Consider the following 115,343-nt stretch of genomic DNA (forward strand, 5'->3'; position numbering starts at 1 on the left):
AAAACATCGGAAAGACCATCTGCGATGGCTTCTAAGCGTTCCGCATCGGTCCGCTTTTCGGCATTGCGTGGGAAAATTTTATTTCCAGATACGCGGTTGAGATACTGCATAATCGCGCGGCTATCGAAAACACTCTTGCCGTCATCTGTGAGCAAAGTTGGAATTTTTCCAAGCGGATTGGCGCTGACGAGGTTTTCAGGCTCGGCAGATGTGGTCACGACCACACTCTCAAAAGGAATGCCAGCATATTGGGCTGCCATGCGCACTTTCGCACTATAGGGCGAAGCGGGAGAATAGAGAATTTGGGTCATGATTATTCCTGATATTTAAAATCTATCGATTTGCAGGCATGTTAACGGAATGGCTGCGGCATGCCTTGGAATCTATCTGTTCACAGTCGCGAAACTTGAGATCCTTGGTCATGCAGATGCGGACTTCCTGAAGATAATTGTTTTTGCAGGAAACGGATATGCCATCGGGCCTCATCCCTGGATTGGCCGTAACAAAGGCTTTTTCGACCAGAATGGGATCAATACGCCGTGACGTTGCAAGATTGCGAAGGCTTGGCGGAACATTCACTTGCTCAAAGGCCTGACGCACCGTTGAGAAATATTCGCTTTGCGCAAGCCCCGAACAGCTTCCATGTTTTCGCCACTGATGCGCGATGAGACCCGTCGAGGGCATGATGTCGAGAACGCTTGAAACAATTTGGCGTGGCACAAAACTGCCGCGACTGCTCGCATTGTCAAACTGGCAATTAGCCGGATAGCCAAACTCGTTCTGCGGCCAGAGGCCATGAACGACAAAGCCGAAAGGGCGCGTTGTCCCGCATTGCTGCTTGTTGGCTCTTGGGCCTTCAAGGAAGCAATAGCTTGGTGACCATGAAAGGGAGAGTACGTAAAAGTCGAAATCACCGGGGCGGTAATTGCCCCGGTCCTGCGCTATTGCTGGCAGCGCGAAAAATGAAGTGGCAAGAACGGCAACTGAAATCGCCGCAAGTTTGCGCAACATCGGCCGCACGATCAGCGTAAAACGCGGCAGCTTGCGTCAAAGACATACCAGCGATCAAAGCCGTCAACGCAGAACTCGACATTGCTGCCAACGCCCGCAAAGCCCTGGCCTTCTTCAACCATGTACCAGACCGGACGATATTGACCGTCGCTCAACACGGCAGTCGCCTGACAATAGGTCCGCTCAATCTGAGCTGGATTGTTTTTGGGTTCATAACGGGTGAGACGTACATCGCTCATAGCGGAAATTCCGACCTGCGGTAGGTTAGGAACATGGCGAACCTGATAGCCGAAATCCGAAACAACACGGCGCAGCACGCTCTGCTGGTTACAGAGACCGGCATCACCTACCGCAACTGGTGATTGAGCAAGATAATCAGCCGCGCTTGCAGGCAGCGAGACGAATGCCAACGGAAGAACTGACGCAGCCAGAAGTGCTGACCGAGAAAACTGTCCAATGCGATCCAATTTGCGATCCATATCCCTATCCTGTCCAACAATTCGAGCGTGACGCTCGTTTAAAAACTGATGAGGTGCAGTTTCATTCAGCAATGGGCGGCGGTCAAGTGCGATCCGTCTCGGTTCTTATCCATTGCATGCTGAAATTGCTGCCCTTTTCTTCGGTAAGCAATTTGGTAAGGCAGGGAAGGAGGATTTGCATCTCACTTTCCAGTGTAAACGGCGGGTTGACGACAATCATGCCGGTTCCATCAAGACGCGGTTCCAAAGATGGTGCGCGAATCGCAAGCTCGATCTTCATGATTTTCGGAATTTCGGTTTCCCGCAGACGCTTTGTAAAGCGCTCAGTTTCCTTACGGTCTTTGACCGGATACCAGAGCGCAAAAGTGCCACCGGGAAAGCGCTTGTAAGCTTTCACCAGACCGTCAACGAGGCGATCAAATTCGCCTGCGATCTCAAACGGCGGGTCGACCAGCACCAGACCGCGCTTTTCCTTTGGCGGCATATGCGCACCCAGCGACAGCCAGCCATCAAGTTCAATGACGCGGGCCTGATAATCACCGTCAAAAAGCTTGGCGAGTTTTTTGGCATCTTGCGGATGCAACTCAATAGCCGAAAGACGATCCTGCTTTCGCAGCATATGGCGTGTGAGCAAAGGTGAGCCGGGATAATGCTTGAGCTCATTGCCCTTATTCACGGACCGAACGGCATCGAGATAAGGCTGCAACAGCTCGATTGTCTGGGGCGAAATTTCGCCTTTTTCAATCGCGTCGACCACACGACGAATGCCGCCGACCCATTCGCCTGTTTTACCAGCCTCTGTGCCGCGCAGATCGTAAAGTCCGATACCCGCATGGGTATCGATCACGCGAAAGGCTTGATCCTTGCGTTTGAGATATTCAACAATGCGGGAAAGGATGACGTGTTTTACGACATCGGCAAAGTTTCCAGCGTGATAGGCGTGACGGTAATTCATATTCGCGCTTGTTTCATGCCTCGTCGCTTTCGGCAATATCCCAGTGCTCCGAAATATGACATACAGCCCGTACCATCTGCTCTTAATTTGAGTCGGCTCATCCATGTCCGGTACTGTTTTGCTGATTGTCCTTTGCGGCGCGTTTTTCCACGCAAGCTGGAACGCCATCGTCAAAGGTGGTGGTGACAAGTTTTTTGCAGCCGCTTGCGTGGTTGGCGCTGCCGGACTGATTGCTGTTTTCTTTCTGCCCTTTCTGCCGCTGCCGCATCCCTCAAGCTGGATTTATATCGGCCTGTCGACGATCATGCAGATTTTCTACATGTCGCTGGTCGCCGCCGCCTATAAATCGGGCGATATGAGCGAGGCCTATCCGATCATGCGCGGAACCCCGCCTTTGCTGGTGGCGCTTGTCAGTGCGCCTTTGATTGGCGAGACAATTGGTGTGGGCGGCTGGATCGGTGTTATTCTGATTTGCTCTGGTGTTCTGGCAATGGCATTGGAAGCGCGGCGTCGCAGTGGTGGCACGTCGAGCAAAACCGCCCTACTTGCGCTCACCAATGCGGGCTTTATTGCGGCCTATACAATTATTGACGGCATTGGTGTGCGCTCATCAGGCCACACCTTGTCCTACACGCTGTGGCTATTTCTTGTGAATGCTTTCCCACTGGCAGGCTGGGCGCTTTATCGTGAGCCTGATCGCTTTATCCAATATGTGCGCAACCATTGGCGCCCATCACTGATCGGCGGCGTCGGAACCTTGGCTTCCTACAGTCTTGCACTTTGGGCGATGACCATGGCTCCTATCGCGGTTGTCGCCGCCTTGCGTGAAACTGCAATTTTGTTTGGTGTGCTGATTTCGGCATTCATTCTTAAAGAGAAAGTCGGCTTGCCGCGTTTTCTGGCCGCAGGCCTCATCGTATTAGGTGCAATTACGCTACGATTGGCATAAAAAGCATTATGAGCCAGACTTCTACCATATCGAATATCAAAATCGGACATTCCGCCTGTCCGCATGATTGTCCATCCACATGCGCGCTTGATGTCGAGCTGCTGGATGAGCGCACCATTGGTCGCGTGCGCGGCTCAAAGGACAACAGCTACACCGCAGGCGTTATCTGTGCCAAGGTTGCGCGCTATGCCGAGCGCGTCCACCATCCTGATCGCTTGAAGCATCCGCTCATTCGTGCTGGTCGCAAGGGTGATGGTGACTGGAAGCAGGCATCATGGGAAACAGCGCTTGATCTGATTGCCGAGCGTTTTATTAAAGCCGAAGCGCAATATGGCAGCGAAACTGTCTGGCCCTATTATTATGCTGGCACTATGGGGTTGGTACAGCGCGATTCGATCAATCGCCTGCGCTTTGCCAAGCGGTATTCAAACCAGTTTGATAGTTTCTGCACCAATATGGCGTGGACCGGCTATTTTGCTGGCACAGGCAGTCTGACAGGGCCAGACCCGCGCGAAATGGCAAAAGCCGATGTGGTTGTCATCTGGGGCACCAATGCTGCCGCCACGCAGGTCAATGTTATGACCCATGCGGTACGGGCGCGAAAAGATCGCGGTGCGAAGATCGTCGTTATCGACATATATGCCAATGCGACCGTGCGGCAGGCCGATATGGGCATTGTGCTCAAACCCGGCACGGATGGTGCTTTTGCCTGCGCGGTCATGCATGTGCTGTTTCGTGACGGGCTTGCTGATTGGGATTATCTCAATCGCTATACGGATGATCCAAAAGGGCTGGAAGCACATCTTTCAACCCGAACGCCTGCATGGGCGGCAGAAATCACTGGCTTAAGTGTCGAGGAAATCGAAGCTTTCGCGCATCTGGTCGGCGAGACCAAGCGGACCTATTTCCGTCTTGGCTATGGCTTTACGCGCCAGCGTAATGGTGCGGTGAATATGCATGCCGCAGCTTCGATTGCATGTGTTACAGGCGCTTTTCTTTATGAAGGGGGTGGGGCTTTTCATTCAAATTCCGGCATCTTCAAGATGGACAAGCGCGAGATTGAAGGAAATGCCATGCAGGATAAGAGCCTGCGTTTCCTCGATCAGTCGAAGATCGGGCGGATTCTCACTGGCGACAGTGAAGCGCTCTATGGCGGCCCGCCGGTCACTGCTATGCTGATCCAGAATACCAATCCGATGAATGTGACACCGGAACAGCGTCTGGTGCGGCAGGGCTTCGCGCGTGAAGATCTGTTTGTTGCCGTGCATGAGCAATTCATGACCGATACGGCAAAAATGGCCGATGTGCTTTTGCCAGCCACCACTTTTCTAGAGCATGACGATATTTATCGGGGCGGCGGTCAGCAGCATGTGGTGCTTGGCCCGAAACTAATTGAACCTCTTGTTGAGGCGCAACCCAATATTTTTGTCATCAACGAACTGGCAAAGCGTTTAGGCGTCGACCACCTGCCGGGCTTCAATGTCGATGAGCGAACGTTGATCGACAATATGAACGCCAATAGCAATCTCCCGCAGTTCGATGAACTCAAAGACAAGCGCTTTGTCGATTTGCAGCCGCCATTTGACGAGGCGCATTATATCAATGGCTTCAAATGGCCGGATGGCAAATTCCGTTTCCGTCCCGACTGGACTGGAAGCCCTGCGCCCAATAAGCCGCCGGAAGTGATGGGACTGCAAGGGCCGCATCACTCTATTCCGGAATTCCCTGACCACTGGAATGTGATTGAGGCGGTGGACGGTGAACACCCGTTCCGCCTCGCAACTTCGCCTGCGCATAATTTCCTGAACTCGAGTTTTGCCGAAACCCCGACTTCGCTTGCCAAGGAAATCAGGCCGGAATTGCTAATCCACCCGGATGACGCGGCCGTTCTTGATATTGCAGACGGCGAACGTATCGAAATCGGCAATCATCGTGGCGAGCTGGTGCTTCATGCCGTTCTGCGGGCTGGTCAAAAGCGGGGCGTCGTGGTGTCGGAAGGCATTTTTCCGAACTCGACTTTTGAGCGTGGTGAGGGGATCAATACGTTGATTGGTGCCGAGCCTGCTGCACCTTATGGTGGGCTGGCAGTCCATGATACGAAGATCTGGATTAAAAAGATTGCTTAAAGCGCATCCCGAAAAGTGTGAAGCGGTTTTCAGATAAGATGCGCGCCAGAAATAAAGAGCGCATCCCGAAAAGTGTGAAGCGGTTTTCAGATAAGATGCGCGCCAAAAATAAGAAAACCCGCGCCGAACATAAGTTTGGCGCGGGTTTTGAATGTATGAGGCTGGATCAGCCTGCGTAGTTCAGCTTGAGCCTGGAAAGGCCAACAGCAGCGTTGAGACCTTTCTGGCCCTGAAGCGAGATGGGCTGCAATGAGATCGTCTTCCACGATCCGCCGGTCAGGATGTTGGTGCCAGCACCAATGCCAATCGCTGCATTGGCCGATGCGCCGACATAACGGCCCTTGAGCGCGCCTTCAGGGCGAACGGTTGGAGCCCACACCGCCCATGCGATAGTTCCGCCATTGATGAAGCCCACATCAACGCCAATCTTGGTGATGTCGCCAGTGTAGCGTTCAACCGGGCCGCGACCACGAACAGGGCGGAACACACAATCCACGTCCTGCTGGCTACCAATAATAACGCCGATTGCTGGCGAAATATCGCAGGTCAAAGTGCCAACTTCCGAACGTGGCTGGGTGCGTCCCGAACCGGGAGCCGCCATGAAGTCAGCAGCAATAGCAGGTGCAGTCACTGCAATGCCAGACACAACGGCCATTGCGGACAGGAAGGAAGTCGAAAAACGGAGAGACATGATGTTGTCCTCTAAAAAAAACATACTGAAAGAGACGCTTATGCGACTCTCAAGGGTTGCTTGAGCAACGCCCATACGAACCCGAATTAGGGCGTTTTAGAGAGAGTTAAAGCTTTATTAACGAAAAAATTGGGGTGTGATTAATTTGTCGCTTAAGTAATGCGATAAATCACGCGCTGATAACCATCGCATCTTGCGACAGCGCTGCATCCGTGTCGCCACGGGCAAATTTCTGGAGTGCAAGCGCGTAAATTTTGTGTTCGGCTTTCAGCACACGCGCGGACAGAGTATCTTGCGTGTCACCATCGACAATAGGAACGGCAGCCTGCGCCAAAATCGGACCTTCATCCATGCCTTCCGTCACCAGATGCACGGTACAGCCCGCAAGCTTCATACCCGCATCAAGCGCACGCTGATGCGTGTGCAGGCCGGGGAAGAGCGGCAATAGCGACGGGTGTATATTGAGGATGCGGCCTTCATAAGGTGCAATGAATTTGCCCGACAGAAGCCGCATATAGCCTGCAAGGCAGATAATATCCGGGCTCACGGCTGCAAGTGCCTCAAGGATCGCATCTTCATGCGCATCCTTGGAAGCATAATCTTTGCGCACGAACACGTTGGTTGCGATGCCTGCAGCTTGCGCCTTGGCAAGACCGCCGACATCTGGCTTGTCGGAAAAGACCGAAACGATCTCAACGGGGAAATCAGGCGTCTGAGCAGCAGCGATCAGCGCCTCCATATTGGAGCCGCCGCCGGAGATGAAAATGACGACCCGCTTGCGGCTCATAGTTTGAGCGTACCCTGATAGACAACGCCTTCGCCTTCGCGCTTGATCATACGACCAAGGATGACGACATTCTCGCCTTCGGAAGCCAAGGCCGCAACCACTTCGACGACCTTGTCCGGCGTCACAACGGCGATCATGCCGATGCCGCAATTGAAGGTGCGCAGCATTTCGAGCGCCTCGACATTGCCGGTGTTGGCAAGCCAGGAGAACACGGCTGGCACGTCGATTGCGTCGAGATCGATTTCAGCCGCAAGACCTTCTGGCAGAACGCGCGGAATATTATCCGGGAAGCCGCCGCCGGTGATATGCGCAAGTGCCTTGATGCCATCAGACGCCTTAATTGCGGCCAGCAAGGGCTTCACATAAATACGGGTTGGCGTGAGCAGGGCTTCACCCAGTGTTGCACCCGGCGCAAATGGTGCATCGGATTTCCAGCCAAGGCCAGAGATTTCAACAATGCGGCGCACGAGCGAAAAGCCGTTGGAATGAACGCCCGATGAGGAAAGGCCGAGAATGATGTCGCCTTCGGACACATCGCCACGAGGCAGCAAGCGATTGCGCTCCGCAGCACCGACGGCAAAACCGGCAAGATCATAATCGCCATCGCGATACATGCCCGGCATTTCAGCGGTTTCACCACCGATCAGCGCGCATCCTGCCTGTAAGCAACCGTCTGCAATGCCGGAAACGATAGCCACGCCCTGATCAGGCGATAGTTTTCCGGTTGCAAAATAGTCGAGGAAGAAAAGCGGTTCTGCGCCCTGAACGACAAGGTCGTTCACGCACATGGCGACGAGGTCAATGCCGACCGTGTCGTGTTTGTCAGCGTCGATTGCAATCTTCAGCTTGGTGCCGACGCCGTCATTAGCAGCAACCAGCACAGGATCGGTAAAGCCAGCGGCTTTCAGATCGAACAGACCGCCAAAGCCGCCAATTTCACCATCAGCACCCGGGCGGCGTGTGGAACGGACAAGCGGCTTGATTTTGTCGACCATCAGGTTGCCCGCATCAATATCGACGCCAGCCTCCGCATAGGTCAGTCCATTTTTCTGGGCGGAGTTATTTTCAACGGTCATGACCTGCTCCTGAACATGGGCGGTAATATTTAAGCGCGCAATGACATGAGATTGCTTGTCCCGCAAGGCCGCAGAGCCCGAAAAGCGCAAAACAGTACATGAATCTGCGGAAAATCACGATCCTGTGGGTTGAAGGCCACGTTGGAACTTGTCACCCAGACACGCATTGCAATCTTTGTGAGTTAGACTAACTATTTTTGTCGCTCAATAGTAATATGAGTATTTACCGGACAAGCTCTCAGCCTGTCTTTGCAGAGAATGGATGAATATGGCCAAGAAACCAGCGCCCGTGACCGACGCCACGAGCAAAACCATACAGCAATCGGATGCTGTGGCGCGTGATGGGGACATTCACGTCAACGTCGAAGTGGGCGGCTTTACCGGGTCCGGCGTGCGTCGTCAGGCAATGTTCTGGACCTGCGCCGTTATTATATTCATTCTGTTTCTTGTGGTTTTCAGCCCTGTTCTGCTGCCTTTCGTGGCCGGTATGGCGCTGGCTTACTTCCTCGATCCGGTTGCGGACCGGATGGAAAAGCTGGGGCTGTCGCGACTGGCGGCAACCATTCTCATCCTGCTTATATTCCTGATAATACTGGTGGTCGGACTAATGATCATCATTCCGATTCTGGCAACGCAGCTTGTCGATTTTATCTCCAAGCTACCTGATTATATCTCGCAGCTTCAGGCGCTGATGGCGAATGAAAACTCGCAATGGCTCAAGCGCTATATCGGTATCGATAGCTCCGTTATTCAGGAAAATCTCAGCGCACTGCTCCAGCAAGGCGCCGGTTTCCTCTCAACCTTGTTGCAGTCCCTGTGGAATTCGGGGAAATCTCTGATTGATATTGCGGGTCTTTTCATCGTTACGCCGGTGGTTGCGTTCTACATGCTGCTCGACTGGGATCGCATGGTTTCGCGTATCGATTCATGGGTGCCACGCAGGCAGCTTTACACCGTGCGCGGTATTGCTCGTGATATGGATGCCGCAGTAGCCGGTTTCGTACGCGGGCAGGGTACTTTGTGCCTCATTCTGGGCACCTATTATGCCATCGGCTTAACCCTCACAGGGCTGAATTTTGGCCTGCTAATCGGCTTCTTTGCAGGTGTTATCAGCTTTATTCCCTATATAGGTTCTTTTGTCGGACTGGCACTGGCAATCGGTGTTGCACTGGTGCAATTCTGGCCGGACTGGATCATGATTGTCGCTGTTGCAGGTGTGTTTTTCCTCGGCCAGTTTGTAGAGGGAAATATCCTCCAGCCCAAGCTTGTTGGCTCGTCAGTAGGGCTTCATCCGGTCTGGTTGATGTTTGCGCTGTTCGCCTTCGGTTCTCTGTTTGGCTTCACCGGAATGCTGGTTGCAGTGCCTGCCGCGGCAGCAGTCGGGGTGCTTGTGCGCTTTGCGCTTAATCGCTATCTCCATTCTCCGATGTACGATCCGGTTTATAAGCGCGCCAATCCCGATGAAGGGCTGTTGATCGAAGCTGGCGATAATGCAGGCAAAGAGAAATGAAATTGAATTATAACCGGGCAGGATTTTTGGGAGAAAGCGATGAATGACGCCCCGCGTCAGATACCGCTCGCTCTTGAGCATCAGCCCGGCTATCACCGCGAAGACATCATGGTCGCGGCGTCTAACCGTGCGGCGGTCGATCTGATTGATCGCTGGCCGAATTGGGTTGCGCCGGTGGTGATTCTTGCTGGGCCGACTGGTGCGGGTAAAACGCATCTGGCGGAAGTCTGGCGCGCGGCGACAGATGCATTACTGGCTGATCCCAAGGCTATCAGCGACACGATTGTGACAGGGGCTGCCGAATATCCGGTTCTGATCGACAATATCGGTGGAGCGCCTTTTGATGAAACAGGCCTGTTTCATCTCATCAACAGCGTGCGGCAGAATGCAGCTCTTGGGCCGGGTCCATCGCTTCTGATGACCTCGCGTTTGTTGCCTGCAAACTGGAACGTCAAGCTTCCCGATCTTGCATCGCGACTCAAGGCGGCAACGGTCGTGGAAATCGCCGAGCCGGACGATATGCTGCTTGGTGGTGTCATTCATAAACTCTTTGCTGATCGGCAGATCAGTGTCGAACTGCATGTGGTGAGCTATTTGGTGAGCCGGATCGAGCGCTCGCTTTTATCGGCAATCCAGATTGTTGATCGCCTCGATCGCGCTGCACTGGAACAAAAAACCCGCATAACCCGTACGCTCGCCGCACAGGTTATGTCAGATGCTGGTCACGGTGCGGGATGAAAATAGCCGTCACCGGAGCTAGCGGATTTATCGGAAGCGCTGTTCTGCAACGATTGGCAGTCGAGGGGCATGAGAGCCGTGCATTATCGCGTAATGATCTTTCCGCGCCCGACTTTACCAATGTCGATATGGTAATTCATTGCGCTGCGCTTGCGCATCGCACGGGGGCAGAGCGCCCAGACACCGACGCATTTGATTCCGTCAATCATCGCTTGACAGTTGAATTGGCAGAAAAAGCCAGACAGGCTGGCGTGCGTCGCTTCATTTTTGTATCGACGATTTACACGATTGCCGACAACCCATCGCCGCTTATGCCGCTTATGCCGCTTGCGCCGCGTGACGACTATGGACGTGCCAAAGCCAAGGCAGAGACCGCGCTGCTTGCGATGCGTGGGATTGAAGTGGTGATTGCACGCCCGGTGCTTGTTTATGGACCTGATGCGAAAGCTAATCTGCGCGCTTTGATGCGGTTGTGTGATAGTGTTCTGCCGCTGCCTTTGGGTGCTGCCAATAATCACAGAAGCTTTGTCTCATTGGAAAATGCGGCTCGCGCTTTGGTGTTTCTGGCACAAGCTCCGTCAAATCAGGTGTCTGGTCAGATTTTTCATCTCGCCGAGCCTGAACCGCGTTCAACCTGCGAACTTGTCTCGAAAGCCCGCGCTGCCCTGGGACGGCCTTCAAGGCTGTTGCCAGTTCCCGCAGCACTCATGAAAACTCTGCTTACTTTGCTTGGACGCAATACACTTTATGAGCAGCTTTTCGGTGATATGCTCGCCGATACATCATCGCTGCTCAATATTGGTTTTCACTATCTTCCCGGTGATCCGCAGATCGCGGCTATGGCAAAATCACTTCAAAAAATTTAGAGCGGTTCGTGTTAAAACGGAAACGTTGGAACCGCTCTATCTTTTTGCTTTGTCGCATTATCCAACGCAGAACGGCTTCGCACTTTTGCTGGAAATGCTTTAATTCTTCTGCCCAATGGCCATCGGCGGTTGAATGCGCGCTTTTTGCATGAGCGGCACTTCCGGCTTTTTCTCAATAGATCGGGTAATCATTCGCGCACTGTCCAGCTTGTTGCGACCACCCTGCAATTGATCTTCATGCACCCAGCCAATCATATTGGTCGAAGGGACCACAACGCGATGCCATTTGCCCGTTTTGCCATAAGAACGCATTTCGCGGCCCTTATCGACTGTGCCAATCGCTGGCGACTTGTCCCAGGCATTCTTATGAATGGTCAGCTTGGTCTTTGCATAAATAACCGAAGGCGATTGTGTTGGCGCATTGGTGCCGCGTGGTGGCATCGGCAATGACTTTGCTGATGCAGGCGGTGGCGGCGGTGGGGCTAGCATTTGCGCTGGCCTGAGGGTCTGAACGGCTGCCTGCTGCACGGACTTGGGTTGCGCAGGCGCAACGGATGCGGCAGGGCGAGGGACTGGGCCAACTGCACCTGCATAATCTCTGGATTGCGTTTTCTTCTCGATCACAGCCTTTTCGACAGGCTGTCTGGTTTCTGTCTTCGCAGGCGCAGAAAAGGTGGCTGTTGGCGTGGGGCGTTGAAAAAGGGCAGTGAGTGCCGCTTGCGGGCTTTTATGCTGTGCAGTCGCCCACAGGCTAAAGGCACCCAAACCCAATATCGCGCCGAGCGCCAATATCGGTGTGGATGAGCCTGAACTACTCTTGCGCCCTGTTGAACGCCCAGTTGAGCGTTTTGTCGGGCGGGAGCTCCGTTTCCGAGGTGCCATTTATCTGTTCCCTGTCCGAATCGCGACAGGAAGACACTAGCGGGTCTTCCTTCGCATTTGGTTACCGGACTAAACGGAACGCGTGAGGCCGCCATCCACGCGAAGGTTCTGGCCTGTGATATAGGCAGCACCTTCCGAAGCAAGAAATGCGACGGTCGCAGAAATTTCTTCGCTTGTGCCATAGCGCTGCAACGGCACACTGTCGCGACGTTCTTCTGTTGCAGGCAGGCTGTCGATCCAGCCCGGCAGAACATTGTTCATGCGGATATTGTCTGCTGCATAGGTATCGGCAAAGACCTTCGTAAAAGAGGCAAGACCCGCTCGGAAAACGGCAGAAGTCGGGAACATAGAGCTTGGTTCAAAAGCCCATGCTGATGAAATATTGATAATCGTGCCGGATTTCTGCTTTTGCATGTACGGCACAACGAGCCGGCTTGGACGCACAACATTGAGAAAATAGGTATCAAGACCCTTGTGCCAGTCTTCATCGGTAATATCGAGAATTGGTGCACGAGGTCCATGTCCGGCGCTGTTGACCAAAGTGTCGATGCGGCCCCATTTCTCAACAGTGAGATCGACAAGCTTTTTCAGATCATCAACTGACTGGTTTGACCCCGTGACGCCAATGCCGCCGAGTTCTTTGGCCAGTGCTTCGCCTTTACCTGACGATGATAAAATAGCCACGGCAAAACCATCTTGTGCCAGACGCTTTGCGGATGCAGCGCCCATGCCGCTGCCGCCTGCAGTTATAATTGCTACTTTTTGAGCTTCTTTTTGTACCGGCATGTTCTAATCCTTACGTGATGGTGATCACCGGAACGTATCGCAGAAGGTTGGAATCTAAAGTCAATTTTCTTGAATTTAAGATTTCATAATACGACCCCAATAAAAAACGCCGCTTGCGCGGCGTTTTATCGAAGATGGTCGAAAGAGTTATTCCTGTCCGGATGACTTGATACCCGAAAGAGCTTCGGCAGAAACAGGCTCGTTCCGTTTCTGACTCAATTCTTTTTGCTGAACTGCATCTCGAAACGCTGCCCACTCATTTTCGTGGCGGCGATAAATTGCATCTGAATTCTGGATGTCCATTTCGATCCTCCCCAAATTGGGCCTCTGTTGTTCTGGCAAGCCGAATAACACGGACCTTGAAGAAACGTTGCATCACAAACCTTAAGCGTTTGAAATCTTAATCGGTTTATATGTTTTTAACTCGATTAAGTTTTCCACCATTGGTGATATTTTGTGTTTGTCTGAGACTAAAGGATTAGTTCTCTTCAATTGAAACGCCACCTTCACCGATTTTCATTTCGATGCCGGAGGGCTTGGTTTCTTCCTGATAGGTATAGATCGCGAAACCTGCCACCACGACAATGAGAGCACCGATAATCAGATAAAGACCGTTGCGATTCACGCTGAAACTCCTGACATTTGTAGGTGCGGTCAAAACGCATGAGCCTGTGATTGGTTCCAACTCGCTTGCTCGCGCTTCCAAAAAAGCTGAGAAAAATCAGAGTGTGAAGAAAATTCGGAAAAACGCTTTTTATCACTTGCTTTATATCTGGCGATTATCTAGGGAAGGGCCGCTTACAAAGCACGGAGCGTAGCGCAGCCTGGTAGCGCATCTGGTTTGGGACCAGAGGGTCGGAGGTTCGAATCCTCTCGCTCCGACCATTTTCTTCAAAACAATTTGCCAAGATGAGTATGTCGCAGTCAGATGCTGTGGCGTGCGTCTTTATCGCGTTGACATGATGTGACGTGTAAACTATTGCCTTGTTGAAATCATCGCCTCTGACGGGGCTAAAGAGCATAGATCAAGGTTCTTCAAATGGTTGCACGTATTTACCGTCCAGCTAAGACCGCAATGCAGTCTGGTAAAGCCAAAACTGAAAACTGGCTTCTGGAATATGAGCCGGAGAGCGCCCGCAAGGTTGAGCCTCTGATGGGCTACACTTCTTCTGGCGATATGAAGAGTCAGATTCGCCTGTCGTTTGACAGTCGCGAAGATGCAATCGAATATGCGACCCGCAACGGCATCGCCTATCGTGTCATCGAACCGCATGAAACCACGCGCCGCAAGGTTTCCTATTCGGATAACTTTAGCTTCTACCGCGTCCAGCCTTGGACGCACTAACAGCTTTTCCCGGCCTGACACTTTGTGTTAAGTCCGGGTTCTGATGGTGAGGTCCCGTAGCTCAGCTGGATAGAGCACCGGCCTTCTAAGCCGTAGGTCACTGGTTCGAATCCAGTCGGGATCGCCATTATTTCAATAGGTTAGTTAACCTGAGTCGAAGGTCAGTTTTACCGCTGTTTTATAGACGGTTTACAAGATTACTGACTTTTTGCTTTAGCTGAAAATTACAACAATATTAGTTCCTCATTTTCCGCCAAATCGTGTGCATCAAGCAATTTTTGGATAGCTCTGATGTCGTTCACTCACGTCAACTTAGAGCGGTTCTCGTTTTAAACGGAATCGTTGGAGCCGCTTTATCTCTTTGTTTTACGCATTATCCAACGCAAAACCGCTTCGCACTTTTGCTGGAAATGCTTTAGGTTTCGTGTCTATATCAACCGCCTGCCTGACGTCTAAAGATATTCGGATAAGAGACGGGTGGCGCAAAAGCATTTTTCCGGCACCTGTATCTCCGCGCAGATGTTGAAGTTTGCCAAAAAGATGTCTGGGTATCAGCGCTGGCGGCAGACACGACTTTCCATTGTGAGAAATGACGGGATGAGCCCCAACTTTCGCAACCATTCTTTTTATGTGTTGACGTGAGACATTTGGCATATCCCCAAGTAGCAAGAGTGCATGGCTTGCGCCGTGTTTTTTCACGTAACGTAACCCGGCTTTCAATGTTTCACTTTGTGTGTTGGTGTTGTCTGGGAATAACGGGCGCAGGCGTGTGCGTCTGAACAGACTTGCGACCATAGGATCACGTGCGACAACCACGCCGAAACTGTACGGTATCCCTTGAAGGCATGCCGCAACATGAGCCGATAACGGTTTTCCCTGATAGCGAGAAAGCAGCTTGTTGCCAGCACCATAGCGCCGCGATTTGCCTGCCGCTAAAACGATAACTGCAACTTTTGCCGCTCCACTCATTTCGCGTCTTTAGCTATATTATTTGAAAACGCGCCATCCTTCACATTCTGCAATATGTGGGCAAGCGCAGAAACGCCGAGCGTGTAGGGGTCGCGTGTCGATGGTATAAGCCCGAGTGGAAATCGCAGTTTGTCTATCTTCTGACTATTACAATTCATAGCGCTCAGTGCTTTGCAGCGTGTTGTATGTGTTCGTCTGCTGCCTTGTGCACCAACAAAAAACGCCGGACTATCCAATGCTGCTGACAGGATGTCAGTTTCGCGATTGTGGTCATGGAAAAAGGTGATGACTGCACTTCTTTCGTCAGCATCAACATCTTGCGGCCAATGATTTGTAACAAGAGAGTTAGCCCACGAGAATCGCGCCAGCACGTCAGGATCGGGTGAGTAAAGTTCGACCTTGCAACCGGCAGCAAGTGCCAGTTCGGTAAAACAAATCGTCTCCATACCAGTGCCAAACACCAACACTCTTATTTGGGGCAGAATGGTCAGATGCAAACCCATACCTGTCGGGTTTAGCGACAAGGTTCCGTCTTCCCCTAAAGTTAACATCGCCGGTTTTCGTGCTTTGAGATAGTCGGCAATAGTTTTCAGAAGAAGTTTGTCGGGAAACGGAAAAATCTGAATGTCGAGAGCGCCCCCGCAGGGAAGGGGCACATCCCAGTAAGGCGAACCGTTGCCGTAACGCACGTGCATGGTCTGACCTGTTTCCATAGCTGATTTGGCGTTTAAAACGACATTTTTGTCGATACAGCCCGACGATAGATTACCCCAACGATGGCCAGAGGCATCAATCACCATCGCTGCCCCGCAACGGCGATAGGAAGGCCCTTCGACACCCACAATGACAGCGAGCGCGCAATTATCCTCGGACAAAGCCGGCGTCAACGGAAAGTCATTTTCGTTGATCGAAACGGCCTTAACCGCCAGTTTCGTATCGTCAAATTCAATCTGTCCCGTTAGCTTCATGTGGGTTCTTCCGAAAGGCTTAGAATGTTCAGTCTTCCAACGCTTTTTTAATCTTATCCGGCGTGACCGGCAGACGATAAAAACGCTTGCTAGTTGCATGCGTGATGGCATTTCCAATTCCGGCAACAACCGGAATCATAACCACTTCTGCCATGCCTTTCGGCGGCGAAGTTTCTGACAGTGGTTCAAGATATTCAGCCGTCTGCGTCCAGACTGCTACATCTTTGCTGCGCGGGAGCGTATAGCGGTTGAAGTTCCACGTACCGTTACCCGGACCGTCTTCATAAAGCGGAAGCTCCTCCATCAAAGCATGGCCAATTCCCATCGCCACACCACCCTGTTGCTGGCCGGAAACCAGCGCGGGGACGATAATATTGCCCGGATCAAGAATGCTGTGATGCTTCATGATTTCGACTTCGCCAGAGAACGTATTCACGTTGAGTTCAACGATACATGCTGCTGGCGTATAGGTGGTGACACCCGCATTGTTGCGCTGCACTGGCGGAAAATACACCGTACTACGCTTGATAAAATCATATCCGCCCGTTGTCATACGGCCCTTAAGCTCCGCTGATGCACCATCACCATAGCGAACAGCGAGAAGATCAACTGGCAGCTCGCGCATCCCAATAACGGGTATATCGAATTTGGCCGTTGCCCATTCCCAGCGACTGAAGCAGTGAAGTGAAACGCCCGTCACCAAACCCATTTCATGGGCTTTGCGTGCGAGACGTTCAAAGGATAGCGTTTCCATTCCGCCACCACCGATACCACCTGCCGTCACACGCAGATCGTTAAGAGTGACGACGCCACTCGCAATTTGCCCGCCAGATGCACCTTCACTCCAAATGGTTTTAGCCGCGGGCCAGAACGTGTTTTCAAAAAGGAACCGCGCCGCCTGTTGTGTTCCGAAACCCAGAAAATAAGCGCTGTTGGAAGCACTCATTGGCGGAAGCGCATTGGGAACCCAAAACGGATCTTTTTGCAGCTCGTCCTGCTGTTCCTGCGTGGTCGTGTAAGGCGACCAATTGCTCACCATCGGCAATTCGGCAAAATCAGTTACACCAAATTCTACGACATCCGGTACTTTTCCCAACATGTTGCGAACCATCACCTGTTGCGCGGTCGTCGCACCTGTGCCAATTTCCTGCACGCAATGGCGCATGCTCAATTTACCATTTGCATCAAATTCGAGCGTGAGTGCAGAGGTATCCGCGCCGGACCCATAGTCTTTCTGAACCTGCGCAAAACCTACGCCATAAAGGCGACCGGGATTGGCTTTGTCATAATCCGCCTTGGCTTGTTCGCGATTGACCCATAGTGGATTTTTAGCCACCAGTTCGAGCATTTCGACATTACGCAAATCACCCAATGGCTGTGCACCTTGCGTATTTTCATCGCCCGCACGCATCGCATTGCGAAGGCGAAGCTCAACAGGATCAATATCAAGTTCGGCTGCGATTTCATCGACCATCAGTTCGGTGATGCTCATAACCTGAATGGTGCCATAGCCGCGCATTGAACCTGCCTCTACGGCTGGCGTTGCAAGGGCTATCGAAGTGAGGTCTGACTTAGGGAAATAATAAATTGACTGAGCAGCGGTAGCGGCTACCTGTGCAACTGAGAACGAGAAATTAGCGCGTCCGCCGCCATTACAATTATAAAATCCTTTCAGGATTTCAAACTTGCCGGTCTTGCGATCAGCAACAATGCAGACGTCCATTTCGATAGAATGGCGCTTCAGTCCAAGCTGGAACTGTTCATAGCGATCATTTGCCAGACGCACAGGCAAACCGTCGCCGTAAAAACAGGCCGCAATCGCATAAAACGGAAAGATAGAGTGATCTTTTGATCCGTAACCGACTGTTGTTCCGGTTAGTAGTTTGATCGTCTCAACGGGGAAGCGTTTATTATCTTTAACCATCGCGGCAGCAACACGCGCGACCTCATAAGGCGATTGTGCAGCGACAATCAGATGCAGCGTTTTTGACTTCGCATCATACCACGCATTGCCGTTGTCCGGTTCCATTGCACTCGGATCAATGGATTGCGAAAAACCGTGCCGTTCGAGCACAAACTTGCTGTCGTCCTTACGCGCTTCCTCAATGGCTTTGGCTATATCTTCGGCGGCGTTCATACCGCGTCGCATGGGTTCATAGGTCTCACGTGCGACTTCTTCCGGATCGCGCATCCCACCGCCGCCACGATGCTTGGTCAGCACAGATGCAGGCACAAAAACTCCGGTTGTGCTGTCTGATGGCCAAGTTGGTGTATCGCCATCGAAGCCGCCAAATATAACTGCATCCTGTATCGGCGAATAAGCAGATGAGGCAGAAGGAGTTTCACCGCCAATGCGAACATATCGCGCTGCACCGTAATTGGCTGGCGATTTAACGCCAGTTTCAGCACCATATTTCACAACACTCGTTTCAAATCGTAAAAGACGCTTTGCGGCATCGAAGCGATCAAAATCATGATAGACAAGCAGTGCTACTGGCTGCCCCAAAAGCGGAGCAGTCTGGCCCTTTGGCAGCAGAATGCTTTTACCGTAAAATTCATCCGCTAGGCCTTCGGCTTGCGGCGCTGTTAAACCATCAGCTTCAAAATCCTCATGCAATACCAGACGATCAGGCTGAAGACCGGCCCCTAAAATAGTCAGATCAACCCCTTCAAAGGTTCGCTTTGCGTCGGTCGCTTTGATGAAAAAGGCATGGGCTTGCTCTTTGGGCCATCCTTCCAGATCGCGGGCCCGATAATCACGCGAGAAGGTCTTCTCGCCGGTGACTTTACGAATGGCATCCCATCGATAACGGGCCTGACCATCTGCTCCAATCCAATCGGACGGGCTTGGTCCTGACTGGACTTCCAGCGCATGAGCGACTGGTAGCCGCCCAAGCATCACAGTTATACCGGCGATTGTACCCAGTTTCATAAAATTACGACGTGAAATATTCGAACTCATCATTCCCCCCGGGGGTTGATCCGATTACGTCTGAAATAAATATGCACGTGATTATGAGTAAGTTGGGCTCAATCGATTGAGTCCAACTCATGAGTTTTAATCGACAGCGCTCTCTTCAGCTGCAACCTGCTCGGTAGTCACCGCTACAGACTGGCCACCCCATTCAGCTCTGATCCAAGTGATCAGGGCTGCAATTTCGGGATCATCAATCATATGGGCAAATGGCGGCATTGCGTACATGCGCTGACCATTGGTGAATGTCTGCGTCGGGATACCGTTGAGAACCACCTTAATCAGCGTCTGCGGATTATCCATTGCGAGGGTGGCATTGCCCTTCATAGCGGGAGCGACATTCGGAATGCCTGCACCATTGACGCCATGACAGCCAGCACAGGCCGAAATATAGGCCAGCCTTCCGGTTTCCATCGGGCTTCCCGGTTCAGGATTATGCGCTTCCGCCAAAGGTGCAGGCGGAGGTGCTGCGGCTGCGATATTTCCTTCGTCATCGGTCAACAGATAGGTGGCAACGGCCTTTATATCGTCCGCGTCCATGACACTGGTTGAGAAATGGGTCACCGTATTCATACCGGCAAAAGATGTGCCCTGAGGCGCGATGCCGGTGGAGAGGTACTGGCTTAATGTCTCAACATCAAAGCCATGCTTGGATAATGCTGTGGCTGTGATATTGGGAACGGCCATTCCATCCACTTCGCCACCTTGCAGCGGACGCAAGAAATCAACGCCCATCATAAGATTGCGGGGCGTGTGGCAAGCACCACAATGCGCAAGACCTTCAACGAGATAGGCACCACGGGTCCATTCAGCCGAGCGCAACTCATTCTGAGGAACCTCCCTGTTCGGGAAGTTCAGCAAGTTCCAGAAATTCAGGAATGGGCGCACCGGCAGTACGAACACACCGGTATTCGCTTTATTGGCAACCGGGATCGGCGGAATGCTCATCATATAAGCGTAAAGCGCGTCGAGATCGTCGGGCGTGGTGATATGGGTGTAAACATAAGGCATGGCCGGGTAGAGATTACCCTTACCAGCAGCAATACCGTCTTTCAAAGCACGATGGAAATCAGCACGGGTATAGTTACCGATGCCATGCTCTTTATCGGGCGTAATGTTGGTCGAATAAATCGTGCCAACAGGAAGCTGGATTGGTACGCCGCCCGCAGCCATTGGGCCTTGCGGCAGTGAATGACAACCGAAGCAATCGCCCGCCAGTGCCAGTTCACGCCCGCGCGGGATCAGGCTTTGCATCTGTTCGGGTGTCATGGCCTGCTCGGCCTGTGGGGCCACACTGGATGAGCGAAAAAGGCCAAACAGTATGGGGAGCGCAATCAGTGCACCCAACACGATGATGGCTAAGATCGAATTGCGCAATCTATGGCTTTTCATCGTTTTTCTCCTATCCGATCACGCAACCGGGCGTGGCAAGCGCCACATCGCGAATGGCTTCGTAATAACGCACATAGCCTGTGCAGCGGCAGATATGGACATCAAGTGCTTCTTCAATCGCGCCTTCAAGATCAGCGCGTTTGACAGGCTGACGCTTGAGTTGATCGATAAAAACTGTTGCCCCTGCCACAAATCCGGGCGTGCAATAGCCACACTGGAACGAGAAATTATCGATGAAAGCCTGCTGGATCGGCGTTAGTTTTGTTACTTTGCCATCCGCATCAGTTTCAGCCTGACCTTCGATTGTAATGATCGATTTTCCATTGAAGAAATGCGCATCATAAATGCAGGTGCGGCTTTCAGTTCGCGTGCCATCCTTCTGCACTTCCATAACGGTGCAGGCATGACAGATGCCCTGACCGCAACCAAAATGCGTGCCGGTCAGATCCAGATATTCATGCAGAAAATCGATCATTGGCATACCGACCGGAACCTGAACCGGACCGATTGGCTTGCCATTAATGGTCAGGGACAGCGGGCGTTTTTCGATGCTCATGACAAGGCCCTTTTTACTTTTTCCGGAGTAATCGGAAATTCATAGAAACGTTTTCCGGTGGCATGCGTAATGGCATTGCTGGTTGCTGGCAGGATCGGGATCATGCCCAATTCCGCCATGCCTTTGGGTGGTGATGTTTCTGAAAGTGGCGGCAGATAATCAGAGGTCTGGTTCCAAACAGCCACATCTTTGGCTCGCGGTAGGGTATAGCGGTTGAAGTTCCATGTGCCGTTGCCGGGGCCGTCTTCATAAAGCGGCATTTCTTCCATCAGCGCGTGGCCGATACCCATCGCAGTGCCGCCCTGTATCTGGCCGGAAACAAGTTCAGGTACAATCATCGTGCCGGGTGCCATCATCATGTGATGACGCATGACCTTAACCTGACCCGTGAAAGTGTTCACGTTCACTTCCACCAGACATGCGGCTGGCGTAACGGTTGTCGGATCGGCACCGCCGCGTTTTGTCGGCGGGTAATAAGCAATTTTGCGTTTGATGAAGTCATAACCCGCCGTGGTCATACGGCTTTTCAACTCATCAGAAGCACCGTCGCCATATTTTACCGCAATCGCATCAAGCGGCAGGTTTCTCTCGCCAACTGTCGGAATATCAAACTCCGCACGTGACCATTGCCAGCTGCTGTAGGCATGGACTGCAACACCGGTAATTAACCCCATTTCATGGGCTTTTTTGGCAAGACGCTCAAACGGGATCGGCGTCATACCGCCGCCGCCAATACCATCAGGACCGACCCGGATATCTGATAATTCAACGTTCAGGCTTGCGATGGCGCCGCCGCCAACACCTTCGCTCCACAGCGCTTTGGCGGCTGGCCAAAGACTGTTTTCGAGCAGAAAACGGCCGGCTTGTCGTGTACCAAAGCCGATATAATAGACACCACTTGACGAACTCATGTCCGGTATCAGCGCGGGTGTCCAGTAAGGATCGTTTTTCGCAAGCTCATCTTGCTTTTTCTGATCGGCATAGCTGGTGTGAAGCGGCAACTGCTCGAATTCGGTAACCCCGAAATCCACCACATCCGGCGCTTTACCCAGTGCCTGCCAGACCATAACCTGCTGTGCTGTCGTGCCACCAGTGCCGATTTCCTGCACGCAATGGCGCATGGTCAGTTTTCCACTCGCGTCAAACTCCAGAACCAAGGCAGTTGGCACGCCGCTTGATCCATAAACTTGCTGAACCTGCGAGAAACCAACACCGTAAAGCTTGCCGGGATTGGCTGCCTCAAATTCAGCTTTGGCTTTTTCCCGGTTTTGCCAGATCGGGTGTTTTTCGGCGAGATTGAGCATTTCGACATTGCGCGGATCGCCAGCAATTATGCCACCTTGCGTATTCGGATAACCTTCCAGAATGGCATTGCGACGACGCAATTCGATCGGGTCGATCTTCAACTCACTAGCAAGCTCATCAACCATTAGTTCGGTGATAGCCATGGACTGCAATGAGCCGAAGCCACGCATTGAACCGGCCTCAACAGCAGGCGTTGCCATGGCAAGAGCCGTCAGATCCGACTTTGGAAAGTAATAGATCGATTGTGCGCCGCGCGCCGCCACATGGGAAACCGCAACCGACAGGTTTTCACGCCCGCCGCCGTTGCAATTATAAAAGCCTTTGAGAATTTCAAACTTTCCCGTCTTGCGGTCGGCAGTGATCGAAACATCCATCTCAACTGAGTGGCGTTTCATACCCATCTGAAACTGTTCATAGCGATCATTCGCCATGCGGATTGCATGACCTTCCCCATAAAAACACGCCGCCATCGCATAGAATGGAAAGACCGAATAATCCTTCGACCCATAACCAACTGTCGAGCCCGTCAGCAAAACGATCTTCTCAACTGGAAAGAGTTTGTTGTTTTTGGCAAGCATTGCGACAGCATTAACGATGCCTGTCGGTGACTGCGTGGCCGTCATCACATGCATGGTTTTTGTCGCGGCATCATACCAGGCATTGCAGTTGTCTGGCTCCATCGCGCAAGGATCGATGGACTGCGAAAAGCCGTGGCGCTCCAGCACGATTTTATCAGGATTGTTACGTGCGGCTTCTACCTCATCGGTGATGCTCTTTGCATAATCCATGGCGATGCCTTGTGTATCAGGCTTTTCATCCGCTCGATGCAAAGCCTCGATAAAGCCGCCACCGCGATCTTTTCGGATGATCGGCGGAATGGCGATTGCTTTATCCGGCGCATAGGGCGGCCAGACAGGTGTATTGCCGTCAAACCCGCCTTTAATGCCAGCATCCTGATAAGGCGAGAATACTGATGGATCATATGGTGTATCGCCGCCGATACGCACATAGCGCGCAGCGCCGTAATTCGCCGGTGGCTTGGGACCGGTTTCTTCACCATAGACAACCACATTATCTTCAAAACGCAATTGACGTTTTGCAGCATCAAACCGATCAAAATCTTTGTAAATCAGGATAGCAACAGGGTGACCCAGAATAGGTGGTGTTTCACCTTTAGGCACAAGAATATTGTAGCCGTAGAAGCCCTTGCCCATATTGGTGTCTTGCGGAATATTCAGACCGTCACGAACAAGATCTTCCTGAAGCAAAACTCTATCAGGCTGCAAATCTGCGCCGAGTATAGAAAGGTCAATGCCTTCAAATGTCCGGTCAGCTTTCGTCGCCTTGAGCATGAAAGCGTGGCTTTGTTGCTTCGGCCAACCGGGGATATCGCGCGCACGATAATCCCGCGCAAAGTTCTTTTGCCCTGTTACTTTACGAACGCCATCCCAGCGCGAACGCGCCTTGCCATCCTTGCCGATCCAGTCGGTTGATGTGGGGCCTGAATGTACTTCCAGAGCGTCTGCGGCAGGAACACGTCCAAGCATCACCGTAATACCGGCAAAGGTGCCGAGCTTGATAAAGTTCCGACGTGAAATACCTGAAGCCATTGGCTTTTCCCCCCAAAGCAAAATTCAGAACGGTGAACCGTTGCCTGAAAGAATGCTTCGTAAAAAAATAGTTACCGGAGGCGAAATCACTTTCTGTATTGATGGAAAAAGATCACATCAATCCCCCCACATAAACCATACGGAGAAATGCTCTGTATGGGATTTTCAACACCAACGCTGTGATCTCAATATTCGAGATGTCTTTGCGGTGTCTTAGACTTCTGTATGTCGATCCCATCGCCCTTTTTGCTCGCAGCTTCTTCCTGCTCTTCAAACAAGACGCCGCCCAGTGCAGCAACAAGGATCATAAAGCCGGTGCCAAGCAACCAAGAGAGATACCAAGGGCCGTAATCACCAAGGATGATGCCAATAAGGATCGCAATCACAGCGATGATCATTGCCACCACAAAACGCCAGAATACGCTCATCTTGCTCTCCTTAAAATGCGTGGTGCGACGTCTCTACATGGTCGGGATCAACCTTGCCGCGCATCACCCAGAAAGCCCAGCTCGTGTAAACGACGATCAGAGGCATGAAGACAACCGTAAAGCCCAGCATCCACATCAGCGTCAGCTCGCTGGAGCCGGAGTTCCAAACTGTGAGGCTATGCGATGGATTGGTGCTCGATGGCATCATGAACGGGAACATTGCAGCACCTGCGGTGCCGATAACGCCAATCCATGCGATGGCACCGAGCCACCAGCCAAGCAATGCCTTGCGTGCAAGCAGTGCCACAAGCCCCAAGGCAACGCCGATATAGGTCAGCGCCGGAATTATCCAAAGTACCGAATATTCGTGGAAGTTCGAGAGAAGTGCGCCCGGTGTGCGTTCGACCACCTGATGCAGAGGTGTTTGCGGTACACCCGGATTTGGCCCCTGCACGATCTGATAACCGTCCATGCCCGAAACCCAGAAGCCCCCAATCGTGAACAGAACCAGTGCCAGTATACCGCCGAAAAGCGAAGACTTACGGGCACGATCCGCGAGATTTCCGAGGCCTCCGCTCATCAGCATTGCGCCGCCCATATAGATCGACAGCGAAACAGAGAGCAGACCACATAAGATTGCAAACGGGTTGAACAGCTCAATGAAGCTGCCGGTATAATAAGATGTCATCCGCCAATCGAAGTTGAACGGCACTCCCTGAATGATGTTGCCAAAGGCCGCACCAAACACCAGCATCGGCACAAAACCGGAAACGAACAGCGTCCAGTCCCACGCATTTCTCCAACGTGGGGATGGCATCTTACTGCGATATTCAAAACCCAGCGGCCTGACGATCATGCTGAACAGCAAAACCAGCATCACGATGTAAAAGCCGGAGAACGCTGTCGCATAGACCAAAGGCCATGCAGCAAAGATTGCACCGCCGCCGAGAATGAACCAGACTTGATTGCCATCCCAGTGTGGGCCGATAATGTTGAGTGCAACACGCCGTTCAGTATCGGTGCGCCCGACATAGCGTAGCAATGTGCCAACGCCCATATCCATGCCGACCATGATGGCAATACCCATCAGGAGAATACCGAGAAGCAACCACCAGACAATCTGTAGTACGAGATAAATATCCATCACAGATCTCCCGATTAATAAGCCGCAGCCGGAGCTGGTGCAGTTGCAGGACTTGTTTCTTCCAATGCATCTGGTCCTTTGCGGATGAAATGCAGCATCAAAAACAGCTCAACGATAGCGAAGATTGTGTAGAGCAGAATAAAGCCCGACAAAGACACGATCATATAGGCAACCGTATGCGTCGATGCCGAAAGCCATGTCGGCAAGACTTCATAGACCGTCCACGGCTGTCGCCCGACCTCGGCCACGAGCCAGCCCATTTCACAGGCTATGAATGGAACAGGGATCATCCATACGGAGGCCCGCAGGAACCAACGATTATTTTGAACCGTATTGGTCAGCGTGAGAATGAAGGATAGGACAAAGTAGCCCAGCATCAGCAAACCCAGCCCCACCATGACGCGGAACGACCAGAAGATGATCCAGACTTCAGGAATGGTATCTTTTGCGGCCTTATCGATATCTGCATCCGTTATGCGCGTGATGTCGCCATCAGGTGCATAACGCTGGACGAGAAAGCCATAGCCAAGATCATCCTTGTGCAGATCGAACTTAGCCAGCGCTGCGGGATCGGTCGGATTTGAACTGAGAACCTGCATGGCTTCTATCGCCGGAATACCGTTACGGATACGCGTTTTCGCGCGCTCCTCCAATACATCCGCGGCAGGCACCGTTCCCTCAAGGGAGTGCGTCACGAGAATAGACAGCATGGCTGGTATTTTGACAGCGAAGAGATTTTTCTGCTCGCTCTGCGATGGAAAGGCGATCGCATTGAAGGACATGGGCGCTTCTTCGGTTTCCCAAAGCGCTTCCATGGCCACAAGCTTGGTCGGCTGCGCATGCGCGCCAACAAAGCCAAGCGCGTCACCAAGGGTCAGAACCCCACCGGTTCCGAGTACACCGAAGAGTGCCGCAATGCGGAACGAACGCTTGGCGACATCCATGTGGCGATTGCGCAGCATATAAAAAGCGCTGACGCCGCAGACAAAAATCGCTGCCGTGACATAGCCTGCGAGCACAGTATGCACGAATTTCGCCTGTGCATCTGGGTTGAAGAACATGTCGAAGAAGCTACTGAGCTCCATACGCATGGTAACCGGATTGAAATCAGCACCTTTAGGGCTCTGCATAAAGCTGTTGGCAACAAGAATCCACAGGGCCGACAGGTTTGAACCGAGCGCTACCAGATAGGTGACAACCAGATGCTGCATCTTGGTGAGGCGATCCCAACCAAACACCATCAATCCAAGGAATGTTGATTCCATGAAGAAGGCCATTAAGCCCTCAATCGCCAGTGCCGTACCAAAAGCATCGCCGACAAAGCTGGAATAAAACGACCAGTTCATACCGAACTGGAATTCCATTGTGAGACCGGTTGCGACACCCAGCGCAAAGTTAATCAGCAGCAGCTTTCCCCAAAACTGGGTCATGCGGCGATAAACTTCGCGCCCTGTTGTAACGTAAACCGTTTCCATTATGGCGACCAAAATGGTCAAGCCCAACGTCAATGGAACAAAAAGAAAATGATATAAGGCTGTTGCCGCAAACTGAATCCGCGAAAGATCCACCACCAAATCGTTTACCACGATCAGCCCCCATTTAACTTGCCAGAATTCACGGTGCTTTATCAAATAAGCACTGGTTGCCTGAAGACGGGCGAACGAAAGAAAATAACCCCTACGAACTCTATATTTGATATTAAATATTACTAATTATCAAAACTCTATTTTTGTATGCTTCTAAACGCCGCACCTTAAGAAGGTCTGTTCTTGGCTGATTTTCCTTATTTCAGATTAAATGTTGTGTCGAAAACAAGCCTGAATACAGTCAGTTTTAGCCACCAGTAAATCATCAATAAAGTGATGAGGCAGAAAGCGCATTACACTGTTTCTCTTGATGAATCGCGAGCGCATAAGATAGTTTTCCGCGCCATTATCTTTTCGCGAAGACATGTGCTGTTTCCACGAAATAAGAACTGTGCGGCGGTTGATTTAATAAAATTATCAGTAGAAAAATTTATCGTTGTTTCAGGCGAAATATAACTCAAATTAAAGCTGGAGAGTGTTTCCATGAGCGGCTTGGATTTCTGCTTAGTGTGCATTTTCATCTGATTGGATCAGATCAGCGCTCTAATTATTTGTTTTAACGCGCATCTTTTCCAAAAACGTTTCACAGTTTTGGGGATGCGTTTTAATCTATGTAGCGCGCAATTTTTTCAGCGCGCTACAGTTTCTCGGCTCATATCTGAGTAGGCAAGTTTAAGCCTTTCGCAAAAATTCAGTGCGCAGAACAAGCCCTTTAACTTGCTTAGTGCTGCAATCGACCTCGTCCGGATTGCCGGTGAGGCGAATATTCTTTACCAGCGTTCCACGCTTGAGCGTGGTGGATGTGCCTTTGACCTTAAGGTCTTTGATCAAGGTCACAGAATCACCGTCGTTGAGTTGGGTGCCGTTGCTGTCACGTACGATTTCATCAGACATAATATAATCCCGATTATAAGTTGCCGCAGTTTCATTGATTATGAAAACTGTCGGTTTGTGAACGGTAGGTGTGTCTACTCTTGTTTGTGGCCCGAGCGTTTTGCGCCGCAGACTGCTTGTTCCTACAATAAAAAAACGCCGCGTACATTGCGGCGTTTCGCTTTGTTTAAGATTAAATCTATTGACCGCGTGGGCCGTCACCTCTGCTGCTACCCCATCCGTGCCTTAGGCGAGGGCCGCCTCTATACGAGCGGTCCCAACCACCACGCGGTCGATCCCAGTTTCGGCCACGATTCCAGCGACCACGATCCCAATTACGGTCACGATAATAACGGCGGTCCCAGCGGTCATTCCGATCATTTATTGCAGCGCCGATCGCCACGCCAGCGATCAGGGGGATGCCGATAAGGGCTGCGTTGCGACCAAAGTCATCCGAGTAGCCACCGCTCGACCCTTCTCGCATCGCCAAGTAGCGAGAGGAGGCCCATCCAGAAAGCCTACCATAGCTAATTTGGCACCAGCCATAGCCCGATGTGCAACCCTGAACGCTCACAGGCGCCCGATTCGGAATGCTACCCAAAGATGCATAACCCGTACCAGGACCTGTTCGAACATTGAGATTAGTCGTGACAATTGCATTTGCTGCTTGAGCTGCACCCGCGGAAAAAACACCCAAGGCAATTAATGCTGCTTTGAAAGAGAGTTTCATTTGGTTTCTCCCTGAACAACTTCATTGGTTAATAAACGATGAATATGACTAGGAAGTTCCCGAATGATCTCTTCTTAAATAGATTTCATTTGCGCTGACGCAGAATGACGGCAACGGCTAAGCCTGCCAGTCCAATGGCAATGACACCCTGCAACACAAATACCCAGCTCATCATGATGTTTTCCTTTGGTGCGTCTTACACCTGAATCCAGCATACCTTATCAAAGCGGGCTTCTACAGCATTGGTGCAAAAATCGGAATCAATTTTTGGCAATCACCGCACTGGGTTTGACAAGCGAAGGATCCGATAAGTGAAGGCCGTGATAGGCGAAAGATGCGGATCAAGTATTCTAACTTGTGTTATTCTGGTGGCCCAAAATACTTTGTTTTCAAATTAGCCAGCTCTTCACTTTCTTGTAGGCTGATGATCGCTATCGAGGCTGGTTTTACAAGGTCGCTGTGGCGCGGAAAAGCAAAGCCGTATTTGTCGGGGCTGAATATATTGCCAACGATTTCAACCGGCTCACTCGCATATTTATGCGTGTAATATTCCAGCACCGGACTATCCCCGACAATCGCTGAAATTTCATCATCGGTGAGTGCTTTCACAGCTTCCGGAAGATGATCGAAGTTGACGGTCGAAATGGAGCGGGCTTGCAGGAGCTGTTGCGCGATACTTCCCGTACGAACGCCAACAGTCTTGTTTTGAAGGTCGGCCAGATTGTTGATATTGTTGGAAATATGCGCAACCGTCATAACGCTTGTGACAGACGATGTTACATAGGCTACCACGGCTATGCCAAAGACAAGCCAGAAGGCCTGCCATATCCGACCTAACCATCCAAACAGGTTTTTGCGCGAGCTTTTACCAGACGTCGCAAGAGAAACCACATGATAGAAACTTTCCGCGATTCCTTCGAGCCATCGCCGAGGAAAATTTGGATCAAACCGACGGTCGAAGAACGTCAGCAAGATCGTGGCGATCAGAATGACAATGCCGATCCATGCGTAAGTCGCCAGATGGCCAGCATTTTCGAGATCGCCGATCAGGTCCTCCCAGCTGTTGCCGGCCTCTCTGTGCACCATGATTCTAAGGCCAGCGTCGAACCAGGGATGCGTGAAATCGACAATTTCAGCACGCTTTTCGGTAATTGTAATGTTGGATACGGCCACATCGACCTGGTTCTCGGATACTGCTTTAACCAGCTCAGTATAATTGGGATACTCGACAAACTGGGACACCAGCCCAAGCCGCGCTCCAATATCGCGCCAGAGGTCGACCGCCATGCCATTAAATGTATCCCCGTCTTTGATGACAAAGGGATCACTGATATAGACGCCCACTTTGACCTGACGCAAAGGCGCGTCCTGTGCGTTGACAGGAGCGATGATCAGCGCCAACAAAAAAAGGGCAAGAATTGCCTGCAAAAAAAGAGATGCCTGACTTCTGATGAACTTATAAAAAAGCACTGTCCCGAGCCGTTTTTAATTTCGATAAGGGAAAGTATAAATGTTTATCCGTCAGATGGAAATGAATTTCCTGACTTAATTTGCCGCTTAAAATTGATTTATATAAAGTATTTTCTAATATATATTCAGTGGAGCGAAATAAATAGAACATTGCATTGTATATATAAGTTGGTCGGCTGTGAATTGAACACAGCCGACACTATTCTGAAGGGATAGGTTTAGATCGCTGCAAAACCCTTTTCAAGATCGGCGATCAGGTCAGGCACATCTTCAAGACCAATCTGTAAGCGGATGACTGGGCCTGGATAATCTCCCTTGGCGACTGTGCGGTCTTTTAGACCGACCTCGTTTGCAAGGCTTTCGTAGCCGCCCCACGAGTAACCGAGCCCAAAAATCTCAAGTTCATTCAAAAATGCATGGGCTTGTTTGCGCGTGCCGCTTTTAAGTACAAAGGCAAATACACCGGATGATCCCTTGAAGTCGCGCTTCCACAATTCATGACCGGGGTGGCTTTCAAGTGCGGGGTGCAAGACACGGTCAACGGCTGGATGGCTTTCCAGCCAGTGCGCAATTTCAAGCGCACTTTTGCGATGATGTTCCAGACGAACGCCCATTGTGCGCAAGCCGCGCAGGATCTGATAAGCGTCGTCGGGTGCAGCGCACAATCCGAGTGTGCCGTGCGTTTCGAGCAGTTGCGGCCAGCATTTTTCATTGGCTGAAATTGTGCCGAACAATATATCTGCATGGCCGGATGGATATTTGGTGGAGGCGTGAATGCTAATGTCCACGCCGAAATCGAGTGCTTTGAAATAAAGCGGTGTCGCCCAGGTATTATCCATCATGACGATCGCGCCGCCCTTATGCGCCGCATCTACGATTGCTGGAATATCCTGAACTTCAAAGGTGTTGGATGCGGGTGATTCCGTAAACACCACCTTGGTGTTGGGGCGCATCAGTTTTGCAATGCCACTGCCAATTTCAGGATCATAATACTCAACCTCTACGCCCATGCGCTTGAGGATCGTATCGGCAAAATGGCGGGTTGGATTATAAATCGAATCGACAAATAGCGCGTGATCACCAGGTGACAAAAAGCCGAGCAGGGGAACCGTAACCGCCGCCAGACCAGAGGGAACGCAGACCGTACCGGCGGAACCCTCAAGCGCGTCTATTGCCTTGCATAAGGCTTCGCTCGTTGGTGTTCCGCGCGTCCCATAGGTGTATTTCTGATTGCCGGTGGCCATGGTCTCAGCATCAGGAAAAAGCACAGTGGAAGCGCGTACAACCGGTGGGTTGACGAAGCCGTGATAGTCACGCGGATCGTAGCCGTCACGGGTCAAGCGTGTGTTTATGCCCAGCTTTTCTGTCTTGTTCTGTTTGTTAGTCACGAAATTGCCTCCAGGCCATGTTGCATGCTGATGCATCGATTCTTGTTTGCGACTTTCGCAAAGAAAGGTGTTTGTGTCCGCTTTTCGTGGATGCGCTCGAACTACTGGATAAGGCGCGTGTTTCTAGGATGCAACATTGAGCTTTGTAACAGTGATAATCTAAAGCATAGCGCATCCCAAAAAGTGGGAACCGGTTTTCGGATAAGATGCGCTCTAAAGAAAGAGTAATCCCGACATGAACGAGCGCAAAGCCACAAGCACGGTCCTCTATCCATTTCGTGCTGCGTTGGAACTCTTAAGAGCGCTTGTAAGGCCAGCTTATGCAGGTGCACCTTCAAGCTGGATCATGGAAATGACGGCAATTGTGGTACTCTTGCCCTTCGTTCTGCTGGTGCTGCATCTTTGGGATGCGCAGATCATTCGCGATGCCATGAGCAGCGATTTTATCGTCATGGAAGTGTTGCGTACTATCACAGATCTGATTCGCACATTGGTGTGGCTCGGCATCGGTATTCTTGTCTGGCTGGCAACGGCCATGCTGCTTTCATCAGAAATTCGTCTTGCGTCGCAGCAAATGCTTGTTCGCTTCCATGGCTGGGCGACGCTCATTTTGACATCTATTGTGGTGGGCAGTTTTCCGACCGAGATTGGCAAACTTGTCATTGGCCGTGCGAGGCCACTTTTGCTCGATGAGCTGGGTTCCGCCTATTTTGCGCCGTTTCGTGGCCAACATTCCTATGAAAGCTTTCCATCAGGTCACTCCATGATGGCCGGCATAATGTTTGTATCTTTGTGGATTTTTCTGCCGCGCTGGCGCATTTTGACGGCACCCATCTGTATATTATTCGTCATCAGCAGGCTGGCGGCGGGTGCTCATTACCCGACAGATGTCGTTGCCGGGTTTGCAATTGGCTTTATTGCGACATGGTGGGTTGCGCGCTTCATGGCGACGCGAAATATTATTTTTTCAATTGATAATGACACGATGATGCCAAAGGTCTGATTTTGACGAAAAGGGAAGATTTTTCACGTTTAATTTCCCTCTGCAATGGATCTAAATATCTGTTTTTATTTTATAATTTTTTTCCAGTAAAGTTCTCCCGATAAGTTGGTGGTAAATACTGGAAAATGGGAAAATCATGTAAAAAACTGCGTGTATTGCAATGATTTTTTTGGAGAATGGTTCGTTTCAGTTACCTAAATAGCTTGACCAAAACCAAAATATCGCCTTCGATAGGGCGGTGAAGGCGACAGGCTTCACTATGCCCATAAAACAAATGAGGGTCGATAACGGCTCCGGGCAAGGGGTGCCTGCGTAATGCAAGGGGTTGGGGAGGTCTCTGAATGGGCTCTCCTGCATTTGCGATAAAATAAGCAACAGAGACGTGGAGCGATTTCGCCCGCGATCTCAGGGAACATAAAAGGTTGCAGGCCAGATGAAAAAGACTGTTTTGACAGGGGTATTGGGTGCGGCGGCGTTGTTTGGTGTGGCATCAGCTGCATCGGCCGATACGCTTGCGGATGTAAAAAACAAGGGCTTTCTGCAGTGTGGAGTCAACACAGGTCTGCTCGGCTTTGCATCGCCGGATGACAAGGGCGAATGGTCGGGCTTCGACGTGGATTACTGCCGTGCAGTTGCAGCCGCTATATTCGGCGACCCGACGAAGGTAAAGTTCACACCACTGAATGCAAAAGAACGCTTTACTGCGCTGCAGTCGGGCGAAGTCGATGCTCTGATCCGCAATACGACATGGACAATCAGCCGCGATACGTCGCTTGGTCTCGATTTCCCGGGCGTCAATTATTACGACGGTCAGGGCTTCATGATCAATTCCAAGAAGCTGTCGGGCATTAATTCCGCATTGCAGCTTTCTGGTGCTTCGATTTGCGTCCAGTCGGGCACAACGACTGAACTGAACATGGCCGATTATTTCCGCGCCAATAAGATGGAATATAATCCGGTCGTTTTCGAAAAGCTCGAAGAAGCCAATGCAGCCTATGATTCTGGTCGCTGCGATGCTTACACGACCGATCAGTCCGGTCTTTATTCGACCCGCTTGACACTGGCAAATCCAGACGATCATGTCGTTCTGCCAGAAATCATTTCCAAGGAACCGCTGGGACCAGCTGTTCGTCAGGGTGATTCCAAGTGGGCGGACGTTATCCGCTGGACCCACTATGCACTTCTGAATGCTGAAGAATTTGGCATCACGCAGGCCAATGTCGAAGAAATGAAAAACTCCGACAATCCTGAAATCAAGCGTTTGCTCGGCTCTGAAGCTGACACCAAGATCGGTACCGATCTCGGTCTCAACAATGACTGGGTTGTGAACATCATCAAGGGTGTTGGCAATTACGGTGAAGTGTTTGAGCGCAATCTTGGTGCTGGCAGCCCACTGAAAATTGCACGCGGCCTGAATGCCGAGTGGAACAAGGGTGGCCTGCAATACGGTATGCCGATCCGCTAAAGCATTTCCAGGAAAAGTGCGTAGCGGTTTTGCGAAGGATAATGCGTAAAACAAAAAACCTGCGCGTTTTTGTTCGATAATTTCTGGTGGGGGCAATGTGGCGCCCGCCAGATTTATCGGCTCTGTATATCATCGTTGCATACCAATATCGGCTTGGCAGCATCGCTGTGCAGAACCGGCAAACTTTAGCAATTTCATCCGCGCCCCGCATAGCGATATGCAAGGCTCACGGCTCGACATTTAAACGCACCCGCTTTGAACTGACTTTTCCGTGGGGGATCGGAAGAAGTAATTATCTTTAAAGCTGCTGCAATGGTCGAAAGAAGACAGGAAACATATGGCTTCCTATTCTGCAACCGAACAACGCCGCGACAGTGGCGGAACGTCTCTCCTGTACGACCCGCGTGTTCGCGGTATATTCTATCAGGTAGTGGTGTTCGCAGCTGTCGTAGGCTTGATTTATTGGATCGTGGGTAACACGATCACCAATCTTCAACGGGCAAATATCGCCTCTGGCTTTGGCTTTCTGAACGGGCGTGCTGGCTTTGACATCAGCCAAACGTTGATACCCTATTCAAGCGACTCGACCTATGGCCGCGCACTTCTCGTTGGCCTGTTGAACACGCTTTATGTTGCCGCACTTGGCGTCGTTCTTGCATCAATTATCGGCTTTGCCGTCGGTATAGGGCGGCTGTCGCGCAACTGGCTGATCCGCAAAATCTGCATGGTTTATGTGGAAGTGTTCCGCAACATTCCACCGCTGCTGGTTATCTTTTTCTGGTATTTTGGCGTGCTCTCGGTTCTGCCGCAGGCGCGTGAAAGCCTTTCACTGCCGTTGGGAACTTACCTCAACAATCGCGGCTTCTTCATGCCATCACCCGTCTGGGGTGAGGGAGCGTGGCTGCTGCCAGTCGCACTTCTCGTAGGGCTCGTTACCTCATTCACCGTGGCGCGCTGGGCAAAGCGCCGTCAGATGGCAACTGGCAAACCGTTTCATACGGTCAGGGTTTCTGCAGCGCTCATCATAGGCCTGCCGCTACTGGCACTCATCGCCACCGGCTTTCCGGTTTCTTTTGATTATCCAACGCTTGGAACCTTCAATCTGACAGGTGGATCGCAGGTAAAGCCAGAGTTTCTGGCGCTGCTTCTGGCCTTATCGTTTTATACTGCATCTTTCATCGCAGAAACGGTTCGCGCAGGCGTTCTGGGTGTCAATAAGGGCCAGACGGAAGCATCCTACGCAGTTGGCTTACGTCCGGGGCAGACGATGCGTTTGATTATCGTGCCCCAGGCACTGCGCATTATCATACCGCCGCTGTCGAGCCAGTATCTTAATCTGATCAAGAACTCTTCGCTGGCAATTGCAATTGGCTATCCTGATCTTGTGGCCGTTGGTGGTACGATCCTCAACCAGACCGGTCAGGCTGTCGAAGTGGTTGCGATCTGGATGGTGATCTATCTGAGCATCAGTCTGGTTACATCGGGCCTCATGAACTGGTTCAATGCCAAGATGGCGCTGGTGGAGAGATGACAATGGAAAACGCTGATCTCCAATATGTTCGCTCGCAGATGGTCGACGGCGAAAAGCCGCCACGTTCTGTTCAGGGATTATCGCACTGGTTGCGGGTCAATCTTTTTGCAACACCCGTTGATGCTGCACTGACGATCTTCGGCCTAGCGGTTGTGGCATGGTTTCTGCCGCCCATAATCGAGTGGCTGTTTATCAACGCTGCTTGGACCGGTACTGATCGTACCGCATGTCTGACTGTCGCGCAGGGCGGTGTGCAGCCGGAAGGCTGGTCGGGTGCCTGTTGGGCCTTTGTGAACGCGAAATACCAGCAATTCATCTATGGCCGCTATCCGTTAGATGAACGCTGGCGTGTTGATCTGACGGCGGTTTTGTTCGTCGCTCTGCTCGTGCCTCTGCTCATCCCGAAAGTTCCGCATAAGGTCATCAACGCGATTTTGTTCTTCTTTGTGTTTCCGGTTGTGGCTTTCTTCCTGTTGGTTGGCGGCTCGTTCGGACTGCGTTATGTCGAAACTGCACTTTGGGGCGGTTTGCTCGTGACGCTGGTCCTGTCCTTTGTTGGTATTGCTGTGTCCTTACCACTGGGCATTGTGCTGGCACTGGGACGGCGCTCTAAGTTGCCGGTGATCAAAACGTTGTCCATCATGTTCATTGAAATGGTGCGCGGCGTTCCACTGGTGACGGTCCTGTTTATGGCAAGCGTGATGCTGCCATTGTTCCTGCCGCCGGGCGTGACCTTCGATAAGCTGATGCGTGCATTGATCGGTGTGGCGCTGTTTGCTTCAGCCTATATGGCGGAAGTGGTGCGCGGTGGCCTTCAGGCGATTCCGCGTGGTCAATATGAAGGTGCAGATGCGCTGGGTCTGAGTTATTGGCACAAGACCGGGCTCATCATCTTACCGCAGGCTTTAAAACTTGTGATTCCGGGCATCGTGAACACGTTCATCGGCTTGTTCAAAGACACCAGCCTTGTCTACATCATCGGCATGTTTGATCTACTCGGCATTGTCCGTCAGAACTTCTCCGATGCGAACTGGGCTTCTCCACAGACACCTGCAACAGGTTTGATCTTTGCGGGCTTCGTTTTCTGGATTTTCTGTTTCGCCATGTCGCGATACTCTATATTCATGGAACGAAGGCTCGACACGGGTCATAAGCGATAAGAATAAAGGGAATAACGAAAATGAGTGCACAAAGCGCCCTCCCGCAATCAGAACTCGGTGTCGAAATCGACCGCAAGAAACTTGAAGTCTCGAAGACCGATGTGGCGATTGAGATCAAGAACATGCACAAGTGGTATGGTGAATTTCACGTTCTGCGTGACATCAATCTGAAAGTTATGCGTGGCGAACGTATCGTGGTTGCTGGTCCTTCGGGTTCAGGAAAATCGACGATGATCCGCTGTGTCAACCGTCTGGAAGAACACCAGAAGGGCCAGATCATTGTTGATGGCATTGAACTCACCAACGATCTCAAGAAGATTGATGAAGTGCGCCGCGAAGTCGGCATGGTGTTTCAGCACTTCAACCTGTTTCCGCATTTGACCATTCTGGAGAATTGCACGCTCGCGCCAATCTGGGTGCGCAAGATGCCAAAGAAGCAGGCCGAAGAAGTGGCCATGAAATATCTGGAGCGCGTCAAAATTCCTGAACAGGCGAACAAATATCCGGGTCAGCTTTCAGGTGGTCAGCAGCAGCGTGTGGCGATTGCCCGTGCGCTCTGTATGAACCCGAAAGTCATGCTGTTCGATGAGCCGACTTCTGCGCTTGATCCGGAAATGGTCAAGGAAGTGCTTGATACAATGGTAAGCCTTGCCGATGAAGGCATGACCATGATCTGCGTCACACACGAAATGGGCTTTGCGCGTCAGGTTGCAAACCGCGTGATCTTTATGGATCAGGGTCAGATTGTTGAGCAGAATTCGCCAGCCGAATTCTTCGACAATCCGCAGCATGAGCGCACAAGACTGTTCCTCAGCCAGATTCTGCACTGATCTAACACTGTGATGAAATAAAAACACCCGCCGCTCACCCGGCGGGTGTTTTGTTTTATCCGGCGTGCGGACCTTCACAGAACTGAAGGCGATTGCCGAATGGATCAATGACGGAAAGCACGCGACCCCATGGTGCATTTTTAATACCCGGACGCATGAAACGATAGCCGCGCGCATTAATTTCTTTGTGAAATTCATCAATGCCCTGCATGCGCACAAAAATATTGGCACCAGGGCTGCCATCGCCGTGATGCTCACTCAAATGCAGCACAAGTCCGTTGCGTGAGACCTGCATATAAAGCGGCATGTCTTCCGCAAACCGATGTTCCCAGTCGATGGTAAAACCCAGAAAGCCGATATAAAAATCCTTGGCTTTCTCAATGTCGAAAATTCGGAAGATAGGGCAGGTCTGTTCAAACTGGACTGTCATTCACGGGTACCCCTGTAATTACGAAGCCTAAATCAATAAATGAGATGATTATGATAGAATATTATTGGACTGAACATCTGTCACCAGAGCAGCATCTCGAGTTTTACGCCTTATACAGCAAGGAATGGTGGACCAACGCTAGATCAATTGAAGACGTGTCGAATATGCTCGTGCATTGCGATCTAACGCTTTTTTGTCACGATAAATCTGGCTCGATTATTGGTTTTGCGCGTGTGTTGAGCGACTTCACGTTCAAGGCGCTTATCTTTGACGTGATCGTGGCAGAGAACCGGCGCGGCGAGGGGCTTGGTCGCATTTTAGTTGAGCGTATATTGACCCATGAAAAATTTGCAGATGTGAAGAGCTTTGAACTCTACTGCCCAGACAAGTTAGTACCTTTTTATGAGAAACTTGGCTTTATCAAAGGGTCGTCCGCACTGCTTTTCAATCAGAGATAAATTTCTATCGGTAAGATTTTGTTTCATGCATCCTTTGGGAGAGATGCTGGTTATAGGTAATGTTATCCAACACAGTAGGGAGGAACTGTCATGCCAAAATTGATTTTCGTAAACCTGCCTGTCAAAGATGTTGCGCGCTCGACTGAGTTTTATGAAAAGGTCGGCGCAACCAAGAACCCGATGTTTTCGGATGAAACCGCGTCCTGCATGGTGTTTTCCGATACGATCCACGCCATGGTCCTCAGCCATGAAAAATTTAGCCAGTTCACGCCGAAGAAAATCGCCGATGCCAATGAGACGAGCGAAGTACTGATTTGTATATCGGCTGATAGCAAGGCGGAAGTGGACGAAATCGTCGAGAAGGCTGCGAAAGCCGGTGGTCGCGCTGATCCGTCTGCCAAGCAGGATTATGGCTTCATGTATGGCCGTAGCTTTGAAGATCTCGACGGCCATATATGGGAACTGATGTGGATGGATATGGAAGCCGCCGCCAAAGCGATGAGCTAATTTAAGGAGAGTGACAAAAAAAAGGGGGGGGGCGATACACATGGGAGGAGAAAACCATGTCTGGTCTAACCGTTTGCCTCTGGTTCGACAAAAAGGCTGAAGAAGCCGCAAATTATTATGTTTCAATATTTCGCGATGTAGGACGACCCGCTGCGATTGACGGTCTGGTTCGTTTTAATCACAGCCATCAGCAGGAAGGAGTCGATGTCGTAGCCGTTAATTTCACGCTTGATGGACAATCCATGCTTGCCTTGAATGGCGGACCGGAGTTTACCCCCACGCCAGCAACGTCTCTTGTTTTGAAATGCAAAGATCAGGCGGAGCTTGATGCATTCTGGAATCGGCTGGTTGATGGCGGCTCACCCATGGAGTGTAGCTGGCTGACCGATAAATATGGCTTTGCATGGCAGATCGTGCCTGAATTCATGCTCGATATTCTGCAAAATGGTACGCCAGAGGTCAGGCAGCGTGTGGCAGATGCCATGATGACCATGGTCAAGCTTGATATAGCCACGCTTGAAGCAGCACGTGACGCTACTTAAGATCGATTGCCTCAACGGCGTCATAGCCATAAAGCCAGTCCAGATCTTTGAGAAAACGATCTGGACCGCGCATGGCAAACATCACGTTGCGGCCAAGTGCAAAAATGCCAGTTGCGTGATAGGCGAATTTGTTGAGTTGTCCGCGTTTGGCAACGGCTGCAAGGCGCTCTTTGCGCACGGAATCAAAATGCGCAAGTCCCGCCTGCTGATCCGTTGCATCCAGCGCTGCGCCAAGTGCTGCAGCATCTTCAATCGCCATTGCAGCACCTTGTGCACCAAAAGGTGTGACCGCATGCGATGCGTCGCCAAGCAAAACCACGTTCCCTTCACAGACAAATTGCGTATCTGGCATTTGAAACAATGGCCAGTAGGTCCATTCGGGAGATGCCGCAATCACATCGCGAATTGCCGGGTTCCAATCCCTGTAAATGGAATTAAGTCGCTCGCGGTCTCCGCGCTTCGACCAACCTTCGCCTGGATTTTCACCGCCTGTTATCGCAACGAAATTGAAATAATCGCCGTTTTTAACCGGATAAGCGACGAAGTGCACTTGCTTACCAAGCCAAGCCGATACGGCTTTTGTCTTGGGCAATATATCGGCGAAACTTGCGGGCAGATCATCAACGGCAATCGTGCTGCGCCATGCAATATGACCGCTGAACTGCGCTTTGCTGTGCGAAGTTTTGGCGCGCTCGCTCGACCAGACGCCATCGCAGCCTAAGAGATAGGCGGCCAAAATAGTTTCGGTCCGCTTTCCACGGCGTACTTGTGCCCTAATCCCATCGCCTGTCACCGCATGCTGTACAATCTCCGAGCCAAGATTGATCTCTATGGCCGGATTTTCCAGACACGCGGCAAGAAGTGCTGATTGCAGATCAGCGCGATGGCAGACAATATAGGGATGGTGCCAGCGTTTAAGCACGGCGTCGCCGAGTTCCATCGTGAGAAGGGGGCGAGCACTGCGACTATCAACCAGATAAAGCGCTTCCGGCGTTACACTTTGTGTGGCAAGCCTTTTCGCAACGCCAAGGCGTTCAAGATGCCGCATGGCATTGGGAGCCAGTTGCAGACCGGCACCCACTTCTGAGAGTGCAGCGGCTTTTTCAAAAAGCTTGATAGTCCAGCCTCTAGCTGCAAGTTCAAGCGCCGCAGTCAATCCTGCCACGCCTGCGCCTGCAATCAATATGCACCCTTTGCCCAAGTTGCTTATCTTCAGGCAGCTTTGTCGGTGGACGCATTATAAACGCAGCCAGCTGGCACGGTCTCATCAGCATGGAGCTGCGCATTGTAGCGATAAAGCGTCGAGCAATAAGGGCAAACGACTTCGCTTTCGTGCCCCATGTCGAGGAAGACATGCGGGTGATCGAAAGGCGGATTGGCACCGACGCACATGAATTCCTTCACGCCGATTTCAATGGAATTGTGTCCAGCGTCATTCTGGAAGTGCGGGATGATGTGATCGGACATATTATGCTCCGGCGCTTGTGGATCGCGGCATTCAATTTGAATAGTTATTTTTAATGCGTTTACCGCGAACGGCTTGTTTCTGGAAGTGTTTTCATCAATTCTGAAGACAATTTAAGCGGTTTGCTATCAAACTGTCATATGACAGCCATAGGATTATGGCGACACCGGGCTTTTCCGGTGAAAGCCGGGACAGGAAAAATGAACGAAAACAGTGTTATGGCATCACTCGCCACCGATTTGACCACAGCGAAAGACAATGATCATTCAGCTCAACAAAATGTCGGAACAGTTCCAAATGCTCACGAAGCTTTGAACAATGACAGGGCTGCTGAGCTGATGAAAAGTCCTGAGCGCTTCGTCAATCGCGAATTTTCCTGGCTCCAGTTCAATCGCCGTGTTCTTGAAGAAGCAGCAAATATACGTCAGCCGTTGCTGGAACGTTTGCGCTTTTTGTCAATTTCAGCTGCCAACCTTGATGAGTTTTTCATGGTGCGCATTGCGGGTCTCGCAGCGCAAGTGCGTGCGGGCGTTGCCGTGCGCAGTGCGGATGGCCGTATGCCGCAGGAGCAGCTCGATTTCGTTCTTGAAGAAGTCGGACGCTTGCAGGCTGGACAACAAGCATGCTTGCGTTTGCTTCGTGATGAGCTGGAAAAAGAAAATATCGAAATCGTACGCCCACAGGCTTTGTCGAAGTCCGAAAAAGATTGGCTTGAGAATCATTTTCTTGAGACGATTTTCCCTGTGCTGACGCCACTTTCAATCGATCCCGCGCACCCATTTCCGTTTATTCCAAATCTCGGTTTCACGATGGCGCTGCAACTGGCTCGTCGTTTGGATAGCCACCCAATGACAGCTTTGTTGCGTATTCCTGTTGCGCTGAAGCGTTTTATTCAACTGCCGACCGAGCAACAGAACGCCTTCCGCTTTATCACGATTGAGGACGCGGTTAGTCTGTTTATTGGCCGTCTGTTCCCAGGCTATGAAGTGCGCGGTGCAGGTACATTCCGAATCATTCGTGACAGCGATATTGAAGTTGAAGAAGAGGCGGAAGATCTGGTTCGTCTTTTCGAAACAGCTTTGAAGCGTCGCCGTCGCGGTCAGGTTATTCGTATTGAATTTGATGGTGAAATTCCTGAAGCGCTGCGTGTTTTCGTGGCTACAGAACTTGGCGTTTCTGAAAATCGCATCAGCGTGCATGAAGGTCTTCTTGCGCTCAATATGATTTCAGAAGTGGTTTCTATCCCACGCGATGATCTGAAATTCGTGTCTTACAATCCACGCTTTCCGGAACGCATTCGCGAGCACGGCGGCGATTGCTTCGCAGCAATTCGCGAAAAGGACATTGTCGTCCACCATCCTTATGAATCGTTCGATGTGGTGGTCCAGTTCCTTCGTCAGGCTGCGGCTGACCCTGATGTGCTGGCGATCAAACAAACGCTTTATCGTACCTCCAACGACAGCCCGATTGTACGTGCGCTGGTTGATGCTGCGGAAGCGGGAAAGTCGGTCACGGCCTTGGTCGAGCTGAAAGCCCGATTTGACGAAGAAGCCAATATTCGCTGGGCACGCGATCTTGAGCGCGCGGGTGTTCAGGTTGTCTTCGGCTTTCTCGAACTGAAAACCCACGCGAAAATGTCGCTGGTGGTGCGTCGTGAAGATCAAAAATTGCGCACTTATGTGCATCTTGGAACGGGTAATTATCATCCGATCACCGCGCGTATTTACACCGATCTTTCATTTTTTACATCTGATGCCGATATAGCTCGCGATGTTGCGCATATTTTCAATTTTATTACCGGCTATGCGCAGCCCGCTGAGGAAATGAAAATCGCCATTTCTCCGCTGACCTTGCGCACGCGAATCTTGAAGCACATTGAAGACGAAATCATCAATGCGAAGGCCAAGCGTCCCGCCGCCATCTGGATGAAGATGAACTCGCTTGTTGATCCACAGATTATTGACGCGCTTTACAGAGCCAGTCAGGCGGGCGTTCACGTTGATCTGATCGTGCGTGGCATTTGCTGTCTGCGTCCGGGCGTTCCGGGCCTGTCGGAAAACATTCGCGCCAAGTCCATTGTTGGACGTTTTCTCGAGCATAGTCGCGTTTTCTGCTTTGGGAACGGGCATGATCTACCCTCAGAAAAGGCCATCGTGTATATCGGCTCTGCCGATATGATGCCGCGTAATCTCGATCGTCGCGTTGAGACCTTGGTGCCGATCACCAATGCCACCGTGCATCAGCAAGTCCTGTCACAAATCATGTTTGCTAACATAATTGATAACCAGCAGAGCTATCAGCTACTTGCGGATGGTACCTCGCGCCGGATAGAAAAAGAAGATACAGAGGAAGCTTTCAACGCGCAGGAATATTTCATGACCAACCCAAGCCTGTCAGGCCGCGGAAAGTCGCTGAAGTCATCTGCCCCCCGCCTGATCGCGCATCGCAAACGCGCACAGGCAGAGAGAAAAACGACTTCATGAGTCCAGCAGTCGCACAAGGCCGTTTGAAGGGGCTTAAGCCCGTCGCGGTTATCGACATCGGTTCAAACTCGATCCGTGTTGTTGTTTATGAGGGTATTGTCCGTTCTCCGACAGTGCTTTTCAATGAGAAGCTTCTCTGTGGTCTTGGCAAAGGATTGGCCAAGACCGGAAAGCTCAATGAGAAATCGGTCGAGATTGCGTTGCGTGCATTGAAGCGATTTCGCGTGCTGGCCGAGCAGGCCGGCGCGATTTCCATTCATGCATTAGCGACGGCTGCTGCTCGCGAGGCTAAAAATGGCCCTGACTTTATCGCGCAGGCCGAAGCTTTGCTTGGAAGGCATATCGAAGTGCTTTCCGGCAAAGAGGAGGCCTATTATTCGGCACTTGGCATCATTTCCGGTTTCTATAAGCCGCAAGGCGTAACCGGTGATCTTGGCGGTGGTAGCCTTGAGCTTGTTGGCGTCAATGATCATGAGGTCGGTGAGGGGATCACACTACCGCTTGGCGGCCTGCGCTTGCAGGATATGTCCAACGAGCAGCTTCCGGAAGCAGCAAGAATCACCCGAACCGAGCTTGCACGCGCAACACTTCTTGAAGAGCATCAGGGGCAGGTTTTTTATGCTGTGGGCGGCACATGGCGAAATCTCGCCAAGCTCCATATGACAGCCAAGCATTATCCACTTCATGTCATGCATGGCTATGAAATGGATCCGGTTGAGGCAAAGAGCTTCCTCATGCGTGTTGCCAAAGGCAATATCGACACGATGCGCGGCATCGAGGCCGTATCAAAAAATCGCCGTCAGCTCCTTGCCTATGGCGCAACGGTTTTGCTTGAAACTATTCGCCGCATGAAGCCGTCCAAGATCGTTTTCTCAGCGCTGGGTGTGCGTGAAGGCTATCTTTACTCGCTTTTGCCCAAGAACGAACAGCGACTTGATCCGCTTTTATCTTCGGCAGAAGAACTGGCAATCTTGCGTTCGCGTTCACCACGCCATGCGCGGGAACTTGCAACATGGACGACGCTCTCGCTGCCTGTCCTTGGTTTTGATGAAACTGAAGACGAAGGCCGTTACCGGCAAGCGGCGTGTCTTGTCGCGGATATAAGCTGGCGTGCACATCCAGATTATCGTGGCTCACAGGCGCTCAATATCATTGCGCATGGTTCGTTTGGTGGCATCGATCATCCGGGTCGTTCTTTCATGGCACTGGCGAATTATTATCGCCACGAGGGGCTGGTTGAGGACGAGATTGCGCCGGAAATCCTGAAACTTTCTACCCCACGCTTGAGTGAACGAGCGAAATTGTTGGGTGCGCTGTTACGTGTTGTCTATCTGCTCTCGGCCTCTATGCCTGGCGTTATACCGCGTCTTTACTGGCGAGAAGAAGAAAGCGGTATTGCGTTGGTGGTGCCGGGTGATCTGGCAGAGTTGATTTCGGATCGTCCCGAAGGCCGTTTGCAACAGCTTGCAAAGCTTACAGGAAAAAATCTCTATTTTGCCGTGGGTGACAGTGCGATTGAGGGGCTGGAACACCCTTGATTGTTTTGAATTACAATAAAAAAGGCCGATCCGGAAATGTCCTGGATCGGCCTTTTTAATTTTTAGTGATTTAGTTTAACTCAACCGCTCGAATACGACGGTTTTCAAACTTAATGACGATCTTGCCAGCAATAAGATCAAGGGCCTTCTGACCAAAAACTTCGCGACGCCAGCCCTGCAATGCGGGCACATTGGCATCTTCGCCTTCGGCCGCAATTTTGTCGATGTCGTCGGAATTGGCGACGATCTTTGCAGCAACGCCATGTTCTTCGGTCACAAGCTTGAGCAGAACCTTGAGAATGTCGGCTGCTGCTGCACTGCCTTCGGGCGAATGTGACTGCTTTGGCAATTTCGGCAGGTCTTCTTTTGGAATAGCCAGTGCTGCCTGGATTGCAACGATCAACCCTGCCGCCTGACCGGAGCGCTCCCAGCCTTTGGGGATCGAGCGCAGACGTGCAAGCGCTTCCGCATCTTTTGGCTGCTGTTGGGCGATTTCGGCAATCGTATCATCCTTGATGACACGGCCACGCGGGACATTGCGTTCGCGTGCTTCGCGCTCGCGCCATGCCGCAACGGACTGAACAAGTGCGAGTTCAATCGGCTTGCGCATGCGGGTCTTCACGCGCTTCCACGCATCATCCGGGTGCAGGTCATAGGTCTCGCGGGCGCTAAGCACCGCCATTTCCTCATTGACCCACTCGCTGCGGCCTTCTTTCTCCAACTCTTCTTTGAGATAGAGATAGATGTCGCGCAGATAGGTGACGTCTGCCAAAGCATAGTCGAGCTGCTTGTCCGAAAGCGGGCGCCGACGCCAGTCGGTGAAGCGCGACGACTTGTCGAGCTGTTTGCCGGTGACTTTCTGCACCAGCGCATCGTATGAAATGGCATCGCCAAACCCGCAAACCATCGCAGCCACCTGACTGTCGAAGATCGGCGCAGGTATAAGATCGCCAAGATGGAAGACGATTTCGATGTCCTGACGCGCGGCGTGGAACACCTTGACTACGTTTTCGTCGCCCATAAGCTTGAAGAAAGGTGCCAGATCGAGGCCGGGAGCCAGTGCATCCACCAATGCGGTGTGATCGGGCGACGCCATCTGAATGAGGCATAGCTCCGGCCAGAAAGTCGTTTCCCGAATGAATTCGGTATCGACCGTCACAAAGTCGGATTTAGCTAGGGCGGATACGGCCTCTTCAAGGGCCTCTGTGGTCGTGATGAGCTGCATATTTTTCTTTTAGAGCGCATCCCGAAAAGTGTGAAGCGGTTTTCGGAAAAGATGCGCGTTTAAACCGAAAATTAAAAGGCGGTCGCTTGTGGCGTCGCAATAAGACATAGTGATGCGATAACACGTGGATAATGATTTTTGTCGACATATTCTGTCAAGCTGGTCTAACAAACTCTTACAGCAAGAGTGCAGACTTGACAAAGCCTGATCAAAATGCGCTTTTCCGCCCGAATTGCAGCGCTTTGCTTGCACAAGATTTATAAAGTTCCAAAAGGCAGAAATCATGCACCGTTATCGCAGCCACACCTGCGCAGCCCTTCGCAAATCGGATGTTGGTTCCAAAGTCCGTCTGTCTGGCTGGGTTCATCGCGTCCGTGACCATGGCGGCATTCTCTTCATCGATGTGCGCGATCATTACGGCCTTACACAGGTCGTAGCAGATCCTGATTCGCCCGCTTTCAAGATTGCTGAAACCGTTCGTGGCGAATGGGTTATTCGCATCGATGGCGAAGTGAAAGCGCGTACCGGCGAAGCCGTCAATGCGAATCTGCCGACCGGCGAAGTCGAAATCTTCGCGACCGAGATTGAAGTCCTGGCTGCTGCCAAGGAATTGCCGCTGCCAGTGTTTGGTGAGCCGGATTACCCGGAAGATATTCGCCTGAAATACCGCTTCCTCGACCTGCGCCGTGAAACGCTGCACAAGAATATCATGAGCCGCACAAAGATCATTGCAGCGATGCGTCGCCGTATGACCGAAATAGGCTTTAATGAATTCTCAACGCCAATTCTGACGGCTTCTTCGCCGGAAGGCGCGCGCGACTTCCTCGTGCCAAGCCGTATTCATGAAGGTAAGTTCTACGCGCTGCCGCAGGCTCCCCAGCAGTACAAACAGCTTCTGATGGTTGCCGGTTTCGACCGCTACTTTCAGATTGCGCCTTGCTTCCGTGATGAAGATCCGCGTGCAGACCGTCTGCCGGGTGAATTCTACCAGCTCGACCTCGAAATGAGCTTCGTGACTCAGGAAGAAATCTGGGAAACGATGGAGCCTGTCATGCGCGGCATTTTCGAAGAATTTGCTGAAGGCAAGCCGGTCACACAAAACTTCCGCCGCATCCCTTATGACGATGCGATCCGCACCTATGGTTCGGACAAGCCAGATCTGCGCAACCCGATCGAAATGCAGGCTGTGACAGAGCATTTCGCCAGCTCCGGCTTCAAGGTCTTTGCGAACATGATCGCGAATGATCCAAAGGTCGAAGTATGGGCCATTCCAGCAAAGACCGGCGGCAGCCGCGCATTCTGTGACCGCATGAATTCATGGGCACAGGGCGAAGGTCAGCCGGGTCTTGGCTACATCTTCTGGCGCAAAGAAGGCGATAAGCTTGAAGGTGCAGGCCCGATTGCCAAGAACATCGGCGAAGAACGCACCGAAGCGCTGCGCAATCAGCTTGGCCTTGGCGATGGCGATGCCTGCTTCTTCGTGGCTGGTCAGCCATCGAAGTTCTACAAGTTTGCAGGCGATGCCCGTACACGTGCTGGTGAAGAACTGAACCTCGTTGATCGCGAGCGTTTTGAATTGGCATGGATCATCGACTTCCCGTTCTACGAATGGGACGAAGACAATAAGAAGCTCGACTTCGCGCACAATCCGTTCTCGATGCCGCAGGGCGGCATGGAGGCACTGCAAACGCAGGATCCATTGTCGCTCAAGGCTTACCAGTACGATCTGGTTTGTAACGGCTTTGAAATCGCTTCCGGTTCGATCCGTAACCAGCTGCCAGATGTCATGGTTAAGGCGTTCGAACTGGTTGGCCTCAGCCAGCAGGATGTTGAAGAGCGCTTCGGTGGTCTTTACCGTGCATTCCAATATGGCGCGCCTCCACATGGCGGCATGGCTGCCGGTGTTGATCGTGTGATCATGCTGCTTGTTGGCGCAAAGAACCTGCGCGAAATCTCGCTGTTCCCGATGAACCAGCAGGCGCTTGATCTTCTGATGAACGCACCTTCCGATGTGGCACCAGCGCAGTTGCGCGATCTGCACATTCGTCTGGCACCGACGCAGAAAAGCTGATTTTTAAAACTTGAATCTAAAAAGCCCGGTCGCGAGACCGGGCTTTTTTTGTTCTGATCGAAGTTTATCAGTTGTTAGCGTCAATGCCAACTTTGAGAAGCTGGATGATCTTTGTCGGATCAAGCGAAACGGTTGCAACGATGGACGCGAAGCTGACCGGCTGATCAGGTGAAGCTGTAAGCGTCAGCGACTTTGGATCATCGAAATATTTGTCGGTGGCGGCTTTAAGCTGCTGGACAAATTCCGGGTTCTTAAGCTGCGTTGCCATCAATGGAACCATCATTTTCAACTGTTGACCAAGTGCCTTGCCGTCAGAACCCTGCTGCTTGCCATAATAGTCGAGCAGCTTCTGCGTCAGTGTATCGTTGTCAAAACGGATCGTGAGGTTCTTGAGGCTCAACTGTTCGGCCAAGCCCAGAATGGCAAGACCGGCAGCATCCTTGTCTGCGTCAGCCTTGGTCATGTTCTGCTGGGTTTCCCGCACGGCTTCAAGGAAAGCGAGATCATAGCCGCCGATTGCGCCATGAATATCGATCTTGCCAAGCTCTTTGGCGTTGATCTCAAGTTGGTCCAGCGTTGCATCACCCGACTTTGGCAGCCATGTGCCTTTTGAAGAAACTGAGCCGTTGAACGTGTCCATGTCGAGCGGAGCGAGTGGGTTTTTGCCGCCCTTTTCAAACTTCGCATCGATATTTGCAATGGTCATCGCGTAGTCGATCTTCTCAGAGCGATCTGCCGAGTTCAGCGTCACTTCAAAATCTTCAACCGTTGCGCCATCTTTGCCCGGTGTACCGAACGCCATCTCACCGATTTTCATTTTGTCATAGAAAACCATGGCGTCGAGTGCGCCTGTGGCTTTCTCGGATGGAATTGAGACATTATCCATCGAGATGTCTTTGATCACGGCGTTGTTGTTCTTGTCTGCATTGTCAGCGGGCAGGGTTAGATCAGGAACCACCACCTTTTCAATGCTGTAACCGCCACCCTGCGCGTCTTGGACATTCTCAAGCACAACGTCGCCAACAGGCAGTTCGTTTTTGGAAACGGTCGCAAGCTTAATCTTGGTGCCTTCCAGGATGACGTCGGAGCCGTCGGCCTTGACGTTGGCAAAGCTTAATTCTCCACCCTGTTTGGCGTAGAGCGCCTTGATACGCTCGGCAACTGCATTGGCGTCTGCCGCCATCGCCATGCTGCCAAAAGCCAGAGAGATTGCTGTGCTTGCGGCGAGAAGGCGGACTGCTTGCGTCGTGTGGGCGAAAACCTGCATTTAAGGCTCCTGAGTATTTACTGATTTAAAACAGCCTACATAAGTCATTGTGAAGGAAAAGCCAGTCTGATGCGGCTGTCTTATGATGGTTATGCATAAAACATCTTTTCTTGCCTAAAGATGGATTATTCGGGGCATAATTGCGACGAATGTACTGGATTGGTTCTCATCTCTACTTGCTGACGAATCGCGCAATTGGTACTGAGAACTATGGGTAAAAGTCTGATTCCGCCGGGCGACGGCGAAGAACACATCGAACGGGTCGATCTCAAGTCTGCACTTGAAGAGCGTTACCTCGCTTATGCGCTGTCCACGATCATGCATCGTGCGCTGCCGGATGTGCGCGACGGTCTCAAGCCGGTGCATCGGCGCATCATGCATGCGATGCGTCTGTTGCGTCTTAATCCTGATCAGGCCTATGCAAAATGCGCGCGTATCGTCGGTGACGTGATGGGTAAGTTCCACCCACACGGCGATGCTTCTATCTATGACGCGCTGGTGCGTTTGGCGCAGGATTTTGCGGTGCGCTATCCGCTCGTGGATGGGCAGGGCAATTTTGGCAATATCGACGGCGATAATGCGGCGGCGATGCGTTACACTGAAGCGCGTATGACCGAAGTGGCAACGCTGCTTCTTGAGGGCATTACCGAAAACGCTATCGACTTCCGCCCGACCTACAACGAGGAAGACGAAGAACCCATCGTTCTTCCGGGTGCATTCCCGAACCTGCTGGCTAATGGTTCGGCGGGTATCGCAGTTGGCATGGCCACCAATATTCCGCCGCATAATGTGGCGGAGCTTTGTTCGGCAGCACTTTACCTGATCAATCATCCTGATGCGCCGGTTGAGGAACTGATTACCTCGCCTGCACAATGGGAAGAGCTGAAAAAGGAAGCGGAAACCGATCCGGCAGCTCTTCTGAAATGCAAGGTGCGCGGCCCTGATTTCCCAACGGGCGGTATTCTCGTTGAAGAACACGCCAGTATCGTCGAATCGTACCGCACGGGGCGCGGTTCTTTTCGCGCGCGTGCGCGCTGGGAGAAGGAAGAGGGCAATCGCGGAACTTGGGTGATTGTCGTCACCGAAATTCCCTATCAGGTGCAGAAGTCACGCCTGATCGAAAAGATTGCCGAATTGCTTCTGGCCAAGAAGCTGCCACTGCTCGACGATATTCGCGATGAGTCTGCTGAAGATATTCGCATTGTGCTTGAGCCGAAGAACCGCACGGTCAATCCTGAACTGCTGATGGAATCGCTTTTCAAGCTGACCGAGCTTGAGAACCGCGTTTCGCTCAACATGAACGTGCTCTCGCATGGCAAAGTACCGAATGTTCTTTCGCTTGGCGGCGTGCTTAAAGAATGGCTGGAACACCGCAAGGAAGTGCTGGTTCGCCGTTCCGAATATCGCTTGGCGGAAATTGAGAAGCGACTGGAAATCCTTGGCGGTTTCCTGAAAGCCTATCTCAATCTTGATGAAGTCATCCGCATCATTCGTGAAGAGGATGAGCCGAAGCAGGAGCTGATGCGGTTCTTCGATCTGACGGATAATCAGGCCGAAGCTATTCTCAACATGCGCCTGCGTTCGTTGCGCAAGCTTGAAGAATTTGAAATCCGCAAAGAATTCAATGGTCTGACTGCTGAAAAAACTGATCTCGAAGGTTTGCTTGCCTCCGGCACGCGCCAGTGGAAGAAGATCAGCACGGAAATCAAAGCCGTCCGCGAAAAGTTTGGTCCAATGACCAAGCTTGGCAAGCGTCGCAGCACATTTGCCGATGCGCCAACCCACGATCTTGAAGATATTCATCAGGCGATGATCGAGCGTGAGCCGGTAACGATTGTGGTATCCGAAAAAGGCTGGCTGCGTGCGATGAAGGGCCATATGGCCGATTTCTCTACGCTTGCTTTCAAGGAAGGTGACAAGCTTAAGCTTGCTTTCCATGCCGAGACAACAGACAAGATTTTGCTGTTCACCACGGGCGGCAAGTTCTTCACCATTGGCGCTAATACCCTTCCGGGTGGCCGCGGCCATGGCGAACCGATCCGTATTCTTGTCGATATGGAAAACGATCAGGATATTCTGACAGCCTTTGTCCACAACCCGTCTGCGAAGCTACTATTGGTGTCGCATGAGGGCAATGGCTTCATCGTGCCTGAGAACGAAGCAGTCGCCAATACCCGCAAGGGCAAGCAGATGATGAACGTGAAGGCGCCGGATGAAGCCAAGCTTTGCCAGCGCATTTCGGGCGATCACATTGCGGTGGTCGGCGAAAACCGCAAGATGATTGTCTTCCCGCTTTCCGACATTCCGGAAATGACGCGTGGCAAGGGCGTGCGACTGCAAAAATACAAGGATGGCGGCGTGTCCGATGTCCGTACCTTCGCAATCAGCGAAGGCTTGTCGTGGCAGGATTCCGCTGATCGCACCTTCAATCGAAACAAGGAAGAGCTTGTTGAGTGGATTGCGGCTCGCGCTTCTGCTGGGCGGACTGTACCGAAGGGGTTCCCGCGTTCGGGAAAATTCTAAAACAAAGGCGGCTTTGATGCCGCCTTTTTTGTTATCCCTCAAAACGTTGCCAGCCGCGAGGGCCAAGATGCTCCTGCGGCTTGAAGCGGATTTTATACTGCATCTTGCGAGAGCCTTCGACCCAATAGCCAAGATAGACATGCGGCAGGCCAGCGGCACGTGCGCGCTGGATATGATCAAGGATCATGTAGGTGCCAAGCGAGCGGTCGTGCATATGCGGCGAATAAAACGAATAGACCATGGATAGTCCGTCCGCCATTACGTCGGTAAGGGCGACTGCGATCAGTTCCCCATCGCCCTTGGCGCTGATAAAGCTGTCCGGTCCACGTCGGTGATATTCGATAATCTGTGTGTTGACGTGTGTATCTTCAACCATCATCGCGTAATCAAGAACGGTCATATCGGACATGCCGCCCGAATGATGCCGTGCATCTAGATAATCGCGGAACAATGAGTATTGTTCAGTGCTTGGTTGCGCCTTGTGCGGACGGCCAATCAGATCGCGATTGCGATCCCACACCCGGCGCATGCTGCGGTTCATTTCGAACTCGCCCGTAAGAATGCGTACCGATACACAGGCGCGGCAAAGCTCGCATGCTGGGCGATAGGCAATGTTCTGCGACCTACGGAAACCGCCTTGCGTCAGCAGGTCATTGATCTCGCTGGCCTTATCGCCCACAAGATGCGTAAAGACTTTTCGCTCCAGATGTCCCTCAAGGTAAGGGCAGGGCGAAGGCGCCGTCAGGAAGAACTGCGGAGACTGTTGCGGTTGATGGGTCATTCAATATCCACGAAACGGCAATACCAGACCATCTCCATTAGTTTGTCTTGCGTATGTCTTGGTTCCCAGGTTTGGGAGGCGTGCGTTAAAGATTGAACCGGCTGCGCAAAACGTCAATACACATTTTGTGCAGCCGGTCCTGAATTTTTTTGATGTTAAAGCGAATAGCGCTTTCAAGCCTGTCGAGATTCCGATTTTGCCTCCATTTTGTGGAGATGTTTCCGGCTTATCGATCCGAACGAATGACCGCCGTTCCAAGCAAGAGATCATGCACCGCGCGCTTGCGGTCGATAACCAGCGTTGCCAGCAGGATCAGCGGCGTCAGCACTACATTCAGACCCCAGAACAGAACCGTGTGAACGACTGCGAGCATCCCATCAACCGTGCCACCTTCGAGGCGCACCAGCTTGATATTCATCATCTGCATGCCTTTGGTGGCCTGCTGTGGTCCGCCCAGCGTGCGCGACACATAAAGGAGCGCGACAATCGGGAACATGAACGCATAGAGCGCCCAACCGAGCGAAAGCGTGATGATGCCAAGAATGAAGATCACGATCGCAGCCGGAATGCACAATAAAAAGACAATCAGATAGTCGATCAGAAAAGCCATGATACGGCGCGTGCGAACGCCTTCAAAAAATGCGCGGCTGTCGTAACGCGGCGTCATGATTTCACCGTGCAGAATATTATCGGACATGGAACCTTCCATTCGAACAAAAAGGAGCGTCCGGGAAATAGTGGCCGTTCGCTGTCCTACATTATGCAGAACAGCTATCAAGATGGTGAATTAAAAAGACTATTTCAAGGAAATAGCGCTTGGGAAATCTCAGCTTTGGCTTTTCAGCTTTTCTGCCACATCAAGAGCGAAATAGGTGAGAATGCCGTCACAGCCAGCACGTTTGAAAGCGAGCAGGCTTTCCATCATGACTTTTTCTTCGTCGATCCAGCCATTCATACCGGCGGCTTTAATCATCGAATATTCGCCCGAAACCTGATAGGCATAGGTCGGTAATCGGAACGCGCTTTTGAGACGATGGATGATGTCGAGATAAGGCATGCCAGGCTTCACCATGAGCATGTCGGCACCTTCGGCCACATCCTGTTCGGCTTCGCGCACCGCTTCATCCGGGTTTGCGGGATCAATATAATAGGTCTTCTTGTCGCCTTTGAGCAGCCCGGCAGTACCGATTGCATCGCGATAAGGACCATAAAAAGCCGAGGCAAACTTAGTTGCATAAGACATGATCGGCACATGATTGAAGCCATGTGCATCAAGCGCCTGACGAATAGCGCCGATGCGGCCATCCATCATGTCGGAAGGTGCGATAACGTCTGCACCCGCTTCGGCCTGCGCGAGTGCGCCGCGAACCACCATGGCAACCGACTCATCATTGATGATCTCGCCATTGCGCAAAATGCCGTCATGACCGTGCGTTGTGAACGGATCAAGTGCCGCATCTGTGATAATGCCGATCTCCGGAACTTCTTTTTTGATGGCGCGCACGGCACGATTGATCAGATTGTCGGGGCTTGCAACGAAAGAACCATCTTCGGTTTTCACATCGGCCTTTTCTCGCGGGAAGGGCGCTATGGCCGGAATACCGAGCTTTGCCGCTTTTTCTGCCATGCGCACAGCCATATCGACGGAATAGCGCTCTACGCCAGGCATTGCATCAACGGGTTCGGTGATTCCCGTTCCGTAAGTCAGAAAGAATGGCAGGATAAGATCGTTCACCGTTAAATGGGTTTCCTGCACCAGGCGGCGTGACCAGTCGGCCTTGCGCATTCGGCGCAGGCGTCGTCCTCCGGTTACGTCATCGACGTGGCTTGAAATATTGGCAGGTGAGATATTTTGCAGATGATCGGTCATGGAAACCTTCCCGAGAGAAGAAGCTTGGGAATCTATCGGTTCGGAAGCTTGTTATAAGATATGGACGGTTTATCACGGGAAAAGTGACGAAACCAAGCACAATGGTCTGTGCAGGATTGACGCGGGGCCTTTCACTTTCTACGCCTTTAAAGCATTTCCAGCAAAAGTGCGGAGCGGTTTTGCGTATGATAATGCGCAAGGATGAATGATTAGAGCGGTTCCAACGACGAAGTCTCAACTGAAACTGCTCTAACTAAACGGGAGAGACAAGATGCTGATCGATTTCGGTGGTGGCAGTGAAATCAGCTTTGAACGCAAGGGTAAAGCGGGTCTCGTCAGGCTTACCCGTACATCCGCGCTAAACGCTCTAACACATAAAATGATTCTTGCGTTCGACCGTGCTTTGCAGGCATGGGAATCTGACGACGATGTCGCTGTCGTTATTGTCGAAGGTGAAGGTCGTGCTTTTTGTGCTGGTGGTGATGTTGTGGCAGCTTACAAAGCCGGGCAGGAGGGAACACCTGCATTCGAGTTTTTTCAAGACGAGTATCGTCTCAATGCACGCATCGGACGGTTCCCAAAACCATATATCTCTTTGTTGAACGGCATTGTGATGGGCGGTGGCGCAGGTATCTCTATTCATGGCTCGCACCGGATCGTGACCGAAAAAACGCTTTTTGCGATGCCTGAAACCGGCATAGGCTTCTTCCCGGATGTTGGCGGAAGCGCGTTCCTGCCGCATTTGCATGATAATTTCGGATATTATCTGGCCTTGACGGGAAACCGCATTCGCTGGGGCGACTGCTTGCAAAGCGGCATTGCGACCCACGCAGTCACGGCCGATGATGTTGATGATCTGCGCGATGATCTCATTGCGAATGCTGATCTTGATGCAGCGCTTGCCCGTGCGCAATATCCAGATTTCGAAACGCCCGTCGAAATGCGGCAGGTGATCGCGCAGAGCTTTTCGCATGCAACGCTTGCAGAATGTATTGCTGATCTGGAAAAGGCGGCAGAAGCAGGCAGCAAGTCCGCAAGCGATATTCTGAACGTCATTGGCACGCGTTCGCCCACAAGCGTAGTTGTCACCTTCCGTCAAATCTCTGATGGTCGTACGCTCGACCTCGATGACTGCATGCGCATGGAATATCGCATTGCATCGCGTATGTTGGCCGGGCACGATTTTTATGAAGGTGTGCGTGCTGTGTTGATCGATAAGGATGGCGCACCCGTCTGGAAGCCTTCTTCGCTCGACGATGTAAAGCCGGAAATGGTAAATGCCTATTTTGCAAATCTTGGCGAGAGGGAACTGAGCTTTTGATGCGTCAGGATGAGTTGCACCAGCACATACAACCCAGCGGCACCGAATGGTCCTTCGTGTGGTTTATGAGGTTGATCGCACTGGCTGCTCTTGCAAGCGGCGTTTATTATTGGATCAGACTTATAGGTATCCAGCCCGGGCTGTTGTGGCGTTTCGATCTGATGCCGTGGCAATGGCAGACGGCAACAGTAGCACTTGCACTGCTTATGCCGGTTGCAGCAACCGGTCTTTGGATGCGTGCGCCTTGGGGTCCGGTTTTGTGGTTTGTCGCAGCGCTGGGCGAAATCATCATATATTCGGTCTTTGCCCGCGATTTTGAATATCGTCCCTTGACGGTCGGCTTTAACGCTGTCTGCATCGTCATTTACATTGTGTTCCGCGTGTTGCTTTTTCTGGAGAAAAGACAACAGTCACGCATCGGACTTACCAGCTGAAAGAGCTGTCTGGTAACACAACATTAAGCCTGAAACTGCATTTCCCTTGGTAAGCTGTTGTTAAGGCTGACTTTTAATTCGAATTTTATGCATCTCGCCTAAAGTCCTCTCATTAACGGTGATGAAACCATCGTCAAAACAGGAAAGAGAGCGGCCTCACGTAAGGTTGCTCCGACAGAGAGGCAAAAGAAATGAACAATGCACAGCATAGAATGGATGCATCTGCTCCGCTTTTGAATCCCGAAGCAGCTTTGCGCACTCTTTATCTGGAAGCCCTGCAACTGGTTGAACGCCTGCATCGCCGTCTGCTTGATGTGATCAAAGACGAATTTGATCGCAATGGCCGCAGCGACATCAATGCAACGCAGGCGCTGCTCCTGTTCAACATCGGTAATTCGGAATTGACCGCTGGCGAGCTGCGTTCGCGCGGCTATTATCTTGGTTCGAACGTCTCCTACAATCTGAAAAAACTGGTCGAAACGGGCTTTATCCATCATGAACGTTCAAGCACGGATCGTCGTTCGGTTCGCGTAAGTCTGACCGACAAAGGCAACGAGATCGCCGATCAGGTGCAGTCGCTCTATCAGCGCCACATTGCGTCCATAGAACAGGTCGGTGGCATTCAGGTTGAAGAGTTCACAGCCATGAACCGTTCGCTCCAGCGTCTTGATCGCTTCTGGAACGACAGCATCGCCTATCGGCTATAATTGTTGCAGAAGGGTCACAATCGGTAAGGTTCGTGTATCTATCTTTATAATAGCGAGCTATTTAAGCGGTGCCTGTCTTGAATTCCGGGCTTTGCGACATGATTAAGCCATAAAAACCGCCTTTAGCGGATAGATACAGCGCATAATCTCGATTTGTTTTCGGATACACCGTGTCCGGATAGAACTGATTAGCCTTTTGGGACAAAGATCATGACCAAAACCGACAAGAATACCGATGCTTTGAATGCAAGCCGCCGCAGCTTTTTGCGTGGTGCCGCAACTGTCGGTCTGACTGCGGCTGCCTCAGTCATGGTTCCCGCGGCTTTTGCCCAACAACAGGCTTTGAATGATATTCTTGCTGCCCCGCGCCGTGGCAACTGGGATGACCAGTTTGATGCGCGTGCGACGGGTGGTCAGAAAGTGGCGACCAATCAGCCAGTTTTGAGCCAGCAAACGGCCGGTAATCTCCAGTCGGCAATTGCCCAATATGGCGATATTGCAGGTCGGGGTGGTTGGCCACAGGTTCCGGGTAACGCAAAGCTACGGCTTGGTGTCAGCGATCCTTCCGTGCAGGCTTTGCGTCAGCGTCTTATTGTTTCCGGTGATCTCCCACGCGAAGCGGGCGTTTCTACAGCGTACGACACTTATGTCGATGCAGCGGTGAAGCGCTTCCAGGCACGTCACGGTCTTCCTGCGGATGGTGTGATGGGTCAGTTCACCTATGCTGCCATGAATGTGGACGCCAATACGCGTCTGGGTCAGTTGCAGACCAATCTTCAGCGGTTGTCTGGTTTAACACCGGCAACGCAGTCCGAACAGCGTTTCGTGATGGTCAATATCCCAGCGGCCCGTATTGAGGCAGTGGAAGGCGGCAGCGTCGCGCAACGCCATACGGCTGTTGTGGGCAAGATCGACCGTCAGACACCCATCCTGAATTCCAAGATTCACGAAGTCATTCTCAATCCTTACTGGACAGCGCCAAAGTCGATCATCCAGAAGGATATTATTCCGCTGATGCGCAAGAACCCGCAATATCTGGCGAATAACAAGATCCGCCTTTACAATGCGCAGGGTCAGGAAGTTGCACCTGAAACCATCGACTGGAACACTGATGACGCTGTGAAGCTGATGTTCCGTCAGGATCCGGGCAAGATCAACGCGATGTCATCGACCAAGATCAACTTCCACAATACGCATGCCGTTTACATGCATGATACGCCGCAGAAGAGCTACTTCAACAAACTTATGCGCTTCGATTCGTCGGGTTGCGTGCGCGTGCAGAATGTGCGCGATCTTGATGTGTGGCTGTTGAAAAGCACTGCAGGCTGGGATCGTCAGAATATCGAAGGCACGATTGCTTCTGGTGTGAATACGCCTATTCAGGTCGTTGATCCTGTGCCGCTGCATTTCGTTTACATCACTGCTTGGTCAACCGGCGATGGTGTTGTGCAGTTCCGCGACGACATTTACGAGATGGATGGTTCGAGCGCACTGGCACTTGGCACTGATACTTGATCTGAAATTATCTTCAAAAAAGCCGCCCAAATGTGTTTCGGGCGGCTTTTTTGTTTCTGGCAGTGCCTTTGGCACCATCATGCCGCATTTTGGAATATGCTTTTCGCTTCACGGCCATTGGCCTTGCCAATCGAAGTGTGATACTGCGCCTCATCTCATACACTATGACTGCCTTACCCGGAGGGTGTGAAACATGTCTCAAGCCAATACCGCTTTTTTCAACGCAACTCTTGAAGAGATCGATGCTGATATTTTTGGTGCGATCCGCAACGAACTTGGTCGTCAGCGTCACGAAATTGAGCTGATCGCTTCTGAAAATATCGTGTCACGTGCAGTTCTTGAAGCGCAGGGTTCCATCCTCACCAACAAATATGCCGAAGGCTATCCAGGCAAGCGCTATTATGGCGGCTGCCAGTATGTTGACGTTGTTGAAGAACTGGCTATCGAACGCGCCAAGAAGCTTTTTGGTGCAGAATTTGCAAACGTTCAGCCAAATTCCGGTAGCCAGATGAATCAGGCCGTATTCCTGGCGCTTTTGCAGCCGGGCGATACGTTCATGGGTCTCGACCTGAATTCCGGTGGTCACCTCACGCATGGTTCGCCAGTCAACATGTCGGGCAAGTGGTTCAACGTTGTTTCCTACGGCGTCCGCGAAGACGATCATCTTCTTGATATGGAAGAAATCGCGCGCCTCGCACGTGAAAACAAGCCGAAGCTCATTCTTGCTGGCGGCACTGCTTATTCGCGTATCTGGGATTGGAAGCGCTTCCGTGAAATCGCTGACGAAGTTGGCGCATACCTGATGGTCGATATGGCGCATATCGCGGGTCTGGTTGCCGGTGGCGTCCACCCATCGCCAGTTCCGCATGCGCATGTCTGCACCACGACGACTCACAAGTCGCTTCGCGGCCCACGCGGCGGTATGATCCTCACCAATGATCCTGATTTGGCGAAGAAGTTCAATTCGGCAGTCTTCCCCGGCCTCCAGGGTGGACCGCTGATGCATGTGATTGCTGGAAAGGCCGTGGCTTTCGCAGAAGCTCTGAAGCCAGAATTCAAGATCTACGCGCAGAACGTTGTTGATAATGCGCGTGCGCTTTCGGATGAGTTGAAGTCGCAGGGCCTCGACATCGTTTCTGGCGGCACTGACAACCATCTGATGCTGGTTGACCTGCGTCCGAAGAATGCGACAGGCAAGCGTGCAGAAGCAGCTCTTGGTCGTGCGAATGTCACCTGTAACAAGAATGGCATTCCTTTCGACCCTGAAAAGCCATTCGTAACCTCTGGTGTTCGTCTTGGCACGCCTGCGGGCACGACACGTGGTTTTGGCAAGGCAGAATTTAAGGAAATCGGCTCACTGATCGCAGAAGTGCTAGATGGTCTGAAGGTTGCCAACTCTGACGAAGGCAATGCTTCCGTTGAAGCAGCGGTTAAGGCAAAGGTCGTTACACTGACCGATCGCTTCCCGATGTACGGCTATCAGGGCTGATAGTGCTCACATTTTGATGAAGCCCCGCTCAACCCTGTTGAGCGGGGCTTTTTCGTATCTGTCTCAATTAGGCAGCTTTCGCTTGATGGGGTATCATTCAATGGAATCATCTATTCAATTGAAAGAGTGCCATGCGTTGTCCCTATTGCCAGTCTGAAGATACGCAGGTGAAGGATTCCCGCCCGGCGGAAGACGGAGCGGTTATTCGCAGACGCCGTGTCTGTTCAGTCTGTGGTGGACGATTTACGACATTCGAGCGTGTGCAGCTGCGTGATCTGATGGTCATCAAGAAAAGCGGTCGCCGTGTGCCCTTTGATCGTGAAAAGCTCGCTCGTTCCATTGATGTAGCGGTCCGCAAACGTGAGATCGACGAAGATCGCATCGAACGCGCGATTTCTGGCATCGTGCGCCAGCTCGAAAGCTCAGGCGAAGCAGAAGTGACGTCGGACGAAATTGGGCGTCTCGCCATGGATGCGCTCAAGGGTGTCGATGATATTGCCTATATCCGCTTTGCGTCTGTTTATCGTAATTTCAGCAAGGCCGTTGATTTTCACAATGTCATTGATGAGTTGACGGTGACCGAGACTGAACGCGACCCGGACGCATAAAATGAGCCAAGTGGAATTCTCGCATGCAAATGCGACGGCCGATGATCTGCGCTTCATGGAAGCAGCCATTCGTCTTGCACGGCGCAACAAGGGCTTAACGGGAACAAACCCGTCGGTCGGAACACTTATCGTCAAAGATGGTGTTATCGTTGGACGTGGCGTGACGGCAATCGGTGGGCGTCCTCATGCAGAGCCGCAGGCACTGGCCGATGCGGGTGAGGCGGCGCGGGGCGCTACAGCCTATGTCACGCTAGAACCCTGCGCCCATCATGGTCGCACGCCGCCTTGTGCGGAAGCGCTGGTGCGCGCCGGTGTGAAGCGTGTTTTTGTTGCAGCCACCGATCCCGATGATCGGGTGAGCGGAAAAGGCTTCGCGATCCTGCATGAAGCAGGCATTGAAGTTATTCCCGGCGTCCTTTCTGAAAAGGCTGCGGACGACCTCGCTGGCTATCTGAATCGATCTTCGAAAAAGCGTCCCGAAGTGATTCTAAAACTTGCGCTTTCTGCCGATGGCTTCATCGGAAAAAAGGGCAATGGACAGATCGCAATTACCGGTCCCATTTCGCGTGCGCAGTCGCATATTCTGCGTTCGCAGACCGATGTGATCCTCATCGGAGCTGATACAGCAATCGCCGATGATCCCATTCTCAATTGTCGACTGCCGGGGCTGGAACAACGTTCTCCAATCCGCCTTGTCCTCGACAGTGCATTGCGATTGGACCTGTCATCGAAGTTAGTGGATACCGCAGAAGTGCAGCCGCTCTGGCTTGCCTGTGGTGAAGATGCGTCGCTTGAACGTCGTTATGAAATGCAGGCCGCTGGCTGCCGCATTGTTGCGACGGAAAGCCATAACGGGCGAATTGCCTTGCCTGAACTGATGGATGACCTTGCTGCACAGGGTATTTCTTCGGTTCTGGTCGAAGGCGGAGCAAGTGTTGCGAGCAGCTTTCTGGAAGAAAAGCTTGTCGATCGGATCGTACTTTTCCGATCGCCTGTTGAAATCGGTGCGAGCTCCGGGGTTGCTGTCGTCAATCTGAAATCCCATATCGCTAATGAATTCGTAGTTTTGCGCAAGGCGCAATTTGGCGACGATGCTTATACGGAATATGTAAGGAAGACTTGATGTTTACAGGTATTGTCACCGACATTGGCAAAGTTGATCGTATCAAGCCGCTCAATGAAGGTGTGCTGCTGCGGATCGAAACAGCTTACGATCCTGAAACAATTGAACTTGGTGCGTCAATTGCCTGTTCCGGCGTTTGCCTGACCGTCGTGGCACTGCCGGAAAAAGGCACTAATGCCCGCTGGTTTGAAGTCGAAGCTTGGGAAGAAGCGCTGCGCTTAACCACAATTGCGAATTGGGAAAACGGTACACGAATCAATCTTGAACGTTCGCTTAAGCTTGGCGACGAGATGGGTGGCCATTTGGTGTCCGGCCATATCGACGGACAGGCGGAAATCGTTGCTCGCAAGGAAGAAGGTGATGCCATTCGCTTTACGCTGCGTTCACCGGAAGAACTTGCACCTTTCATCGCGCAGAAAGGTTCTGTTGCGCTGAATGGAACTTCGCTGACGGTCAATGGCGTGAATGGCAATGAATTCGACGTTCTGCTCATTCGTCATTCGCTGGAAGTGACAACTTGGGGCGACCGAAAGGCTGGCGATAAGGTCAATATCGAGATTGATCAACTCGCACGCTACGCAGCAAGGCTTGCGCAATATCAGAAATAAGCTTAGAGCCTACAGACCCTAAGCTATTTTCCGAATTTAGCGTTGACCGCAGGCTTTGCGGTCCGCAATTTCTGTCATGGAGTTTCTCATGTCCCAGCACGAGGCGCATGCGCCGCACCTGCTCATTGTCGAAGCACGTTTTTATGAAGAACTGTCTGATGCGCTTCTTGATGGCGCAAAGGCTGCTCTTGATACTGCTGGCGCAACCTATGATGTCGTGACAGTTCCCGGCGCGCTAGAAGTGCCAGCGACCATCTCTTTTGCGCTCGATGGTGCGGAAAATGGCGGCACAGACTATGATGGCTTTGTCGCACTCGGTACGGTCATTCGCGGGGAAACCTACCATTTTGATATTGTTGCCAATGAATCCTGTCGCGCTTTAACCGAGCTTTCAGTTGAGGAAAGCATTGCAATCGGCAATGGTATTCTCACGGTTGAAAACGACGAACAGGCTTGGGTGCGTGCGCGTCGTGAAGACAAGGATAAGGGCGGCTTTGCAGCCCGCGCGGCCCTGACTATGATTGACCTGCGTAAGAAATTCGGAGCCTGATACGATGACTGCTTCTTCTGAAGGCCGTTCGGCATCGAACGCGCCCCGACCTGCAAATAAGCGCGGCGTTGCGCGTCTCGCGGCAGTACAGGCGCTTTATCAGATGGATGTTGCCGGCACCGGCGTCATCGAAGTGGTTGCTGAGTATGAAGCCCATCGCCTTGGCAAGGAAGTGGACGGCATGCAGTATCTCGATGCCGATCCGCAATGGTTCCGTGGCATTGTGGCAGGTGTTGTGGAAACGCAGCTTGCACTGGATCCGATGATTCATCAGGCCTTGACCGAAGATTGGCCGCTTTCCCGCCTTGATTCAACGCTGCGTGCGATTTTGCGCGCCGGTGCGTGGGAATTGAAAACCCGCAAAGATGTGCCAACTGCGGTTATCGTTTCGGAATATGTTGATATCGCTAAGGCTTTCTACACTGAAGAAGAGCCGAAGCTCGTCAATGCCGTGCTCGACCGTATCGCTTTCGAGCTTCGCGGCGAAAGCCGTGGAACAAAGCCGCGCGGTAAGTAACAAACATTCCTATTTAGACCAAAAAGGCTGCGAGAAATCGCAGCCTTTTTGCTTTGGTAATTCAACAAACTACGACTTGACGTTTCAATATGTCTTCCGCATGTTGAGCCTGCGGCATTGAGAATGCGCGAATGCAGAAACATCTGCAAACTCTTCGATTGTAAGCAGATGTTTCAAACGTAAAATCAAGCCGATGAAACCCGGTGAATGGACGGTTTCAGGCACTTCCATGCCGCTATCTCTGGCCCGGGGAGGGGTTTTCGGGCCTTTCATGCGCCGATGTGTGCAGATTATCGCTCCGTGATTGCGAGCGATCTATCTCAAGCTGGTGCGCCCTAATGGGAGTTGGCCTAAATGGGAATCGGAGTTCTTCTTCTCGTCATAGCCTGCGGTGTATTTTCCGTTCTGTTTGCCATATGGGCAACGCGTTCGGTTCTCGCCGCAGATCAGGGCACAGCGCGTATGCAGGAAATTGCTGCCGCAATTCGTGAAGGTGCTGCAGCCTATCTCGCGCGACAATATACGACGATTGCGCTTGTTGGCGTGGTCGTCTTTCTTGCAGTCTGGTATCTGCTCTCAATTTCGGCCGCTATAGGCTTCCTCATCGGTGCGATCCTATCCGGTTTGACGGGCTTTATCGGGATGCATGTTTCTGTTCGTGCGAATGTACGAACCGCGCAAGCCGCATCTCTCAGTCTCGCCGGTGGCTTGGAAATAGCTTTTAAGTCTGGCGCGATTACTGGAATGCTCGTAGCTGGTTTGGCGCTCTTGGGTGTGTCGGTTTATTATTTAATTCTGACTGTTTGGCTGGGTTATGCGCCGTCTGATCGAACAGTCATCGACGCGCTTGTGGCGCTCGGTTTTGGTGCGTCGCTGATTTCTATCTTCGCACGCTTGGGCGGCGGTATCTTTACAAAGGGTGCCGATGTTGGTGGTGATCTTGTTGGCAAGGTCGAAGCAGGCATTCCGGAAGATGATCCGCGCAATCCCGCAACCATTGCTGATAATGTCGGCGATAATGTCGGTGACTGCGCAGGTATGGCTGCGGATTTGTTCGAAACCTATGCGGTGACGGTTGTCGCCACCATGGTTCTGGCTGCGATCTTCTTCGCCGGTTCCGATGTGCTTTCAAGCGTGATGCTCTATCCGCTGGCGATCTGTGGCGTTTCCATCCTTACATCAATTGCCGGAACGTTTTTCGTCAAGCTTGGCGTTAATGGCTCCATCATGGGCGCACTTTATAAAGGTCTGATCGCAACCGGACTTCTTTCTATCGTGGGTTTGGCTGTTGCCAATACGTTTACGGTCGGCTGGGGAGAGGTGGGCGTCGTTGCAGGTATGGCAATCACCGGCACCAACCTGTTTATCTGTGGCATCATCGGCCTGATCGTAACCGGCCTGATCGTGGTGATTACCGAATATTACACAGGCACCAACAAGCGTCCGGTTAATTCTATCGCGCAGGCGTCGGTAACAGGCCATGGCACCAACGTCATTCAGGGACTAGCTGTTTCGCTGGAATCAACCGCTTTACCTGCAATTGTTATTATTGGCGGGATTATCAGCACGTATCAGCTTGCAGGACTCTTCGGCACCGCAATAGCCGTTACAGCTATGCTTGGCATTGCAGGTATGATCGTTGCACTCGATGCATTTGGTCCAGTAACGGATAATGCGGGTGGTATCGCGGAAATGGCCGGTCTTGATCCGGAAGTGCGCAAATCCACCGATGCGCTGGACGCAGTTGGTAACACGACGAAAGCCGTGACCAAGGGCTATGCGATTGGCTCTGCTGGTCTCGGTGCTCTTGTACTGTTCGCCGCCTATTCTAACGATCTCGCCTATTTCGCCGCCAACGGACAAACCTATCCATATTTTGCCGATATGGGACCGGTATCGTTTGAACTCTCTAACCCTTACGTGGTGGCTGGTCTGATCTTCGGTGGCCTTATTCCATATCTCTTTGGCGGTATGGCAATGACGGCTGTTGGTCGTGCAGGCAGTGCCGTGGTGCAGGAAGTGCGGCGTCAGTTCCGCGAAAAGCCGGGCATTATGACTGGGCAGGATCGCCCGGACTATGCGCGTGCAGTTGATCTGCTGACCAAAGCTGCTATCCGGGAAATGATTATCCCTTCGCTTCTGCCGGTTTTGGCTCCGATTGTCGTCTATTTCGGTGTTCTGCTTATCTCAGGCTCCAAAGCGGCTGCTTTTGCGGCTCTTGGCGCTTCGCTTCTGGGCGTTATCATTAACGGATTGTTTGTGGCCATATCCATGACATCGGGTGGTGGTGCATGGGATAATGCCAAGAAAAGCTTTGAAGATGGCTTCACAGACGCCGATGGCGTGAAGCATCTCAAAGGCTCGGAAGCACATAAGGCTTCCGTAACGGGTGATACTGTGGGTGATCCTTACAAGGATACTGCTGGTCCTGCCGTTAATCCGGCAATCAAGATCACCAACATCGTGGCACTTTTGCTGCTCGCAGTGCTTGCGCATTCCGCGTGATACGAAACAAGAAAAAACCCGCCGTAAGGCGGGTTTTTTTTGTAATCGACGTTGCAGAGTTAGTTGTTTCCGCCAGCTGTCATGCCACCCGGAAGCGACGTTGGAGCTTTGGCAACACCCTGAATGATCTGTCCAATGAAGGTCTGATCCTTGCCGCCGGTTGGCGTCGTACGGGATACAAAATCAAAGACCTTGCCATCCTGAAGGCCATAATTGGCGATATGATGAACCTTGCCATCCTTATCGAAGTAAACCGCAAGGATGTTGCGATCGACGATTTTTGGCTTCATGAATTGTGCCGCACGATAACGCTTCTGCGAAATGTAGTAGAATACTTCATTATCGAAGGTTGCGGTTGTTGATGGCGTACCAAGAGCCAGAAGAACCTGTTCACGACTGGAGCCAACCGGCACCGAATCGAGCGCTTCCTGATCAAGCACGTAACCCTCTGTGATCGTTTCGGACGGGTTTAGCGTGGATGCAGTGTTGCATCCGACGAGAGCCGCCGAAAAGAGAATTGCTGTGCCTGCGAGAAGGGCACGCTGTTTGCGTGCGCTTGGGAAAATTCGCTGCAACAAAGACCTCTCCATACATTCTATATCAGCGCGGCACTTTCGCCGTCGAGAGAACTTCGGTAAACCACCTTGCTTCTGGATGCAACAAGTACGGTCGTATACGAATGATTCTTCGACTTTTTCGCCGCAAATCTAAAGCAAATGAGACAGTTGTGCTTCGCGTGTACGAGACGATCGTGGCGGCGGCGCGGCAAAAGCGCTTTTATGCACAATTTCAGGTGCCTGATACGCCACTTGGTCGCTATGAGATGCTTTCGGTGAATATTTTTCTCACCCTTCATCGCATGAAGGGTGAAAATTCAGCACTTATGCCGCTCGCTCAGGATATTGCAGACGAGTTTTTCAAGGATGTTGATCATTCTTTGCGTGAACTGGGAATCGGTGATCAGGGTGTTCCCAAACGTATGAAGAAGCTTGCTCGCATGTTTTATGGGCGCGTCAGCTCCTATGGCGCAGCACTAGACGCTGATGACAAAGTCGGGCTGGCAGCCGCTCTGACACGAAATATTCGTCCTGATCTCGAATTATGGCCGCATTCTCATTATCTGAGTGAATATGTGATTGCATGCCGCGACCTGTTGTCAAAAACGGAAGACCAAGCTTTGGCTGCGGGCGATATATGTTTTATAAATGCGGATGAAATGGCGTTCGCGCCAATAGATAAAGAAAAAAAGGCAAACGAAAATGACTGATAAACCGGCGCTGACCTATCCCGTTCCGGTTCTGCATCTTCCCCAGAAGGGTTTGACGGTGAACATTGGGACCAATGATAAGGAAAGAGCCGCTCTTGCTGCTCAGCACGGTCTTGAGTCTGTGAATTCGTTTGATGCCGAATTTCTGCTGACACAGTGGAAAAAGCGGGGCATTCGTCTGCGCGGCACGATCAAGGCAGAAGTCGTACAGTCCTGCGGTGTAACCCTTGAACCGATCACATCGACTATTGCGGAAGCTGTTGATACGATTTTTGTGCCCGAGGATTCGCGCCTTGCCAAAGTCCAGCTTGATGAAAGCGGCGAATTGCTGCTTGATGCGGAAGGTGCAGACATTCCAGAAACTTTTGTTGGCGATAAGATCGATATTGGCGCGGTTGCCGAAGAGTTTTTTGAATTGGCTCTGGATCCATATCCCCGCAAACCGGGTGTAGCCGAAGATGCTGAACCCGTTGTTTTTGGTGATGTGGAAGAGGAAGAAAAGCCTGATTCGCCTTTTGCAAAGCTCTCGGAATGGTCGAATAAGCCTTGATTTAACTAAGACTTGAGAGAATCTGGTTGTACACGACCGGAAAAACACTATTTTCGCGGAAAAGCCCTCTGTTTTTACGAAGCAGATCTGGGCACGGGATCGCACAGGAATAATCAATAGTGATAAAAATTTCCATTGACGCCATGGGCGGTGATTTTGGCCCTGAAGTGGTCATCCCTGGCGCTGCGAGGGCGCTTGAACGCCATCCTGACATCAGGTTTATCTTTTTTGGCTTGGCCGGACAGGTCGAGCCGGTGATTGCACGTTATCCGAAACTTCAGGCTGCATCCGAATTTCGCGCCAGTCAGGTCGCGGTTAAGATGGACGACAAGCCAAGTCAGGCACTGCGCTCTGGTCGTGGCAAGTCTTCGATGTGGCAAGCCATTGAAGCCGTCAAAATTGGTGATGCCGATGTCTGCGTTTCTGCGGGAAATACCGGCGCACTGATGGCTATGTCAAAATTCTGCCTGCGCATGTTGTCCGATGTCGAGCGCCCTGCAATCGCTGCCATCTGGCCGACGTTGCGCGGCGAGTGCGTTGTTTTGGATGTTGGTGCGACCATTGGCGCAGACGCGCGTCAATTGGTGGATTATGCGGTGATGGGCGCTGGCATGGCGCGCGCACTGTTTGAAATACGCAAGCCGACTGTTGGTCTTCTCAATGTTGGCACTGAAGAAGTCAAAGGCCTCGACGAAATCAAGGAAGCTGCACAGATTCTGCGCGATACGCCGCTTGATGGCCTGCAATATACAGGCTTCGTCGAAGGCAGTGATATTGGTAAAGGCGCGGTCGATGTGGTCGTGACGGAAGGCTTTACCGGCAATATCGCGCTCAAAACCGCAGAAGGTACTTCACGTCAGATGGCAACACTGTTGCGTCAGGCTATGAGTCGTACGCTGCTTGCCAAGATCGGCTATATTTTTGCAAAGGGCGCATTTGATCGCGTTCGCGAAAAAATGGACCCCAATAAGGTCAATGGCGGCGTGTTGCTCGGCATGAGCGGCGTTGTAATCAAAAGCCATGGTGGGGCTACGGCAGAAGGCTTCTGTTCAGCGATTGAAGTTGGCTATGACATGGTGCGCAACAAGCTTCTCGAAAAGATTGAAGCGGATCTGGCGCATTTCCACCACAGTCATCCGCATGCTGCATCCAATGACGGTGCTGAAGCAGTAAAATAATAAATAGCCTCTCAACAGGGCAAGAGTTTTGACCGGCAACAAAGTCTGCCGCAGTCACGCAAGACGGGAAAAAACGATGATAAGATCTGTCGTAAGAGGTATTGGGTCTGCTCTTCCTGAGCGGATCATGAGGAACTCCGACTTTACGGGCGTGATTGAAACCTCTGACGAGTGGATCGTTCAGCGCACTGGCATTCGCCAGCGTCACATAGCGGGCGAAGGCGAAACGACTGTATCACTGGGTGCTGCGGCTGCACGTGCAGCATTGGAAAATGCAGGTCTTCAGGCTTCCGATATTGATCTGGTTCTGGTTGCTACCTCGACACCAAACCATACTTTTCCGGCAAGTGCGGTCGAAATCCAGCGTGAGCTTGGCATCACTACCGGCTTCGCTTTCGATTTGCAGGCCGTTTGCAGCGGCTTCATCTATGCAATAACGACCGCTGATCTTTATATTCGCGGTGGTATGGCCAAGCGTGTTCTGGTCATTGGTGCAGAGACATTCTCGCGCATTCTCGATTGGAATGACCGCACGACCTGCGTGCTGTTCGGCGACGGAGCAGGTGCTCTTGTGCTTGAGTCGGCAGAAGGTAAGGGCCTGACATCGGATCGCGGTATTCTGACCGCAAACCTGCGCTCGGATGGCAATCACAAGGAAAAGCTGTTTGTTGATGGTGGACCATCTACAACGCAGACAGTTGGTCATCTGCGCATGGAAGGCCGTGAAGTCTTCAAACATGCTGTCGGTATGATTACCGATGTGATCGAAGCTTCTTTTGAAGAAACAGGCCTGACTGCAGACGATATTGATTGGTTCGTACCGCATCAGGCTAACAAGCGTATTATTGATGCTTCGGCAAAAAAGCTCAATATTGCTGAGGAAAAGGTGGTTATTACCGTGGATAAGCACGGAAATACCTCTGCGGCATCGGTTCCGCTCGCACTCGCAACCGCTGTTGCTGATGGCCGGATCCAGAAGGGTGACCTCGTTCTTCTGGAGGCTATGGGCGGCGGATTTACATGGGGCGCGGTTTTGTTGCGCTGGTAATTAGAAAATTGATAGGCCGCGAGGAAACTCGCGGCTTGACCGAAGCCCGGTTATCTGTGTAACCTCCTGTCACTTAAGGATATTATCTGTTCAAACGCTAACCAGGTAGGTTCTGTTATGGGAGGTAAGACGGTCACACGCGCTGATCTGGCAGAGGCTGTTTACCGAAAGGTAGGCTTGTCCAGAACAGAATCGGCGGCTTTGGTCGAAATGATTCTCGACGAAGTCTGTGATGCTATTGTGAACGGTGAAACTGTGAAACTGTCGTCCTTTGCGACATTTCAGGTTCGTGACAAGAATGAGCGTATCGGACGCAACCCGAAGACTGGTGAGGAAGTACCAATTCTCCCACGCCGCGTCATGACGTTCAAAGCGTCTAACGTTCTCAAACAACGCATCCTCCAGGAACACCAGAAGCGTGGTGCAAAAGCCGCTAAGTGACGGCTTTAAAAAGATAAAATCTAAATATTCTGGCTTTTATAAAATCGCTCTTCGGGGCGATTTTTTCGTTTTTTTGAAGATGAACTTGTAACAGACGCCTGAAATTTCTGTTGCTTCCTGTTATATTTGAACAGGTGCTTATAAAGTTCTGCTATTATATAATCAACGAACGGGCGACTCGTTTCTCTAATATGATGAAGCGATAAGTAGGGGCTTTTCGTTTAGTATTTTTATGTTAAACGCGTTCGATTAATATGATATTTTGGCTGGCACTGCGTAGCGTGTCGATTGCCATTTGAACTATCTGGGCTGGCAGGCTCACTGAACGGTGAAGCCGAACCACTGGAAAGGGCAAGCAGATGGACAAAAGCCCTGATGCATTCAGGACTATCAGCGAAGTTGCAGAAGATCTCGATCTTCCGCAACACGTATTACGTTTCTGGGAAACACGCTTTACCCAGATCAAGCCCATGAAGCGAGGCGGTGGGCGCCGTTATTACCGCCCACTGGACGTGGAGTTGCTCAAGGGTATCCGTCATCTTCTTTATGATCAGGGCTATACGATCAAAGGCGTGCAGCGTCTGCTCCGCGAAAATAACGCACAGTTTATTATCGCACTTGGCAATGGCGATGTGCAGGCCATTGAAGCGATCACCCGCCAGAAACAAGCTGCTGCTGAAAAGCAGGCCTTGGAAAATGCTGCCGAGAACGAAATGGCTTTGCCAAATGGCATTAAAGCGCCTCAGCCTGCCCGCAAGCTCTTTGGCTTGTTGAAGGGAGAGGAAGATGGTCCGATCGGTGCAGACGGCAAGCGTCCATCCAAGGATAATCGTGGCCTTTTACAGGAAGCACTTTTTGATCTTCTTGAATGCAAGCGCCTGCTGGATCAGGTTCGATAATTAAAAAGGGAGGCTTTCGCCTCCCTTTCGTTTTTCGGTCTAAGTCGATGATAATTTCAGGCCGATAATGCCGGCCAATATCAAAGTGACGCTGGCAACACGGAAGAATGTTGCTGCCTCACCGAGAATGACTATTCCCACGATAAAGGCACCCACAGCACCTATGCCCGTCCAAATAGCGTAAGCAGTGCCGAGTGGCAGGGTGCGCATTGCCATGGAGAGCAAGGCGAAACTGCCGATCATCGTGACGATTGTAATGATGCTTGGTGTCAGCAGCGAAAAGCCTTCCGACTTCTTCATGAAATAAGCCCAGACGATTTCGAGGCCGCCGGCAATAGCGAGATAAATCCATGCCATTTTAGTGCTCCTTGGTATGGGCCGTCCCATGTTTGTGAAAACGAAAGGCCGTCCTTTCGTAAAATTATTAATCAGTGAGAAGGGTGCAGGGCGTCGTTCAGATACATGCAACTTAACATGGTGAAGACATAGGCTTGAATGATTGCCATCAGCAACTCAAGCGCTGTCAACGCTACTGTCATGGCGAGCGGCAGAATTGCCGACATCAAGCCCAATGTGCCGAGACTGCCAAGCTCGATTACGAATCCTGCAAAAACTTTGAGCGTGATGTGCCCGGCGAGCATGACAGCAAACAGACGCACCGAATGACTGATCGGGCGCGAAATGTAAGACATAAGCTCGATAGGTACGATAATCGGCGCGAGCACTGCGGGGACGCCAGCAGGCATAAATAGCCGAAAGAATTTGAAGCCGTGGCGAACCAGTCCGTAAATTGTGACGGTTAGGAACACGAGCATTGCGAGCGCGAATGTGACGATAAGCTGGCTGGTAACCGTGAAGGCATAAGGAAACATGCCGATGAGGTTCGCCACGAGAATGAACATGAAAAGTGAGAACACCAGCGGAAAGAACTTCATCCCGTGTTCGCCCGCATTTTCGCGGATCGTTCCAGATATAAATTCGTACAACATTTCTGCAGATGACTGCCAGCGTCCGGGAACGATTCTACTGCAGCGTGACGCAAAAAAAAGAAAGCCGCCAGCGAGTGCCACTGTCAGCAGCATGTAAAATGCAGAATTGGTGAAGGCAATCTGCTGCCACCCAGTGTACCAAGTTCGACAAGTGGTCGAATAGCAAATTGATCGATAGGTCCAGCCACGGAACACCCCCTAAATGGGGCCGTCCCCTATGCGAACACAGACGCGGGTCGTCCCGCGCAACTCACAAATAGAGATATTTTTTTCAGGCCGCAAGCCTGAGAATTTCCCATGTCCTACGAAAACTTGATTGCTCTGCACTGGATCGAGTGGCTTTTTACGCTATCCTTAATCATTGCAACCAATTCTGGAGAGCGATTGATGGCTATCTCACGACGAAATTTCATTGTTGCGGCCTCTGCTGCGAGTGGTGGGGTGGCCTTGTCACCATTTAAAAGCACACAATCACAGGCGGAGACGCCCGTGTCGAAGATCGAAAACCCCGGCTTTCATCGCTTTCAGTTCGGTGATTTCGAGATAACTACGCTTTCTGATGGGCGTCGTGCGGGCGAAGCGCCGGAAAAAACATATGCCATCAATCAGGACCCGAAAGATGTCGCGGCACTTTTGGAGGAAAATCTGCTTCCGCCTGATCGTTTTGTGAACAGTTTCACACCCGTTCTCATCAATACGGGTGAGGAGTTGGTTTTGTTCGATACCGGCATGGGAGCGCTCGCGCGTGACAAGGGGCAGGGCAGGCTAGTCAGTGCGCTTGAGGCATCGGGCTATAAGGCAGATGACGTGTCGCTCGTTGTGCTTAGCCATTTCCATCCCGATCATATTGGCGGCCTGATGGACGGCGATAAGCCGGCTTTTGCAAATGCGCGATATGTGGCGGGGCAGAAAGAATTTGATTTCTGGACTAATCCTGCACGTCTTGAAAGTCCGGCTAAGACTGTCGCGCAGATGGTCGAGAAGAATGTGAAGCCGCTTGCTGAAAAGACAACCTTTACTGATGACGGCAAGGAAGTTGTTCCCGGAATTCATGCCGTGGGGGCTTATGGCCATACGCCTGGACATCTGGCATTTCGCATTGAGTCGGGTGACAAACAACTGATGCTGATCTCCGATACGGCCAATCACTCTGTGATTACCTTGCAGCGTCCGGACTGGCACGTCTCGTTCGATGCTGACAAGGAAATGGCGGCAGAAACCAGAAAGCGAATTTTTGATATGCTTGCGACAGACCGTATTCCATTCATCGGTTATCACATGCCATTTCCCTCGCTCGCTTATCTCAAACGGCAAGGCGAGGGTTATCTTTACGTTCCGGAAACCTATCAGATCCGCAACACGTAATCTGAACCGGTAAGCGGTGTAACTGTGTCCATTTTCACATTTATGGAAAATAGGCCTTGCACCGCAAGTCTTTATATCCTAGGGCTTTTTCATGGTCCGGAGCGTAGCGCAGCCCGGTAGCGCACTTGACTGGGGGTCAAGGGGTCGTGGGTTCGAATCCCGCCGCTCCGACCATTTTTCTAAAATAAATACAAATATTGATGCTTGTTTCTTATGTGCCTTTGACGGGCGCATGAATAAAAAATGCCCCTGTCGTAACAGGGGCAATTAGTGCTTACTATTTTTGGCGAAGATCGTACAAGGGGCGGTTAACGATCCCGTTTTGATAAAAATATTCAGATAAACTTCTCAAAGATTATTATGAAAATTCGCTGCTTCTAAAACAATGTCAGTTAAACGCTTTTTTAGCAGTGGATCAATCATACTTGTGTGCTCACAATAAAATTGAAAATCAACGCATGTTATTTATTGCTAGCTTGCTATAAAAATCATTGTTTGTGTCATTGAAAAACGTTTGATCTATAAGGCTTGCCAAATGAACTTATCGGCTGAAATAGTGAAATATGTATCGCTTGTCGTGATAGGGCTTTTACCGATCATGAATCCCCTGACGACCATTCCTTTGTACATGTCGCTGACGAACCGGATGAGTCCAGAGCACAAGCGTGCGCAAGCACGAAAAACCTGCATTTATGCTTTCGCGATTCTCGTCGTTTTCATGATGTTGGGTAACGGGATTATCGCGCTTTTCAGTATATCTTTACCGGGAATTCGCGTTGCTGGTGGAATTATCATTATGATTTTGGCACTTCGCATGATTTTTTCAGGCGAAGACACATCATCGGAAGTGGATGCAGCACCGGCCGATATTAAAAAGGCTGATCTGGATTACTCGTTCTCTCCGCTGGCAATGCCAAGCCTTGCCGGTCCCGGCTCAATTGCGGTTGTGATGGGCTTTTCGTCCCAAATTCCGGCTGATCACAGCATTCTTGGGCATGTCGTCATCGCCATCGGTATCGCGATTATGGTCGCTATTGCATATATTGCGCTGTCGTCGGCAGGCTGGATTGAGAAGGTGCTTGGTGATCACGGAATGCAGGCAGTCACGAAAATCATGGGCTTTCTTCTGACGTGTGTGGCCGTTCAATTTCTGGCTTCTGGCATCCGTGACTTCGTTGTTGAGTTCAGCAAGATCTCATAATCCACTCATGTCCGCGGCGTGAACAAAATGATGCACGTACCGACAAACGCGGTTGCAGCCCCGATCATATCCCAACGGTCTGGGCGCATGCCTTCTGCCGCCCAGATCCATAATATGGATGCGATGACGTAGATGCCGCCATAGGCAGCATAGGCACGACCGGCGCTATCACTCTCAATGAGTGTGAGAAAATAGGCAAAAAGAGCAAGGCAGATCAAACCCGGAACGAGCCAGAGCGGAGATTTGTCGAGTTTAAGCCACGCCCAGAAGGAAAAGCACCCGGCGATTTCGAACAAGGCTGCCGCGGTATAGATCACGAGCTGCAATGCGTTTTTCCATTCAATAATACAGCATTATTGCGCTGATATTTATGCTCAAGCCCTGCACATCCCCATATGATGCCGAATAGCAGATAGAAATGCCGCCAGTGATCGGTGTCGATCACGTTGCCGATAAGCACATGACCGAGATAGGTTGCATAAGCGCAGAGCAGAAAAGGCTGCCAGGGTCGGTTTCTGAACAACAGTTTAAAACCGATTGCCAATGTCAGGAAGGTGAGGATCATAAAGCTCACAAAGCCTATCCAGCCATAATCAAGCACGGCTTTCAGCCATATATTGTGCGTGTCTTCACCGAACATCGGACCAAATTCGAGCGGCCCAATTCCGAGTGGATGTTCTGTTGCGAGCCACATACCCAACCAATGTCGCGCAAAGCGACCAAGACGTGCGCTATCGTAGCTTTGTTCCAGCCGTGCGCGTTCAAAAAAGAAGGTTCGCACTTCCGGGATTTGCAGAAGCAAGATAATTGCGAGAGCAATTGCAAGAATGGCGAGCAGGCCGATGGTGACAAGGCGAAGGCGGAATTTATTGCTGGTGCTTTGGAGAAACAAAAATGCAAAAATGATCAGAAATGACAGCGGCACCATGGCCCATGCTGCGCGTGAAAATGAAACCAGAATGCCGATTGTCAGCAGGCAACAGATCGGCATAAAAACGAGTAAATCGCGTCTATTGCCTTTCATTATGCGATAGATGCTCCACGTGAAGGGTAGCACAAGAAATGGCCCATAGACATTGGGGTCTTTGAAGCCGCCCATGGCGCGCCCAAATCGGGTGAAGTTTTCAGCACCCGGAAACAAATTAAGATAGCCCGCAATACCCAACAGCGACGACACGAGGCCAATCAGAAGATAGGCATTGAAGATGGTTTTCAGCCGCCGATAGTCTGCCTCAATGATCGCTGCAAAGAATACCGCCGTGAAAGCCAGAAACAGTGATACGGCAATGTAGAGCGGCGCGTCTTTTGTATCTGACATCTGCATGACCGAAATCATGCCGCCGAAGTTAAATACGACGAACAAAGCCAACAGAACCATACTGGTTCGCGTCAGCCGCATCCCTAACAGCAGCGCTAGCGCAATAAGCAATACCATGTAAAGTTCATAGGGCGCAGGTTCGCTCATCACGAAACCAAGCAGAAAAACGCCAACGCCAATCGCAACGTTGGCGATCAGCTTATTGATAGCGCGATTGGCCGCAACTCTGGTTATGGCAACCGTACTCAATAGGCGTTTTCCGTATTGAGAAGCCTGATCGGGGTGAGAAACAGGATTTTAAGATCGAACCAGAGTGACCAGTTTTCTATATAGTAAAGATCATATTCCGTGCGCATCATGATCTTGTCTTCATTGTCGATTTCACCGCGCCAACCATTGATCTGTGCCCAACCTGTTACGCCTGGCTTCACCCGATGGCGTGCGAAATAGCCATCAACCACTTCATGATAAAGTACATTATGCGAATGCGCCGCGACCGCATGCGGACGCGGCCCCACAAGCGACAAAGAGCCGGTTAATGAATTGAAGAACTGCGGCAGTTCATCAATGGATGCTTTGCGAATAAAGCGCCCCACGCGGGTTACACGCGGATCATTCTTGGTCACGGCATTGCGGGCTGTCGGGTCACTTTTCTCCGCATACATCGAGCGGAACTTCCAGACATTGATGATTTCATTGTTAAAGCCATGGCGCTTCTGTTTAAAAAGCACCGGCCCCTTGCTGTCCATCTTGATGGCAATGGCCGTTGCAAGCATGACCGGCGAAAGAAAGATGATGCCTAACAGGCTGAAAACGATGTCGAAAATGCGCTTGGCGACTGAATCCCAGTCATTGATCGGCTTATCGAAAATATCGAGCATCGGAACAGTGCCGATATAGGAATAGGCGCGGGGACGGAAGCGAAGGTGACTGTTGACTGCTGACAAGCGAATGTCGACAGGCAGAACCCAGAGCTTGTTGAGGATCATCAGAATACGCTCTTCGGCGCTGATGGGCAGCGATACGATCAGCATGTCGATATGCGCAATCCGCGCAAATTCAATCAGTTCCTTGATATTGCCAAGCTTTGGGTAGCCTGCAACCACCGGTGGAGAACGCTTGTCGTAACGGTCATCGAAAATACCGCAAATACGAATGTCGTTATCTGCCTGTTGTTCGAGCGAGCGGATCAGTGCTTCCGCATTCGGACCACCTCCAACGATAACCGCACGACGCTCCATAATGCCGTTTCGCGCCCAGCTGCGGATGCGCCATGAAACAAAGAGACGACAGATAAGCAAAACAACCAGTCCGCTGATCGCCCAGATTAGGAACCATGCACGCGAGAAGTCGGATGAAACTTTGAACAAAAAGCCCGAGACGGCCACAAGCCCCAGAACCGTTGCCCAGGTCATGAAAACACGTTTGAGATGGCGGCTTGGGCTGCGCAGAATATTGATCTGATAGCCATTGTTCATTTCCATGATTAGCACGAACATGCCACCGCTGACGATTATGACGAGGAAATAATACACAAGATGCGGCGTGTCGAAGCTTACGTAATAAGCAAAACTACACATGCCCGTTATGAGAATGATAGCGAATTCAATAAGACGTATGACACCGCTGAACATGGTGGGCGATAATGTATCGCGCGCATATTGCGCCGCCATCTGTCGCGCCATTGGATTCAGTTCGATCTGTTCTTTTGGCTTGGAGCCGTGCGCGTCACTCGCCTGATTTTCTTCTGGACCAACCGGAGAAGGCATATCGTTATTCCGCACAATTTTGCTCCTACTATCGCAAGCTCCCGATCATATTTAATCGCAAATCCTAAGGAAATGCTGATTAAAAACTCATGATCGCTGCGAGATTGTCAGGAACGTGCCTCACGGTAAACCAATTCTATAGAACGGGCCATTGCTTCGGCGCTGAACCGCTCATGCAGACGCGATACATCGGGCATTAATGTGTGAAATTCGCTCTCGTCATTCATGACTGCAAGCAGTTTCACTGCAAGCAGTTCAGCAATCGGGTCAACAAGTGCAGGAGAGTGCGGTCCAAAGATTTCCGGGATACCGCCAACATTGCTGGCGATCACGGTTTTGCCTGCGGCAAGTGCTTCCAGCACGATATAGGGAAATGCTTCCGCACGCGATGGAATAACCACGACCCTGCCAAGTCTAAAGGCTTCGCAGGCTGCCATGCCGGGCAAAAAGCGGATTTGGCTTTGCATATTGAATTCATTTGCAAGCGCAATGCAATCGGGCTTTTCTAAGCCATCACCGACAACTGTGGCGGTGAAGTTTTTGCTTTGACTATCACGAAGGTCAGCAAGGGCGCGGATCAGCAAATCCGGTCCCTTCAAGGCGCGCATGGTGCCGATAAACAGAAAATCTGTAGCGTCGAAAGTAAGCGTTGTGGGAGTGAATTCTTCATCCGACAAGCCATTATAAATGACCGAATGGAGATCATATGGCCTGCCGACTTTTTCCTCATAGGTTCGTTTCTCAAAATTCGAAACGAACAGAACCGCATCGCTTAATGGTGCCAACAGTCTTTCGATGAAAAACACGAGCCAGCCACGGCGCGTTTTTCTGTTGAAATGCAGGCTACCGCCATGCGGTGAATAGATACGGGCTACGCGAGACTTAAAAACCCGTAGAGCTGAGCCGAACAGACGAGCATAAACTCCACCCTTGGCGCCATGTCCGTGCAAAATGTCCGGCTGCAATTTTTTGATGATACGATAGGCTTTGTAGGTTGTTTTGACATCGCTGATGCCGATTTGCCTCTGCATGGCGATGCGGTGGATACCCAGCGCAAGCAGGGGCCGTAATTCTTCGAGTAAAGAGTCTTCTCGCGGCCCACCCGTCGTTGCATCGCAGAGGATGCCGACCTGATGCCCGTTTGCCGCCTGTATGCGGATGAGATCACGGACATGGCGGAATAAACCACCTGTCGGTTCGCGAAAACAATGGACGATCCGTAAGGGCGTGGCGCTAGCTTCATCAGACATTTATCGCCATCAGAACAGACGTTCGCGTACATAGATCGTGTCGCCCGGCAGGATCGGATCTGTTATCAGCACACGACCGGTAATCACCTTGTCATTGATCGTGCGGGTAATATCGACATTTTCCTGATTAGCGCGTGGGCTGAAACCACCAGCCGCAGCAATTGCCTTTTGAACGGTCATGCCCGGCACGTAAGAATATTGGCCTGCACCGCCCACTTCACCCATGATGAAAACCGGACGATAGCGGTCGACTTCCACGCTTACATCAGGATCGCGCAAATAGCCGCCGCGCAGTTTTGACGCGATGATGCCTTCCAGCTGCTTGACCGTCTTGCCGCTCGCCGGAACGCTGCCAACAAGTGGGAATGCGATATAGCCCGACTGATCGACGCTGTAATTGTTTGTAAGGCTTGCCTGTTCAAACACGGTAATGCGCACGCGATCACCGGCATTGAGCAGATAGGGTTCGGTCAACGCGGCATGAAAAGCCGCCGGGGCAGGGCGATAGCTTGAGCATGCGGAAAGCGTCATCGCCGCAAGGCCGAGCGCAACAAGAACCATATGGCCTCTGCGCTTTCTATGAGTTTTCTGCATCGTCATTTTCGCCTCGGTCTCTTCCGAAAAGCCTTGCCCCATTGCAGATTCGGATTGAAACATCCAAATGCTGACAATGACGTTATCGATTGATTAAGGTTAATGGCTGGTAAAGAATGGCAATTCTGGCGAAAAAACTTTCGCATGATGAGAGATGCTCTTGAGCAATAGCTTAACGCTCTGGTTACCTTGTTCCTTTACTTTTCTTAATACCGTAGGCGTGATTCCTATGAATAGGCGAGGGTGATTGCTCGGAACCGCATATGCGGAATATCGGGCGGAGTATCGGAATGTCTCAGGTCGATAGCCTGTCGAAAGACGCAGATATTGATATTGGTGCGCTCTTCGCGAGCTTGCGCCGCAATTGGCTATTGATTGTCGGTGGCGCGTTTATTTTTGCTGTTCTGGTATGGGTTATCTGCCTTTTTATTACGCCCGATTATCGCGCTGAAACACGTATTCTGATTGAATCGCGCGAATCCGTTTTTACACGCCCCAATGGCGAAGCCACGAACGAACGTCCGCTGATGGACCCGGAAGGGGTGAAAAGCCAGGTCGAGGTTCTGACCTCTCGTGATTTGCTAAAGCAGGTTTCGGACAAGCTCAAGCTTGCCGATAATGCGGCATTTACCTCAACGAATATAAAGCCTTGGACGCGTGTGTTGATTCTGCTTGGCATGCGCAGTGATCCTGCAAGCTTTACACCGGAAGAGCGCGTTATGCAGAAGCTGCGCCAGAATTTGCAGGTTTTCAACGTCACCGGATCACGCGTGATCGTTGTGCAATATACCTCCAGCAACCCAAAAGAAGCAGCCGACATCGCCAATGCGGTGGCTGACGCCTATATTGCATTGCAGGGCGCTGCAAAACTGCAATCCAATGATGATGCAACCGGCTGGCTTGCGCCGGAAATTGAAGATTTGCGCGGCAAGGTCCGCGATTCAGAAAAGAAAGTTGCCGATTATCGTGCATCGCAAGGACTTCTGACTGGGCAGACAAACAGCACGATTGCTGTCCAGCAACTCTCCGAAGTCACAACTGAACTAACCCGTTTGCGCGCTGATCGCGCCGCATCAGAGGCACGCGCCGAGAGCGTACGTCAGGCGCTGGCATCCGGCATTGCCGTTGATACGCTGCCAGCGGTTGTGGCATCCGGCATGATGCAGCGGCTTGCAGAACGCCGTATTGAACTCAATTCGCAGATTGCAGATCTATCGGTAAGTTTGCTTGAGGGACATCCGCGCATCAAGGCTTTGCGGTCGCAGCTTACTGATCTTGATCGGCAGATTAATGCAGAAGGGCGCAAGCTGCTCGCAAGCCTCAATAACGAGGTCAATGCTGCAAAGCTGCGTGAGGACGAACTCAATCGTGAATTAAACCGCGTAAAAGCACAGGCTGCGCAGGCTGGCACTCAGGAAGTGGAGCTTCGCGCCCTTGAACGTGAGGCTGCTGCACAGCGCCAGCTTCTTGAAACCTATCTGACGCGCTATCGTGAAGCGGCATCGCGTACCGACCGCAATTATGTTCCGGCAGATGCACGGATATTCTCGCGCGCTGATGCGCCTGCGGTGCCTTATTATCCAAAAACGCTGCCGATCGTCAGCGCAACTTTTGTTGCAGGACTGCTTCTGCTTTCGGTTTTCGTTCTGTTACGTGAATTGTTCAGTGGACGCGCTTTTGTGACCACCGATGGACGCCATTTTGCCACCGTCGAAGAAATTGAAATGCCGGTGATTGAAGCGGCAACTGACATGGCCTTTGTTCCAGAAGAGCAGCCAGTGCAGCGTTGGAAATCGCCTTTCGTGTCGAGCGCGCCAAACAGTGTGCAATTCGTTACCGACCGTCTTGTGGAAGGCAAACTGAAACGCGTTATCGCCGTGTCGCCCGAAGGTGACGATGCATCAGCCGCCACGGTGAAACTGCTGCGCGAACTGTCAGATCGTGGCAAGCGTGCTATTCTCATCGACATGACTGCCTATGGCATACTTGGTCTTGCAATGCTGGATGGTTACAATCGAGCAGGCATTACTGAACTGCTGGCAGGTGAGCGCAGCTTCAATGATGTCATCCACACGGATCATTATTCTCAGGCGCATGTTATGCCGCTTGGCAAAGTCGAGCCGGAAAGCGCAATGCGCTCGGCGGATCGCCTGCCATATATTCTGGATGCGCTTGAAACGGTCTATGATTTCGTGGTGGTTGAATGTGGTCCGTCCACATCGCGCCAGTTGCGCCGTATCGCCGATGGGCCTGCGGCAATTATCATGAATATCGTCGATCCTGACGATAATCGTGTCGTTATGGCTGCACTTGATATGGATCAGGGCGGCTATGAAGACGTGATTATTCTGATGGGTAATCCTGAAGAGCCAATGCATTCAGAGAGTGACGCACCGCGGCCAAACGCCTGATTTCGATTCCCAATCAATAAGATAGCGCTTTCATCGGATTCAAATTGAGAAGCGCTTCAAGCGTGCTCTTAGCGCTTTGGCCAATTGCCAGAGGCGCGGATTTCCTTTCACCTTAGCAACAATTTTGCTTAGTGCAGATTGCAGCACTGTGAAAGCTCTGCCTTTCACGGATAGCGGAATGATGGTGTCGTAGATGTGTGATTCAATATCGCACCATTCGCGCTTATAGGGTTCATCGCCGATCCCGAAGCTGTAGACCGGAACGTCCGTCTCGCAACTGCGTTTCATGTCCTCGTAGAATAGAAACTCACCGGGACTGGCAGTCATCAACTCGTCGTCAGCTATCGCGCTGAATTCAACGGTTGGACCGTCTTTGGAAAAAGTCTTGCCAATGAGCGAGCGGACTTTGCCGCTAACCTCTAGGACTTGCAGCTCGCAACCCGCATTCTGCGCCTCGATTGCATTGCCGTAATAGTCTTTGAAAAAAGCCTGAATTTCCGCCGGCGCAAACGGATCGCTGATCCCCATCTGCTGGAATCGATGCGCTTTAAGTTCAAAAAACAAATCCAGTGTTCGGTCTGTCTCCTCGCACGATTTTGGACGAAATATGCGCCATCCGCCTGCCTCTTCGTAGCGCCTACCATGTTGGCGGTGTTTCTTAAGCTTCCGCTTGGCATTGCTTCGCTCAAGCACCTCGTCAAAGCCTTGATCAAGCGATGCAGCAAGAACGGGATTGGAATTCTCGCTGCTTGCGAGCTGCAAAAGCGGATTTTTCCAACCACACAGTGAAGGCAACTGCCGCGTCAGTGACAGTACATCACTATCAGGCCGCGCTTTTCGGATGGCCAACACAAGAGCGTCGAGCGCTGCTTTATCGACCAGGCCATCAAGCCATGGGAAATTGCAGTTAGCGTGGCTCCCACCCGGATAACGCAGGATACGCACACCATTGACTCTAACCGCTTCAAGCGGCAGCAGCAGAACCGCAACGTCGCCATCAAACAGACCTGCAACGAAGCTGTCGGCATTCACATGCCTGCGCCAGCTATCGATCCACTCGAAACTTTGCGCATTGCCATGCACTGCAGAAGGCTTTTCCCAGATTGCGAGCAATTGCGCGTAATCTGTAATGAGGTGTGGTGTCAGGGCTGTTTTGGTCACCACTGCAAAGCCTTCATCAACGGCGTTTCTGGCGCGGAGGCTGGGCCATCCACCAGATGATGCCCATCGCAGGCAGAACCCAAAGAACACCAGTGAACAGGAAATAAAGGAAATGCACCCAGGCTGGCGAGTTGGCAAGCTGTGCCACAGCAATGATCGTTGCAAAGATTGCATAGACGATCACAAGGGCTACCAGCAGAAACGTGCCTATGAGTTTTTTCAGCCGAACGGGCATGTCACTCTCCTTTATATTTGTCATCACTAGCTCGTGAGCAGGCGCAAAGGAAGCGAAAACGCGTCCGCATGTCGCGTGAACTTGTCTTGTAACGCTGTCGCCTATGCGTCATGTATCCTTGGAGCATTTCCAGCAAAAGTGCGCGAGCCTTTTGCGTAGGATAATACGCAAAAACAAAAAGATAGAGCTGCGCCTCCAATTCCTTTTAAACAGGAACCGCTCTATGCTGAATTTGAGGATGAGATGGTATGACGGCAGTTTCCGTTCGACACAGCGATGAGATGAATCGTCGGCTGATCCGCTATTGGCTTTATGCGGTTTTTGTCGTTCTCATCGCTATTGTCATGGTTGGCGGTGCCACCCGCATGACCGGATCGGGCCTGTCGATCACGGAATGGAAGCCGATCCACGGTGTTATTCCGCCATTGAGCCATGCGCAATGGCTGGAAGAATTTGATAAGTACCGCCAGATTCCCCAATATCAGCAGATCAACAAAGGCATGTCGCTGGAAGCATTCCAGTCGATCTTCTGGTGGGAATGGGCGCATCGTATGCTGGCCCGCTTCGTGGGATTTCTGGTTGCTATTCCGCTCGCCTTTTTCTGGCTGACTGGCCGCCTCAACACGACGCTGAAATATCGTATGCTCGGACTGCTTGCATTGGGCGGGTTTCAGGGCGCTATCGGCTGGTGGATGGTAGCTTCGGGCTTAAGCGAACGCACAAGTGTAAGCCAGTATCGTCTTGCAATTCATTTGACGACTGCATGCCTAATTATAACTGCCGTGTTTTATATCGCCCGTGGTTTGGTGAAATATACCGAACGACCCGCAGAGCGCACGATCCAGCGTTTCGCAGGATGGCTGGTCTTTGCGGTGCTCGTACAGATTTATCTAGGTGGTCTTGTTGCAGGTCTTCATGCTGGCCTGACCTATAATACGTGGCCGTTGATGGATGGTGCGATTATCCCCTCTGATCTGTTCATTCAGTCGCCATGGTGGATTAATCTGTTTGAGAACCCGAAAACCGTGCAGTTCGTGCATCGCATGTTTGCTTATACGGTCGTAGTTTTAGCCGTCCTGCATATGGTGCAGGTTTGGAAACATGCGGCAGGAACCACCCATGCGCGTCGCACGCTGGTTTTGCTGGGGCTTATTCTGGTGCAGGCCGTCATCGGAATTATAACGCTTCTGATGAGCGTGCCGCTTGATCTCGGCCTGACGCATCAATTTATGGCGTTGATGGTGCTAACTTTTGCAGTCGCACACTGGCGCGCAACCAAGGGCGCTTACAAAGAATAAGCAGTCTGACGCAGATGTCTCAACGCGGAGGCTATTTTCAGCTCGCGTGCTTCATCTGCATCATTTCCATCTTCAAGATGCCATGCCGCTGAAAGACAGCCATAGGCGAATGCATAGTCGAGGATATGGCCGGGATGCCGTTTGAGGATTTTGGCAAAATACTCCGCCATACGCTGTGCCCGTTCAGAATTGAGGCACAGATCATCGCTATCCAGAGGATTATAAAAGATATTCGCAGCATCGAATGCTGCCTCACCGATCAACCCATGCGGATCGATGACAAGCCAGCCACGCGGCCCATAAATGATATTCTCATGGTGAATGTCACCATGCAGTGGGATTGCTTCATGCGGCATTGCCAAGAGGCGTTTGGCAAGCTTGGCGGCTTGCGCATAAATCGGCCTCTCATTGGCGACAGTAAACAGACCCGAAAAATGCTTTTCCAGCGGTTGCAGGTCGGTTGGAATAGGTGACGGTGAAGGCTTATGCAGCGCAGTCAAAACCGCACCCAAAATCGCAAGACATTCATCGTCTTTGCCATTTTTAAGATGCGCATCAAGATGATAACTGCCGGCATATTCAAGTAGCATTGATGTGCCGTTGAGATCGTAGAGCTTTGTTGCACCTTGCCCGTTGCGCCACGCAAGATAATGCGCACCACGTAATTCTTCCATTCCGGCTGGTTTGAGTTGCTTGATGACAAAAGCCTCGCCCGGATCGTCGTTGCGTTCGACTTTCCAGACGAGGCTTGAATGCGTATTTGCCAATAGCTCATAAGAGCCGATGTTCCACTTATCAGGGAATACCGGCTTTTCCGTCATCAGGCTTTGCCAAGCATCAGGTTCATATTCTGAACGGCTGCACCCGATGCGCCTTTGCCGAGATTATCGAGAAGCGCCACGAGATTGACCTGATTGTCGCCTTCCGTTCCAAATACGAAAAGCTTCATGCCGTCTTTGCCTGCAAGCTCTTCTGCATCGACGCGTGGTAGTTTGTTGCTTTCATCGAGCGAAACCACCTCAACAAAATCCTGATCGGCATAATGCGCGGCCAACGCTTCATGAATTGCCTTTAACGTTGGCCGGCCTTCCAGTTCCGTCACAAAAAGCGGAACCTGCACGATCATTCCCTGCGGGAAACGCCCAACGCTTGGGCTGAAAATCGGGCGGCGATCAAGACGGCCATGCAATTGTAGTTCCGGCACATGCTTGTGATGCAACGGCAGACCATAAAGGAAATTATTGGCCGTCATATGCTCAGGATGGTTCTTGTCTTCCATCTGCGCGATCATCTGTTTGCCGCCGCCAGTATAGCCGGAAACCGCATTGACGCTGATCGGATATTCAGCACCGAGCAAACCGGCATCACGCAGCGGACGAACAAGCGCGATAGCGCCGGTCGGATAGCAGCCGGGATTGGCGACAAGACGCGCTTCCGCAATACGCTCACGCTGGCCCTTGGCAAGTTCAGCAAAGCCATAAGCCCAATCCGCGTGAATACGATGTGCGGTTGATGTATCGATGATCCGGGTCGAGTTGTGACCTTCAAGCAGAGCAACTGCCTCCTTTGAGGCGTCATCTGGCAGGCAGAGGATGGCAATATCGGCAGTACGCAAATGGTCGGCACGCAAATCTTTGTTGCGACGCTCTGCTTCCGGAATGGAAATCACTTCAAGATCGTCGCGTTCAGCAAGGCGGCTGCGGATTTGCAGACCGGTGGTGCCGTGTTCGCCGTCGATGAAGATTTTCGGTTTCATGCGCTTTGCCTTTTGAATTCAGTAATTTACGACCACTATCGGAATCAGTTTTTAAGCATCTTGAATCAGTTTTTGAACTGCATACTCTATCTATCGTCGTCGGGATTTTTGTTCAGCCAGCAATCCGAGATAATACATCGCAATGGTCGCTCCGGCGATTGCCGTTATATCGGCATGATCATAGGCCGGTGCAATCTCCACGACGTCTGCGCCGACAAAATTAAGCGCCGTCAGCTTACGCAGCACCGACAGCATTTTTGCGGAAGATGGACCGCCTGCGACAGGTGTGCCGGTTCCCGGTGCAAATGCCGGATCAAGACAATCAATGTCAAACGTCAGGTAGGTCTTATTGCAAGCGGTGCGCTCCAGAATCTCATCGGCAATGGCTTGCGCCGACATGTCCTCAACTTCATGGCCATAGATGATTTTGATGCCGCAATCTTCCGGTGCATGCGTGCGAATGCCGACCTGGATCGAATGGTGAGGATCTATAATGCCATCGCGCACGGCGCGTGCCACGAAAGATCCATGATCGATACGCTTGCCATCGTCAAACCAAGTATCCTGATGCGCATCGAACTGCACGAGTGCCAGCGGGCCATATTTTGCAGCATGTGCCTTCAATAACGGCCATGTCACGAAATGATCGCCACCAAGGGTGAGCAAAAACGTATCAGATTTGAGGATTTTTGCAGCTTCGCGCTCAATTGTTGCGGGCGTTTCGTAATGATTGCCGTAATCGAGCAGGCAGTCGCCATAATCAACAACAGCAAGGTTTTCGAACAGATCACGTTTGAATGGATATTGCGGGTCATTATCGAAAATGGCTGATGCACGCCGGATTGCCTGCGGACCAAAACGCGCACCGGGACGATTGGATACGGCAGCATCAAAAGGAATGCCCCAGACGACCGCTTCAGCATCTTTCAGCGACTTCGTATAGACGCGCCGCATAAATGACAGCACACCCGCATGGGTGGGGTCGGTGGCAGCGCTTGTCAGGCCGCGAGCGGTGAAGGCATGGTCGATAGTCTTGTTGGGCATGGTCGGCTCCCGAATAGCTTCACATCTCTCATAGCGCTTCATAAGCGAAATTGGGAGATTTCTTATGCATTTTTAGCGTTAAAGCCATAGTCGCGTTCTACGCGGGCGATACGTACGCAATAGGTTTCATACCATTGCTTGCGACCGAGCTTCTGTGCCACGAGATGATCCACCTCGCGCTTCCATGCCCGGATGCTCTCTTCATCAGTCCAAAACGAGTTGGTGATGCCAAAGCCCTCTACATCGCGCGCACTCTCAACCCCGAGATAGCCGGGCTGTGTTGCTGCAAGTTCCGCCATGCGATCAGCCATTTCACCATAGCTATCATCATCGCCAAAACTCTGCGATGAAAACGAGACAACGAAATAGGGTGGCTGCGGGGTGGTGGCAAAGCGCTGAGAGGACATGCATTGATTCCAGTTTGCTCGTTGGGTTTTAGATAACAAAAAAGCGGATCCGAAGACCCGCTTTTCTGTAATTCCAAAGCTATAAATATGAGCGCTTTGAGAACTGGCCCGAAGCGTATTAGCGCTTCGAGAACTGGAACGAACGGCGAGCCTTGGCCTTACCGTACTTCTTACGTTCAACAACGCGGCTATCGCGAGTAAGGAAGCCACCCTTCTTAAGAACCGTGCGAAGGCCTGGTTCGTAGTAGGTGAGTGCCTTGGAAATGCCATGACGAACGGCACCGGCCTGACCGGAAAGACCGCCACCAACAACAGTCGCAATAACATCGAACTGACCAGCGCGGTTTGACGCAACGATTGGCTGCTGCAGGATCATCTGCAGAACCGGACGTGCGAAATACGCGGCGAATTCTTTGCCATTGACGGTGATCTTGCCAGAACCTGGCTTGACCCAAACGCGAGCAATCGCGTCTTTACGCTTGCCGGTAGCATAAGCGCGGCCCTGAGCGTCGATCTTCTGGACGTGAACTGGAGCGGCTTCTGCAGAAGCAGATGCGATGCTGCCGAGTTCTTCGAGCGAGTTGAGCTGCTCAGCCATGATTATGCATTCCCTTTGTTCTTGCGGTTCAGCGCTGCTACGTCGAGCACTTCAGGCTGCTGAGCTTCATGCTGATGTTCTGCACCTGCATAAACGCGCAGGTTCTTCATCTGGCGACGGCCGAGTGGGCCGCGCGGAATCATGCGCTCAATGGCCTTCTCAACAACGCGCTCTGGAAAACGACCTTCGAGAATCTGGCGCGCAGTACGCTCCTTGATTCCGCCTGGATGGCCGGTATGCCAGTAGTAAACCTTGTCGGTATATTTCTTGCCGGTCAGAACAACCTTGTCGGCATTGATGATGATGACATTGTCGCCATCGTCAACATGAGGGGTGAAGGTTGCTTTGTGCTTACCGCGCAGGCGATTGGCGACGAGGGATGCGAGACGACCGACGACGAGACCTTCTGCGTCGATCAGAATCCACTTCTTCACCACTTCGGCTGGCTTCTGAGAAAAAGTTGCCATTGAAGTCTTCCTTGACTTAATCCCTGATCTTGCGATCCGGGCTTTTCTTGTTGCTTGTGTTGGTCGCGCCAATCATAAGGACGGCCAACCCTAAGAGCATATGAAAGCGGGCTTCCATATGCACTGGGCGGGTCGATACACAGGTTTTCTCACGCCGTCAAGCGCTGTTTTTACAGTGATACAATAAAAAATAAATAAAAACAATAGCTTAAGCCATAGGTATTATAGTACCTTATTTTTGTTACGTAAAAATTGAGGGAATCTTACCTCTAACCCACGACTGCCCCATTAAGGCCAGGTCCAAAATGTAGAATAAATTTCTGCTGTTTCGTATTTTCACGCAAAAGCCTCCTTTGCTTTCTGCAATGTAACGCCTAACGTCCGGTCATATTATTTGACACAGGCATTCAGGAGGAACGCATGTCCAAACGCTCACCCGGTATTGAAACATTGGCTATTCATGCAGGCGCAAAGCCTGATCCCACAACGGGTGCGCGTGCCACGCCGATTTATCAGACAACATCCTTTGTGTTTGAAGATGCTGACCATGCGGCTTCTTTGTTTGGTCTTCAGGCCTTCGGCAATATATATACGCGCATTACCAACCCAACCACGGCGGTTCTCGAAGAACGTATTGCGGCCCTTGAAGGCGGCACTGCCGCAGTTGCAACTGCTTCGGGTCATGCGGCGCAACTCCTGATCTTTCACGCCTTGTTGCAGCCCGGCGATAATTTCGTTGCCGCCAACAAGCTTTATGGCGGGTCGATGAACCAGTTTGGGCAGGCTTTCAAATCTTTCGGTTGGCAGGTGCGCTGGGCCGAAGCGACCGATCCATCAGATTTTGAAAAGCATATCGATGAACGAACCCGCGCAATCTTCATTGAAAGCTTTGCCAATCCGGGCGGCATTGTCACAGATATTGCAGCCATTGCAGAAGTGGCGCACAAGCATGGTTTGCCGCTGATCGTCGACAACACCTTAGCATCGCCTTATCTGCTGCGCCCGATTGAGCATGGTGCCGATATTGTTGTGCATTCGCTGACAAAGTTCATTGGCGGGCATGGTAACTCAATGGGTGGCATCCTCGTCGATGCGGGAACTTTCGATTGGGCTAAGTCCGGCAATTATCCGCTTCTAACAGAACCGCGTCCTGACTATGCAGGCCTCGAAATCCATAAGACCTTCGGTAATATTTCCTTTGCGATTGCTGCGCGGGTTCTTGGTCTGCGTGACTTTGGGCCTTCGATTTCGCCATTCAATGCATTCCAGATTTTGACCGGCGTTGAAACGCTTCCTCTGCGCATGCAGCGTCACAGCGACAACGCGCTTAAGGTAGCAACATGGCTGAACAGCCACGAGAAAGTTTCATGGGTGAGCTACTCAGGGCTACCCAATGATAAATTCAACGCGTTGCAGAAGAAATATGCGCCAAAGGGCGCGGGCTCTGTTTTTACATTTGGTCTTAAGGATGGATATGATGCAGGCGTCAAATTTGTAGACAGCCTCGAACTTTTTTCTCTGCTGGCAAACATCGGTGATACACGTTCTCTGGTCATTCATCCGGCTTCCACAACCCACCGTCAATTGAGCGACGAGCAGAAAGTTGCGGCGGGTGCTGGCCCGGATGTTGTGCGTCTGTCGATCGGCATTGAAGATGCAGACGACATAATTGCAGATATTGAACAGGCACTTGCAAAGGCTTGAACGTATGAGTCGATTTGTTGATTTCGACTTGACTGGCATTGAACCGGAGGAGGGCGCGCCATTGCCAGAGCGCGTCCTATCCGGGGATCCGCGTTCCCGAACATGGAATCTCGAAGAAACTGCCGATGGCAAACTCTTTGCAGGCATATGGGAAAGCACGCCGGGCAAGTGGCAGGTGGAATATGACGAATGGGAGTTCTGTCATATTCTGTCGGGGCATTCGGTGCTGACAGAGGATAGCGGTGAAGTGCATACGCTCAAAGCAGGCGACGCCTTCGTCATTCGCTCCGGTCTTAAAGGCACATGGGAAGTGATCGAAACCACGCGTAAGGAATATGTGATCCGGCTCTGATAGCCGCTAGAATTAGTGTGAAACGGGAAAGACAGGCGGAGCATTCAGTTTAAAATGCTCACCATTGCGCCTACGTGCGAATACCCACATATCAGGAAGATGATCGAGCGCGGCGCTGATTTGCGGTTCTCCCATTAGATTGAAAGCCGTGGCCCAGGCATCGGCACGCGCAGCATCATTGCTCACCACCGTCAAATATTCGTAGAGCGAAGCCGAATAGCCAGTTTTTGGATTGAGAAGATGGTTGAAGCGCCCGCTGTCTTCAAACTGAAAACCTGAAAAACTTGATGTTGCAAGCCCCTGATCGGCAATATCAATGGAGGCTTCAACTTTGGAACCCGCTTCCAATTGAGCAATGGCGATTTGCCATGGCTTGCCGTCCGGCTGGTGGCCAATCGCGCGATATTCACCCATATCGACCAAGGCATGTTCAACGCCGCCCGCCTTGAGCAAGGCTGTAATCCTGTCGGTGATGTAGCCCTGTGCAATGCCGTTCAGGGTCAAAGCCATGGATTGCTTCGTAAAGACAATGCGGTTGCTGTCGAACAGGACATGATCGAAGCCTACCTTCGTCAGCGCTGTCTCCCAGTCAGCACGCGACGGTCCGGCGGGATCAGGCAGGGGCTGAGAAAAATGCGCCTTCAGACAATTCCACAGCGGCTGCACTGTCGGATCAAAAAGGCCATCACTTTGTTGCCAGCACTCCCGGCAGATAGTCAATAAATCAATCATATCCTTTGAGGGTGAAGCCAAGGCACCAGCACGGTTAAGCCGGGAAAGCTCGCTATCCGGTTGATAAAGGCTGAAAATATCCTCAAGCCGTAAAGCTTCACGCACACTCTCGCGCATCAGACGTTCTGCTACGCTTCGGTCAGGATGATAGAGTATGATTTTGGACGGTGCCCCCAATGCCTGTCCTTGCCAGATTACTGGTTCGGGAGGTGCGGATGCTGAAGCCAGACGCGGTAACGAATAGAGCGTCGGGATCGCCATCCCACCGGCAATTAAAAGGCGACGTGTGAGTGCCACAACATTATCCTTTAATGCATATTGTTTTTATTGGCGGCTTCATCGTGCGGCGCCTGATCACCCAGCACGTAGGCTTCCGGCATCTCCGCGAACCTCACAATACGCCCGCCTTTTTCTGCAACGAATTCTTTGGCTGCTTCCTGTGTCGAAAACGGCACCGCTTCCTGCGCACCCATCCCGCCCACGGCAGCACTTTCAATGACGAAAAATGCCTTATGAGCGTCAACCCAATTTTCGGCGCCCGGTTCTTCCCAGTTAGGGGCCTTGGCCATGTCGGAGACGTAAATCGCACCGATGCTTTTTGGCTCTTCCGGCAGCATAGTAAAGGCGATTGTATCGCGCGCAGATGAGAACCAGACTGGCTCATTGGCAGGCGAGAGAATGATCTGACCTTTTGGGCCGGGATGCTCAAGTACGTTCATACCGCAATAACGACCCATCGCGGAATCTGTGAGTGCAAAAGGCGCAATGATTTCGGTCTTTTTTTCCTGTGAACAACCGGCAAGGAATATGAAAAAAGCGGCGGGGATAAAAAGCAGTGACTTTTTCATAGTTCTTTCCTCGAGAAAATCAGCATGGAAAATGCAAGCGGCAGCAAGGTCCAAAGCCCAAGCGTCAGTGTCATGATGACGGGACCAAGGGTGGCATTGCCTGCCATGCCGCCCATACCTGTCAGCGCACCGGCCTGACCTGTGCCGAAGTTCAGCAAGCGATAAGAGTCAGCTGGATTGATCAGAAGCAGGGTGTTGAGAATGCCCGTGCCGATCATCTGTCCCTGATCAAAGACCAGAAGCGCCAGTAAAGCCGCATCGTAAATCAGCACAAAGAAAAGCCAGACACCAATAGCGATACCGGCTGCGGTGCTGCGCTCGCGCACGAGCGTACTTGCCAGAAAGCCGATAGCAATGAAAACCGCGCCTAACAGAATTGAAGAGCCGATAAGGGTTGCAAAGGCGCTCCAGCTTTGCGCATCTGCGCCCGAGCCGGTAGCCAGCAATGCGAGAGCCGCAATGCCGTAACCGAAGAATGTCGCGAAGGCGAGAATGGCAAGCTGTCCAAAAAACTTGCCCAGAACCACCTGCGCACGGCTCAAAGGGTAGCTGAGCAAAAGCAGCATTGTGCCGCGTTCCATTTCGCCGACAATGGCGTCATGCGAAATAAGCAGTGCAATAAGCGGAATAAGAAAGATCGTCAGGCTGGACAGACTGACAATCACAACGTCAAGCTGGTTGGCACCCACGGAACTGCCGGTGGGAGCACTTCCAAGAAATGTCATGCTCAATGCTAATGCTGCCAGCAGTAGGGTGGTGGCCAGAACCCAGCGATTGCGCAGGCCTTCCTGTATTTCCTTGGAAGCGATAATGAGAATATTATTCATTCTGCTGCCTCCTTGGCGGATGCATCGCCTGCATTGAGAAAATGCGCATACAGTTCATCCAGCGTGGGCGGTACCACATCGAGTTCCGTCAGATTGTCATTGTTTGCGATAATATGCCGGACAAGTTCCATCTTGCCGTCTGCGGGCGCCTCGGTTTCATAAAGACCCGATCCGAGTTGCAGCCATTGCAGATCGGTTTGTCTGCATTTTTCTGGAAGCTCCGGCGCACCTTCAGTCTGCACCCGAATACGCAGAGGAAGCTGCGAAATCCTGCGCAATGCCTCAATCGATCCATCCACGATGATATGACCCCTATTGGCAATGATCACACGCCCAACCTTGCTCTCAAGCTCTGTGAGCGCATGGGATGACATCAGGATAGTGGCGCCTTCCTGTCTCAGATGTTCCAGAATGTCGTAAAAACTCTGGCGCAATGCCGGGTCCAGCCCGGTTGTCGGCTCATCAAGCAACAGAACTGATGGTTGCCCCAAAAGCGCCTGTGCCAGTCCCAGACGTTGACGCATACCCTTGGAATAGGTGCCCACCCGTCGATGGGCCGCATGAGCCAGACCAACGCGGTCAAGCAATCCAGCAATCTGGCCTGTCGTTACGTTTTTGAGCCGGGCATAAAATGTCAATGTTTCCGCACCCGTCAGCGCCATATTGAAAGACACATGTTCGGGCAGATAGCCAAGCTTAACACGTGCCGCAAACGCACCTGCTGCCGGGTCTTCGCCCAGAACGCGGATACTGCCTTTTGTTGGACGGCTAAGACCAAGCATAAGCTTGATCATCGTCGTCTTACCAGCGCCGTTATGGCCAACAAGTGCGATATTCTCTCCGGCATTAAGCTGAAAACTGGCTTCACTCAGGGCGTTAAAACCACCATAGGATTTGGTGACCTGATCGAGAATGACTGTCTCAGTCATTTTGATTTCCTTTCGCCAGGGCCTTTGGCTCTAATAAGGGGGCATCTGTAGAGGGAGGCTTCATAAGAGGATGGCTGTCCACAACGCCGCCGGGCAGAAGTGCCGGAAATTGTGTCTGAGCCCAGCGGATCGTCTGCACGGCAGGACTATTGATGAGGATTTTCGCTTGTGGGGAGGTCCACAAAACTTTGTCGATCAGATCATTCGGGCGATAGGGATTGTCTGCAATGCCATCACCGTTAAGATCAAAACCGGGATTGTCGCTCCAGTAATTGCCACGCCCTTCATGAGACCAGTCGAGATCGCGCGTGCCGACATATTTGACCTGATTGCGGTTGTTGATGAAGGCATTGCCACTCATGGCATTGCCTTCTGAACCCGCAGTGAAATGAATGCCGATACTGCAATTTTCAAAACTGTTGTCGGTGAATTTGTTCTTGTTAGCGTTGTAGATGAAAACGCATTTTTCTGGCCCAAGCCGTGTGGTCTCACCAACATTTGCTTTAACAACTTCATCAGTTGGAAGTCCGTGCTCGCCTTTCTGCACGCCAGCATCAAGCCAGCGGTCGACGGACTGCATTTTACCGACAACACGATTGCCTGAAACGACTGAACTGTTTGCATAATTGAGCAGCAGACCATGATCCCGGTCGCCCTCGGAGAGATTGTTCATCACCTTAAGACGATTGGTATACATAATCGCAAAGCCAACCGAATTGTTACGCGAGATATTGCCGATCACTTCGCTGCGGTCGGTGTACATATAGTGGACGGCAAAACGCACGTTTTCCATCAGATTGTCTTGGAAGACATTGTTTTTGCTTGCATTTGTGTAGATTCCGTCGCGACCATAGCGAATGGTGTTGCCGATAACTTTTGCTCCCGGCGCGTTCCAAACGGAGACACCGCTGCCAGTCTGCGTCATGCGTACATTCCGTCGACCAATCACTTCATTGTTTCGCGCGATCGAATTCTCAGCGCCGTGCAAATAAATCCCGTAAAGATTTTCAATCAGGCGGTTGTTTTCAACCACCGCACCCGTTGCGGTTCGTGCAACAAAAATGCCTGAATTGAGTTCGGGCATGTTTTCACCTGATCCACGCACTTCGAGCCCGCTTACAATCGCATCGGGGGCTTCGATCAGAATGGCATTGCCTTTTCCCAGACCGTCGATAATCGCTCCGGGTTCGCCGGAGAGTTCTATCGCCCGGTCAATGACAATCGATCCTTTGTGAATGCCAGCGGCAAGCCGGACGATGTCGCCCGGCTCGGCCGTTTCGATTGCCGCCTGCACGTTCTCGCCTTCGCCAACATTGATCTGCTTTGCCAATGTGGCATCGCAAAACAGAGTTGCCAGAACGATGGTGAAAGTGAAGGAGAGATGCAGGCGGGGGATTGTCATGGCATTCAGCTCTTCTTCGGTTCTACAAGCATACGTCCCTTCATCTCCATGTGCATGGCATGGCAGAACCAGGAACAGTAATACCACCACACGCCCGCCTTATTGGCGGTGAAGGTGACAGATGCGGTTGCTTGTGGCGCAACCTCCATATTGATGCCGTAGTTGATGATCGCAAAGCCGTGGGTCAGGTCTTCGATTTCATCAATATTGGTAACATAGACAGTGACTTCATCGCCTTGCTTGACGGTGAAATCGGTAAGACCGAAGGCCGGAGCGGCAGAGGTCATGTAGACGCGGACTTTGTTGCCATCACGAATGACTTCCGAATCCACCATGAGATCGATGCCATCAGCCTCTGCCTGCTTCACAGCATCGGCAAACATCGGATCTTCACGGCTCCAGAAATTAACCGGATTGATCTTGGAGCGGTGGACAATGAGCGCGTCATGCGGTTCGGCAAAGCTTGGACCATCATGGACAATCTCCATGACATCACCGGAAATATCGATCAGCTGATCGTTTTCTGGCTTGAGAGGGCCGACATTGAGATAGCGATCTTTCGAGAATTTATTTAGTGAGATCAGCCATTTGCCATCGGCTTCTTTGGTTTGACCCATAGATGTGTGGTTATGACCCGGCTGATAATGAACATCGAGCTTCTGACGGATCGGATCGACCTTTTCGCCCTTGAAAGCGCGAACAGCATCTTCAATGTTCCACTTGCAGATCTGGCTGTCGATGAACAGCGTCGTATAAGCATTGCCGCGACCGTCATAAGCCGTATGCAAAGGTCCAAGCCCCAGTTCAGGCTCGGCGACAACCGTATCGCGTGGCTGGATCTTGTCGTCGAACAGATCATCGAATTTGCGAACGTCAAAAACCGTGACGGTCGGTGACAGCTTGCCATTAGCGACGATGTGAATGCCATCAGGGGCAGTATTGATACCGTGCGGGCTGTTAGGAACAGGAATATATCGGGTAAATTTAGACCCGTGACGGCCATCGATTACAGGCACGCCATTGGTTTCCTTGAACTCACCGTTGGCGACAGCTTCTTCGATGCGCTTGAGGTTGAATACGACGAGCCAGTCCTGTTCACTGCTCATCATTTCTGCAAGGGTGACACCCTCTTCGGAATTGTAGCAGGTCGCAAAGGCATATTTGCCTTGATAATCGCAATCGACATTATCCAGGTTACCATCGACCATTGCCTGCCATGCGACTTTCATCGTGTCGCCATCAACCGCAGTGAAGATCGCATGATATTGTTTGGTGTCTGTCAGATTGCTGCCATCATTAGGAATTGGCGCGCGATCTTCACCATTACAGAAGACATAACCGGTTCTTGGATATTTCTGCACACGCAGACCATGCACGGTATGCTGGTTTGGCAGTTGAATGATCTTGTCGCATTTCATCACGTCAAGGCGGATACGGCAGACGCGCGTGTTGGCCTTGTCATTGGCGAAAACATAGCGACCGTCATAGGTTCCGTCAGTAAATGACGGATGTGGATGGTGTAGATCGCCATTATCGAAGATGCCGCCACGATCCTTCATGAACTCACGATCTTCAGGCAGCATACCCTCCAGCAGGATTTTTCGACTTTCGTTTGTCTGTCCCCAGCCGGTGGCACTGTCGCGATTGAAAACCGGAATTCGCATCAATTCACGCATTGATGGCAGACCGACAATACGAACCTCACCGGTCTGTCCGCTGGAGAAGAAAACATAATATTCGTCAAGTTCACCCGGCAAGACCGTAGCCTTCGCGGCATGACCGTTGCCAGCTGCAAGTGCCGGTGTGCTGGTTCCTGCAAGCAGTGATCCAGCGATGCCACTTGCACCAGCGGCTGCTACGAAAGCCGATGTCCCCAATAATTGTCGTCTGCTAAATCTCGATTGCGTTGTTTCGTTTGTCATATTTCTCTCCTTCAGAAATTAGTTCGGCGAACCGGAGCCGGGGAGGGCATCTAACGGCTGGCCTTTGACTGAAATAACGGGCTTGGCCGGGCCTTTGCCGCGTTCAGTCGTTGCCGCTACAGGGGCGTTGCGGGCTGCAAATTTTTCGCGCTTCACCCGGACCTGAATCATGTGCGGGCAGCGCTGGTCATCGTGATAAAGTTCCTGACAATGCATGCAGTAGATGCATTCATTCACATTGATCTGGCCTTCAGGATGGATTGCCTCGACTGGGCATTCTTTTGCGCAACGCTGGCAGGGCGAGCCGCATTCAGGCCAGCGCTTGAGCCATTCGAACATGCGAATACGGCCCGGAATGGCAAGGGCTGCACCAAGCGGGCACATATAACGGCAATAGAACCGTTCGATGAAAAGTCCTGCTGTCAGCAGCGTTAGCGCATAGATAACAAACGGCCATTCCCGCGAGAATTTGAGGATGATCGACGTTTTGAAAGGTTCGACTTCCGAGAAAACTTCTGCGAGCGCCACCGAGTAAAGCGACAGGCCAAACAGACCAAGAAAGATGATGTATTTAACAGGCCAGAGCCGCTCATGCAGTCCCCATGGTAGCTTGACCTGCGGGACTTTCAACCATTGCGCAAGATTATTACTGAGCTCCTGCAAGGCACCGAAAGGGCATAGCCAGCCGCAGAATGGTCCACGTCCCCAGAACAGCAAACCGGCTGCAACGGACGCCCACAAAATGAAGATCAGCGGCGATGTAAGGAAAAATTCCCAGTTGAACCCGGTGATGAGCGAATTGATGAATGTCAGAACATTGACGACCGATAGTTGTGCGTTGCTGTAGAAGCCAAGCCAGACCAGAATGAAAAGCAGGTAACTGCGTCGTACCCAGGTAAACAGGCGAGGGCGCCGTACGAGGCTGTTCTGAAAGAAGAAGATGCCGACAAGCACAAAGATAGCCAGTCCGGCAATAACCACATTGATGCGGTTCATCTCCCACATTCTGACCCAAAGCGGATTGTTTTCTCCGAATATGTCGGAGACCATGGCTTCGCCGACAGGCTGAGGCTGGCGGGGGGCTTCAGCTTTGGATGGCGCTGACTGTGCCACCGGTTTTGGTTGGGGTTTTGCGAGTAAATATGGTTCAGGCAGATTGTAGCCGAGATCGTAGCTGATATTCGCTTTGTCGCGAGCGTTAAAGCCGCGCTGCACAAGGAGCTGTATGTCCCAAGGCGTCGTGACATCGAATTGAAATCCTTCGGGAATTCGGAAGAGCGCAATATCGCGTAAATGCGGAGCACCTTCCGCCATGATGTCGCCGATGCGGGTGTGGTTCTTGTCGCGAAAGCGAATGCCCTGCCCATCCTGCAGGAGTTCGATGCGGTCAAATATACCGCCGCGCACATAGCCCGACCCCTTGAAGGAGTAAGCGCCATCGCCCGCTATAAGAATCGCTTGTTGTCCAGGCTTTAGCTGCTTTTCAAGCCGTTCATAGGCTTCCTTTCCCAGCAAGCTGATACCAATTGATGGCACTGAAACGGGTGCTGCATAGAGCTGAATGAAGCTATCGGCAGGATCAGAAGTCTCCGCATTTTGAGCGGCTAGTTCCTGTTTTGCGTCACGGAAAGCCTCGGTAACTTCGCCAACGGTTAATTGCAGACTGCGCACGGAGCCATCGCCGATTAGCGTCTGCCAATCTTTGGGTTCTATGATTTCCATGTCGACAGCACGCGCAACGTCGGCATGTTCGACTTGTACTGGCGCATTTCCAAGACGACCACTGCGAATAAGTCCGACTGCCGATCGCACCACACTATCGCCCATGACAAGCACGGTGACGGTTGCGCCGCTGACAATGTCGACCTGGGGCGGCTTTGCTTTGCCTGAGGCAACTGCATTGAGATCACTATTGATCAACGAGTTGAGCGCTGCAACGACCTTAGCTTGCGGAATGCCGATCAGAACGATCGGCTCTTTGTGATCAACAAGTTTGATTCCGCGAACCGCACCCTTGGCATCGATGCCCACAAGAATATGGATGGGTTTGCCGGAATAGCCGATCGAACTTGTGAAATCCGAATTCAGGTAAACGTAACCGAGGAGGTCTTTTCCCTTCATAACCGGAGCGATTGGTGGCTCACCTTGTGGCAGACCTACTTTATCGGCGCCGGGAAAAACTTCAGATATTTCAACGCCGTTCAGATATTTCGATAAACCGGCTGAATGTGCAGAGAGCGTAAAAACTGCAAGCGTAACCAAGGCAAAAACAAACGCACGCAGCCAATCTGTAATGTAATATCGAAATACCCGATGAAGCGGATGCGGAAAATGTTGGGCTTGTCTGTTACCGCACTTGAGGGCCCGAGGACTCATAATCCAAATATTCACTTCAACCTGCCTGGCGCCTTTGGGGAAAAGGACGTCTATTTTTGTTGAAGTGTAACGATCTGCCCGCGGTCTTCTTTGTTCTGCATCAAGCTAAAAAAAGTAGGCGAGATCAGTGCTTTGCCACATTGATAGTTTCAATATCGCCAGCTGTCAGGTGCAATCATCGCTTAAGCGGCAAGAAGCTGCGTATTTAAGTTGATTTAACTGTGATGGTCGCGACGCGCAATTCATTCTGTAATGCGACGGTAGGTTGGCTGTCGGTATTTCTGCCTTGTGGTGGTTTCGTGCCTTAGCCGGCCACGCCGAATTAATAATGATGCGAGGCTATAGTGGTTGGGTGGTTGCGAAGCTGTGCATTTATCGTCGCCAAGCTGAATTTTCAGTTTGGCTTTCATCACAGTAGGTTCGGAGAAAAAGCGGAATAAAGATGCGTGCCAAATAACGACCGTTTCGTTCTTTCCAGTGCCGCGACTTGCCAGCCATTCAAAACCCACTTTGTAACGTCAATATGGGGAAAAGGCCATATAGTGCAAGGGGATATAACAATTTCAAAGGGGTAAGTGGTGGGCGATGAGAGACTCGAACTCCCGACATCTTCGGTGTAAACGAAGCGCTCTACCAACTGAGCTAATCGCCCGACTGAACTTGTCAGCCGCTGTGAGAGCCGTTTAGGCAATTCGTTCGAAGAGTGCAAGCGCAAAATTACAAAAATGCATTCTTTTTGCTTCTCCGGCTAAAATCCACAGGTTGGATCAATTTTAGCGAGTGGAGCTATCTCTATAAGACATCAGGAATTGTGCGATTTATCACCAATCACGTGAATCATGATTCTAATTCGCCTGAAATTTGAACGCCTTCTGGGCGACGTGACCGTCTGTTGAAAAAAGTTGTCCAGATTCGAAAGTCTGTAAAAGCGTGGCTTTTCGAATAAAAACAAAATTCTTCTTTATTCTTCAAATCACTCGCTTGACACTGGAAAGAGAACACCTTAAACGACCGCTCACACCGAACGGAAACGTCGGTAACTACCCAGCCAAATGGCTGAAAATGAAATGCGCGGGTGTAGCTCAGTTGGTTAGAGTGCCGGCCTGTCACGCCGGAGGTCGCGGGTTCGAGCCCCGTCACTCGCGCCATTTTCATTCAGAAAAAAATTCACACAATCTGAAGAAAATGGCGCACCTCGCGTTCTTTCTATATTTATCAAAATTCTGAGACTAATCGCTAAGGCACTGTGATGTTTCAGTGCTTTTCGTCGTTACGCGTAATTCGATGAATCAGATTTGATGGGCGCGATTCTGCGTGGCAGGATGATGCTATTTTGCCTTCCGCTTCCACGAGAGATAAGCAACCGAAAAAATTCCAGCCAGAATGACCAGAACGTCGCCGCTTGCGAGAAAATATGTGCTCAATATTCTCTCCTTATCGAAGCATGTTGATTCTGTTCGCATGTCTAAGATGCGATGCGCGATGATTTTGAATTTTAGAGATGCGCCCCGTGTTAATGAAGGCACGTAAACTTACCCATCGGCGCGCACGCGCCAAATTTTTTCAGCAATCGCGCAATTGGCAGCGATAATTTTCTGAAGCGGACGATGCCCTATTCATAGCGAACTGTTCCGAGGGGCAGGGCGTTGGCACGCTCTATTATATGCGATTTTTCGAAAGCCTGTTCAGGCGCTTGAGTGTCCCCAATAAGTTGCCTGGTATTTAAATCGATTGATTCTACTGAACCGGAAATAGAAAAAGGCAAGATTTGGCCTTTTCCTCACGAAATTATGATGTTTTCATGCTAATTGAAGTTTGAGTAGCATATCCGGGCTTGATGGTGGCTCTTATTGCACATCTTGAACGCTCTATGCCCGCCTGATCGTGCTGGAGGGCTTGCGCTGGCGTGCATGCTGCGCTAACCGTCCGGCCAAATACTTAAGTTCGCACGGCATGCCCTTGAAGCTGCTTGAGGCGACGAGGTCGCAATAGATGCAATGTGTCGCATGGTGGTAAGCTCTAAAAAGCTTATGACAGGCGGCGCAGCCTCGTATTCAAGCCGGATAAGGATCATGAACGAGCTTTTAAGTTCCTATTTGCCGATTGTCATCTTTCTCGGCATCGCAATGGTAATCGGTGTAGCCCTTCTGGTTGCGCCGTTTCTTGTCGCGTACAGACAGCCAGACCCGGAAAAGCTTTCAGCTTACGAGTGTGGCTTCAATGCCTTTGATGACGCTCGCATGAAATTCGACATCCGTTTCTATCTGGTGTCGATTCTCTTCATTATCTTCGATCTCGAAGTCGCCTTCCTGTTCCCATGGGCTGTGTCCTTTGGTGAAATCGGTTGGTTCGGTTTCCTTTCGATGATGCTTTTCCTTGGTGTGTTGACCATCGGCTTCATCTATGAATGGAAGAAGGGAGCCCTCGAATGGGATTAACCGGCACAAATCAAGCGTCTGGATCGACACTCATTGCTCCGCAGCCAAAAGGCATTCTTGACCCGCGCACGGGCAAGCCTGTTGGTTCCGATGATGCGTTTTTCAACGATCTGAACAGCGAACTGTCCGATAAGGGTTTCATCGTCACATCTGCTGACGCTCTTGTTACCTGGGCACGTACTGGCTCACTGATGTGGATGACCTTTGGTCTTGCATGCTGCGCTGTGGAAATGATGCATATTTCTATGCCGCGCTATGATGCTGAGCGCTTTGGTATTGCGCCGCGTGCGTCTCCGCGTCAGTCCGACGTTATGATCGTCGCAGGCACCTTGACCAACAAGATGGCTCCGGCTTTGCGTAAGGTCTATGATCAAATGCCAGAGCCGCGTTATGTCATTTCGATGGGATCCTGTGCAAACGGCGGCGGCTATTACCACTACTCTTATTCTGTGGTGCGTGGCTGTGACCGCGTTGTTCCGGTCGATATCTATGTGCCGGGCTGTCCTCCGACGGCTGAGGCGCTGCTTTATGGCATTCTTATGCTTCAGAAGAAGATCCGCCGCACAGGTACGATCGAGCGCTAAGCGGGCCTCTGTGTCTGAATTGTGCAAGAAGGTTTGTTAGAAATCGATCTGTTTTCCCAAGGATGGATCGGGGTCTAAAAAAGGAAGTTAGAGATATGAGCGAAGAAGCTCTTGGTGAACTTTCCGGCTATATCAAGGAACGTCTCGGCGATGCAATCGAAGAGGCGAAGCTGGCCTATGGCGAGCTTACGCTGTCTGTTCCGGTTGAAAGTCTAATTAATGTTCTGACGTTCCTGCGCGATGACGTACAGTGCCAGTTCATTAATTTGACGGATATTTCCGGCGTTGATTATCCACAGCGCGCCAAGCGTTTTGACGTTGTTTATCAGTTCCTTTCACCACGCCAGAACTTGCGCATTCGTGTGAAGGTTCAGGCTGATGAGGACACGCTGGTTCCTTCTGCTGTGTCAGTTTTTGTCGGCGCTGAGTGGTTCGAGCGCGAAGCCTACGACATGTATGGCATTCTGTTCTCTGGCCACCCCGATCTGCGTCGTATTTTGACCGACTACGGTTTTGAAGGTCATCCACTGCGCAAAGACTTCCCGACCACTGGTTTCGTTGAAGTTCGTTACAGCGATGAAGCCAAGCGCGTCATTTATGAGCCTGTCATGCTGCGACAGGAATTCCGCAATTTTGACTTTCTTTCGCCATGGGAAGGGACGGATTACGTCCTGCCGGGCGATGAAAAAGCCAAGACGAACTGAGCGACAGGAAGCTAAACATGGCTGAGACTCAGGTCCGCAACTTTAATATTAACTTTGGTCCGCAGCATCCTGCTGCGCACGGTGTTTTGCGTCTTGTTCTTGAACTTGACGGTGAAGTCGTGGAACGCGTTGATCCGCATATCGGTCTGCTGCATCGCGGTACCGAAAAGCTGATGGAGACGAAGACCTATCTTCAGGCTTTGCCTTATCTCGACCGCCTCGACTACGTGGCGCCGATGAATCAGGAACACGCCTATGCACTGGCCGTCGAGCGTCTGCTTGGCATTACCGTGCCGAAGCGTGGTCAGCTGATCCGTGTTCTTTTCTCGGAAATCGGACGTATTCTGAACCACATTCTGAACGTGACTACTCAGGCCATGGACGTTGGTGCATTGACACCGCCGCTCTGGGGCTTTGAGGAACGCGAAAAACTGATGGTGTTCTATGAACGCGCTTGTGGCGCACGTATGCACGCAGCCTATTTCCGTCCGGGTGGCGTTCATCAGGATCTGCCAGATCAGCTGATTGAAGATATTGGCAAATGGATCGATCCGTTTCTTTCCACGACGCTGACAAACCTCGACAATCTGATCACGCCTAACCGTATTTTCAAGCAGCGTAACGTCGATATCGGTGTTGTAACGCTTGAAGACGCATGGGCATGGGGCTTCTCGGGCGTCATGGTTCGTGGTTCGGGTGCAGCATGGGATCTGCGCAAGTCGCAGCCTTATGAATGCTACAACGAAATGGAATTCGATATTCCAATCGGTAAGAACGGTGACTGCTATGACCGTTACCTGATCCGTATGGAAGAAATGCGCCAATCGGCTCGCATTATGCGCCAGTGCGTTGATCTTTTGCTCGGCAAGGAACGCGTTGGTCCAGTTTCCAACACCGACAACAAGATTGTGCCGCCAAAGCGCGGCGAGATGAAGCGCTCGATGGAAGCGCTCATCCATCACTTCAAGCTTTACACGGAAGGCTATCACGTGCCTGCCGGTGAAGTTTACGCAGCAGTCGAAGCGCCAAAGGGTGAATTTGGTGTCTTCCTCGTATCGGATGGCTCCAACAAGCCATACCGCTGCAAGCTGCGCGCGCCGGGCTTTGCCCATCTTCAGGCCATGGATTTCCTGTGTCGCGGTCACATGTTGGCCGACGTTTCGGCAATTCTTGGCTCGCTCGATATTGTGTTTGGTGAGGTTGACCGCTGATGTCCGTTCGCCGTCTCGCAGATGATGCCGTTCAGCCGGCTGGTTTCGCTTTCAACGCAGACAACCAGAGCTGGGCGCACAAGACGATCGCAAAATACCCGGAAGGCCGTCAGCAGTCGGCTGTTATTCCATTGCTCATGCGTGCGCAGGAGCAGGATGGCTGGGTCACAAAAGCAGCTATCGAACATGTAGCAACCATGCTCGACATGCCGTTGATCCGCGTTCTGGAAGTTGCGACTTTCTATACGCAGTTCCAGCTCAAGCCAGTTGGCACGCGCGCGCACATTCAGGTTTGCGGCACCACGCCATGCATGTTGCGTGGTTCGGAAGCATTGATGGATGTTTGCCGTCATAAAATCCACCACGATCCTTTCGAGCTTAATGCTGAAGGTACACTGTCGTGGGAAGAAGTTGAGTGTCAGGGCGCTTGCGTCAATGCGCCGATGGTCATGATCTTCAAGGATGCTTATGAAGACCTGACGCCTGAGCGTCTTGCTGAAATCATCGATACGTTTGAAGCAGGCAAGGGCGATACTGTTAAGCCGGGTCCACAGGATGGCCGTATCACGTCTGAACCAATGGGCGGATTGACGGCTCTGACTGAAGATCTGGACTATAAGCAGGTGGGTCTGGAAACCCGTAAGGCATCTGATGCCGCTGTTGCTAAAGCCAAGGCAGAAGCCGAAGCAAAGGCAAAGGCTGAAGCAGAAGCCGCAACCAAAGACGGAAGCAGGTGAGACATGCTGGCTGATAAAGATCGCATCTTCACCAATATCTATGGCTTTAAGGACCAGTCGCTGAAAGGCGCCATGTCGCGTGGCCATTGGGATAACACCAAGGGCTTTGTCGAAAAGGGCCGCGATTGGATCATCAACGAAATGAAGGCTTCGAACCTTCGTGGACGTGGTGGTGCTGGCTTCCCGACTGGCCTCAAATGGTCGTTCATGCCGAAGGAAGTGACGGATCGTCCGCATTACCTCGTCGTGAATGCCGATGAATCAGAGCCAGGCACCTGTAAGGACCGCGAAATTCTGCGCCACGATCCGCATACGCTGATCGAAGGCTGCGTGATCGCCGGTTGTGCTATGAGTGCGCACACTGCTTACATCTATCTGCGCGGCGAATTCATGCGTGAGCGTGAAGCACTGCAGGCAGCGATTGATGAGTGCTATGATGCTGGCCTTCTGGGCAAGAACAATAAGTGCGGCTGGGATATGGATATTTTCCTCCATCACGGCGCCGGCGCTTATATCTGCGGCGAAGAAACCGCTTTGCTTGAAAGCCTTGAAGGTAAGAAGGGCCAGCCACGTCTGAAGCCTCCTTTCCCTGCGAATATGGGTCTCTATGGCTGCCCGACGACTGTTAACAACGTTGAATCGATTGCTGTTGCTCCGACCATTCTGCGTCGTGGCGGTGCATGGTTCTCGTCGATTGGTCGTCCGAATAATGTCGGCACAAAGCTGTTTCAGATTTCTGGTCATGTGAACACGCCTTGTACAGTTGAAGAAAGCCTCGGCATCACATTCCGCGAGCTGATCGAAAAGCACGGCGGCGGTATCCGTGGTGGCTGGGACAATCTGCTTGGTGTTATTCCCGGCGGCGCATCTTGCCCGATCATCAAGGGCGAAGACATGATGGATGCCATCATGGACTTTGACGGTATGCGCGAAAAGAAATCTTCGTTCGGCACCGGCGGCGTGATCGTCATGGACAAGTCCACGGACGTGATTAAGGCAATTGCTCGTCTCGCAGCCTTCTTCAAGCATGAAAGCTGCGGCCAGTGCACGCCTTGTCGTGAAGGCACGGGCTGGATGTGGCGCGTCATGGAACGCATGGTCAAGGGTAACGCGCAGAAGCGCGAGATCGACATGCTTCTCGACGTAACCAAGCAGATTGAAGGTCACACGATCTGCGCGCTTGGTGATGCTGCTGCATGGCCTATTCAGGGCCTGATCCGCAATTTCCGTCCGGAAATTGAGAAGCGTATTGATGATTACACACGCAACGCCGTTCAGAGCCGCAATACCCGTCTGGAAGCAGCGGAATAAGGCTTAGGCATTGTGTAGTGCAGTCCGCCTCCCATGGGCTGCAAGTGAGTTTGACATCTGGAAGATGCGGCAAGAGCCGCAGGTTTGGATAAGCGATGGCAAATATTAAGGTAGACGGCACAGAGATCGAAGTACCCGATCACTATACGCTCCTTCAGGCTGCCGAAGCCGCGGGGGCTGAAGTCCCGCGTTTTTGTTTCCACGAACGGCTTTCCATCGCTGGAAATTGCCGCATGTGCCTTGTTGAAGTGAAGGGTGGACCGCCAAAGCCGGCTGCATCCTGCGCTATGGGCGTTCGCGATCTGCGTCCGGGTCCTAATGGCGAAGCACCTGAAATTTTCACCAACACGCCGATGGTCAAGAAGGCCCGCGAAGGCGTGATGGAATTCCTGCTCATCAACCATCCGCTCGATTGCCCGATTTGCGATCAGGCAGGTGAATGCGATCTGCAGGATCAGGCAATGGCGTTTGGTACGGATGGCTCGCGCTATCGCGAAAACAAGCGTGCGGTTGAGAACAAATATATCGGCCCATTGGTCAAGACGGTAATGACACGCTGCATTCACTGCACGCGCTGCGTCCGCTTCACGACTGAAGTGGCTGGCATTTCCGAGCTCGGCCTTATCGGTCGCGGTGAAGATGCTGAAATCACCACTTATCTCGAACGCGCAATGACCTCGGAATTGCAGGGTAATGTCATCGACCTTTGCCCCGTCGGTGCGCTGACCTCGCGTCCTTATGAATTCCAGGCCCGTCCGTGGGAACTGAACAAGACGGAAACCATCGACGTGATGGATGCTGTCGGTTCGAACATCCGCGTTGATACCCGTGGCCGTGAAGTGATGCGCATCATGCCGCGCGTCAATGAACAGGTGAACGAAGAGTGGATTTCCGACAAGACCCGCTTCATTTGGGATGGTCTGCGCACGCAGCGCCTTGATCGCCCATATGTTCGCAAGGGTGGTCGTCTGGTTGCAGCTTCGTGGCCAGAAGCTTTCGCAGCAATCGCTGCCAAGGTTTCCGCTACTTCCGCTGACAAGATCGGCGCTGTCGCTGGCGATCTGGCCTCGGTTGAAGAACTCTATGCTCTGAAAAGCCTCATTGCATCGCTCGGCTCGAACAATATCGATAGCCGTCAGGACGGTGCGGCACTTGATCCAGCTTTGGGTCGTTCAAGCTATCTCTTTAACACAACGATCGAAGGCATTGAAAATGCTGACGCTCTTCTGATCATCGGCTCCAACCCACGCGTTGAAGCCGCTGTTCTGAACGCTCGTATTCGCAAGCGTCAGCGCATGGGCCATTTCCCGATCGCTCTAATCGGCGAACAGGCTGAACTGCGTTACGATTACGAATATCTGGGTGCAGGTGCAGACACACTCGCAGCAGTTGCTTCGGGCAAGAACGCATTCCGCGACGTGCTGGCAAAGGCTGAACGTCCGCTGATCATTGTTGGTCAGGGCGCGCTCACCGGCGAAAACGGTGCAGCAGTTCTCGCTCAAGCTGCAAAGCTTGCACAGGATGTTGGTGCAATCAACGCTGAGTGGAACGGTTTCTCGGTTCTTCACACTGCTGCTTCCCGCGTCGGTGCTCTTGATCTCGGCGTTGTTCCGGGTGAGGGCGGCAAGGCTGCTCGCGATATGTTGGGCAATCTTGATGTTGTGTTCTTGCTCGGTGCAGACGAACTCGACATGACAAACAAGGGCTCGAGCTTCGTTGTCTATATCGGCACACATGGCGATGCCGGTGCACATGCCGCTGACGTTATTCTTCCGGGTGCAGCCTATACCGAAAAGTCGGGCACATGGCTCAACACTGAGGGTCGCGTTCAGCTTGGCAACCGTGCTGGTTTTGCTCCGGGCGAAGCAAAGGAAGATTGGGCAATTCTGCGCGCTCTTTCCGACACGCTCGGTAAGCGTCTGCCGTTTGACAGCCTTTCGCAGCTTCGCGCTAAGCTCTATGCAGACTTCCCGCATATGATGGCGATTGACACGATTGCACCTGCAAATGCAGACGATCTGTCGGCGCTTGCAGCAAAAGCATCTACCCTTTCTGGCGGCGCTGCGTTCGTTTCGCCGGTCAAGGACTTCTATCTGACGAACCCAATCGCGCGTGCTTCCGCTGTCATGGCCGAGTGCTCGGCGCTTGCGGCCGGCAGCTTCCAACAGGCAGCTGAGTAAGCGAGAGAGAGACGGAATAATGGACGGAATTTTTGCAGCTTACGTCTTGCCCGCGCTGATCATAGCGCTGAAGTCGGTCGTTCTGCTTGTCGTATTGCTGATCGTCGTGGCTTACCTGCTTTATGCGGATCGTAAGATCTGGGCAGCCGTGCAGCTTCGTCGTGGACCAAACGTTGTTGGTCCTTGGGGTCTGTTTCAGGCTTTCGCCGATCTTTTGAAGTTCGTCGTTAAAGAGCCGATCATTCCTTCGGGCGCAAATAAGGGTGTGTTTCTTCTCGCGCCTTTCATTTCTGCGGTTCTGGCAATGGCAACGTGGGCAGTCATCCCGGTCAACGAAGGCTGGGCGATTGCAAACATCAATGTCGGCATTCTCTATATCTTCGCTATTTCTTCGCTTGAAGTTTACGGCGTGATCATGGGCGGCTGGGCTTCCAACTCGAAGTATCCATTCCTGGGTGCGCTTCGTTCGGCAGCGCAGATGGTCTCTTATGAAGTGTCGATCGGATTTGTAATTGTTACGGTTCTTCTGACTGTTGGCTCGCTCAATATGACAGACATCGTACTTTCGCAGAATACAGGTCTTGGCACATCGCTTGGTCTGCCTGCTTCGTTCCTCGACTGGAACTGGCTGGTTCTGTTCCCGATGTTCGTGATCTTCTTTATTTCGGCACTTGCTGAAACGAACCGTCCGCCATTCGATCTTGTCGAAGCTGAATCCGAACTCGTGGCCGGTCATATGATCGAATATTCGTCCACGCCGTTCCTTCTGTTCTTCCTCGGCGAATATGTGGCGATCACGCTGATGTGCGCCCTGATGACCACACTCTTCCTCGGCGGCTGGTTGCCTCCGGTTGACGTATGGTTCCTCAACTGGGTTCCGGGTATCATCTGGTTCATGCTCAAGCTCTGCATGTGCTTCTTCATGTTCGCCATGGTGAAGGCTTTTGTACCGCGTTACCGCTATGACCAGCTGATGCGTCTGGGCTGGAAAGTGTTCCTGCCGATCTCGCTAGGTATGGTTGTTCTGACAGCGACCGTCATCAAAGTCTTTGATCTGGTATAAGGAGAGAGAAAAATGGCTTCATTCGCACAGGCCGCGAAATCCCTCCTTCTCAAGGAATTCGTTGCGGCTTTCTTCCTCTCCATGCGCCAGTTCTTCGCGCCAAAAGCGACGCTGAACTATCCGCATGAAAAGGGTCCAATTTCTCCACGTTTTCGTGGCGAACATGCGCTGCGCCGTTATCCCAACGGCGAAGAACGCTGCATTGCTTGTAAGCTTTGCGAAGCGATCTGCCCGGCACAGGCGATCACCATTGAGGCGGGTCCACGCCGCAATGACGGTACGCGCCGCACGGTTCGTTACGACATCGATATGGTGAAGTGCATCTATTGCGGTTTCTGTCAGGAAGCCTGTCCGGTGGATGCAATCGTTGAAGGTCCAAACTTCGAGTTTGCGACCGAAACCCGCGAAGAGCTTTACTATGACAAGGACAAGCTCCTTGCCAATGGTGATCGCTGGGAACGCGAAATTGCGCGCAACATCGCAATGGATGCGCCATATCGCTGATTGGTTTTGCTGAAATGCTGTTTCAGCATCCGGTTTGAAAAGCGGTAACAAGAAGGGGCGGCCCGTCTTGTTGCTGGAATTTAAGTTTCGCGATTATTCGCGGCAAACAAAGACTAAAGCGGATAAAGCAATCAGGCTTTGTCCACGGAAAGGTGTTGGGGGATCCCCATGCTGACAGGTATTGCGGCAGCGTTCTTCTATCTGTTCGCCTTTATCATGATCGCCAGTGCGTTCATGGTGATTGCGGCACGCAACCCCGTGCATTCGGTGCTGTTTCTCATCCTCGCTTTCTTCAATGCAGCGGCGCTGTTTTTGCTGACGGGGGCCGAGTTCCTCGCCATGATCCTGCTCGTCGTTTATGTCGGTGCTGTGGCGGTTCTCTTCCTCTTCGTCGTGATGATGCTGGATGTTGACTTCTCGGAATTGAAGCGCGGTGCGCTGCAATATGCGCCGGTCGGTGCTCTGGTTGGTTTGATCCTGCTGGGCGAGCTGATTGTTGTTTTCGCGGGTTCGATGTTCACGCCAAAGCTGGGGCAGGGCGCTATGCCGATCCCTGACGTTGCGGAACGCACCAACACTGCTGCCCTTGGCGACATTCTTTACACTGACTTTGTCTTCCACTTCCAGATCGCTGGATTGGTCCTTCTGGTCGCCATGATCGGTGCGATTGTTCTGACGCTGCGTCACAAGCCGAATGTGAAGCGCCAGTCGATTTCGGATCAGGTTGCTCGTACGCCTGAAACGGCGATCGAGATCAAGCAGGTCGAAACAGGCAAGGGCATCTAAGGAAAAGAATATGGAAATCGGTATTTCTCATTATCTGACCGTATCAGCCATCCTGTTCACCCTTGGCGTTTTCGGTATCTTCTTAAACCGCAAAAACGTCATCGTTATCCTGATGTCTGTCGAATTGATCCTTCTCTCGGTCAATCTCAATTTTGTGGCGTTTTCTTCTGTGCTTGGCGATATGGTCGGGCAGGTTTTCGCGCTGTTCGTTCTGACTGTTGCGGCTGCGGAAGCAGCTATCGGTCTCGCAATCCTCGTTGTTTTCTTCCGTAATCGCGGTTCTATCGCGGTGGAAGACGTCAATGTTATGAAAGGTTGACGGGCAAATGCTCTATAACGCGATCGTCTTCCTTCCGCTTATTGGCTTTCTTATTGCCGGACTTTTCGGCAATAAGATCGGTGCCAAGGCGAGTGAATATGTGACTTCCGGCCTGATGGTGATCGTTGCGATCCTGTCATGGGTCGTGTTCTTCAAGATCCCGCTCGGCCACGATGCCGAAACGGTTCGTATCCCTGTGCTTCACTGGGTTACATCTGGTTCGCTGTCGTTTGATTGGGCTTTGCGCGTTGATACGCTGACGGGCGTTATGCTTGTCGTGGTCAACTCGGTGTCGGCGCTGGTGCATATCTATTCGATTGGATACATGCATCACGATCCGCATCGTCCGCGCTTCTTCGCTTATCTTTCGCTCTTCACCTTTGCCATGCTTATGCTGGTTACATCGGACAACCTGATCCAGATGTTCTTCGGCTGGGAAGGCGTTGGTCTCGCTTCTTACCTTCTGATTGGTTTCTGGTATCAGAAGCCTTCGGCGAATGCCGCCGCGATGAAAGCTTTCGTTGTCAACCGCGTTGGTGACTTTGGTTTCCTGCTTGGTATCTTTGGTCTGTTCGCGCTGTTCCAGACGGTTGACTACAACACGCTCTTTGCAGCCGCCGCAAACTACCTGCCAGCAGAAGGCGCTGCCGATACTGGTGCAGTTGTGCTCAACTTCCTTGGCTATGAACTGCACAAAGAAACCGCTCTGACGGTCGTCTGCCTGCTCTTGTTCATGGGCGCGATGGGTAAGTCGGCGCAGTTCCTACTGCACACATGGTTGCCTGACGCGATGGAAGGCCCGACACCTGTTTCCGCACTTATTCACGCGGCAACCATGGTGACCGCGGGTGTGTTCCTGGTTGCGCGCATGTCGCCAATTTTCGAACTCTCGCACACCGCACTTCTTATCGTGACGATCATTGGTGCCACGACAGCATTCTTTGCTGCAACAATTGCTTTGGTTCAAAACGACATCAAGCGCGTTATCGCATACTCGACCTGTTCGCAGCTCGGTTACATGTTTGCGGCTCTGGGTGTCGGCGCTTATGGTGCTGCTGTATTCCACCTTTTCACGCACGCTTTCTTCAAGGCGCTTCTGTTCCTTTGCGCAGGCTCGGTTATCCACGCCGTTTCTGACGAACAGGATATGCGTCGCATGGGTGGCCTGCGTAAGCTGATCCCTATCACCTACTGGATGATGATGATCGGTACTGTTGCAATTACAGGTCTCGGCGTTCCGGGCACGATCATCGGTACTGCTGGCTTCTTCTCGAAAGATGCCATCATCGAGTCGGTTTTCGCATCGCACAGCCTTGCTTCGGGTTATGCCTTCACGCTTCTGGTTGTTGCGGCTCTGTTCACGAGCTTCTACTCATGGCGCCTGATTTTCATGACCTTCTATGGCAAGCCACGCGCTTCCGCTGAAGTTATGCATCACGTTCATGAATCGCCTCCGGTTATGCTCGTACCGCTGTTGATCCTTGCTGTCGGCGCACTGTTTGCAGGTGTCGTGTTCAAGGAATACTTCTTCGGCCACGAATATGCTGAATTCTGGAAGGGTGCGCTCTACACGTTGCCAACCAACGAAATCCTGGAACATTATCACCATGTTCCGCTGTGGGTTAAGTTGTCGCCGTTCATCGCTATGCTGATCGGTCTGGTGACGGCATGGATCTTCTACATCCGTGCACCACACATCCCGAAGGCACTCGCAGAGCGTCATCGTGGTCTGTACCAGTTCCTTCTCAACAAATGGTACTTTGACGAGCTTTATGACTTGATCTTCGTTCGCCCTGCACGTTGGCTCGGCCGCTTCTTCTGGAAGGTTGGCGACGGCAAGATTATCGACGGGTACGGTCCTAATGGTGTTGCAGCACGCGTTCTTGATGTTACAGATCGCGTTGTGAAGATGCAGTCAGGTTACCTTTATCATTACGCATTCGCGATGCTTATCGGCGTCGCCGCGCTCGTCACCTGGATGATGCTCGGGAGCTCTTTCTGATGACCGATTGGCCAATTCTTTCTACGGTCACATTCCTGCCGCTCGTCGGCGCCTTGTTGATCCTTCTCATCAAGGATGACAGCGAAGCCTCGCGTCGCAACATCAAGAATGTTGCGCTGCTGACCACGGTTTTCGTTTTCATTCTATCCCTGGTTATCTGGGCCGGATTTGATAATTCAAATCCCGGCTTCCAGATGGTCGAACAAGTCGGCTGGCTCGGTGGTGGTATTTCCTACCACATGGGCGTTGACGGCATTTCGATGCTGTTTGTCGTGCTGTCCGCTTTCCTGATGCCGTTCTGCGTGCTGGCAAGCTGGCTGGCAATCGATAAGCGTGTCAAGGAATACATGATCGCGTTCCTTATTCTGGAAACGCTCATGATTGGTGTGTTCTGCGCGCTCGATCTGTTCCTTTTCTACGTGTTCTTTGAAGCAAGCCTTATTCCGATGTTCATCATCATCGGTGTCTGGGGTGGCAAGCGCCGCGTTTACGCAAGCTTCAAGTTCTTCCTCTATACGCTGCTTGGCTCCGTATTGATGCTGATCGCGATTATGGCAATGTACTGGCAGGCCGGTACGCTTAATATCGTCGAACTGCTGGCATATGACTTCCCGGCAGGTATGCAAACGTGGCTATGGCTCGCATTCTTCGCCTCGTTCGCGGTAAAGATGCCAATGTGGCCAGTGCATACGTGGTTGCCGGATGCGCACGTTGAAGCGCCGACAGCAGGCTCGGTCATTCTGGCCGGTATCCTTCTGAAGCTCGGTGGCTACGGCTTCCTGCGCTTCTCGCTGCCGATGTTCCCGCTGGCCTCTGCTGATTTCGCACCATTCGTCTTTGCACTTTCAGCAATTGCTATCGTCTACACCTCGCTTGTCGCGTTGGTGCAGGAAGACATCAAGAAGCTGATCGCTTATTCGTCGGTTGCGCACATGGGCTATGTGACCATGGGTATTTTTGCCGCCAACGAGCAGGGCGTACAGGGTGCAATTTTCCAGATGCTCTCGCACGGTATTGTTTCGGGCGCACTCTTCCTTTGCGTCGGC

General features: G+C 51.8%; 108 protein-coding genes, 5 tRNA genes and 1 pseudogene (2 of these 114 running past the window's edge). 58 read left to right on the forward strand and 56 right to left on the reverse strand.

Annotated features, from left to right (window positions below; genetic code table 11):
* The 4 genes from CEV31_RS09735 to CEV31_RS09750 all read right to left on the reverse strand — a co-directional run.
* On the reverse strand, window positions 1-311 hold the 5' portion of the coding sequence (locus CEV31_RS09735; protein WP_094506879.1) for a glutathione S-transferase. It extends 289 nt beyond the left edge of the window; the window shows 311 of its 600 coding nt (coding positions 1-311); it begins with the start codon at window positions 309-311; the stop codon falls past the left edge of the window.
* A 22-nt stretch (window positions 312-333) separates the two neighbouring features.
* On the reverse strand, window positions 334-1,011 hold the full coding sequence (locus CEV31_RS09740) for a ribonuclease T2 family protein (protein ID WP_094506880.1): 678 nt from the start codon (window positions 1,009-1,011) through the stop codon (window positions 334-336).
* Window positions 1,012-1,022: 11 nt separating this feature from the next.
* Window positions 1,023-1,490 carry a phage portal protein gene (locus CEV31_RS09745; protein ID WP_094506881.1) on the reverse strand — a complete coding sequence of 156 codons (468 nt, stop codon included), beginning with the start codon at window positions 1,488-1,490 and terminating at the stop codon, window positions 1,023-1,025.
* A gap of 82 nt (window positions 1,491-1,572) precedes the next feature.
* On the reverse strand, window positions 1,573-2,445 hold the full coding sequence (locus tag CEV31_RS09750) for a 23S rRNA (adenine(2030)-N(6))-methyltransferase RlmJ (protein ID WP_094506882.1): 873 nt from the start codon (window positions 2,443-2,445) through the stop codon (window positions 1,573-1,575).
* A 103-nt stretch (window positions 2,446-2,548) separates the two neighbouring features.
* On the opposite strand from CEV31_RS09750, the gene CEV31_RS09755 reads away from it, so the two are divergent.
* Both CEV31_RS09755 and CEV31_RS09760 read left to right on the forward strand, forming a co-directional pair.
* On the forward strand, window positions 2,549-3,394 hold the full coding sequence (locus CEV31_RS09755; RefSeq protein ID WP_094506883.1) for a DMT family transporter: 846 nt from the start codon (window positions 2,549-2,551) through the stop codon (window positions 3,392-3,394).
* An 8-nt stretch (window positions 3,395-3,402) separates the two neighbouring features.
* On the forward strand, window positions 3,403-5,520 hold the full coding sequence (locus tag CEV31_RS09760) for a molybdopterin oxidoreductase family protein (RefSeq protein WP_094506884.1): 2,118 nt from the start codon (window positions 3,403-3,405) through the stop codon (window positions 5,518-5,520).
* Between the two features lie 166 nt (window positions 5,521-5,686).
* Here CEV31_RS09760 and CEV31_RS09765 read toward each other — a convergent pair whose 3' ends face one another.
* The 3 genes from CEV31_RS09765 to purM all read right to left on the reverse strand — a co-directional run bounded on the left by CEV31_RS09765 (window position 5,687) and on the right by purM (window position 8,074).
* On the reverse strand, window positions 5,687-6,211 hold the full coding sequence (locus CEV31_RS09765) for a DUF992 domain-containing protein (RefSeq protein ID WP_094507297.1): 525 nt from the start codon (window positions 6,209-6,211) through the stop codon (window positions 5,687-5,689).
* Window positions 6,212-6,380: 169 nt separating this feature from the next.
* Window positions 6,381-6,998, reverse strand: a complete 618-nt coding sequence (gene purN, locus CEV31_RS09770) for a phosphoribosylglycinamide formyltransferase (RefSeq protein WP_094506885.1) — start codon at window positions 6,996-6,998, stop codon at window positions 6,381-6,383.
* On the reverse strand, window positions 6,995-8,074 hold the full coding sequence (gene purM, locus CEV31_RS09775; protein WP_094507298.1) for a phosphoribosylformylglycinamidine cyclo-ligase: 1,080 nt from the start codon (window positions 8,072-8,074) through the stop codon (window positions 6,995-6,997). Before purM ends, purN begins: the two co-directional genes overlap by 4 nt.
* Window positions 8,075-8,342: 268 nt before the next feature.
* Here purM and CEV31_RS09780 point away from each other — a divergent pair, with 268 nt between their 5' ends.
* Genes CEV31_RS09780 through CEV31_RS09790 form a run of 3 tightly spaced genes read left to right on the forward strand, consistent with a single transcriptional unit; the run spans window position 8,343 to window position 11,188 of the window.
* The gene (locus tag CEV31_RS09780; protein ID WP_169717328.1) at window positions 8,343-9,584 is read left to right on the forward strand and encodes an AI-2E family transporter; all 1,242 of its coding nucleotides are present in this window, start codon (window positions 8,343-8,345) and stop codon (window positions 9,582-9,584) included.
* Window positions 9,585-9,623: 39 nt separating this feature from the next.
* Window positions 9,624-10,322: a DnaA regulatory inactivator HdaA gene (gene hdaA / locus CEV31_RS09785; RefSeq protein WP_094506886.1), complete on the forward strand. Its 699-nt coding sequence runs from the start codon at window positions 9,624-9,626 to the stop codon at window positions 10,320-10,322.
* Window positions 10,319-11,188: an NAD-dependent epimerase/dehydratase family protein gene (locus CEV31_RS09790; RefSeq protein WP_094506887.1), complete on the forward strand. Its 870-nt coding sequence runs from the start codon at window positions 10,319-10,321 to the stop codon at window positions 11,186-11,188. Before hdaA ends, CEV31_RS09790 begins: the two co-directional genes overlap by 4 nt.
* Window positions 11,189-11,287: 99 nt before the next feature.
* Here the strand turns inward: CEV31_RS09790 and CEV31_RS09795 are convergent, their stop codons facing one another.
* The 4 genes from CEV31_RS09795 to CEV31_RS21090 form a co-directional block, all read right to left on the reverse strand.
* On the reverse strand, window positions 11,288-12,070 hold the full coding sequence (locus CEV31_RS09795) for a hypothetical protein (RefSeq protein WP_094506888.1): 783 nt from the start codon (window positions 12,068-12,070) through the stop codon (window positions 11,288-11,290).
* Window positions 12,071-12,139: 69 nt separating this feature from the next.
* Window positions 12,140-12,856, reverse strand: a complete 717-nt coding sequence (locus CEV31_RS09800) for an SDR family oxidoreductase (RefSeq protein ID WP_094506889.1) — start codon at window positions 12,854-12,856, stop codon at window positions 12,140-12,142.
* Between the two features lie 147 nt (window positions 12,857-13,003).
* Complete coding sequence (locus CEV31_RS21085) at window positions 13,004-13,159, reverse strand: hypothetical protein (protein ID WP_169717329.1); 156 nt, start codon at window positions 13,157-13,159, stop codon at window positions 13,004-13,006.
* Between the two features lie 175 nt (window positions 13,160-13,334).
* The gene (locus CEV31_RS21090) at window positions 13,335-13,481 is read right to left on the reverse strand and encodes a hypothetical protein (RefSeq protein WP_094507300.1); all 147 of its coding nucleotides are present in this window, start codon (window positions 13,479-13,481) and stop codon (window positions 13,335-13,337) included.
* A 183-nt stretch (window positions 13,482-13,664) separates the two neighbouring features.
* Here CEV31_RS21090 and CEV31_RS09810 point away from each other — a divergent pair.
* The 3 genes from CEV31_RS09810 to CEV31_RS09820 all read left to right on the forward strand — a co-directional run bounded on the left by CEV31_RS09810 (window position 13,665) and on the right by CEV31_RS09820 (window position 14,328).
* A tRNA-Pro gene (locus CEV31_RS09810) sits at window positions 13,665-13,741 on the forward strand.
* Window positions 13,742-13,895: 154 nt separating this feature from the next.
* Window positions 13,896-14,201, forward strand: a complete 306-nt coding sequence (locus CEV31_RS09815) for an ETC complex I subunit (protein ID WP_094506890.1) — start codon at window positions 13,896-13,898, stop codon at window positions 14,199-14,201.
* A gap of 50 nt (window positions 14,202-14,251) precedes the next feature.
* Window positions 14,252-14,328 (forward strand) — tRNA-Arg (locus CEV31_RS09820).
* A gap of 239 nt (window positions 14,329-14,567) precedes the next feature.
* On the opposite strand, the gene CEV31_RS09825 is transcribed toward CEV31_RS09820, so the two are convergent.
* The 13 genes from CEV31_RS09825 to CEV31_RS09885 all read right to left on the reverse strand — a co-directional run bounded on the left by CEV31_RS09825 (window position 14,568) and on the right by CEV31_RS09885 (window position 31,630).
* Window positions 14,568-15,170 (reverse strand): nucleotidyltransferase family protein, encoded by a 603-nt coding sequence (locus CEV31_RS09825; RefSeq protein WP_094506891.1) that lies wholly within the window; start codon window positions 15,168-15,170, stop codon window positions 14,568-14,570.
* Entirely contained in the window at window positions 15,167-16,138 is a 972-nt protein-coding gene (locus tag CEV31_RS09830; RefSeq protein ID WP_169717330.1) for an XdhC family protein, read from the reverse strand. The genes CEV31_RS09825 and CEV31_RS09830 overlap by 4 nt, the downstream gene beginning before the upstream one ends.
* 28 nt (window positions 16,139-16,166) lie before the next feature.
* On the reverse strand, window positions 16,167-19,100 hold the full coding sequence (locus tag CEV31_RS09835; RefSeq protein ID WP_094507301.1) for a xanthine dehydrogenase family protein molybdopterin-binding subunit: 2,934 nt from the start codon (window positions 19,098-19,100) through the stop codon (window positions 16,167-16,169).
* A 96-nt stretch (window positions 19,101-19,196) separates the two neighbouring features.
* Window positions 19,197-20,504, reverse strand: coding sequence for a c-type cytochrome (locus CEV31_RS09840; RefSeq protein WP_094506893.1), 1,308 nt, complete (start codon window positions 20,502-20,504; stop codon window positions 19,197-19,199).
* A 10-nt stretch (window positions 20,505-20,514) separates the two neighbouring features.
* Window positions 20,515-21,060 carry a (2Fe-2S)-binding protein gene (locus CEV31_RS09845; RefSeq protein WP_094506894.1) on the reverse strand — a complete coding sequence of 182 codons (546 nt, stop codon included), beginning with the start codon at window positions 21,058-21,060 and terminating at the stop codon, window positions 20,515-20,517.
* Window positions 21,057-23,975: a xanthine dehydrogenase family protein molybdopterin-binding subunit gene (locus CEV31_RS09850; protein WP_094506895.1), complete on the reverse strand. Its 2,919-nt coding sequence runs from the start codon at window positions 23,973-23,975 to the stop codon at window positions 21,057-21,059. The genes CEV31_RS09845 and CEV31_RS09850 overlap by 4 nt, the downstream gene beginning before the upstream one ends.
* Before the next feature lie 185 nt (window positions 23,976-24,160).
* Entirely contained in the window at window positions 24,161-24,403 is a 243-nt protein-coding gene (locus CEV31_RS09855) for a hypothetical protein (RefSeq protein WP_094506896.1), read from the reverse strand.
* A 10-nt stretch (window positions 24,404-24,413) separates the two neighbouring features.
* Window positions 24,414-25,547 carry a cytochrome d ubiquinol oxidase subunit II gene (cydB, locus tag CEV31_RS09860; RefSeq protein ID WP_094506897.1) on the reverse strand — a complete coding sequence of 378 codons (1,134 nt, stop codon included), beginning with the start codon at window positions 25,545-25,547 and terminating at the stop codon, window positions 24,414-24,416.
* Window positions 25,548-25,561: 14 nt separating this feature from the next.
* Window positions 25,562-27,133: a cytochrome ubiquinol oxidase subunit I gene (locus tag CEV31_RS09865; RefSeq protein ID WP_094506898.1), complete on the reverse strand. Its 1,572-nt coding sequence runs from the start codon at window positions 27,131-27,133 to the stop codon at window positions 25,562-25,564.
* Between the two features lie 672 nt (window positions 27,134-27,805).
* Entirely contained in the window at window positions 27,806-28,027 is a 222-nt protein-coding gene (locus CEV31_RS09870; RefSeq protein ID WP_094506899.1) for an alkylphosphonate utilization protein, read from the reverse strand.
* 178 nt (window positions 28,028-28,205) lie between these two features.
* Window positions 28,206-28,736, reverse strand: a complete 531-nt coding sequence (locus tag CEV31_RS09875) for an SH3 domain-containing protein (protein ID WP_094506900.1) — start codon at window positions 28,734-28,736, stop codon at window positions 28,206-28,208.
* 360 nt (window positions 28,737-29,096) lie between these two features.
* On the reverse strand, window positions 29,097-30,164 hold the full coding sequence (locus CEV31_RS09880; protein WP_235818069.1) for a transporter substrate-binding domain-containing protein: 1,068 nt from the start codon (window positions 30,162-30,164) through the stop codon (window positions 29,097-29,099).
* A gap of 260 nt (window positions 30,165-30,424) precedes the next feature.
* Window positions 30,425-31,630 carry a cystathionine beta-lyase gene (locus CEV31_RS09885; RefSeq protein ID WP_374846986.1) on the reverse strand — a complete coding sequence of 402 codons (1,206 nt, stop codon included), beginning with the start codon at window positions 31,628-31,630 and terminating at the stop codon, window positions 30,425-30,427.
* A 199-nt stretch (window positions 31,631-31,829) separates the two neighbouring features.
* Here CEV31_RS09885 and lpxE point away from each other — a divergent pair, with 199 nt between their 5' ends.
* The 5 genes from lpxE to CEV31_RS09910 all read left to right on the forward strand — a co-directional run bounded on the left by lpxE (window position 31,830) and on the right by CEV31_RS09910 (window position 37,583).
* On the forward strand, window positions 31,830-32,597 hold the full coding sequence (lpxE, locus tag CEV31_RS09890) for a lipid A 1-phosphatase LpxE (RefSeq protein ID WP_094506901.1): 768 nt from the start codon (window positions 31,830-31,832) through the stop codon (window positions 32,595-32,597).
* A 433-nt stretch (window positions 32,598-33,030) separates the two neighbouring features.
* Window positions 33,031-34,062 (forward strand): amino acid ABC transporter substrate-binding protein, encoded by a 1,032-nt coding sequence (locus CEV31_RS09895; RefSeq protein WP_094506902.1) that lies wholly within the window; start codon window positions 33,031-33,033, stop codon window positions 34,060-34,062.
* 337 nt (window positions 34,063-34,399) lie between these two features.
* Window positions 34,400-35,593 carry an amino acid ABC transporter permease gene (locus CEV31_RS09900; RefSeq protein WP_094506903.1) on the forward strand — a complete coding sequence of 398 codons (1,194 nt, stop codon included), beginning with the start codon at window positions 34,400-34,402 and terminating at the stop codon, window positions 35,591-35,593.
* A gap of 2 nt (window positions 35,594-35,595) precedes the next feature.
* Window positions 35,596-36,753 (forward strand): amino acid ABC transporter permease, encoded by a 1,158-nt coding sequence (locus CEV31_RS09905; protein ID WP_094506904.1) that lies wholly within the window; start codon window positions 35,596-35,598, stop codon window positions 36,751-36,753.
* Between the two features lie 20 nt (window positions 36,754-36,773).
* A complete protein-coding gene (locus tag CEV31_RS09910) occupies window positions 36,774-37,583 on the forward strand; it encodes an amino acid ABC transporter ATP-binding protein (RefSeq protein ID WP_094506905.1) in 810 nt (269 codons plus the stop codon).
* 55 nt (window positions 37,584-37,638) lie between these two features.
* Here the strand turns inward: CEV31_RS09910 and CEV31_RS09915 are convergent, their stop codons facing one another.
* The gene (locus CEV31_RS09915; protein WP_094506906.1) at window positions 37,639-38,013 is read right to left on the reverse strand and encodes a glyoxalase superfamily protein; all 375 of its coding nucleotides are present in this window, start codon (window positions 38,011-38,013) and stop codon (window positions 37,639-37,641) included.
* A gap of 50 nt (window positions 38,014-38,063) precedes the next feature.
* On the opposite strand from CEV31_RS09915, the gene CEV31_RS09920 reads away from it, so the two are divergent.
* The 3 genes from CEV31_RS09920 to CEV31_RS09930 all read left to right on the forward strand — a co-directional run bounded on the left by CEV31_RS09920 (window position 38,064) and on the right by CEV31_RS09930 (window position 39,520).
* Complete coding sequence (locus CEV31_RS09920; RefSeq protein ID WP_094507304.1) at window positions 38,064-38,471, forward strand: GNAT family N-acetyltransferase; 408 nt, start codon at window positions 38,064-38,066, stop codon at window positions 38,469-38,471.
* A gap of 90 nt (window positions 38,472-38,561) precedes the next feature.
* Entirely contained in the window at window positions 38,562-38,978 is a 417-nt protein-coding gene (locus CEV31_RS09925; protein WP_094506907.1) for a VOC family protein, read from the forward strand.
* Window positions 38,979-39,034: 56 nt separating this feature from the next.
* Window positions 39,035-39,520 (forward strand): VOC family protein, encoded by a 486-nt coding sequence (locus CEV31_RS09930; RefSeq protein ID WP_094506908.1) that lies wholly within the window; start codon window positions 39,035-39,037, stop codon window positions 39,518-39,520.
* Here the strand turns inward: CEV31_RS09930 and CEV31_RS09935 are convergent.
* Both CEV31_RS09935 and CEV31_RS09940 read right to left on the reverse strand, forming a co-directional pair.
* The gene (locus tag CEV31_RS09935) at window positions 39,513-40,721 is read right to left on the reverse strand and encodes an FAD-binding protein (RefSeq protein ID WP_210190912.1); all 1,209 of its coding nucleotides are present in this window, start codon (window positions 40,719-40,721) and stop codon (window positions 39,513-39,515) included. The genes CEV31_RS09930 and CEV31_RS09935 overlap by 8 nt on opposite strands.
* Window positions 40,722-40,732: 11 nt before the next feature.
* A complete protein-coding gene (locus tag CEV31_RS09940; protein ID WP_094506910.1) occupies window positions 40,733-40,987 on the reverse strand; it encodes a zinc-finger domain-containing protein in 255 nt (84 codons plus the stop codon).
* A 198-nt stretch (window positions 40,988-41,185) separates the two neighbouring features.
* Between CEV31_RS09940 and CEV31_RS09945 the strand changes: the two genes are divergently transcribed.
* Both CEV31_RS09945 and ppx read left to right on the forward strand, forming a co-directional pair.
* Window positions 41,186-43,468 carry an RNA degradosome polyphosphate kinase gene (locus tag CEV31_RS09945; protein ID WP_374846881.1) on the forward strand — a complete coding sequence of 761 codons (2,283 nt, stop codon included), beginning with the start codon at window positions 41,186-41,188 and terminating at the stop codon, window positions 43,466-43,468.
* Window positions 43,465-45,006, forward strand: coding sequence for an exopolyphosphatase (gene ppx, locus CEV31_RS09950; protein ID WP_094506912.1), 1,542 nt, complete (start codon window positions 43,465-43,467; stop codon window positions 45,004-45,006). The genes CEV31_RS09945 and ppx overlap by 4 nt, the downstream gene beginning before the upstream one ends.
* 70 nt (window positions 45,007-45,076) lie before the next feature.
* Here ppx and rnd read toward each other — a convergent pair whose 3' ends face one another.
* Window positions 45,077-46,231: a ribonuclease D gene (gene rnd, locus CEV31_RS09955; protein ID WP_094506913.1), complete on the reverse strand. Its 1,155-nt coding sequence runs from the start codon at window positions 46,229-46,231 to the stop codon at window positions 45,077-45,079.
* Between the two features lie 283 nt (window positions 46,232-46,514).
* On the opposite strand from rnd, the gene aspS reads away from it, so the two are divergent.
* Entirely contained in the window at window positions 46,515-48,302 is a 1,788-nt protein-coding gene (aspS, locus tag CEV31_RS09960) for an aspartate--tRNA ligase (RefSeq protein ID WP_094506914.1), read from the forward strand.
* Between the two features lie 67 nt (window positions 48,303-48,369).
* Here aspS and CEV31_RS09965 read toward each other — a convergent pair whose 3' ends face one another.
* Window positions 48,370-49,569 carry a hypothetical protein gene (locus CEV31_RS09965; protein WP_094506915.1) on the reverse strand — a complete coding sequence of 400 codons (1,200 nt, stop codon included), beginning with the start codon at window positions 49,567-49,569 and terminating at the stop codon, window positions 48,370-48,372.
* Window positions 49,570-49,779: 210 nt separating this feature from the next.
* On the opposite strand from CEV31_RS09965, the gene parC reads away from it, so the two are divergent.
* A complete protein-coding gene (parC, locus tag CEV31_RS09970) occupies window positions 49,780-52,092 on the forward strand; it encodes a DNA topoisomerase IV subunit A (protein ID WP_094506916.1) in 2,313 nt (770 codons plus the stop codon).
* A gap of 31 nt (window positions 52,093-52,123) precedes the next feature.
* Here the strand turns inward: parC and CEV31_RS09975 are convergent, their stop codons facing one another.
* The 3 genes from CEV31_RS09975 to hemB all read right to left on the reverse strand — a co-directional run bounded on the left by CEV31_RS09975 (window position 52,124) and on the right by hemB (window position 54,743).
* The gene (locus CEV31_RS09975; RefSeq protein WP_094506917.1) at window positions 52,124-52,873 is read right to left on the reverse strand and encodes an arginyltransferase; all 750 of its coding nucleotides are present in this window, start codon (window positions 52,871-52,873) and stop codon (window positions 52,124-52,126) included.
* A 226-nt stretch (window positions 52,874-53,099) separates the two neighbouring features.
* The gene (locus CEV31_RS09980; protein ID WP_094507305.1) at window positions 53,100-53,570 is read right to left on the reverse strand and encodes an RDD family protein; all 471 of its coding nucleotides are present in this window, start codon (window positions 53,568-53,570) and stop codon (window positions 53,100-53,102) included.
* A 129-nt stretch (window positions 53,571-53,699) separates the two neighbouring features.
* The gene (hemB, locus tag CEV31_RS09985; protein ID WP_094506918.1) at window positions 53,700-54,743 is read right to left on the reverse strand and encodes a porphobilinogen synthase; all 1,044 of its coding nucleotides are present in this window, start codon (window positions 54,741-54,743) and stop codon (window positions 53,700-53,702) included.
* 271 nt (window positions 54,744-55,014) lie between these two features.
* Between hemB and CEV31_RS09995 the strand changes: the two genes are divergently transcribed.
* The 11 genes from CEV31_RS09995 to CEV31_RS10045 all read left to right on the forward strand — a co-directional run bounded on the left by CEV31_RS09995 (window position 55,015) and on the right by CEV31_RS10045 (window position 66,120).
* Window positions 55,015-56,064: an enoyl-CoA hydratase/isomerase family protein gene (locus tag CEV31_RS09995; protein ID WP_094506920.1), complete on the forward strand. Its 1,050-nt coding sequence runs from the start codon at window positions 55,015-55,017 to the stop codon at window positions 56,062-56,064.
* Entirely contained in the window at window positions 56,064-56,498 is a 435-nt protein-coding gene (locus tag CEV31_RS10000) for a DUF6163 family protein (protein ID WP_094506921.1), read from the forward strand. The genes CEV31_RS09995 and CEV31_RS10000 overlap by 1 nt, the downstream gene beginning before the upstream one ends.
* A gap of 191 nt (window positions 56,499-56,689) precedes the next feature.
* Window positions 56,690-57,205, forward strand: a complete 516-nt coding sequence (gene ldtR, locus CEV31_RS10005; RefSeq protein WP_094506922.1) for a transcriptional regulator LdtR — start codon at window positions 56,690-56,692, stop codon at window positions 57,203-57,205.
* Between the two features lie 210 nt (window positions 57,206-57,415).
* A complete protein-coding gene (locus CEV31_RS10010) occupies window positions 57,416-58,720 on the forward strand; it encodes a L,D-transpeptidase family protein (RefSeq protein WP_094506923.1) in 1,305 nt (434 codons plus the stop codon).
* Window positions 58,721-58,913: 193 nt separating this feature from the next.
* A complete protein-coding gene (glyA, locus tag CEV31_RS10015; protein WP_094506924.1) occupies window positions 58,914-60,209 on the forward strand; it encodes a serine hydroxymethyltransferase in 1,296 nt (431 codons plus the stop codon).
* 131 nt (window positions 60,210-60,340) lie between these two features.
* Window positions 60,341-60,817, forward strand: a complete 477-nt coding sequence (gene nrdR / locus CEV31_RS10020) for a transcriptional regulator NrdR (protein ID WP_094506925.1) — start codon at window positions 60,341-60,343, stop codon at window positions 60,815-60,817.
* A gap of 1 nt (window position 60,818) precedes the next feature.
* Entirely contained in the window at window positions 60,819-61,940 is a 1,122-nt protein-coding gene (gene ribD / locus CEV31_RS10025) for a bifunctional diaminohydroxyphosphoribosylaminopyrimidine deaminase/5-amino-6-(5-phosphoribosylamino)uracil reductase RibD (protein WP_094506926.1), read from the forward strand.
* Window positions 61,940-62,548: a riboflavin synthase gene (locus CEV31_RS10030; protein ID WP_094506927.1), complete on the forward strand. Its 609-nt coding sequence runs from the start codon at window positions 61,940-61,942 to the stop codon at window positions 62,546-62,548. The genes ribD and CEV31_RS10030 overlap by 1 nt, the downstream gene beginning before the upstream one ends.
* An 88-nt stretch (window positions 62,549-62,636) precedes the next feature.
* A complete protein-coding gene (locus tag CEV31_RS10035) occupies window positions 62,637-63,098 on the forward strand; it encodes a 6,7-dimethyl-8-ribityllumazine synthase (RefSeq protein ID WP_094507306.1) in 462 nt (153 codons plus the stop codon).
* Window positions 63,099-63,102: 4 nt separating this feature from the next.
* Entirely contained in the window at window positions 63,103-63,615 is a 513-nt protein-coding gene (nusB, locus tag CEV31_RS10040; protein ID WP_094506928.1) for a transcription antitermination factor NusB, read from the forward strand.
* Between the two features lie 354 nt (window positions 63,616-63,969).
* Window positions 63,970-66,120 (forward strand): sodium-translocating pyrophosphatase, encoded by a 2,151-nt coding sequence (locus tag CEV31_RS10045; RefSeq protein WP_094506929.1) that lies wholly within the window; start codon window positions 63,970-63,972, stop codon window positions 66,118-66,120.
* Between the two features lie 59 nt (window positions 66,121-66,179).
* Here the strand turns inward: CEV31_RS10045 and CEV31_RS10050 are convergent, their stop codons facing one another.
* Window positions 66,180-66,698 (reverse strand): outer membrane protein assembly factor BamE, encoded by a 519-nt coding sequence (locus CEV31_RS10050; RefSeq protein ID WP_094507307.1) that lies wholly within the window; start codon window positions 66,696-66,698, stop codon window positions 66,180-66,182.
* Window positions 66,699-66,799: 101 nt separating this feature from the next.
* Between CEV31_RS10050 and CEV31_RS10055 the strand changes: the two genes are divergently transcribed.
* The 6 genes from CEV31_RS10055 to CEV31_RS10080 all read left to right on the forward strand — a co-directional run bounded on the left by CEV31_RS10055 (window position 66,800) and on the right by CEV31_RS10080 (window position 71,503).
* Window positions 66,800-67,387, forward strand: a complete 588-nt coding sequence (locus CEV31_RS10055) for a ubiquinol-cytochrome C chaperone family protein (RefSeq protein ID WP_094506930.1) — start codon at window positions 66,800-66,802, stop codon at window positions 67,385-67,387.
* A complete protein-coding gene (locus CEV31_RS10060; RefSeq protein WP_094506931.1) occupies window positions 67,380-67,937 on the forward strand; it encodes a YceD family protein in 558 nt (185 codons plus the stop codon). Before CEV31_RS10055 ends, CEV31_RS10060 begins: the two co-directional genes overlap by 8 nt.
* Before the next feature lie 119 nt (window positions 67,938-68,056).
* Window positions 68,057-69,115: a phosphate acyltransferase PlsX gene (plsX, locus tag CEV31_RS10065; protein ID WP_094506932.1), complete on the forward strand. Its 1,059-nt coding sequence runs from the start codon at window positions 68,057-68,059 to the stop codon at window positions 69,113-69,115.
* Between the two features lie 76 nt (window positions 69,116-69,191).
* The gene (locus CEV31_RS10070; protein WP_094506933.1) at window positions 69,192-70,163 is read left to right on the forward strand and encodes a beta-ketoacyl-ACP synthase III; all 972 of its coding nucleotides are present in this window, start codon (window positions 69,192-69,194) and stop codon (window positions 70,161-70,163) included.
* A gap of 117 nt (window positions 70,164-70,280) precedes the next feature.
* Window positions 70,281-70,604, forward strand: a complete 324-nt coding sequence (locus tag CEV31_RS10075) for an integration host factor subunit alpha (protein WP_094506934.1) — start codon at window positions 70,281-70,283, stop codon at window positions 70,602-70,604.
* 359 nt (window positions 70,605-70,963) lie between these two features.
* A complete protein-coding gene (locus tag CEV31_RS10080) occupies window positions 70,964-71,503 on the forward strand; it encodes a MerR family transcriptional regulator (protein ID WP_094506935.1) in 540 nt (179 codons plus the stop codon).
* A 39-nt stretch (window positions 71,504-71,542) separates the two neighbouring features.
* Here the strand turns inward: CEV31_RS10080 and sugE are convergent, their stop codons facing one another.
* Window positions 71,543-71,860 (reverse strand): quaternary ammonium compound efflux SMR transporter SugE, encoded by a 318-nt coding sequence (gene sugE / locus CEV31_RS10085; protein WP_094506936.1) that lies wholly within the window; start codon window positions 71,858-71,860, stop codon window positions 71,543-71,545.
* A gap of 71 nt (window positions 71,861-71,931) precedes the next feature.
* A pseudogene (locus CEV31_RS10090) lies at window positions 71,932-72,680 on the reverse strand (F0F1 ATP synthase subunit A).
* Window positions 72,681-72,879: 199 nt separating this feature from the next.
* Between CEV31_RS10090 and CEV31_RS10095 the strand changes: the two are divergent.
* The 3 genes from CEV31_RS10095 (at window position 72,880) to CEV31_RS10105 (ending at window position 75,058) form a co-directional block, all read left to right on the forward strand.
* Complete coding sequence (locus tag CEV31_RS10095; protein ID WP_094507308.1) at window positions 72,880-73,857, forward strand: MBL fold metallo-hydrolase; 978 nt, start codon at window positions 72,880-72,882, stop codon at window positions 73,855-73,857.
* A 97-nt stretch (window positions 73,858-73,954) separates the two neighbouring features.
* Window positions 73,955-74,031 (forward strand) — tRNA-Pro (locus tag CEV31_RS10100).
* 361 nt (window positions 74,032-74,392) lie between these two features.
* Window positions 74,393-75,058, forward strand: coding sequence for a MarC family NAAT transporter (locus tag CEV31_RS10105; protein WP_094506937.1), 666 nt, complete (start codon window positions 74,393-74,395; stop codon window positions 75,056-75,058).
* A gap of 5 nt (window positions 75,059-75,063) precedes the next feature.
* Here CEV31_RS10105 and CEV31_RS10110 read toward each other — a convergent pair whose 3' ends face one another.
* From CEV31_RS10110 to CEV31_RS10130, 5 genes are all read right to left on the reverse strand, one after another.
* Window positions 75,064-75,384 carry a YnfA family protein gene (locus CEV31_RS10110; RefSeq protein WP_094506938.1) on the reverse strand — a complete coding sequence of 107 codons (321 nt, stop codon included), beginning with the start codon at window positions 75,382-75,384 and terminating at the stop codon, window positions 75,064-75,066.
* The gene (locus CEV31_RS10115; RefSeq protein ID WP_328587689.1) at window positions 75,372-76,625 is read right to left on the reverse strand and encodes an O-antigen ligase family protein; all 1,254 of its coding nucleotides are present in this window, start codon (window positions 76,623-76,625) and stop codon (window positions 75,372-75,374) included. Before CEV31_RS10115 ends, CEV31_RS10110 begins: the two co-directional genes overlap by 13 nt.
* Window positions 76,622-78,160, reverse strand: coding sequence for an undecaprenyl-phosphate glucose phosphotransferase (locus tag CEV31_RS10120; RefSeq protein WP_374846880.1), 1,539 nt, complete (start codon window positions 78,158-78,160; stop codon window positions 76,622-76,624). Before CEV31_RS10120 ends, CEV31_RS10115 begins: the two co-directional genes overlap by 4 nt.
* 92 nt (window positions 78,161-78,252) lie before the next feature.
* The gene (locus CEV31_RS10125) at window positions 78,253-79,395 is read right to left on the reverse strand and encodes a glycosyltransferase (RefSeq protein WP_094506940.1); all 1,143 of its coding nucleotides are present in this window, start codon (window positions 79,393-79,395) and stop codon (window positions 78,253-78,255) included.
* 9 nt (window positions 79,396-79,404) lie between these two features.
* Window positions 79,405-79,989 (reverse strand): polysaccharide biosynthesis/export family protein, encoded by a 585-nt coding sequence (locus CEV31_RS10130; RefSeq protein WP_169717331.1) that lies wholly within the window; start codon window positions 79,987-79,989, stop codon window positions 79,405-79,407.
* Window positions 79,990-80,279: 290 nt separating this feature from the next.
* Here CEV31_RS10130 and CEV31_RS10135 point away from each other — a divergent pair, with 290 nt between their 5' ends.
* Window positions 80,280-82,400 (forward strand): GumC family protein, encoded by a 2,121-nt coding sequence (locus CEV31_RS10135; RefSeq protein WP_094506941.1) that lies wholly within the window; start codon window positions 80,280-80,282, stop codon window positions 82,398-82,400.
* A gap of 39 nt (window positions 82,401-82,439) precedes the next feature.
* Here CEV31_RS10135 and CEV31_RS10140 read toward each other — a convergent pair whose 3' ends face one another.
* Together CEV31_RS10140 and CEV31_RS10145 are read right to left on the reverse strand one after the other, a co-directional pair.
* A complete protein-coding gene (locus CEV31_RS10140; RefSeq protein WP_094507310.1) occupies window positions 82,440-83,561 on the reverse strand; it encodes a GNAT family N-acetyltransferase in 1,122 nt (373 codons plus the stop codon).
* A 16-nt stretch (window positions 83,562-83,577) separates the two neighbouring features.
* Window positions 83,578-83,796: a DUF2842 domain-containing protein gene (locus tag CEV31_RS10145; RefSeq protein WP_094507311.1), complete on the reverse strand. Its 219-nt coding sequence runs from the start codon at window positions 83,794-83,796 to the stop codon at window positions 83,578-83,580.
* A gap of 248 nt (window positions 83,797-84,044) precedes the next feature.
* Here CEV31_RS10145 and CEV31_RS10150 point away from each other — a divergent pair, with 248 nt between their 5' ends.
* Window positions 84,045-85,094 (forward strand): COX15/CtaA family protein, encoded by a 1,050-nt coding sequence (locus CEV31_RS10150; RefSeq protein WP_094506942.1) that lies wholly within the window; start codon window positions 84,045-84,047, stop codon window positions 85,092-85,094.
* Here CEV31_RS10150 and CEV31_RS10155 read toward each other — a convergent pair.
* From CEV31_RS10155 to rplM, 6 genes are all read right to left on the reverse strand, one after another.
* The gene (locus CEV31_RS10155) at window positions 85,082-85,915 is read right to left on the reverse strand and encodes an aminoglycoside phosphotransferase family protein (RefSeq protein WP_094506943.1); all 834 of its coding nucleotides are present in this window, start codon (window positions 85,913-85,915) and stop codon (window positions 85,082-85,084) included. The genes CEV31_RS10150 and CEV31_RS10155 overlap by 13 nt on opposite strands.
* The gene (gene argC, locus CEV31_RS10160) at window positions 85,915-86,850 is read right to left on the reverse strand and encodes an N-acetyl-gamma-glutamyl-phosphate reductase (RefSeq protein WP_094506944.1); all 936 of its coding nucleotides are present in this window, start codon (window positions 86,848-86,850) and stop codon (window positions 85,915-85,917) included. Before argC ends, CEV31_RS10155 begins: the two co-directional genes overlap by 1 nt.
* A 90-nt stretch (window positions 86,851-86,940) precedes the next feature.
* Window positions 86,941-87,894: an agmatinase gene (gene speB / locus CEV31_RS10165; RefSeq protein WP_094507312.1), complete on the reverse strand. Its 954-nt coding sequence runs from the start codon at window positions 87,892-87,894 to the stop codon at window positions 86,941-86,943.
* Between the two features lie 62 nt (window positions 87,895-87,956).
* Window positions 87,957-88,301, reverse strand: a complete 345-nt coding sequence (locus tag CEV31_RS10170; RefSeq protein WP_094506945.1) for an antibiotic biosynthesis monooxygenase family protein — start codon at window positions 88,299-88,301, stop codon at window positions 87,957-87,959.
* Window positions 88,302-88,419: 118 nt separating this feature from the next.
* On the reverse strand, window positions 88,420-88,899 hold the full coding sequence (rpsI, locus tag CEV31_RS10175; protein ID WP_094506946.1) for a 30S ribosomal protein S9: 480 nt from the start codon (window positions 88,897-88,899) through the stop codon (window positions 88,420-88,422).
* Between the two features lie 2 nt (window positions 88,900-88,901).
* Window positions 88,902-89,366: a 50S ribosomal protein L13 gene (gene rplM / locus CEV31_RS10180; protein ID WP_094506947.1), complete on the reverse strand. Its 465-nt coding sequence runs from the start codon at window positions 89,364-89,366 to the stop codon at window positions 88,902-88,904.
* 420 nt (window positions 89,367-89,786) lie between these two features.
* Between rplM and CEV31_RS10185 the strand changes: the two genes are divergently transcribed.
* Window positions 89,787-91,070, forward strand: coding sequence for an O-acetylhomoserine aminocarboxypropyltransferase (locus CEV31_RS10185; RefSeq protein WP_094506948.1), 1,284 nt, complete (start codon window positions 89,787-89,789; stop codon window positions 91,068-91,070).
* A 4-nt stretch (window positions 91,071-91,074) separates the two neighbouring features.
* Window positions 91,075-91,422, forward strand: coding sequence for a cupin domain-containing protein (locus tag CEV31_RS10190; protein ID WP_094506949.1), 348 nt, complete (start codon window positions 91,075-91,077; stop codon window positions 91,420-91,422).
* Window positions 91,423-91,434: 12 nt separating this feature from the next.
* Here the strand turns inward: CEV31_RS10190 and CEV31_RS10195 are convergent, their stop codons facing one another.
* The 8 genes from CEV31_RS10195 to CEV31_RS10230 all read right to left on the reverse strand — a co-directional run bounded on the left by CEV31_RS10195 (window position 91,435) and on the right by CEV31_RS10230 (window position 101,110).
* A complete protein-coding gene (locus CEV31_RS10195) occupies window positions 91,435-92,451 on the reverse strand; it encodes an FAD:protein FMN transferase (RefSeq protein WP_094506950.1) in 1,017 nt (338 codons plus the stop codon).
* Between the two features lie 11 nt (window positions 92,452-92,462).
* Window positions 92,463-93,002 (reverse strand): nitrous oxide reductase accessory protein NosL, encoded by a 540-nt coding sequence (locus CEV31_RS10200; protein WP_094506951.1) that lies wholly within the window; start codon window positions 93,000-93,002, stop codon window positions 92,463-92,465.
* The gene (locus CEV31_RS10205) at window positions 92,999-93,829 is read right to left on the reverse strand and encodes an ABC transporter permease subunit (protein ID WP_094506952.1); all 831 of its coding nucleotides are present in this window, start codon (window positions 93,827-93,829) and stop codon (window positions 92,999-93,001) included. Before CEV31_RS10205 ends, CEV31_RS10200 begins: the two co-directional genes overlap by 4 nt.
* Window positions 93,826-94,758 (reverse strand): ABC transporter ATP-binding protein, encoded by a 933-nt coding sequence (locus CEV31_RS10210; RefSeq protein ID WP_094506953.1) that lies wholly within the window; start codon window positions 94,756-94,758, stop codon window positions 93,826-93,828. The genes CEV31_RS10205 and CEV31_RS10210 overlap by 4 nt, the downstream gene beginning before the upstream one ends.
* A complete protein-coding gene (locus CEV31_RS10215; protein WP_094506954.1) occupies window positions 94,751-96,160 on the reverse strand; it encodes a nitrous oxide reductase family maturation protein NosD in 1,410 nt (469 codons plus the stop codon). The genes CEV31_RS10210 and CEV31_RS10215 overlap by 8 nt, the downstream gene beginning before the upstream one ends.
* A gap of 5 nt (window positions 96,161-96,165) precedes the next feature.
* Window positions 96,166-98,082 (reverse strand): TAT-dependent nitrous-oxide reductase, encoded by a 1,917-nt coding sequence (nosZ, locus tag CEV31_RS10220; RefSeq protein ID WP_094506955.1) that lies wholly within the window; start codon window positions 98,080-98,082, stop codon window positions 96,166-96,168.
* Window positions 98,083-98,100: 18 nt separating this feature from the next.
* Entirely contained in the window at window positions 98,101-100,458 is a 2,358-nt protein-coding gene (locus tag CEV31_RS10225) for a regulatory protein NosR (protein ID WP_094506956.1), read from the reverse strand.
* Between the two features lie 576 nt (window positions 100,459-101,034).
* Window positions 101,035-101,110 (reverse strand) — tRNA-Val (locus CEV31_RS10230).
* Between the two features lie 419 nt (window positions 101,111-101,529).
* Here CEV31_RS10230 and CEV31_RS10235 point away from each other — a divergent pair.
* The 14 genes from CEV31_RS10235 to CEV31_RS10300 form a co-directional block, all read left to right on the forward strand.
* Window positions 101,530-101,606 (forward strand) — tRNA-Asp (locus CEV31_RS10235).
* A 924-nt stretch (window positions 101,607-102,530) separates the two neighbouring features.
* Window positions 102,531-102,896, forward strand: coding sequence for an NADH-quinone oxidoreductase subunit A (locus CEV31_RS10240; protein WP_094506957.1), 366 nt, complete (start codon window positions 102,531-102,533; stop codon window positions 102,894-102,896).
* A complete protein-coding gene (locus CEV31_RS10245) occupies window positions 102,887-103,480 on the forward strand; it encodes a NuoB/complex I 20 kDa subunit family protein (RefSeq protein WP_094506958.1) in 594 nt (197 codons plus the stop codon). Before CEV31_RS10240 ends, CEV31_RS10245 begins: the two co-directional genes overlap by 10 nt.
* 95 nt (window positions 103,481-103,575) lie before the next feature.
* Complete coding sequence (locus CEV31_RS10250; RefSeq protein ID WP_094507313.1) at window positions 103,576-104,184, forward strand: NADH-quinone oxidoreductase subunit C; 609 nt, start codon at window positions 103,576-103,578, stop codon at window positions 104,182-104,184.
* Window positions 104,185-104,201: 17 nt separating this feature from the next.
* On the forward strand, window positions 104,202-105,395 hold the full coding sequence (locus tag CEV31_RS10255; protein WP_094506959.1) for an NADH-quinone oxidoreductase subunit D: 1,194 nt from the start codon (window positions 104,202-104,204) through the stop codon (window positions 105,393-105,395).
* Window positions 105,395-106,132, forward strand: a complete 738-nt coding sequence (gene nuoE / locus CEV31_RS10260) for an NADH-quinone oxidoreductase subunit NuoE (RefSeq protein WP_094506960.1) — start codon at window positions 105,395-105,397, stop codon at window positions 106,130-106,132. The genes CEV31_RS10255 and nuoE overlap by 1 nt, the downstream gene beginning before the upstream one ends.
* 3 nt (window positions 106,133-106,135) lie before the next feature.
* A complete protein-coding gene (nuoF, locus tag CEV31_RS10265; protein ID WP_094506961.1) occupies window positions 106,136-107,443 on the forward strand; it encodes an NADH-quinone oxidoreductase subunit NuoF in 1,308 nt (435 codons plus the stop codon).
* Window positions 107,444-107,538: 95 nt separating this feature from the next.
* Complete coding sequence (gene nuoG, locus CEV31_RS10270) at window positions 107,539-109,623, forward strand: NADH-quinone oxidoreductase subunit NuoG (protein WP_094506962.1); 2,085 nt, start codon at window positions 107,539-107,541, stop codon at window positions 109,621-109,623.
* A gap of 19 nt (window positions 109,624-109,642) precedes the next feature.
* The gene (gene nuoH / locus CEV31_RS10275; protein ID WP_094506963.1) at window positions 109,643-110,686 is read left to right on the forward strand and encodes an NADH-quinone oxidoreductase subunit NuoH; all 1,044 of its coding nucleotides are present in this window, start codon (window positions 109,643-109,645) and stop codon (window positions 110,684-110,686) included.
* A gap of 12 nt (window positions 110,687-110,698) precedes the next feature.
* The gene (gene nuoI, locus CEV31_RS10280; protein ID WP_094506964.1) at window positions 110,699-111,190 is read left to right on the forward strand and encodes an NADH-quinone oxidoreductase subunit NuoI; all 492 of its coding nucleotides are present in this window, start codon (window positions 110,699-110,701) and stop codon (window positions 111,188-111,190) included.
* 168 nt (window positions 111,191-111,358) lie between these two features.
* The gene (locus CEV31_RS10285; RefSeq protein ID WP_094506965.1) at window positions 111,359-111,976 is read left to right on the forward strand and encodes an NADH-quinone oxidoreductase subunit J; all 618 of its coding nucleotides are present in this window, start codon (window positions 111,359-111,361) and stop codon (window positions 111,974-111,976) included.
* Window positions 111,977-111,986: 10 nt separating this feature from the next.
* A complete protein-coding gene (gene nuoK / locus CEV31_RS10290) occupies window positions 111,987-112,295 on the forward strand; it encodes an NADH-quinone oxidoreductase subunit NuoK (protein ID WP_007874552.1) in 309 nt (102 codons plus the stop codon).
* Between the two features lie 7 nt (window positions 112,296-112,302).
* Window positions 112,303-114,297, forward strand: coding sequence for an NADH-quinone oxidoreductase subunit L (gene nuoL / locus CEV31_RS10295; RefSeq protein WP_094506966.1), 1,995 nt, complete (start codon window positions 112,303-112,305; stop codon window positions 114,295-114,297).
* Window positions 114,297-115,343 carry the 5' portion of an NADH-quinone oxidoreductase subunit M gene (locus tag CEV31_RS10300; protein WP_094506967.1) on the forward strand. It continues 462 nt past the right edge of the window, so 1,047 of the gene's 1,509 nt are visible here — the first part of the coding sequence; it begins with the start codon at window positions 114,297-114,299; the stop codon falls past the right edge of the window. Before nuoL ends, CEV31_RS10300 begins: the two co-directional genes overlap by 1 nt.

This window comes from Brucella thiophenivorans (genome assembly GCF_002252445.1).
GTDB classification, from domain to species: Bacteria; Pseudomonadota; Alphaproteobacteria; order Rhizobiales; family Rhizobiaceae; genus Brucella; species Brucella thiophenivorans.

Bases quoted from the DNA above. Each gene is read 5' to 3' on its own strand.
- CEV31_RS09740 (WP_094506880.1), bottom strand. From the start codon at position 1,011: ATGTTGCGCAAACTTGCGGCGATTTCAGTTGCCGTTCTTGCCACTTCA.
- CEV31_RS09745 (WP_094506881.1), bottom strand. From the start codon at position 1,490: ATGGATCGCAAATTGGATCGCATTGGACAGTTTTCTCGGTCAGCACTT.
- CEV31_RS09750 (WP_094506882.1), bottom strand. From the start codon at position 2,445: ATGAATTACCGTCACGCCTATCACGCTGGAAACTTTGCCGATGTCGTA.
- CEV31_RS09755 (WP_094506883.1), top strand. From the start codon at position 2,549: ATGTCCGGTACTGTTTTGCTGATTGTCCTTTGCGGCGCGTTTTTCCAC.
- CEV31_RS09760 (WP_094506884.1), top strand. From the start codon at position 3,403: ATGAGCCAGACTTCTACCATATCGAATATCAAAATCGGACATTCCGCC.
- CEV31_RS09765 (WP_094507297.1), bottom strand. From the start codon at position 6,211: ATGTCTCTCCGTTTTTCGACTTCCTTCCTGTCCGCAATGGCCGTTGTG.
- purN (WP_094506885.1), bottom strand. From the start codon at position 6,998: ATGAGCCGCAAGCGGGTCGTCATTTTCATCTCCGGCGGCGGCTCCAAT.
- purM (WP_094507298.1), bottom strand. From the start codon at position 8,074: ATGACCGTTGAAAATAACTCCGCCCAGAAAAATGGACTGACCTATGCG.
- CEV31_RS09780 (WP_169717328.1), top strand. From the start codon at position 8,343: ATGGCCAAGAAACCAGCGCCCGTGACCGACGCCACGAGCAAAACCATA.
- hdaA (WP_094506886.1), top strand. From the start codon at position 9,624: ATGAATGACGCCCCGCGTCAGATACCGCTCGCTCTTGAGCATCAGCCC.
- CEV31_RS09790 (WP_094506887.1), top strand. From the start codon at position 10,319: ATGAAAATAGCCGTCACCGGAGCTAGCGGATTTATCGGAAGCGCTGTT.
- CEV31_RS09795 (WP_094506888.1), bottom strand. From the start codon at position 12,070: ATGGCACCTCGGAAACGGAGCTCCCGCCCGACAAAACGCTCAACTGGG.
- CEV31_RS09800 (WP_094506889.1), bottom strand. From the start codon at position 12,856: ATGCCGGTACAAAAAGAAGCTCAAAAAGTAGCAATTATAACTGCAGGC.
- CEV31_RS21085 (WP_169717329.1), bottom strand. From the start codon at position 13,159: ATGGACATCCAGAATTCAGATGCAATTTATCGCCGCCACGAAAATGAG.
- CEV31_RS09815 (WP_094506890.1), top strand. From the start codon at position 13,896: ATGGTTGCACGTATTTACCGTCCAGCTAAGACCGCAATGCAGTCTGGT.
- CEV31_RS09825 (WP_094506891.1), bottom strand. From the start codon at position 15,170: ATGAGTGGAGCGGCAAAAGTTGCAGTTATCGTTTTAGCGGCAGGCAAA.
- CEV31_RS09830 (WP_169717330.1), bottom strand. From the start codon at position 16,138: ATGAAGCTAACGGGACAGATTGAATTTGACGATACGAAACTGGCGGTT.
- CEV31_RS09835 (WP_094507301.1), bottom strand. From the start codon at position 19,100: ATGAGTTCGAATATTTCACGTCGTAATTTTATGAAACTGGGTACAATC.
- CEV31_RS09840 (WP_094506893.1), bottom strand. From the start codon at position 20,504: ATGAAAAGCCATAGATTGCGCAATTCGATCTTAGCCATCATCGTGTTG.
- CEV31_RS09845 (WP_094506894.1), bottom strand. From the start codon at position 21,060: ATGAGCATCGAAAAACGCCCGCTGTCCCTGACCATTAATGGCAAGCCA.
- CEV31_RS09850 (WP_094506895.1), bottom strand. From the start codon at position 23,975: ATGGCTTCAGGTATTTCACGTCGGAACTTTATCAAGCTCGGCACCTTT.
- CEV31_RS09855 (WP_094506896.1), bottom strand. From the start codon at position 24,403: ATGAGCGTATTCTGGCGTTTTGTGGTGGCAATGATCATCGCTGTGATT.
- cydB (WP_094506897.1), bottom strand. From the start codon at position 25,547: ATGGATATTTATCTCGTACTACAGATTGTCTGGTGGTTGCTTCTCGGT.
- CEV31_RS09870 (WP_094506899.1), bottom strand. From the start codon at position 28,027: ATGTCTGATGAAATCGTACGTGACAGCAACGGCACCCAACTCAACGAC.
- CEV31_RS09875 (WP_094506900.1), bottom strand. From the start codon at position 28,736: ATGAAACTCTCTTTCAAAGCAGCATTAATTGCCTTGGGTGTTTTTTCC.
- CEV31_RS09885 (WP_374846986.1), bottom strand. From the start codon at position 31,630: ATGCATCAGCATGCAACATGGCCTGGAGGCAATTTCGTGACTAACAAA.
- lpxE (WP_094506901.1), top strand. From the start codon at position 31,830: ATGAACGAGCGCAAAGCCACAAGCACGGTCCTCTATCCATTTCGTGCT.
- CEV31_RS09895 (WP_094506902.1), top strand. From the start codon at position 33,031: ATGAAAAAGACTGTTTTGACAGGGGTATTGGGTGCGGCGGCGTTGTTT.
- CEV31_RS09900 (WP_094506903.1), top strand. From the start codon at position 34,400: ATGGCTTCCTATTCTGCAACCGAACAACGCCGCGACAGTGGCGGAACG.
- CEV31_RS09905 (WP_094506904.1), top strand. From the start codon at position 35,596: ATGGAAAACGCTGATCTCCAATATGTTCGCTCGCAGATGGTCGACGGC.
- CEV31_RS09910 (WP_094506905.1), top strand. From the start codon at position 36,774: ATGAGTGCACAAAGCGCCCTCCCGCAATCAGAACTCGGTGTCGAAATC.
- CEV31_RS09915 (WP_094506906.1), bottom strand. From the start codon at position 38,013: ATGACAGTCCAGTTTGAACAGACCTGCCCTATCTTCCGAATTTTCGAC.
- CEV31_RS09920 (WP_094507304.1), top strand. From the start codon at position 38,064: ATGATAGAATATTATTGGACTGAACATCTGTCACCAGAGCAGCATCTC.
- CEV31_RS09925 (WP_094506907.1), top strand. From the start codon at position 38,562: ATGCCAAAATTGATTTTCGTAAACCTGCCTGTCAAAGATGTTGCGCGC.
- CEV31_RS09930 (WP_094506908.1), top strand. From the start codon at position 39,035: ATGTCTGGTCTAACCGTTTGCCTCTGGTTCGACAAAAAGGCTGAAGAA.
- CEV31_RS09940 (WP_094506910.1), bottom strand. From the start codon at position 40,987: ATGTCCGATCACATCATCCCGCACTTCCAGAATGACGCTGGACACAAT.
- CEV31_RS09945 (WP_374846881.1), top strand. From the start codon at position 41,186: ATGAACGAAAACAGTGTTATGGCATCACTCGCCACCGATTTGACCACA.
- ppx (WP_094506912.1), top strand. From the start codon at position 43,465: ATGAGTCCAGCAGTCGCACAAGGCCGTTTGAAGGGGCTTAAGCCCGTC.
- rnd (WP_094506913.1), bottom strand. From the start codon at position 46,231: ATGCAGCTCATCACGACCACAGAGGCCCTTGAAGAGGCCGTATCCGCC.
- aspS (WP_094506914.1), top strand. From the start codon at position 46,515: ATGCACCGTTATCGCAGCCACACCTGCGCAGCCCTTCGCAAATCGGAT.
- CEV31_RS09965 (WP_094506915.1), bottom strand. From the start codon at position 49,569: ATGCAGGTTTTCGCCCACACGACGCAAGCAGTCCGCCTTCTCGCCGCA.
- parC (WP_094506916.1), top strand. From the start codon at position 49,780: ATGGGTAAAAGTCTGATTCCGCCGGGCGACGGCGAAGAACACATCGAA.
- CEV31_RS09975 (WP_094506917.1), bottom strand. From the start codon at position 52,873: ATGACCCATCAACCGCAACAGTCTCCGCAGTTCTTCCTGACGGCGCCT.
- CEV31_RS09980 (WP_094507305.1), bottom strand. From the start codon at position 53,570: ATGTCCGATAATATTCTGCACGGTGAAATCATGACGCCGCGTTACGAC.
- hemB (WP_094506918.1), bottom strand. From the start codon at position 54,743: ATGACCGATCATCTGCAAAATATCTCACCTGCCAATATTTCAAGCCAC.
- CEV31_RS09995 (WP_094506920.1), top strand. From the start codon at position 55,015: ATGCTGATCGATTTCGGTGGTGGCAGTGAAATCAGCTTTGAACGCAAG.
- CEV31_RS10000 (WP_094506921.1), top strand. From the start codon at position 56,064: ATGCGTCAGGATGAGTTGCACCAGCACATACAACCCAGCGGCACCGAA.
- ldtR (WP_094506922.1), top strand. From the start codon at position 56,690: ATGAACAATGCACAGCATAGAATGGATGCATCTGCTCCGCTTTTGAAT.
- CEV31_RS10010 (WP_094506923.1), top strand. From the start codon at position 57,416: ATGACCAAAACCGACAAGAATACCGATGCTTTGAATGCAAGCCGCCGC.
- glyA (WP_094506924.1), top strand. From the start codon at position 58,914: ATGTCTCAAGCCAATACCGCTTTTTTCAACGCAACTCTTGAAGAGATC.
- nrdR (WP_094506925.1), top strand. From the start codon at position 60,341: ATGCGTTGTCCCTATTGCCAGTCTGAAGATACGCAGGTGAAGGATTCC.
- ribD (WP_094506926.1), top strand. From the start codon at position 60,819: ATGAGCCAAGTGGAATTCTCGCATGCAAATGCGACGGCCGATGATCTG.
- CEV31_RS10030 (WP_094506927.1), top strand. From the start codon at position 61,940: ATGTTTACAGGTATTGTCACCGACATTGGCAAAGTTGATCGTATCAAG.
- CEV31_RS10035 (WP_094507306.1), top strand. From the start codon at position 62,637: ATGTCCCAGCACGAGGCGCATGCGCCGCACCTGCTCATTGTCGAAGCA.
- nusB (WP_094506928.1), top strand. From the start codon at position 63,103: ATGACTGCTTCTTCTGAAGGCCGTTCGGCATCGAACGCGCCCCGACCT.
- CEV31_RS10045 (WP_094506929.1), top strand. From the start codon at position 63,970: ATGGGAATCGGAGTTCTTCTTCTCGTCATAGCCTGCGGTGTATTTTCC.
- CEV31_RS10055 (WP_094506930.1), top strand. From the start codon at position 66,800: ATGATTCTTCGACTTTTTCGCCGCAAATCTAAAGCAAATGAGACAGTT.
- CEV31_RS10060 (WP_094506931.1), top strand. From the start codon at position 67,380: ATGACTGATAAACCGGCGCTGACCTATCCCGTTCCGGTTCTGCATCTT.
- CEV31_RS10070 (WP_094506933.1), top strand. From the start codon at position 69,192: ATGATAAGATCTGTCGTAAGAGGTATTGGGTCTGCTCTTCCTGAGCGG.
- CEV31_RS10075 (WP_094506934.1), top strand. From the start codon at position 70,281: ATGGGAGGTAAGACGGTCACACGCGCTGATCTGGCAGAGGCTGTTTAC.
- CEV31_RS10080 (WP_094506935.1), top strand. From the start codon at position 70,964: ATGGACAAAAGCCCTGATGCATTCAGGACTATCAGCGAAGTTGCAGAA.
- sugE (WP_094506936.1), bottom strand. From the start codon at position 71,860: ATGGCATGGATTTATCTCGCTATTGCCGGCGGCCTCGAAATCGTCTGG.
- CEV31_RS10095 (WP_094507308.1), top strand. From the start codon at position 72,880: ATGGCTATCTCACGACGAAATTTCATTGTTGCGGCCTCTGCTGCGAGT.
- CEV31_RS10105 (WP_094506937.1), top strand. From the start codon at position 74,393: ATGAACTTATCGGCTGAAATAGTGAAATATGTATCGCTTGTCGTGATA.
- CEV31_RS10125 (WP_094506940.1), bottom strand. From the start codon at position 79,395: ATGTCTGATGAAGCTAGCGCCACGCCCTTACGGATCGTCCATTGTTTT.
- CEV31_RS10130 (WP_169717331.1), bottom strand. From the start codon at position 79,989: ATGCAGAAAACTCATAGAAAGCGCAGAGGCCATATGGTTCTTGTTGCG.
- CEV31_RS10135 (WP_094506941.1), top strand. From the start codon at position 80,280: ATGTCTCAGGTCGATAGCCTGTCGAAAGACGCAGATATTGATATTGGT.
- CEV31_RS10145 (WP_094507311.1), bottom strand. From the start codon at position 83,796: ATGCCCGTTCGGCTGAAAAAACTCATAGGCACGTTTCTGCTGGTAGCC.
- CEV31_RS10150 (WP_094506942.1), top strand. From the start codon at position 84,045: ATGACGGCAGTTTCCGTTCGACACAGCGATGAGATGAATCGTCGGCTG.
- CEV31_RS10155 (WP_094506943.1), bottom strand. From the start codon at position 85,915: ATGACGGAAAAGCCGGTATTCCCTGATAAGTGGAACATCGGCTCTTAT.
- argC (WP_094506944.1), bottom strand. From the start codon at position 86,850: ATGAAACCGAAAATCTTCATCGACGGCGAACACGGCACCACCGGTCTG.
- speB (WP_094507312.1), bottom strand. From the start codon at position 87,894: ATGCCCAACAAGACTATCGACCATGCCTTCACCGCTCGCGGCCTGACA.
- CEV31_RS10170 (WP_094506945.1), bottom strand. From the start codon at position 88,301: ATGTCCTCTCAGCGCTTTGCCACCACCCCGCAGCCACCCTATTTCGTT.
- rpsI (WP_094506946.1), bottom strand. From the start codon at position 88,899: ATGGCTGAGCAGCTCAACTCGCTCGAAGAACTCGGCAGCATCGCATCT.
- rplM (WP_094506947.1), bottom strand. From the start codon at position 89,366: ATGGCAACTTTTTCTCAGAAGCCAGCCGAAGTGGTGAAGAAGTGGATT.
- CEV31_RS10185 (WP_094506948.1), top strand. From the start codon at position 89,787: ATGTCCAAACGCTCACCCGGTATTGAAACATTGGCTATTCATGCAGGC.
- CEV31_RS10190 (WP_094506949.1), top strand. From the start codon at position 91,075: ATGAGTCGATTTGTTGATTTCGACTTGACTGGCATTGAACCGGAGGAG.
- CEV31_RS10200 (WP_094506951.1), bottom strand. From the start codon at position 93,002: ATGAAAAAGTCACTGCTTTTTATCCCCGCCGCTTTTTTCATATTCCTT.
- CEV31_RS10205 (WP_094506952.1), bottom strand. From the start codon at position 93,829: ATGAATAATATTCTCATTATCGCTTCCAAGGAAATACAGGAAGGCCTG.
- CEV31_RS10210 (WP_094506953.1), bottom strand. From the start codon at position 94,758: ATGACTGAGACAGTCATTCTCGATCAGGTCACCAAATCCTATGGTGGT.
- CEV31_RS10215 (WP_094506954.1), bottom strand. From the start codon at position 96,160: ATGACAATCCCCCGCCTGCATCTCTCCTTCACTTTCACCATCGTTCTG.
- nosZ (WP_094506955.1), bottom strand. From the start codon at position 98,082: ATGACAAACGAAACAACGCAATCGAGATTTAGCAGACGACAATTATTG.
- CEV31_RS10225 (WP_094506956.1), bottom strand. From the start codon at position 100,458: ATGAGTCCTCGGGCCCTCAAGTGCGGTAACAGACAAGCCCAACATTTT.
- CEV31_RS10240 (WP_094506957.1), top strand. From the start codon at position 102,531: ATGAACGAGCTTTTAAGTTCCTATTTGCCGATTGTCATCTTTCTCGGC.
- CEV31_RS10245 (WP_094506958.1), top strand. From the start codon at position 102,887: ATGGGATTAACCGGCACAAATCAAGCGTCTGGATCGACACTCATTGCT.
- CEV31_RS10250 (WP_094507313.1), top strand. From the start codon at position 103,576: ATGAGCGAAGAAGCTCTTGGTGAACTTTCCGGCTATATCAAGGAACGT.
- CEV31_RS10255 (WP_094506959.1), top strand. From the start codon at position 104,202: ATGGCTGAGACTCAGGTCCGCAACTTTAATATTAACTTTGGTCCGCAG.
- nuoE (WP_094506960.1), top strand. From the start codon at position 105,395: ATGTCCGTTCGCCGTCTCGCAGATGATGCCGTTCAGCCGGCTGGTTTC.
- nuoF (WP_094506961.1), top strand. From the start codon at position 106,136: ATGCTGGCTGATAAAGATCGCATCTTCACCAATATCTATGGCTTTAAG.
- nuoG (WP_094506962.1), top strand. From the start codon at position 107,539: ATGGCAAATATTAAGGTAGACGGCACAGAGATCGAAGTACCCGATCAC.
- nuoH (WP_094506963.1), top strand. From the start codon at position 109,643: ATGGACGGAATTTTTGCAGCTTACGTCTTGCCCGCGCTGATCATAGCG.
- nuoI (WP_094506964.1), top strand. From the start codon at position 110,699: ATGGCTTCATTCGCACAGGCCGCGAAATCCCTCCTTCTCAAGGAATTC.
- CEV31_RS10285 (WP_094506965.1), top strand. From the start codon at position 111,359: ATGCTGACAGGTATTGCGGCAGCGTTCTTCTATCTGTTCGCCTTTATC.
- nuoK (WP_007874552.1), top strand. From the start codon at position 111,987: ATGGAAATCGGTATTTCTCATTATCTGACCGTATCAGCCATCCTGTTC.
- nuoL (WP_094506966.1), top strand. From the start codon at position 112,303: ATGCTCTATAACGCGATCGTCTTCCTTCCGCTTATTGGCTTTCTTATT.